The 115,343-nt window shown below is 35.6% G+C and carries 102 protein-coding genes and 2 tRNA genes (2 of these 104 only partly in view); 54 read left to right on the forward strand and 50 right to left on the reverse strand.

From position 1 onward, the window contains the following. Together DDD_RS08985 and rpsO are read right to left on the reverse strand one after the other, a co-directional pair. Nucleotides 1–605 carry the beginning of a polyribonucleotide nucleotidyltransferase gene (locus DDD_RS08985; RefSeq protein WP_015362516.1) on the reverse strand. The gene continues 1,633 nt to the left of window position 1, outside the view, so only the first 605 of its 2,238 coding nucleotides appear in the window; its start codon is at nt 603–605; its stop codon lies beyond the left edge, outside the window. 288 nt (nt 606–893) lie between these two features. Further along, complete coding sequence (rpsO, locus tag DDD_RS08990; protein WP_015362518.1) at nt 894–1,163, reverse strand: 30S ribosomal protein S15; 270 nt, start codon at nt 1,161–1,163, stop codon at nt 894–896. Nucleotides 1,164–1,391: 228 nt separating this feature from the next. Between rpsO and DDD_RS08995 the strand changes: the two genes are divergently transcribed. The 5 genes from DDD_RS08995 to DDD_RS09015 all read left to right on the forward strand — a co-directional run bounded on the left by DDD_RS08995 (nt 1,392) and on the right by DDD_RS09015 (nt 5,088). Continuing rightward, the gene (locus DDD_RS08995) at nt 1,392–1,982 is read left to right on the forward strand and encodes a hypothetical protein (protein ID WP_015362519.1); all 591 of its coding nucleotides are present in this window, start codon (nt 1,392–1,394) and stop codon (nt 1,980–1,982) included. Nucleotides 1,983–2,070: 88 nt separating this feature from the next. Then, complete coding sequence (locus DDD_RS09000) at nt 2,071–2,688, forward strand: TIGR04282 family arsenosugar biosynthesis glycosyltransferase (RefSeq protein WP_015362520.1); 618 nt, start codon at nt 2,071–2,073, stop codon at nt 2,686–2,688. Continuing rightward, complete coding sequence (locus DDD_RS09005) at nt 2,685–3,506, forward strand: purine-nucleoside phosphorylase (protein WP_015362521.1); 822 nt, start codon at nt 2,685–2,687, stop codon at nt 3,504–3,506. The genes DDD_RS09000 and DDD_RS09005 overlap by 4 nt, the downstream gene beginning before the upstream one ends. Before the next feature lie 67 nt (nt 3,507–3,573). Continuing rightward, the gene (locus DDD_RS09010; protein ID WP_015362522.1) at nt 3,574–4,347 is read left to right on the forward strand and encodes a DUF547 domain-containing protein; all 774 of its coding nucleotides are present in this window, start codon (nt 3,574–3,576) and stop codon (nt 4,345–4,347) included. Nucleotides 4,348–4,386: 39 nt separating this feature from the next. Then, nucleotides 4,387–5,088 carry a TIGR04283 family arsenosugar biosynthesis glycosyltransferase gene (locus tag DDD_RS09015; protein ID WP_015362524.1) on the forward strand — a complete coding sequence of 234 codons (702 nt, stop codon included), beginning with the start codon at nt 4,387–4,389 and terminating at the stop codon, nt 5,086–5,088. A gap of 2 nt (nt 5,089–5,090) precedes the next feature. Here DDD_RS09015 and gldA read toward each other — a convergent pair whose 3' ends face one another. Beyond that, nucleotides 5,091–6,002, reverse strand: coding sequence for a gliding motility-associated ABC transporter ATP-binding subunit GldA (gldA, locus tag DDD_RS09020; RefSeq protein ID WP_015362525.1), 912 nt, complete (start codon nt 6,000–6,002; stop codon nt 5,091–5,093). Between the two features lie 300 nt (nt 6,003–6,302). Between gldA and DDD_RS09025 the strand changes: the two genes are divergently transcribed. From DDD_RS09025 to queA, 11 genes are all read left to right on the forward strand, one after another. Further along, complete coding sequence (locus DDD_RS09025) at nt 6,303–7,115, forward strand: prephenate dehydratase (RefSeq protein ID WP_015362526.1); 813 nt, start codon at nt 6,303–6,305, stop codon at nt 7,113–7,115. Then, a complete protein-coding gene (locus DDD_RS09030; RefSeq protein WP_015362527.1) occupies nt 7,112–8,275 on the forward strand; it encodes a pyridoxal phosphate-dependent aminotransferase in 1,164 nt (387 codons plus the stop codon). Before DDD_RS09025 ends, DDD_RS09030 begins: the two co-directional genes overlap by 4 nt. Further along, on the forward strand, nt 8,272–9,132 hold the full coding sequence (locus tag DDD_RS09035) for a prephenate dehydrogenase (RefSeq protein WP_015362528.1): 861 nt from the start codon (nt 8,272–8,274) through the stop codon (nt 9,130–9,132). Before DDD_RS09030 ends, DDD_RS09035 begins: the two co-directional genes overlap by 4 nt. Further along, a complete protein-coding gene (locus DDD_RS09040) occupies nt 9,122–10,204 on the forward strand; it encodes a bifunctional 3-deoxy-7-phosphoheptulonate synthase/chorismate mutase type II (RefSeq protein WP_015362529.1) in 1,083 nt (360 codons plus the stop codon). Before DDD_RS09035 ends, DDD_RS09040 begins: the two co-directional genes overlap by 11 nt. Nucleotides 10,205–10,612: 408 nt before the next feature. Continuing rightward, nucleotides 10,613–11,623, forward strand: coding sequence for a ribosome small subunit-dependent GTPase A (gene rsgA / locus DDD_RS09045; RefSeq protein ID WP_015362530.1), 1,011 nt, complete (start codon nt 10,613–10,615; stop codon nt 11,621–11,623). Continuing rightward, the gene (dtd, locus tag DDD_RS09050; RefSeq protein WP_015362531.1) at nt 11,620–12,075 is read left to right on the forward strand and encodes a D-aminoacyl-tRNA deacylase; all 456 of its coding nucleotides are present in this window, start codon (nt 11,620–11,622) and stop codon (nt 12,073–12,075) included. Before rsgA ends, dtd begins: the two co-directional genes overlap by 4 nt. A gap of 64 nt (nt 12,076–12,139) precedes the next feature. Continuing rightward, nucleotides 12,140–14,044, forward strand: coding sequence for a DUF3857 domain-containing protein (locus tag DDD_RS09055; protein WP_111474700.1), 1,905 nt, complete (start codon nt 12,140–12,142; stop codon nt 14,042–14,044). Beyond that, the gene (locus tag DDD_RS09060; protein WP_015362533.1) at nt 14,041–16,008 is read left to right on the forward strand and encodes a DUF3857 domain-containing protein; all 1,968 of its coding nucleotides are present in this window, start codon (nt 14,041–14,043) and stop codon (nt 16,006–16,008) included. The genes DDD_RS09055 and DDD_RS09060 overlap by 4 nt, the downstream gene beginning before the upstream one ends. 1 nt (nt 16,009) lies before the next feature. Next, nucleotides 16,010–16,339 carry a nucleotide pyrophosphohydrolase gene (locus tag DDD_RS09065; RefSeq protein WP_015362534.1) on the forward strand — a complete coding sequence of 110 codons (330 nt, stop codon included), beginning with the start codon at nt 16,010–16,012 and terminating at the stop codon, nt 16,337–16,339. Between the two features lie 3 nt (nt 16,340–16,342). After that, nucleotides 16,343–17,593, forward strand: a complete 1,251-nt coding sequence (locus tag DDD_RS09070) for a 3-phosphoshikimate 1-carboxyvinyltransferase (protein ID WP_015362535.1) — start codon at nt 16,343–16,345, stop codon at nt 17,591–17,593. 67 nt (nt 17,594–17,660) lie between these two features. Continuing rightward, nucleotides 17,661–18,713, forward strand: a complete 1,053-nt coding sequence (gene queA / locus DDD_RS09075) for a tRNA preQ1(34) S-adenosylmethionine ribosyltransferase-isomerase QueA (protein ID WP_015362536.1) — start codon at nt 17,661–17,663, stop codon at nt 18,711–18,713. A 98-nt stretch (nt 18,714–18,811) separates the two neighbouring features. On the opposite strand, the gene DDD_RS09080 is transcribed toward queA, so the two are convergent. Further along, nucleotides 18,812–19,441: a hypothetical protein gene (locus DDD_RS09080; RefSeq protein ID WP_015362537.1), complete on the reverse strand. Its 630-nt coding sequence runs from the start codon at nt 19,439–19,441 to the stop codon at nt 18,812–18,814. 201 nt (nt 19,442–19,642) lie between these two features. Between DDD_RS09080 and rpe the strand changes: the two genes are divergently transcribed. The 3 genes from rpe (at nt 19,643) to DDD_RS09095 (ending at nt 21,275) form a co-directional block, all read left to right on the forward strand. After that, nucleotides 19,643–20,299, forward strand: coding sequence for a ribulose-phosphate 3-epimerase (gene rpe, locus DDD_RS09085; protein WP_015362538.1), 657 nt, complete (start codon nt 19,643–19,645; stop codon nt 20,297–20,299). Nucleotides 20,300–20,469: 170 nt separating this feature from the next. Continuing rightward, nucleotides 20,470–21,072 (forward strand): MarC family protein, encoded by a 603-nt coding sequence (locus DDD_RS09090; RefSeq protein ID WP_015362539.1) that lies wholly within the window; start codon nt 20,470–20,472, stop codon nt 21,070–21,072. A gap of 2 nt (nt 21,073–21,074) precedes the next feature. Then, nucleotides 21,075–21,275, forward strand: coding sequence for a hypothetical protein (locus DDD_RS09095; RefSeq protein WP_015362540.1), 201 nt, complete (start codon nt 21,075–21,077; stop codon nt 21,273–21,275). A gap of 41 nt (nt 21,276–21,316) precedes the next feature. On the opposite strand, the gene DDD_RS09100 is transcribed toward DDD_RS09095, so the two are convergent. The 3 genes from DDD_RS09100 to DDD_RS09110 all read right to left on the reverse strand — a co-directional run bounded on the left by DDD_RS09100 (nt 21,317) and on the right by DDD_RS09110 (nt 24,103). Next, nucleotides 21,317–22,906, reverse strand: a complete 1,590-nt coding sequence (locus tag DDD_RS09100; protein ID WP_015362541.1) for a S41 family peptidase — start codon at nt 22,904–22,906, stop codon at nt 21,317–21,319. Next, the gene (locus DDD_RS09105; protein ID WP_015362542.1) at nt 22,906–23,334 is read right to left on the reverse strand and encodes a deoxycytidylate deaminase; all 429 of its coding nucleotides are present in this window, start codon (nt 23,332–23,334) and stop codon (nt 22,906–22,908) included. The genes DDD_RS09100 and DDD_RS09105 overlap by 1 nt, the downstream gene beginning before the upstream one ends. Nucleotides 23,335–23,512: 178 nt before the next feature. After that, nucleotides 23,513–24,103 carry a HupE/UreJ family protein gene (locus DDD_RS09110; protein ID WP_015362543.1) on the reverse strand — a complete coding sequence of 197 codons (591 nt, stop codon included), beginning with the start codon at nt 24,101–24,103 and terminating at the stop codon, nt 23,513–23,515. A 298-nt stretch (nt 24,104–24,401) separates the two neighbouring features. On the opposite strand from DDD_RS09110, the gene DDD_RS09115 reads away from it, so the two are divergent. Then, entirely contained in the window at nt 24,402–26,528 is a 2,127-nt protein-coding gene (locus tag DDD_RS09115) for a response regulator (protein ID WP_015362544.1), read from the forward strand. A gap of 2 nt (nt 26,529–26,530) precedes the next feature. Here the strand turns inward: DDD_RS09115 and DDD_RS09120 are convergent, their stop codons facing one another. Continuing rightward, entirely contained in the window at nt 26,531–26,992 is a 462-nt protein-coding gene (locus DDD_RS09120) for a CBS domain-containing protein (RefSeq protein WP_015362546.1), read from the reverse strand. Between the two features lie 317 nt (nt 26,993–27,309). On the opposite strand from DDD_RS09120, the gene DDD_RS09125 reads away from it, so the two are divergent. The 5 genes from DDD_RS09125 to DDD_RS09140 all read left to right on the forward strand — a co-directional run bounded on the left by DDD_RS09125 (nt 27,310) and on the right by DDD_RS09140 (nt 31,653). Further along, nucleotides 27,310–27,723 (forward strand): BLUF domain-containing protein, encoded by a 414-nt coding sequence (locus DDD_RS09125; RefSeq protein ID WP_015362547.1) that lies wholly within the window; start codon nt 27,310–27,312, stop codon nt 27,721–27,723. Nucleotides 27,724–27,936: 213 nt separating this feature from the next. After that, nucleotides 27,937–29,058 carry an NAD(P)/FAD-dependent oxidoreductase gene (locus tag DDD_RS09130; protein ID WP_015362548.1) on the forward strand — a complete coding sequence of 374 codons (1,122 nt, stop codon included), beginning with the start codon at nt 27,937–27,939 and terminating at the stop codon, nt 29,056–29,058. Nucleotides 29,059–29,198: 140 nt separating this feature from the next. Next, nucleotides 29,199–30,908, forward strand: a complete 1,710-nt coding sequence (locus DDD_RS09135; protein WP_041567054.1) for an FAD/NAD(P)-binding protein — start codon at nt 29,199–29,201, stop codon at nt 30,906–30,908. A 132-nt stretch (nt 30,909–31,040) separates the two neighbouring features. Further along, nucleotides 31,041–31,169, forward strand: coding sequence for a hypothetical protein (locus tag DDD_RS18335; RefSeq protein WP_015362550.1), 129 nt, complete (start codon nt 31,041–31,043; stop codon nt 31,167–31,169). Nucleotides 31,170–31,176: 7 nt separating this feature from the next. Further along, entirely contained in the window at nt 31,177–31,653 is a 477-nt protein-coding gene (locus DDD_RS09140; RefSeq protein WP_015362551.1) for a ferritin-like domain-containing protein, read from the forward strand. Between the two features lie 150 nt (nt 31,654–31,803). Here the strand turns inward: DDD_RS09140 and DDD_RS09145 are convergent. The 4 genes from DDD_RS09145 to DDD_RS09160 all read right to left on the reverse strand — a co-directional run bounded on the left by DDD_RS09145 (nt 31,804) and on the right by DDD_RS09160 (nt 34,977). Continuing rightward, nucleotides 31,804–31,888: transfer RNA gene (locus DDD_RS09145), tRNA-Ser, on the reverse strand. Nucleotides 31,889–31,945: 57 nt separating this feature from the next. Then, nucleotides 31,946–33,052 carry an asparaginase gene (locus DDD_RS09150; RefSeq protein ID WP_015362552.1) on the reverse strand — a complete coding sequence of 369 codons (1,107 nt, stop codon included), beginning with the start codon at nt 33,050–33,052 and terminating at the stop codon, nt 31,946–31,948. Next, a complete protein-coding gene (locus tag DDD_RS09155) occupies nt 33,042–34,172 on the reverse strand; it encodes a 1-acyl-sn-glycerol-3-phosphate acyltransferase (RefSeq protein ID WP_015362553.1) in 1,131 nt (376 codons plus the stop codon). Before DDD_RS09155 ends, DDD_RS09150 begins: the two co-directional genes overlap by 11 nt. Before the next feature lie 37 nt (nt 34,173–34,209). Continuing rightward, nucleotides 34,210–34,977, reverse strand: coding sequence for a TatD family hydrolase (locus tag DDD_RS09160; protein WP_015362554.1), 768 nt, complete (start codon nt 34,975–34,977; stop codon nt 34,210–34,212). Between the two features lie 154 nt (nt 34,978–35,131). Between DDD_RS09160 and DDD_RS09165 the strand changes: the two genes are divergently transcribed. Further along, complete coding sequence (locus DDD_RS09165; RefSeq protein WP_015362555.1) at nt 35,132–35,572, forward strand: retropepsin-like aspartic protease family protein; 441 nt, start codon at nt 35,132–35,134, stop codon at nt 35,570–35,572. 137 nt (nt 35,573–35,709) lie between these two features. Here the strand turns inward: DDD_RS09165 and DDD_RS09170 are convergent. From DDD_RS09170 to DDD_RS09205, 8 genes are all read right to left on the reverse strand, one after another. Beyond that, nucleotides 35,710–35,784, reverse strand: a tRNA-Val gene (locus tag DDD_RS09170). Nucleotides 35,785–35,843: 59 nt separating this feature from the next. Continuing rightward, the gene (locus tag DDD_RS09175) at nt 35,844–37,016 is read right to left on the reverse strand and encodes a bifunctional folylpolyglutamate synthase/dihydrofolate synthase (RefSeq protein ID WP_015362556.1); all 1,173 of its coding nucleotides are present in this window, start codon (nt 37,014–37,016) and stop codon (nt 35,844–35,846) included. Nucleotides 37,017–37,064: 48 nt separating this feature from the next. Next, the gene (locus tag DDD_RS17985) at nt 37,065–37,886 is read right to left on the reverse strand and encodes a hypothetical protein (protein ID WP_015362557.1); all 822 of its coding nucleotides are present in this window, start codon (nt 37,884–37,886) and stop codon (nt 37,065–37,067) included. A gap of 2 nt (nt 37,887–37,888) precedes the next feature. Then, nucleotides 37,889–38,281 carry an ExbD/TolR family protein gene (locus DDD_RS09185; protein WP_015362558.1) on the reverse strand — a complete coding sequence of 131 codons (393 nt, stop codon included), beginning with the start codon at nt 38,279–38,281 and terminating at the stop codon, nt 37,889–37,891. A 2-nt stretch (nt 38,282–38,283) separates the two neighbouring features. Continuing rightward, entirely contained in the window at nt 38,284–38,979 is a 696-nt protein-coding gene (locus tag DDD_RS09190) for a MotA/TolQ/ExbB proton channel family protein (RefSeq protein WP_015362559.1), read from the reverse strand. A 134-nt stretch (nt 38,980–39,113) separates the two neighbouring features. After that, nucleotides 39,114–40,643 (reverse strand): Na(+)/H(+) antiporter NhaB, encoded by a 1,530-nt coding sequence (locus DDD_RS09195; RefSeq protein ID WP_236613370.1) that lies wholly within the window; start codon nt 40,641–40,643, stop codon nt 39,114–39,116. Beyond that, the gene (locus DDD_RS09200; RefSeq protein WP_015362561.1) at nt 40,643–41,869 is read right to left on the reverse strand and encodes a Glu/Leu/Phe/Val dehydrogenase dimerization domain-containing protein; all 1,227 of its coding nucleotides are present in this window, start codon (nt 41,867–41,869) and stop codon (nt 40,643–40,645) included. The genes DDD_RS09195 and DDD_RS09200 overlap by 1 nt, the downstream gene beginning before the upstream one ends. Before the next feature lie 65 nt (nt 41,870–41,934). Beyond that, nucleotides 41,935–42,990, reverse strand: coding sequence for an anhydro-N-acetylmuramic acid kinase (locus DDD_RS09205; RefSeq protein ID WP_015362562.1), 1,056 nt, complete (start codon nt 42,988–42,990; stop codon nt 41,935–41,937). A gap of 79 nt (nt 42,991–43,069) precedes the next feature. On the opposite strand from DDD_RS09205, the gene DDD_RS09210 reads away from it, so the two are divergent. The 4 genes from DDD_RS09210 (at nt 43,070) to rlmN (ending at nt 48,329) form a co-directional block, all read left to right on the forward strand. Continuing rightward, nucleotides 43,070–44,212, forward strand: a complete 1,143-nt coding sequence (locus DDD_RS09210; RefSeq protein ID WP_015362563.1) for an acyl-CoA dehydrogenase — start codon at nt 43,070–43,072, stop codon at nt 44,210–44,212. 88 nt (nt 44,213–44,300) lie between these two features. Next, nucleotides 44,301–45,329: a UDP-glucose 4-epimerase GalE gene (gene galE / locus DDD_RS09215; protein WP_015362564.1), complete on the forward strand. Its 1,029-nt coding sequence runs from the start codon at nt 44,301–44,303 to the stop codon at nt 45,327–45,329. Between the two features lie 215 nt (nt 45,330–45,544). Next, nucleotides 45,545–47,212 (forward strand): T9SS type A sorting domain-containing protein, encoded by a 1,668-nt coding sequence (locus DDD_RS09220; RefSeq protein ID WP_201764092.1) that lies wholly within the window; start codon nt 45,545–45,547, stop codon nt 47,210–47,212. Nucleotides 47,213–47,288: 76 nt separating this feature from the next. Then, nucleotides 47,289–48,329 carry a 23S rRNA (adenine(2503)-C(2))-methyltransferase RlmN gene (gene rlmN / locus DDD_RS09225; protein WP_015362566.1) on the forward strand — a complete coding sequence of 347 codons (1,041 nt, stop codon included), beginning with the start codon at nt 47,289–47,291 and terminating at the stop codon, nt 48,327–48,329. 168 nt (nt 48,330–48,497) lie between these two features. Here rlmN and DDD_RS09230 read toward each other — a convergent pair whose 3' ends face one another. Both DDD_RS09230 and DDD_RS09235 read right to left on the reverse strand, forming a co-directional pair. After that, entirely contained in the window at nt 48,498–49,856 is a 1,359-nt protein-coding gene (locus tag DDD_RS09230; RefSeq protein ID WP_015362567.1) for an aryl-sulfate sulfotransferase, read from the reverse strand. A gap of 221 nt (nt 49,857–50,077) precedes the next feature. Continuing rightward, entirely contained in the window at nt 50,078–51,679 is a 1,602-nt protein-coding gene (locus DDD_RS09235; protein WP_015362568.1) for a T9SS type A sorting domain-containing protein, read from the reverse strand. A gap of 331 nt (nt 51,680–52,010) precedes the next feature. On the opposite strand from DDD_RS09235, the gene DDD_RS09240 reads away from it, so the two are divergent. From DDD_RS09240 to DDD_RS09285, 10 genes are all read left to right on the forward strand, one after another. After that, the gene (locus DDD_RS09240) at nt 52,011–53,108 is read left to right on the forward strand and encodes a T9SS type A sorting domain-containing protein (protein ID WP_015362569.1); all 1,098 of its coding nucleotides are present in this window, start codon (nt 52,011–52,013) and stop codon (nt 53,106–53,108) included. 142 nt (nt 53,109–53,250) lie between these two features. Then, nucleotides 53,251–54,228, forward strand: coding sequence for a polyprenyl synthetase family protein (locus DDD_RS09245; RefSeq protein WP_015362570.1), 978 nt, complete (start codon nt 53,251–53,253; stop codon nt 54,226–54,228). A 142-nt stretch (nt 54,229–54,370) separates the two neighbouring features. Then, nucleotides 54,371–55,675, forward strand: coding sequence for a ribosome biogenesis GTPase Der (gene der, locus DDD_RS09250; protein ID WP_041567058.1), 1,305 nt, complete (start codon nt 54,371–54,373; stop codon nt 55,673–55,675). Nucleotides 55,676–55,889: 214 nt separating this feature from the next. After that, entirely contained in the window at nt 55,890–58,688 is a 2,799-nt protein-coding gene (locus DDD_RS09255) for an outer membrane beta-barrel protein (RefSeq protein WP_015362572.1), read from the forward strand. A gap of 172 nt (nt 58,689–58,860) precedes the next feature. Continuing rightward, entirely contained in the window at nt 58,861–59,343 is a 483-nt protein-coding gene (locus DDD_RS09260; RefSeq protein WP_146250785.1) for a toxin-antitoxin system YwqK family antitoxin, read from the forward strand. Between the two features lie 68 nt (nt 59,344–59,411). Beyond that, complete coding sequence (locus tag DDD_RS09265; protein ID WP_041567059.1) at nt 59,412–60,113, forward strand: glycosyltransferase family 2 protein; 702 nt, start codon at nt 59,412–59,414, stop codon at nt 60,111–60,113. Then, a complete protein-coding gene (locus DDD_RS09270) occupies nt 60,110–61,597 on the forward strand; it encodes a cellulose synthase family protein (protein WP_041567060.1) in 1,488 nt (495 codons plus the stop codon). The genes DDD_RS09265 and DDD_RS09270 overlap by 4 nt, the downstream gene beginning before the upstream one ends. Next, nucleotides 61,597–62,982 (forward strand): glycosyltransferase 87 family protein, encoded by a 1,386-nt coding sequence (locus DDD_RS09275; RefSeq protein WP_015362577.1) that lies wholly within the window; start codon nt 61,597–61,599, stop codon nt 62,980–62,982. The genes DDD_RS09270 and DDD_RS09275 overlap by 1 nt, the downstream gene beginning before the upstream one ends. Before the next feature lie 65 nt (nt 62,983–63,047). Beyond that, entirely contained in the window at nt 63,048–63,704 is a 657-nt protein-coding gene (locus DDD_RS09280) for a peptidoglycan-binding domain-containing protein (RefSeq protein ID WP_015362578.1), read from the forward strand. A gap of 131 nt (nt 63,705–63,835) precedes the next feature. Further along, nucleotides 63,836–64,411 carry a helix-turn-helix domain-containing protein gene (locus DDD_RS09285; RefSeq protein ID WP_015362579.1) on the forward strand — a complete coding sequence of 192 codons (576 nt, stop codon included), beginning with the start codon at nt 63,836–63,838 and terminating at the stop codon, nt 64,409–64,411. Nucleotides 64,412–64,474: 63 nt separating this feature from the next. Here DDD_RS09285 and DDD_RS09290 read toward each other — a convergent pair whose 3' ends face one another. The 6 genes from DDD_RS09290 to DDD_RS09315 all read right to left on the reverse strand — a co-directional run bounded on the left by DDD_RS09290 (nt 64,475) and on the right by DDD_RS09315 (nt 72,325). Then, complete coding sequence (locus tag DDD_RS09290; protein WP_015362580.1) at nt 64,475–66,010, reverse strand: bifunctional GNAT family N-acetyltransferase/carbon-nitrogen hydrolase family protein; 1,536 nt, start codon at nt 66,008–66,010, stop codon at nt 64,475–64,477. A gap of 289 nt (nt 66,011–66,299) precedes the next feature. After that, nucleotides 66,300–67,268: a deoxyhypusine synthase family protein gene (locus DDD_RS09295; protein WP_015362581.1), complete on the reverse strand. Its 969-nt coding sequence runs from the start codon at nt 67,266–67,268 to the stop codon at nt 66,300–66,302. Between the two features lie 19 nt (nt 67,269–67,287). Then, nucleotides 67,288–68,223, reverse strand: coding sequence for an agmatinase (speB, locus tag DDD_RS09300; RefSeq protein ID WP_015362582.1), 936 nt, complete (start codon nt 68,221–68,223; stop codon nt 67,288–67,290). 153 nt (nt 68,224–68,376) lie between these two features. Beyond that, nucleotides 68,377–69,765: an arginine decarboxylase gene (locus DDD_RS09305; protein ID WP_041567061.1), complete on the reverse strand. Its 1,389-nt coding sequence runs from the start codon at nt 69,763–69,765 to the stop codon at nt 68,377–68,379. Nucleotides 69,766–69,858: 93 nt separating this feature from the next. Then, entirely contained in the window at nt 69,859–70,821 is a 963-nt protein-coding gene (locus DDD_RS09310; RefSeq protein WP_015362584.1) for a pseudouridine synthase, read from the reverse strand. A gap of 247 nt (nt 70,822–71,068) precedes the next feature. Continuing rightward, complete coding sequence (locus tag DDD_RS09315; protein WP_015362585.1) at nt 71,069–72,325, reverse strand: ABC transporter permease; 1,257 nt, start codon at nt 72,323–72,325, stop codon at nt 71,069–71,071. Between the two features lie 171 nt (nt 72,326–72,496). Between DDD_RS09315 and DDD_RS09320 the strand changes: the two genes are divergently transcribed. Further along, nucleotides 72,497–73,561, forward strand: coding sequence for a diphosphomevalonate/mevalonate 3,5-bisphosphate decarboxylase family protein (locus DDD_RS09320; protein WP_015362587.1), 1,065 nt, complete (start codon nt 72,497–72,499; stop codon nt 73,559–73,561). A 2-nt stretch (nt 73,562–73,563) separates the two neighbouring features. Next, nucleotides 73,564–74,502, forward strand: a complete 939-nt coding sequence (locus DDD_RS09325) for a mevalonate kinase family protein (RefSeq protein ID WP_015362588.1) — start codon at nt 73,564–73,566, stop codon at nt 74,500–74,502. Between the two features lie 79 nt (nt 74,503–74,581). Here DDD_RS09325 and DDD_RS09330 read toward each other — a convergent pair whose 3' ends face one another. Genes DDD_RS09330 through pepE form a run of 5 tightly spaced genes read right to left on the reverse strand, consistent with a single transcriptional unit; the run spans nt 74,582 to nt 77,272 of the window. Then, a complete protein-coding gene (locus DDD_RS09330; protein WP_111474703.1) occupies nt 74,582–75,271 on the reverse strand; it encodes a M15 family metallopeptidase in 690 nt (229 codons plus the stop codon). Next, entirely contained in the window at nt 75,268–75,723 is a 456-nt protein-coding gene (locus DDD_RS09335; protein ID WP_015362590.1) for a GNAT family N-acetyltransferase, read from the reverse strand. Before DDD_RS09335 ends, DDD_RS09330 begins: the two co-directional genes overlap by 4 nt. Then, nucleotides 75,720–76,265, reverse strand: coding sequence for a GNAT family N-acetyltransferase (locus DDD_RS09340; RefSeq protein WP_015362591.1), 546 nt, complete (start codon nt 76,263–76,265; stop codon nt 75,720–75,722). The genes DDD_RS09335 and DDD_RS09340 overlap by 4 nt, the downstream gene beginning before the upstream one ends. Then, nucleotides 76,262–76,543, reverse strand: coding sequence for a GNAT family N-acetyltransferase (locus DDD_RS09345; RefSeq protein ID WP_015362592.1), 282 nt, complete (start codon nt 76,541–76,543; stop codon nt 76,262–76,264). The genes DDD_RS09340 and DDD_RS09345 overlap by 4 nt, the downstream gene beginning before the upstream one ends. Before the next feature lie 12 nt (nt 76,544–76,555). Beyond that, on the reverse strand, nt 76,556–77,272 hold the full coding sequence (gene pepE / locus DDD_RS09350) for a dipeptidase PepE (RefSeq protein WP_015362593.1): 717 nt from the start codon (nt 77,270–77,272) through the stop codon (nt 76,556–76,558). 120 nt (nt 77,273–77,392) lie between these two features. Here pepE and DDD_RS09355 point away from each other — a divergent pair, with 120 nt between their 5' ends. The 7 genes from DDD_RS09355 to DDD_RS09385 all read left to right on the forward strand — a co-directional run bounded on the left by DDD_RS09355 (nt 77,393) and on the right by DDD_RS09385 (nt 83,635). Further along, the gene (locus DDD_RS09355; protein ID WP_015362594.1) at nt 77,393–78,298 is read left to right on the forward strand and encodes a carboxypeptidase-like regulatory domain-containing protein; all 906 of its coding nucleotides are present in this window, start codon (nt 77,393–77,395) and stop codon (nt 78,296–78,298) included. Next, nucleotides 78,273–78,818: a hypothetical protein gene (locus DDD_RS09360; RefSeq protein WP_041567062.1), complete on the forward strand. Its 546-nt coding sequence runs from the start codon at nt 78,273–78,275 to the stop codon at nt 78,816–78,818. Before DDD_RS09355 ends, DDD_RS09360 begins: the two co-directional genes overlap by 26 nt. Nucleotides 78,819–78,883: 65 nt before the next feature. Next, nucleotides 78,884–79,471, forward strand: coding sequence for a DUF6702 family protein (locus DDD_RS09365; protein WP_015362596.1), 588 nt, complete (start codon nt 78,884–78,886; stop codon nt 79,469–79,471). A 62-nt stretch (nt 79,472–79,533) separates the two neighbouring features. Then, entirely contained in the window at nt 79,534–81,831 is a 2,298-nt protein-coding gene (locus DDD_RS09370; RefSeq protein WP_015362597.1) for a M1 family metallopeptidase, read from the forward strand. 80 nt (nt 81,832–81,911) lie between these two features. Then, nucleotides 81,912–82,739: a hypothetical protein gene (locus DDD_RS09375; RefSeq protein WP_015362598.1), complete on the forward strand. Its 828-nt coding sequence runs from the start codon at nt 81,912–81,914 to the stop codon at nt 82,737–82,739. A gap of 39 nt (nt 82,740–82,778) precedes the next feature. Further along, nucleotides 82,779–83,054, forward strand: a complete 276-nt coding sequence (locus tag DDD_RS09380) for a Sec-independent protein translocase subunit TatA/TatB (RefSeq protein ID WP_015362599.1) — start codon at nt 82,779–82,781, stop codon at nt 83,052–83,054. 8 nt (nt 83,055–83,062) lie between these two features. Continuing rightward, on the forward strand, nt 83,063–83,635 hold the full coding sequence (locus DDD_RS09385; RefSeq protein ID WP_015362600.1) for a phosphatase PAP2 family protein: 573 nt from the start codon (nt 83,063–83,065) through the stop codon (nt 83,633–83,635). On the opposite strand, the gene DDD_RS09390 is transcribed toward DDD_RS09385, so the two are convergent. The 8 genes from DDD_RS09390 to purH are packed head-to-tail and all read right to left on the reverse strand — an operon-like array spanning nt 83,618 to nt 92,381. Then, the gene (locus tag DDD_RS09390; protein ID WP_015362601.1) at nt 83,618–84,271 is read right to left on the reverse strand and encodes an O-methyltransferase; all 654 of its coding nucleotides are present in this window, start codon (nt 84,269–84,271) and stop codon (nt 83,618–83,620) included. The two genes, DDD_RS09385 and DDD_RS09390, sit on opposite strands and share 18 nt — an antisense overlap. A 50-nt stretch (nt 84,272–84,321) precedes the next feature. Then, a complete protein-coding gene (locus DDD_RS09395) occupies nt 84,322–85,137 on the reverse strand; it encodes a hypothetical protein (RefSeq protein WP_111474704.1) in 816 nt (271 codons plus the stop codon). 20 nt (nt 85,138–85,157) lie between these two features. Beyond that, complete coding sequence (rodA, locus tag DDD_RS09400; RefSeq protein ID WP_015362603.1) at nt 85,158–86,435, reverse strand: rod shape-determining protein RodA; 1,278 nt, start codon at nt 86,433–86,435, stop codon at nt 85,158–85,160. A gap of 3 nt (nt 86,436–86,438) precedes the next feature. Next, nucleotides 86,439–88,385 carry a penicillin-binding protein 2 gene (gene mrdA, locus DDD_RS09405; RefSeq protein ID WP_015362604.1) on the reverse strand — a complete coding sequence of 649 codons (1,947 nt, stop codon included), beginning with the start codon at nt 88,383–88,385 and terminating at the stop codon, nt 86,439–86,441. Further along, nucleotides 88,382–88,891, reverse strand: coding sequence for a rod shape-determining protein MreD (gene mreD, locus DDD_RS09410; RefSeq protein WP_041567063.1), 510 nt, complete (start codon nt 88,889–88,891; stop codon nt 88,382–88,384). Before mreD ends, mrdA begins: the two co-directional genes overlap by 4 nt. Then, nucleotides 88,884–89,711, reverse strand: coding sequence for a rod shape-determining protein MreC (gene mreC / locus DDD_RS09415; RefSeq protein ID WP_041567064.1), 828 nt, complete (start codon nt 89,709–89,711; stop codon nt 88,884–88,886). The genes mreD and mreC overlap by 8 nt, the downstream gene beginning before the upstream one ends. 30 nt (nt 89,712–89,741) lie before the next feature. Further along, the gene (locus DDD_RS09420) at nt 89,742–90,776 is read right to left on the reverse strand and encodes a rod shape-determining protein (protein WP_015362607.1); all 1,035 of its coding nucleotides are present in this window, start codon (nt 90,774–90,776) and stop codon (nt 89,742–89,744) included. A gap of 54 nt (nt 90,777–90,830) precedes the next feature. Next, the gene (gene purH / locus DDD_RS09425) at nt 90,831–92,381 is read right to left on the reverse strand and encodes a bifunctional phosphoribosylaminoimidazolecarboxamide formyltransferase/IMP cyclohydrolase (RefSeq protein WP_015362608.1); all 1,551 of its coding nucleotides are present in this window, start codon (nt 92,379–92,381) and stop codon (nt 90,831–90,833) included. Between the two features lie 289 nt (nt 92,382–92,670). Between purH and DDD_RS17275 the strand changes: the two genes are divergently transcribed. Beyond that, nucleotides 92,671–95,610: a S8 family serine peptidase gene (locus DDD_RS17275; RefSeq protein WP_015362609.1), complete on the forward strand. Its 2,940-nt coding sequence runs from the start codon at nt 92,671–92,673 to the stop codon at nt 95,608–95,610. 83 nt (nt 95,611–95,693) lie between these two features. Here the strand turns inward: DDD_RS17275 and DDD_RS09435 are convergent, their stop codons facing one another. Together DDD_RS09435 and DDD_RS09440 are read right to left on the reverse strand one after the other, a co-directional pair. Then, complete coding sequence (locus DDD_RS09435) at nt 95,694–97,046, reverse strand: UDP-N-acetylmuramate--L-alanine ligase (protein ID WP_015362610.1); 1,353 nt, start codon at nt 97,044–97,046, stop codon at nt 95,694–95,696. A 65-nt stretch (nt 97,047–97,111) separates the two neighbouring features. Next, nucleotides 97,112–97,852: a tetratricopeptide repeat protein gene (locus DDD_RS09440; protein ID WP_015362611.1), complete on the reverse strand. Its 741-nt coding sequence runs from the start codon at nt 97,850–97,852 to the stop codon at nt 97,112–97,114. A gap of 119 nt (nt 97,853–97,971) precedes the next feature. Here DDD_RS09440 and DDD_RS09445 point away from each other — a divergent pair, with 119 nt between their 5' ends. After that, nucleotides 97,972–104,655 carry an alpha-2-macroglobulin family protein gene (locus DDD_RS09445; protein WP_015362612.1) on the forward strand — a complete coding sequence of 2,228 codons (6,684 nt, stop codon included), beginning with the start codon at nt 97,972–97,974 and terminating at the stop codon, nt 104,653–104,655. A 471-nt stretch (nt 104,656–105,126) separates the two neighbouring features. Here DDD_RS09445 and DDD_RS09450 read toward each other — a convergent pair whose 3' ends face one another. Beyond that, on the reverse strand, nt 105,127–105,510 hold the full coding sequence (locus DDD_RS09450; RefSeq protein ID WP_015362614.1) for an endonuclease domain-containing protein: 384 nt from the start codon (nt 105,508–105,510) through the stop codon (nt 105,127–105,129). A gap of 155 nt (nt 105,511–105,665) precedes the next feature. Between DDD_RS09450 and DDD_RS09455 the strand changes: the two genes are divergently transcribed. The 3 genes from DDD_RS09455 to DDD_RS09465 are packed head-to-tail and all read left to right on the forward strand — an operon-like array spanning nt 105,666 to nt 108,502. Next, nucleotides 105,666–106,607, forward strand: coding sequence for a geranylgeranylglycerol-phosphate geranylgeranyltransferase (locus tag DDD_RS09455; RefSeq protein ID WP_015362615.1), 942 nt, complete (start codon nt 105,666–105,668; stop codon nt 106,605–106,607). 5 nt (nt 106,608–106,612) lie between these two features. Continuing rightward, the gene (locus tag DDD_RS09460) at nt 106,613–107,563 is read left to right on the forward strand and encodes a carbon-nitrogen hydrolase family protein (RefSeq protein ID WP_015362616.1); all 951 of its coding nucleotides are present in this window, start codon (nt 106,613–106,615) and stop codon (nt 107,561–107,563) included. A 15-nt stretch (nt 107,564–107,578) separates the two neighbouring features. Beyond that, nucleotides 107,579–108,502, forward strand: coding sequence for a GYDIA family GHMP kinase (locus tag DDD_RS09465; protein ID WP_111474705.1), 924 nt, complete (start codon nt 107,579–107,581; stop codon nt 108,500–108,502). 285 nt (nt 108,503–108,787) lie between these two features. Here DDD_RS09465 and DDD_RS09470 read toward each other — a convergent pair whose 3' ends face one another. From DDD_RS09470 to DDD_RS09495, 6 genes are all read right to left on the reverse strand, one after another. After that, complete coding sequence (locus DDD_RS09470; protein ID WP_015362618.1) at nt 108,788–110,899, reverse strand: peptidylprolyl isomerase; 2,112 nt, start codon at nt 110,897–110,899, stop codon at nt 108,788–108,790. Between the two features lie 205 nt (nt 110,900–111,104). Further along, entirely contained in the window at nt 111,105–112,376 is a 1,272-nt protein-coding gene (locus tag DDD_RS09475) for a hemolysin family protein (protein ID WP_015362619.1), read from the reverse strand. 2 nt (nt 112,377–112,378) lie between these two features. Then, nucleotides 112,379–112,570 carry an LPXTG cell wall anchor domain-containing protein gene (locus DDD_RS09480; RefSeq protein ID WP_015362620.1) on the reverse strand — a complete coding sequence of 64 codons (192 nt, stop codon included), beginning with the start codon at nt 112,568–112,570 and terminating at the stop codon, nt 112,379–112,381. After that, on the reverse strand, nt 112,567–113,157 hold the full coding sequence (gene lptC / locus DDD_RS09485; RefSeq protein ID WP_041567065.1) for an LPS export ABC transporter periplasmic protein LptC: 591 nt from the start codon (nt 113,155–113,157) through the stop codon (nt 112,567–112,569). The genes DDD_RS09480 and lptC overlap by 4 nt, the downstream gene beginning before the upstream one ends. Next, on the reverse strand, nt 113,157–114,521 hold the full coding sequence (locus tag DDD_RS09490; protein WP_015362622.1) for a tetratricopeptide repeat protein: 1,365 nt from the start codon (nt 114,519–114,521) through the stop codon (nt 113,157–113,159). Before DDD_RS09490 ends, lptC begins: the two co-directional genes overlap by 1 nt. Before the next feature lie 20 nt (nt 114,522–114,541). Beyond that, on the reverse strand, nt 114,542–115,343 hold the 3' portion of the coding sequence (locus tag DDD_RS09495; RefSeq protein ID WP_041567066.1) for a hypothetical protein. It continues 464 nt past the right edge of the window; the window shows 802 of its 1,266 coding nt (coding positions 465–1,266); its start codon lies beyond the right edge, outside the window; its stop codon occupies nt 114,542–114,544.

Here is a 115,343-nt window from a genome sequence, read left to right on the forward strand (position 1 = left end):
ATATCTTCTTCAGATACTTCACTCATTTCACCTTCTACCATCATTACAGAGTCTGCACTGGCACCTATCATCATTTCAAGATCAGCTTCAGCAAGCTGAGCATAACTTGGGTTGATAACAAATTCACCATCTACACGCGCAACACGTACTTCAGAAATAGCGCATTCAAATGGAATGTCAGAAAGTTGAAGACATGTACTTGCTGCAAGACCAGCCATAGCGTCTGGCATCACTTCTGGGTCGTGAGACATTAACTGAATCATTACCTGTACTTCCGCATGGTAATCTTTAGGAAATAATGGACGCAATACACGGTCTACAAGACGCATAGTAAGTACTTCTCCATCATTAGGTCGGGCTTCACGTTTGAAGAATCCGCCTGGGTATTTACCAGCGGCGGCAAATTTCTCACGGTAATCTACTGTAAGTGGAAGAAAATCTAGACCGGTTGATTTGTAGCCGGATACTACTGTTCCTAGAAGCATTGCTTTTCCACATGTGATCACAACAGATCCATGTGCTTGTTTTGCAAGCGCTCCAGTTTCGATAGTGATATCTGGCCCATTGGCCATTTTAATCACCTGTTTAAAAACTTGTGGTTTCATAAATATAGTTAAACGTTAATCTCAAGTTGTGGGTAGAGAAGGCGTTTATGAAATTGAATTTGAATTCGAACTCGAAATTTGAAAACACTTCGACAAGCTCAGTGTGACAAATTTCTAAAACTACATTAATTTAATTTCTTTACTTTGTGAGAAACCAGCTTTATAATGTCGCGATATTTGTTTTAATTCTGCTTTCGCGAAAGCGGAATAGAGATAAGCTCTCCTACTTTACAAGGCGTAATAATTTACACCTAAAAACAAAAAAGGGGACATAAAGTCCCCAATTTCTTACTTTCTTATTCCAAGTTCTTTAATCAACTCACGATAAGCAACGATATCTTTCTTCATTTTGTAATCAAGAAGTGAACGTCTTTTACCTACCAGTTTTACAAGACTACGCTCTGTGTTGTAGTCGTGACGATTTCCTTTAAGGTGCTCTGTTAAGTGGTTGATACGGTAAGTAAATAACGCAATTTGTGCGTCTGTGTTACCGGTATCGTTTGCATCTTTTCCGTACTTTGCGAAAAGTTCTGCTTTTTTTTCTGGTGCTAAATACATGCCAAAATTATTATATAATGAATATTATGTATGTCAGTCGATCTGACGGTGCCTCGAGATTCTTTCTCTAAGCGTCTGCAAAAATACGATTATTTACCGATATGCAAATTTATTACTGCTTTTAATGATATAATTTAAAATATAATAGAAGGATAACAGTAAATTAATGTACTGGAATAGGACTTTAGAAACCTTAGACCTTATATTGATACCTTAAATATATAATTGATGCGAAATTATCTTTTTCTGTTCTTACTAGCTTCTTCTTATGCATGTATTGGTCAGGAAGAATCAACAGGTTCATTTTATATGTCTTCGGATTTGAGCTTTGGGAATTATAAAGTTGCAGCTGGACTCATAGGAACTTATGTACTTAAAAATGAATATAGTTTATCAATCGGAGTGAAGGGTTTTCTTCGCGATTCTGGGAACACTCCAGACGATTATAGTCGCGGTTCTGGATTCTCTTCTCTTTTTGATTTTGCAGGAAGATTTGACGAAATTGTTTCTTTTAATGCGATGGCTGGAAGAATATATAATTTAAACAATTCAGGGACGATACGTTTTCATGGAACGGCAGGCCTGGGTTATACCGTCTACAATCGTCCTACAAATTTTGTGTTTGTACCAGGTGAGAGTGGACCTAATTACGCTTTTTCAAACCATCAATATGGGACTATTAGTTTAATAATAAGTCCCAAAATAGAATTTCCATTTTCAAAGTATTTTGGAATGACGCTCACACCTAGCATTCACCTTAATAAAGATGATGTTTTCTACAGTATCGGATTCGGTTACATGCTGGGTAAATTGAAATGAGTATCTTGAATAACAACCTTAAAATCATGCAAACAATGAACTTTTCGTAACTTCTTTATCTTATAATTGTGCAAATAATACTTCTCATTTGAAATCAGATAATAAGAAATGTCTTATCATTTTTACTCGTAATCCAGAGTTAGGAAAAGGTAAAAGACGCCTCGCTGCAACGGTAGGTGATCAAGCGGCATTAGATATTTATACTTTTTTACTAGATCACACGCAGCAAATCACTCATAATCTTGAGGTAACTAAACAAGTATGGTATTCAGAAAAAGTGCATTTAAATGACTCTTGGAATGACACGATTTATGATAAATACGTTCAAGAAGGTGACGACTTAGGCGTGCGCATGAAGATTGCCTTTATTGAGGCTTTTACAAATCATGATCATGTACTAATTATAGGGTCAGATATGTATGATATGTCACAGCAAGATCTTGAAAATGCATTTTTACAATTAGAATCTCATGATGCCGTGATAGGTCCTGCGCAAGATGGCGGTTACTACTTGCTAGGCTTTACTAAAAACTTAGTGAATGGAGTTTTTGAAAATAAAGAATGGGGAACAGAAACAGTTCTAGAGGATACACTTAACAACTTTAAAAACTTAAATTATGCAACGCTGGAAACTCGTAATGATGTAGATTATTATGAGGATATAAAAGATATTCCAGTATTTCAACAATTTCTAAAACATATATGATGCTCAGTAAAAAACAACTTCAAGACTCTATAGAATATTTAAAATCACAAGGATTTGAAGCCCCAGAGGTGGGAATCGTTTTAGGTACAGGTCTCGGCCAGCTTGTGGATAGTATCGAGAACCAAAAAATAGCGCATTACAATCAGATTCCATCATTTCCCTTAGCGACGGTAGAGTTTCATTCGGGCAAACTCATCTATGGTGATCTAGGCGGCAAAAAGGTGGTCGTGATGCAAGGCCGTTTCCATTTGTATGAAGGTTATGATTTTATAGATATCACTTATCCAGTAAGAGTCATGCATGGCTTAGGAATTAAGAAATTACTGGTGTCTAACGCTGCCGGCGCTATTAATCTGGATATGAAAAAAGGAGACATGATGCTCATCGATGATCATATCAATTTACAAGGTGGCAGTCCATTAGCATTTAAAGGCGTAGGTGAATTTGGCGAGCGATTTACAGACATGAGCGCTCCTTATGATAAAGCAATGAATAATCAACTTAAATCTATCGCTTCAGAAAAGGGAATTACCTTGAGAGAAGGCGTTTATGCTAGTGTTGTAGGGCCACAATTAGAAACTAGAGCAGAGTATAGAATGCTCAGAATAATGGGAGCAGATGCTGTAGGAATGAGTACCGTTCCAGAAATTATAGTTGCAAATCATTTGAACCTGCCGGTAAGTGCTATCTCAGTGTTAACAGATGAATGTGATCCAGAAAACCTAGCCCCAGTTGTTATTGCCGAAATTATTGAAATCGCCGGCAAAGCAGAACCTAAAATGGTCACTTTATTTAAAGCTCTTATTGAGCAATTGTAGTTTCAGTACATTATTTAGTGGCATTGTGTGAAGGTAATCTCGCTTTCGCGAAAGCAAAAACAACATTATGAAATACATATCAATTCTATTATTAGTCCTCATCACGACCTCTTGCATAGGTGGTAGTGATTTATATTACCAAACCTTAAAGAATAATGAGACTATTCCATCTCAAAAAGGTCAGTTAGATCATGGTAAGTGGAATGCATTATTAAAGAAATATGTAAATGAGGCAGGTTTTGTAGACTATGATAGTTTCAAAAATGAACAAGACCAGTTAAAAGAATATTTGAGTTATTTAAATGTAAATAGTCCGCAAGAATCGTGGAGTATTAATGAACAATTTGCCTATTATATCAATCTTTACAATGCCGCGACGGTGGATTTAATATTACAGAATAATATGCCAGAAAGTATCAAAGATATTAATGGCCCTTTAGGTCAAGTGTGGCTCAAGAAATATATAAAAGTAAATGATAAAGACTATTCTCTAGCAGCAATAGAAAAGAACGTTCTTCAAAAAATGGGTGATCCTAGAATTCATTTTGCCATTAATTGCGCGAGTTATTCTTGTCCTAAGTTGCAAAACAAAGCTTTTACCGCAGCAAACGTAAATGAACTTATGAACCTAAGCGCACGAGAATTTATCAATTCAAATAAGAACGATTTCAGTAATCCTAGCGATCCTAAACTAAGTTCTATCTTTAGTTTTTATCCAGAAGATTTTACCCAAAACGGAATGACGCTTGCCGAATATATCAATCAGTATGCTGACACTAGAATAGCCGAGAAGGATAAGTATGATTATAAAGAGTACGACTGGTCTTTGAACAAGCAATAAGAAAAACTACATAAATACTTCTTACGTATATGTATTTCCATGATTAGTATTATAATTCCAGTTCTCAATGAAGAAAGCTCCATTATCGAGCTTTTACAACACCTTCAAAATAATGCAGTAAACGCATCATCGATGGAGATAATTGTAGTTGATGGAGGAAGTAAAGATGCTACTTTACAAAAAGTTAAGAACTTTAAATCACATTATAAAACAACCATTAAAGTTGTTCATTCTGAAAAGGGTCGTGGTACTCAATTGCATAACGGCTCTAAAGAAGCAACTCAACATATCTTATATTTTCTTCATGCAGACTCTTATCCGCCTAAAAATTATGATCAACTCATTATTAATGCAGTTGATAATGGTCATCCAGCAGGTTGTTTTAGAATGAAATTTAAAAGTTGGCATCCATGGCTCATAATAATAGGATGGTTTACAAGATTCTCATGGAAAGCGAGTAGAGGTGGTGATCAATCCCAGTACATTACAAGAAAATTGTACGATGATATAGGCGGTTATAATACTCAAATTCCTATCTACGAAGATTATGATATAATCGCTAGGTTGTATGGTCGTGATCAATATTATGTCATTCCTAAATGGTTAAAAACGAGTGCACGCAGGTATCATGAAAAAGGTGTTCTAAGATTGCAATGGTTTTACATTACCATTTATTGGAGAAAATATCGTGGTGCTACCATCGATGAATTGTATCAGTATTATTTGAGTAAATGTGATTGAAATTACTCCTTTGTCAACTCAGTAAACATCGTTTCCAGATTTTTATTTCTTTTATTAAGGGATAAAATCTTTAATTCATTATCATGAGCAAAATCAAATACCGCACTACGCATGTCTTCTTTGGTCTCAAATCTTAGACTGTAAATGAATCCAGGAGAGTTTACAAGATCGGTTACTTCTCTTACTCGGTCGATGCGTTTCAATAATTCTGGTTCTACTTTGTAATCAAATTCTACCTCGATGATCTGGGCAGCATCACTTTTTAGATTCTTTAAATAATCGTCTGCAACGATTTTACCTTTATTGATAATGATAACGCGATCACACATCGCTTCTACTTCTTGCATGATATGAGTAGAAAGTAAAATAGTAGTTTTTTGACCTACTTTTCTAATAAGCTGTCTTATTTCAACCAGCTGATTAGGATCAAGCCCAGTAGTCGGTTCGTCTAGAATCAATACTTTTGGTTCATGTAATAGAGCATTTGCCAGCCCTACGCGCTGTTTGTATCCTTTAGAAAGCTCCTGTATTTTCTTACCTACATGAGAAGTCAGCCCGGTTTCCTCGATCACTTCGTCAATGCGTTTTTTAGAATCGGTCAGTTTAAATACATCGGCACTAAAAGATAGGTATTCTTTTACATACATATCTGGATACAACGGATTATTCTCTGGCAAATACCCTATGGATTTTTGTACCTCACGTTGTTCTTCAACTACATCATGACCGTTTACTGTTGCCTTTCCTTCATTAGCATTTAAATAGGTGGTGAGAATGCGCATCATAGTAGATTTCCCAGCGCCGTTAGGGCCTAAAAAACCGACGATTTCACCTGCTTTGATAGAAAAACTAACTTCGTCCAGCGCCTTTTGCTGCCCGTAATATTTGGATACTTTGCTTACTTCTATAGACATAAGGTAAAGATAAGAAATGATTAGTATAGGAGTAGGTTTTTTAACTTCGCTTTCGCGAAAGCGAGATCACATCTTTACCCTACTACAACGATAGAGTTTTAAATATGATATAAAAGTTTGCGAAATTCACGAGATTTATAAAAATCTATTTTACATTAGCAATCTATTATGACAACAAACAATTATTTCTGGTACGGATTTTACTTCTATTTTATGGAAGCAAGGACGCTATTGTAATAATTGAAAATTATATAACACAATAAAGTCCTGATTCAATCAGGACTTTTTTTTTACTTAAAAATGAAAGTAGCCATACAAGGAATAAAAGGTTCTTACCATCATCAGGTGGCAACAGTATTATTTAAAAACCCAGAATTAATCGAGTGCTCTACATTTGACCAGCTTACTACTGCCGTGTCAAATAACAGTGCAGGAACAGGAATCATGGCCATAGGAAATTCTATTGCCGGTAGTATTCTACCTAATTATGGGTTGTTAAATAAAAACCGCTTACATATAGTTGGAGAATATTATCTGAACATAGAACATCAATTAATGGCTTTAAAAGGACAAACAATTGAAGATATAATAGAAGTACATTCTCATCCTATGGCTTTGCTGCAATGCCAGACTTTCTTTAGAAAATATCCAAAAATTAAACTGGTAGAAACAGATGATACAGCTGCAGCTGCGAGCAGAATTGCAGCTAACAAAAAGAAAGGAATTGCGGCAATTGGCTCTTCAACTGCGGCGTCACTTTATGGGCTTCAAGTATTGTCTAAAAATATACAGGAAACTAAGAACAATGCAACGCGATTTGTAGTAGTCAGTAAAACAAATAAAAAAATAAATCAACCTAATAAAGCTACGATCAATTTTACTGCTAGTCATGAACCGGGAAGTCTTGCCAAAATACTGACTAAACTAGGAGAGCTACACATCAACGTTTCAAAAATTCAGTCGGTTCCTATAATTGAGAAGCCGTTTCTATTCTCTTTTGTGGCAGATCTGGAGTTTGAAAATCTACAACAGTTCAAAGAAGCACAATTAGAAATAGGCATTCTTGTGGAATCCATGAAAATTTTAGGAGTTTATAAATCACACACGCTATGATAAAAACAGCTACAAGACTTGATAGCGTTCAAGAATATTACTTTGCGACAAAACTGCGTGAAGTAAGAGCTTTATTAGAATCAGATAAACCTATTATCAACGCAGGAATAGGAAATCCAGATTTACTGCCGCCAGATCAGGTTATACCTGCAATAACTGCTGCATTACAAGACCCTAAAGCACATGGTTATCAAAGTTATTTAGGATTGCCAGAACTGCGAGAAGCAATGTCGCAGTTCTATCAAACGCAATATAAGGTTACTTTAGATTCAGAAACGGAGATTATACCGTTGATGGGAAGTAAAGAAGGGATTTTACATATTTCCATGGCTTTTTTAAACTCTGGAGATTATGTATTAATTCCAGATCCTGGTTATCCTACTTACGCTAGTGCGGCACGGTTATGTGAAGCTATTCCAGTTGCTTATGATCTTAAAGAAGAGAATCATTGGTTACCAGACTTTGAGGCTTTGGAGCAATTAGATCTAAGCAAAGTAAAAATTATGTGGATCAATTATCCGCATATGCCTACTAGTGCTGCAGGTTCAAAAGAGTTGTTTGAAAAACTAGTCCACTTTGCAAAAAAGCATGAGATTTTACTCGTTAATGATAATCCTTATAGTTGCGTAGGTTATGAGGATAAAATAAGCCTTCATCAAGTTGCAGGCTCAAAAGGTGGAGTGCTAGAGTTAAACTCCATTAGCAAAACATTTAATATGCCTGGCTGGAGAGTAGGAATGCTTACTGGAAATGCTAGTTTGCTTAAAGAAGTACTTAAAGTAAAAACAAATATGGATAGCGGCATGTTTTACGGTATTCAAAAAGGTGCGATTACTGCGTTAAGAACAGATTACAACTGGTTAGAAAACCAAAACAAAATCTACAAAACTAGAAGAGCTTTAACCATACAACTTGCCGAAACCTTAAACCTAATACCTCAAGAACAAAACGGTGGTTTATTCCTTTGGTGCAAATTGCCAGATGGAATGACAGATGACAAAGCTTTTGTAAATGAATTACTTTACGAGCACCATATTTTTATCGCACCAGGAAGCATTTTTGGTAAGAATGGAGAAGGTTTTGTGCGATTTTCACTTTGTGTAAATGAAGAGCTGATTCAAGAAATGATTCACCGAGTTTCTAAAACAGTAGAGGCATGAAGAACATTTTTTTAATAGGAACTGGATTGATAGGTGGCTCGATGCTAAAGGATTTACGAGTTCATTATCCGCAGGCTGTTTTTTATGGTATTGATCAAAATGATGCTCATGCTCAAAAAGCAAAGCAAAACGGCATTGTAGACGAGGTAGCAAACCTTAGTGATGTTTCTAATGCAGATTTGGTTATCATCTCTATTCCCGTAGATGCTACTTTAAATGTTTTGCCTCAGGTGCTCGACTTAATTAATGAAAATGCGCTTGTTATAGATGTTGGTTCTACAAAAGAGGCGATTTGTAAGAGTGTAGAGAATCATAAAAATAGAAGACAATACCTTGCAGCGCATCCTATTGCAGGAACAGAATTTTCTGGACCAGACGCGGCAATTTCAAATTTATTTGTCAAGAAAACGCTAATTGTATGCGAGGTAGAGAAAACCACCTTTAAATTGCAAGAATTAGCAAACGAGCTGTTTGAAAAACTTAGAATGCGTGTGAGATATATGACACCAGCGGCACATGATAAACATATTGCTTACGTGTCTCATTTGTCGCATATTTCCAGTTTTATGTTAGGTAAAACGGTCATTCAAGAAGAGGAAAATGAACGTGATATCTTTGACCTTGCAGGCAGTGGTTTTGAAAGTACGGTACGATTAGCAAAGAGTTCGCCAGCCATGTGGACGCCTATTTTTGCACAGAATAAAGAACATGTGTTAGCTAGTCTTGATGGATATATTGAGAATTTATCTCGCTTTCGCGAAAGCGTAAAAAACAACGATCACAACGCCATATTTAAGGATATGGAGGAAACAAATAGAATAAAAACGATATTGAAAGGAATTGAAAATGGAAAATAATAAAGAATTTAGAACCTGGTTAGACGATCATAAATTAGAACATCCTATTGTCATCGCTGGTCCTTGTAGTGCAGAAACGGAAGAACAGGTGTTGAGAATAGCACATGAATTAAAAGATAGTGATGTTACTTATTTGCGCGCAGGAATATGGAAACCTAGAACGCGTCCAGGAAACTTTGAAGGAGTAGGAGCGATAGGTTTAAAATGGTTGCAAAAGGCAAAAGCCGAAACTGGATTGTTAACTGCAACAGAAGTAGCAAATCGCGCTCATGTAGAACTAGCTTTAGAGCATGACATCGATTTGTTATGGATAGGAGCAAGATCTACAGTAAGTCCATTTATTGTTCAAGAAATAGCAGATGCTTTAAAAGGAACAGATAAAGTGGTTTTAGTGAAAAACCCAGTAAATCCTGATCTTGCTCTTTGGATAGGAGCTGTGGAGCGTTTTCATACTGCAGACATTAAAAATCTAGGTGTCATCCATAGAGGTTTTTCTACTTATGGAAAATCAAAATACCGTAATATTCCAGAATGGCAAATTGCTGTAGATTTTCAAACACGTTTTCCAGATATTCCGTTGATATGCGATCCATCTCATATTACTGGAAAAAGAGATATGATTTTTGAAGTTTCACAGACGGCATTAGATCTTAATTATGATGGTTTAATGATTGAGACCCATTATGATCCTGATAATGCGTGGAGTGATGCTGCACAACAAGTAACGCCAGAAACATTATTGCAAATTTTTCAAGATTTACGCATTAGAAAAGAGCAGGATGATGAGGCAGGTTACCAATCTAAACTAGGTGTTTTAAGAGCTCAAATAGATGTGATTGACACCTCTATAATTGAAACGCTAGGTAAAAGAATGAAAACTGCAGACTCTATAGGTGCTTTGAAAAAGGAACGTAATGTCGCTGTTCTTCAATCTAAAAGGTGGAATGAGATTTTAGGAAAAATGATTCTTGCTGGAGAAGAGCAAGGTTTGAGCGAGGAATTTATTTTAAGAGTTTTTAAAGCCATACATCAAGAATCTATTGTGCATCAAGAGAAAGTAATTAATAGTTAATAACAAACGCATTTTCTAAAGAGCAGAATTAATTCTGCATCTTTGAAATAAGTGTTGGTAATTATTATTTTAAGATTTGACATGCCAACTATCTGTGTTGGCATTGTCTAAATCATATCGGGAAGCTGATTTTGAGGTGTTGTGGACTAAATCGGATCCATAATCTATTTTTTAGAAAAATTAAGCACCGTAAAATCTTTCCGGCCAAAGTGCTCTCTCGCTCACTTTGCCCACCTTTCCTATTTTTAGGAAAGGAGTTTTTAACTTTTAAAAGCGGTTGAGATTTGACATACCTCCTATTAATGGTAGCATTGTTTAAATCAGTTCTCCATTATATTCATTATTCCAGCAAAGTACTACTCATAAAAACCTTAATTTTGTTTCAATGAAAAACTTACAACTCAATTAATGACAGGAATTGTCTACAGATCAACAGGTAGCTGGTATGAAGTAAAGGGTAGCGACGGTGCTTTCTACTCTTGTCGTATCAAAGGGAAATTCCGATTGCAAGGAATAAAAAGTACAAATCCAGTTGCTGTAGGTGATAAAGTTGACTTTGATATTGAGAAGAAAGGAGATGAAGAAATAGGAATTATCAAGGTTATTCATGGGCGTGACAATTACATCGTTCGCAAATCTGTAAATCTTTCTAAACAGACTCATATCATTGCTGCCAATGTAGATCAGTTGTTTTTATTAGTTACCCTAAACAATCCACCTACATTCACCTCATTTATAGATCGAGTTCTGGTAACTGCAGAGGCTTACCATATCCCAGTCGTGCTTACCTTCAATAAAGTAGATACTTATAATGATGATCAAGGTGAAGTGATTATAGATCCAGAAACTGGAGAAGAATTACTCACAATGACAGAGCTAGATGAAGTACGCTACCTAATGAGCATGTATAAGTCCATCGGATATGAGTGCATCGCTATAAGTGCACAAACTGGTAAGAATATCGACATCGTAAAAGAAAAAATGAAAGCAAAGACCAGCATGTTTGCCGGTCATAGTGGCGCTGGAAAAAGTACACTTGCAAACGCGATAGAGCCTGGATTACAGTTAAAGACCAAACAAATTTCAGAACAACACAAGCAAGGACAGCACACAACGACTTTTGCAGAGATGTTTGATCTGGATTTTGGAGCACGTTTGATCGATACACCTGGAGTCAAGGGTTTTGGTGTGGTAGATATGGAAAAAGAAGAAATAGGAGATTATTTTCCAGAAATTCATGAATTAAAAAAAGACTGCAAATTTCACAACTGCATGCACATAGAAGAACCTAAATGCGCGATAAAAGAAGCGGTAGAAAATGGCGAAATGGTTTTAAGTCGTTATGAAAGCTATGTGCAAATCGTTAATGGTGATGAAGATAATTACCGGCAGGATAAACACCAGTTGCCACAATCATGAGAGCAGTAATTCAAAGAGTAAGTGAGGCGAGTGTTATAATAGATAATAAGCAACATGCTGCTATTGAGCAAGGTTTACTTATTTTATTGGGAATAACACATGAGGATACTCAAGAAGATATCGATTGGTTAGCAGGGAAAATAATTGGGATGAGAATCTTTTCAGATCAAGAGGATAAGATGAATCTCAGTATTCAAGATATTGATGGTGAACTTTTACTTATTTCACAATTCACCTTATTTGCAAATACAAAGAAAGGAAATCGACCTAGTTATATCAATGCGGCACGGCCAGAAGTAGCTGTTCCTTTATATGAGGCTTTTTTGAGTACGCTTTCGCGAAAGCGAGATAAAGAAATTAAATCAGGAATATTTGGAGCTGATATGAAAGTAGCTCTTGTAAACGATGGTCCAGTAACGATAATTATAGATAGTCAGGATAGAAATTTATGAAGAGTAGATAATTTGACAGACTTTTCTGATGAATTTGAATATTTTTTTATTTTCTTTGACATCTATGACAAAATTTAGTTATCTAGTAATCATATTGATTGCTTCTCAATTTGCCACATCGCAAGAAACATATTCTTCTAATTCTATTCCTAGTGAACTTCTTGAAAATGCGAATGCCGTTATTAGAAAGAATGACGTCCAGATTACCATTGAAGATTATGACAAAGTAGAAATCGTTACTAATCGTATTGTAACAGTCTTAAATAAAAAAGGTCTAGGAGATATTAAAGCTGGAGAATCTTATGATGATGATACGAACATAAAAAGCATCGAGGCCTCGATTTATGACGATAAGGGTAAAAAAATTAGTAGAATAAAGAGTAAAGATTTTAATGATGTTAGTGCAGTTTCTAATGGGACATTATATTCTGATAATAGGGTCAAATATTTAGATTTTACTCCGAGGTCTTATCCGTTTACAGTGCATTTTGAATCTAAAGTGGTTTACAATTCTACGGCATTTATGCCTGCTTGGGTTCCGATAGAATATTTTTATGCGAGCACGCAGTCTTCTACTTTCAAAGTGATAAATGAGACTAATGTTGAGGTAAAGTTCAAAGAAAGTAATTTAGAAGGTTATTCTGGAATTAACAAGAAAGGTTTACTCAGCTATGAGGCTCAAAACCTTGAGGCAATAGTCCCTCAAGCATATAGTCCAGATTTTTCTACTTATGGTCCCATGGTGCGTATTGCTCTCAAGGATTTTAGCATGAAAGGTGTTCAAGGAAGTAATGAAAATTGGTTGGACTTTGGTAAATGGATGAATGAAAGTTTGCTTATCGATGTAGGAGAATTACCTGAAGAAGTTATTATTGAGATCAAATCCCTGACTAAGGATGCAAAAACCCAAAAGGAAAAAGCTAAAATAGTTTATGAGTTCATGCAAGAACGTTCTAGATATATAAGTGTTCAAGTAGGTATAGGTGGCTGGAAGCCTACAGAAGCTGAGAAAGTGCACGAAGTGGCTTATGGGGACTGTAAAGGTTTATCAAATTACACAAAAGCATTATTAAATGAAGTAGGTATTACTTCTTACCACGCTATTATTTATGGTGACCGCAGCATTCGCAATATTGATAAGGATTTCTCTGCTACTCAAGGAAATCATATGATCTTATATGTTCCTGAATTAGACGACGAGAAAGATATATGGCTGGAATGTACAAGTAAAACAAATCCTTTTGGATATTTAGCTGGGTGGACAGATGATCGTGATGCTCTAGTTATTACAGAAGATGGAGGTAAAATTTTACATACAACGGTTTATCCTACTTCTCAAAATAAACAAAATGTAACAGCTCAAGTCAATCTCAGTGCAGATGGTATGGCCACAGCCCAAGTAACCATGGAAACATCCGGTTTTCAATATCAATTAAGGGACTTTTTGCAGTCAAAAACAGATAAGGAAAGAAACATTCAATATAAACAATTTTGGGATCACATAAATGGATTAAAAATAACCAACTCTACGTTTAAAAATGATAAAGAACAAAGTGTATTTTCTGAAGTTTTAGAAATAATAGCTCCAAAATATGCAAGTAAATCAGGTTCTCTTTTGTTATTTGAGCCAGTAATGTTTAGTAGAAATTCTTATGTTCCAGCTAAATATGAAGAAAGAAATTATGATTTGAAAATAGATAGAGGTTATGTTGATTTTGATCAATACACTATAGTTTTAGATCCTCAATTAACAGTAGATGCTCTACCTAACAAAGTCTCTCTAGAAACTAAATTTGGTTCTTATCTTTTAGAGGTAAATGAGCTAGAAGGCAATCAATTAGAAGTAAAAAGAAAACTTCAAATTAACAATGGATTATTTTCAAAAGAAGACTATAAAGATTATAGAAATTTTCTAGACGAAGTAGCAAAGCACGATAAATCAAAATCAGTATTAAAAGTAGGTAAATGAAAAAATTAATATTTATAGGTATTTTATTATTCTCAATAAATTCCTTTGGTCAGGACATAAAATTTGGTAAAGTTTCTAAAGAGGATTTTAATCTTACCGCAAATGACTCTTTAGATCATGATGCCCTATTTATATATAGAAATGTAGATATAAATTTCACTTATGTTACTGGAAGTGGTTTTAATCAAAACCGAAACGTACATGAACGAATTCTTATTAAAAATGAAGAAGGTTTAAGATATGCGACAAAACGCATCAGGTTATGGGACAAAAATAGTAAGACTCGTGAATTACTACGCAATTTAAAAGGCGCTACATATAATCTAGTTGATGGTAAGGTGAAAAAATCTAAACTTCGAAGGTCAGGAGAATTTGAAGAAGACTTAAATGAAAGATGGAAGTTAGAATCCTTTACTATGCCAGATGTGCGCATAGGGTCTATTATAGAATATAAGTATTACATCGACTCACCATTTCCTAGTATAGATGATATTGATCTTCAACAAAGCGTCCCAACATTACAACAAGATATTAAGGTGCAGTTAGTAGAGTATTATTTATACAATGTACTATTTAATCCTCGGGCAAATTATGTTCCTCAATTCAGTGAAGAGATTAAACGTAAAAACATTGCAATGGGAAACAATGCTCAAAGAGTAACTACCAGTGATAGGTTACTGACATTAAGTAAAAAGAATATTCCTGCCTTAGAAGCAGAACCCATGTCTGGAAATCTTGAGAATTTTAGAGCCAGAATGATTATCGAATTAGCTGGAACTCGCTTTCCTAATTCGACAATTGAAAATTTTTCAACCAGTTGGGAAGCAGTATCAAAAAACATACTTGACAATAAAAATTTTGGTGATCAAATTAAACAGCGAAAACACTTCAAAGAGGATTTGATACGTGCAATCAAACCTGGGATGTCTGATGAAGAAAAAATTTCAGTAGTATTTAATTTAGTCAAATCTAAAATTAAATGGGATGGGAATTATGGGAAATTTGCTTATCAAGGAATTAAAAAAGCGTATAAAGAAGGAAATGGTAATGTTGCAGATGTTAATTTAACCATTGTAGCAATGTTACAAGAATTAGGGTTCAATGCAAATCCTGTGCTTGTAAGCTCAAGAAGTAATGGTATTCCTATAGTACCTACTCAAGATGGTTTTAACTATGTAATTGCCGCTGTAAATGTAGACGGTAATGAGGTATTATTAGACGCAACAGAGCCTTATTCGGCGCCTAATTTATTACCCTTTAGAGCAACTAACTGGCAAGGAAGGCTTATTGTAGAAGGCGGTGCCTCTTCTTGGGTAGAACTATCTACACCTATTCTTTCTAGCGAGATTAAAATAATGGAAGTCGATATAGAAGAAGATTTTACTTTAAGAGGGAAAGTTCAACAAAAAGAAACAGGACACATTGCTTATAAGACTCGAAATGAATATGCAGGATCAAATGAAAAAAACATTAGTCAACATTTTATAGGCAATAATCAAAACCTAGAGGTTACTAATGTTGAAGTAAAAGAGTTAAATACACCTTCTGAAGCGATCATTAGTAGTTATGAATTTAAATATAAAGATGGTGTAGATAACATTGGCGATAAGATTTATATCACTCCTATGCTATATGAGGCAACAGATGAAAATCCTTTTAAAAGAGAAGAAAGAAATTTACCTGTAGATTTAGTCTATCCTTTCAAGACTAATGCATTAATAAATATAAATATTCCAGACGGTTACAAGGTAGAATCTCTTCCAGAAAGTAAAAAGCTAGTTTATGAAGAAAACACAGGATATTACAGCTTTATTGTTGAACAAAAAGGCAATGTTATTTCTGTAAGAGGTACTTTTAAAATGAATGAAACACTTGTAATGCCTTACAATTATGGCATATGGAGGCAGTTTTTTATAACCATTGTCGATACCAACGCTGAAAAAATAGTACTTACAAAAATTTAAAATGAGCCTAAAAAAATCACAGGAGCAAGTAGACGAGTGGATTAAAAACCATGGAGTTCGTTACTTTAATGAACTTACTAATATGGCACAACTTACAGAAGAAGTAGGCGAGGTAGCCCGAATTATTGCGCGACGTTATGGCGAGCAAAGTGAGAAGGAAAGCGATAAAAATAAAGACCTTGGAGAAGAACTGGCAGATGTTATGTTTGTGGTTCTGTGTCTCGCAAATCAAACAGGAACCGACCTCGAAGCGGCGTTTAATAAAAAATTAAAGATTAAAACAGAACGCGATCACGATAGGCATCACAATAACTCCAAATTAAAATCTTGATCTATGGACTTTAAACTTCATAAGGTAGAAGCACCGCATGATAAAAGTTCTTTACAAATATCTGGTTCAAAGAGCGAGAGCAATAGGTGGCTTATTCTTCAAGCGCTTTATGAGAATTTAATTATCCAGAATATTTCAGATAGTGATGACAGCAAACATCTCAATGAGGTCTTGCAAAGCGATGAATCTGTACTAGACATAGGTCATGCTGGTACTGCAATGCGTTTTGGTACCGCATTTTTTGCAACCCAAGAGAATAAGGACATAACCTTAACAGGAAGCGCTCGTATGAAGCAACGTCCTATAGGTATTTTAGTAGATGCTCTTAATAAGTTAGGCGCTCAGGTTTCTTACTTAGAAAAGGAAGGTTATCCACCGTTGCGTATTAAAGGGTCTAAAATTTGTGGAGGAAAGCTATCCATCGACGGTAGTGTTTCTAGCCAGTTTTTAAGTGCGATACTTCTTGTAGCGCCTCGTTTTGAAAAAGGCCTTGAATTACATGTAACAGGAGAATTGACCTCTAAGCCTTATTTAGAAATGACATTAGGCATTTTAAAGCAGGTAGGCGTTAAAGTCAGTACCAGTAATAAAGATGGTAATTATGTAGTTCATATTTCACCTTTGAATAAAAGCGCTATTCATACCGCAGTGGTAGAAAGCGACTGGAGCAGTGCAGGATACTGGTACAGTTGGGTAGCTTTGCAAGAAGAAGGTAATGAAATGCAACTTTCTTCCTTTAATGAGAACTCTTTGCAAGGTGATAGTGAGTTGGTACATATGTACTTGCCGCTAGGAGTGAAGACCACGTATGGTCGTAATAGCATAAAATTGGCTAAGATAAAATCGAGCCTTCCTAGGCTTGTAGAATTAGATTTAACTAAAGAACCAGATCAAGCCCAAACTATTTTTGCTACCTGTTTAGCTTTAGGAGTCGACGCACGGTTAACAGGTTTGCACACGCTCAAGATTAAAGAAACAGATCGTATAGAAGCTATGAAGGTGGTGGGATCTCGCTTTCGCGAAAGCGAAATAACAACAACAAACAATTCTATTCACTTACATTTTGAAAAGAACACAGTGTTTAACAAAGATGTGCTGGTAGATACTTTTCAAGATCATAGAATGGCAATGGCTTTTGCGCCGCTTGCTATGAAAACAAGTCTTATTATTAAGGACGCAATGGTCGTGACAAAGAGTTATAAAAACTACTATAAGGATCTTAAAACGGTAAATGTAAGCATTACAGAAATTTAACCGCTATTTTACTTGACAAGGCCTATGCGCAAATTGTATATTTGCAACTTATCTTAAAAATCAATTAATGAAGTTATCGCAATTTGGTTACGATCTGCCAGAAGATCGCATCGCTCAACATCCAGCAGAAAATAGAGATGAATCGAAGCTGATGGTTTTGCATAGAAAAACTGGTAAAATTGAGCATAAAATGTTCAAAGATGTGATTGATTATTTTAATGAAGATGATGTCTTTGTATTTAACGACACAAAGGTTTTTCCTGCCAGATTATATGGTAATAAAGAAAAAACAGGTGCGAGAATAGAGGTATTTCTTCTTAGAGAATTAAACCCAGACACAAAATTGTGGGATGTACTTGTAGATCCAGCAAGAAAAATAAGAATAGGAAATAAATTATACTTTGGTGAAGATGAGAGTCTTGTAGCTGAAGTGATTGATAATACTACTTCTAGAGGTCGTACGTTGAGGTTCCTTTACGATGGTAGTTATGAGGAGTTTAGACAGGCGCTTAAAGAACTGGGTGAGACTCCTTTACCTAAGGAATTGAATAGAGATGTAGAGCCAGAAGATGAGGAGCGTTATCAAACAATTTTTGCCGAAAAAGAAGGTGCAGTAGCTGCTCCAGTTGCAGGACTTCACTTTTCTAAGCACTTACTTAAGAGGCTAGAAATTAAAGGTGTTAAAATGACGGCAGTAACTATGCACATAGGTTTAGGAACTTTTGCACCAGTTGAGGTAGAAGATCTTTCTAAACATAAAATGGATAGTGAGCAGGCTTTTATTACTCAAGACACGTGCGATATGGTAAATAAAGCTATTGATACTAAAAGGAACGTTTGTGCAGTAGGAACTACTACCATGCGTACTCTTGAAAGTGCAGTGAGTAGTAATGGACATTTAAACACGTTTGCAGAGTGGACTAATAAATTTATTTTCCCTCCTTATGATTTTACCATTGCAAACAGTATGATCACTAACTTTCACCATCCTAAATCTACCTTAATGATGCAGGCAGCTGCATTTGCAGGTTATGATTTTTTGAATGAGGCTTATGAAGAAGCACTTAAGAATGATTACAGATTCAGCACTTATGGTGATGCGATGTTGATTATTGACTAATTATACAAATTGTAATTCCGCTTTCGCGAAAGCATAAAATTTAAAGATCCCTACGACAGTAAAGTTGTAGGGATTTTTACTTAATTAAAATCTAAGTTTTAATTGACAATATAATTAACTAATACTCTTTCATATACAAAAGTGGAGCTTTGGCTAAAAGATATCTTTTCTTCTATCAAACCTATTTCTGGTGCATACGTGTATTCTGACGCACCAGTTCCTAGTCGCTGCATGCTTTGATTATCAAACATAAAGAAATCAATAAGGAATGAGTTAGTAAAAGTTCCTGCAGGAACGGTTGTAGTTAGATTGTTTGAATTAAGCTCAGTTCTATACTCTACATTTGCTCCTATACTCGTAATAGGTAAAACACCAGTAAAATTCATGTCAGTAGGATGGGCACGCACAAAACCTTCAGAATCTACTAGAAATCCTTGAGAATCCTCACGTAAGTATTCAATGCGCAAATCATCAGGTTGCCCATTATCAAATGTTGTGACAGACTCTTGTATAAAGTAATCTTCTCCATTTATAACTTGAGTACCAGTAATTTCAACCATTTGCATGTTCTCATTCCATGTTCCTTGTAAGTCATTGAATTGATATGTCCATGAATTACCTACTTTCAATCCGTAAAAATTAGTAGATTGAATAGTGTTGTTATCGTCATCACTGGAGCAGCTCAAAGTAAGCGCGCCTACAAATAGGCATAAAAGAATCTTTTTCATAATAAAGTTTTGGTTATTTAAAGAACGATGTTCTCGTTGAAATATTATTCTTACGCAATATCTTCTTACAACTTAATTCTTCTTAAAGCGGCTTCTAATTTAAGGATTAAAACGCCCATTGATTATATTTTATAAGCTTATATCTATTACAACCAAATTGATCTATAAACCTTAAATTTGCAAAACTTTTAAACTATAGACATGTCTACACTTATCGCCCCATCAGTTCTCGCAGCAGATTTTGCAAACCTGCAAAGAGACGTAGAAATGATCAACCACTCAGACGCTGACTGGTTTCATATCGATATTATGGACGGTGTTTTTGTACCTAACATTTCCTTTGGGATGCCTGTTCTACGTGACATTGTAAAACATGCTACTAAAACGATAGACTGTCACCTTATGATAGTAGATCCTGATCGTTATGTAAAGACGTTTGCAGATTTAGGTTGCGATATTCTAACAGTACACTATGAAGCCTGTACTCATTTGCACAGAACATTACAATTGATCAAGTCACATGGTATGAAAGCAGGCGTGGCTTTGAATCCGCATACGAGTGTTCATTTACTTACGGATACCATTCAAGATATAGACATGGTATGTTTAATGAGTGTAAATCCAGGTTTTGGAGGGCAGAGCTTTATCGAGAATACGTATGATAAAATTACTCAGCTTAAAAAAATCATTGATCATAAAAAATGTGATACACTTATAGAAATCGATGGTGGAGTGACAGATAAAAATGCAAAGCAACTAGTTAAAGCTGGTGCTGACGTGCTTGTTGCTGGAAGCTATGTTTTTAAGTCTAATGATCCTACAGCTACTGTTGCTGGTTTGAGAAAAATGGTGAATTAGATTCCTGTTTTCTTATTTAATTTTCTGTTTTATTTTAATTCTGGTACATGAATGTTTAAACAGTATTTGTTTAACATTTATTGCCTAATCTTAATGATTATTTAACCATTCTTCATAGTCTCAAAACTTCATAATAGAAGTACTTTTGCACGCTCAAAAAAAATGGTGTAATGGAACAAATAGGTTTTGTAGAATTTTTCTCAGCCTTTGACTTTAAAGAGGCTTTTACTGCTGGAATGATATTATTTGCAGTAATTGATATTATAGGAAGTATCCCAATCATTGTGGATTTAAGACGTAAAGTGGGACATGTGCAAAGTGAAAAAGCATCTATCGTAGCAGGAATGTTGATGATCGTTTTTATGTTTGTAGGAGAAAGTATGTTAGGTTTGATAGGAATAGACGTCAACTCATTTGCAGTAGCTGGTGCGTTCATTATATTTTTTATCGCCTTAGAAATGATTTTAGGAATTCAACTTTACAAGGATGATGCGCCAGAGACGGCTGCGATTATTCCTATTGCATTTCCACTTATTGCTGGTGCTGGAACTTTGACTTCAGTTCTATCTTTAAGATCAGAGTACGCAGCTATAAATATTATAGTAGCTATTATTGTCAACATAGGTTTTGTCTATGTGGTTTTAAAAAACTCTGGGAAAATTGAAAAATTAATAGGTAAACAAGGAATTAACGTGGTTAGGAAAATCTTTGGAGTTATCTTGCTAGCCATCGCTGTGAAGCTGTTTACAGCAAACATTAAAGAACTTTTCTAGTTATGAAGTACGTATTTTATTTAATAATTATCCTCGCTGTAGCCAGTATCGTTTTTAACGCATTTAAGATAGATATTGATCATCTATTTCAAGGTGATAGTCAAATTGCGATTATCAGTATTGTAGCGGCAATTTGTGTCATCGTTTTGATGAGTATCATGTTGGTTTCAAAGAAAATTGCAGAGAAAGTAGAAGGTCGCTAGATATTAAATCCAGCTGTTGTCAGTGTTTCTGAAGGTACTATCTAGCTAGACCTTGACGTGCTCAGTTCTAAAAGCTTTTCAATCATCTCATCTTCTTGATTGAGTAGTTTTACCTTCAGTTCAGTAGTGAAGAGTTGTTCTGCAAGAGATGATTTTATGATCAATGCTATTTCATCTCGATAACCAGGTAGTTTTATACTGGTATTATTAAGTTGTGCATAAAGAATAAATTCTTTCATCATTTCTTCAGTGACTTCGTAAGAATTGATAAACTCTTCTTGAGACATATCTCTCATAAATTTACCTTCATCTTGAAGGTATCGATTCACAAACTGATCAGCAAATCCTGTTCTCCCGAAGTAATTTAAAGTTTGTAACACATATCCATCTGGACTAGCAACAAATACATCTGGAATAATACCGCCGCCGCCGTAAACTACCTTACCACCTGGAGTCACACGTTTTAAAGAGTCATTTACTTGAATGTTTTCTTCGTTTTGAAGCTCTCCATTACTATACCTGTCAATATATTCTTTGAAGTAGTCTTCGTTACCGTTACTATAAGGTCTTTGGATACTCCTACCAGTAGGCGTGTAGTAACGAGCGATAGTTAATCTTACAGCACTACCATCACCTAATTTGATCTCTTGTTGAACCAATCCTTTTCCAAAACTTCTACGACCTATTATGGTTCCTTTGTCGTTGTCTTGAAGTGCGCCAGCAACTACTTCACTCGCACTCGCACTATTTTCATTTATTAAAATGTAAACGGCGCTATTCTCATAAGAACCTCGATCTGTAGCATAACTGTCTTTACGTTTATCATTGCGATCTTTCTGGAAAAGAATTAATTGATCTTCCTTAAGAAATTCATCTGCAATGGCGACTGCCGCACTTAAAACGCCTCCAGGATTATCTCTTAAATCTAGAGCGATTTGAGTAGCTCCAGCTCTTTTAAGTTGTTTGATCGCGTTTTTAAATTCTTCTTCGGTAGACTCTGCAAAACGATTTATTTTAATGTAGCCCAACTTGTTAGTAAGCATGTAGCTCGCATCTATACTTTTGATAGCGACGTTTCCTCTTACTACAGGAACGTTGATTACCTCTTCATCACCTGGTCTCAAAATTCCTAAAACTATTTTAGAACCTTCTTCACCTTTAAGCACATTTGTAGAAATAGCATTTGCTCCGAAGAGCGGTTTACCGTCTGCATAAAGAATTTTATCACCACCTTTTATTCCTGCCTTATCGCTAGGACCATCTTCAATAGCTCTCAAAACAGAGATAGAATCTTGGTTGACAAAGAAGCGTATTCCTATACCTACAAAATCACCGCGCATGTTATTATCTACATCTTCCAGCTCACTGCTAGGGATGTAAACAGAATGCGGATCTAGATTTTGCATGATCTCATTTACCGTTACATCTACAATACTATCTGTATTAATTTGATCAACATAACGCTGGTCTATTAGGTCTATGAGTCTGTTGAGTTTGCGCTTTTTTAAACTGCTTGAAGAAGCGATATAGTCGTTACCTATACTATTTTCATTGAGCACGCTGCCCAGCCATATTCCTATGGCAAAAATAATTCCCAAAAATAATGGGTAGTATAAATAACTTTTCTTCATTAATGCACTTCTTCTATTTGTTCTATAATAACTCCTGCTTTCTCAAGAAATTGCAAGCCGCTATCATCTTTATATCCTTCCATGTAGACTACACGTTTTATGCCGCTTTGATGAATAAGCTTGCTGCAGTCTTTACAAGGCGACATCGTTATATACAGCGTTGCGTCTTTGCAACTTTGTGTAGATCCAGCTACTTTAAGAATCGCATTAGCCTCTGCATGGAGCACATACCATTTAGTATATCCAGCGTCATCCTCACAAAAGTTCTCAAAACCACTAGGAGTACCATTATAACCGTCGCTTATAATCATGCGATCTCTTACAATAAGCGCACCTACTTGACGTCTTTTGCAATGCGAGAGTTTCCCCCATTCTGTAGCCATTCTTAAATAAGCTACATCATATCTATGTTGTTTATCCTTTTTCAATTCTTTGTAAACTTTTTAAGGGCCACCTTACGGCAAATCTTATTCATTTCTATTTTGCCATTTTTATGAGAGTGATTATTATAATTCCGCTTTCGTACCGCTCTTCAACGGCATTAACTTCTTTTAAGTTCGCTTTCGCGAAAGCGAATTCAAAAGAAAGCGGATCAATTACAAACCACTAAAATATCCATCTTACGATCAATAAAGGTATCACCATTCCTAGAACTATTGAAGAAATAATTTGCACCCATTCCTTTTTATTAAATCGGAAGAGACCAGTAAAGATAAAGTTGAGAATAAGAACTACTAAAATGACGAGCAGCTGTCCTAACTCAATTCCTAACGCAAATTCTAAAAGCATGAGTAACTTACTCTCGGCACCTGCTGCAAGCATTTTAAAACCATTTGCAAAACCAAATCCATGAACTAATCCAAAAAATAAAGCTACAATCAGAGTAATCCAATTATGGTTATCTCTATGCCTGTTTCCCGCGGTGAAAATGTTATAAAGTGCCGCTATAGCTATGGTTACAACTATAAGAAATTCTATATAATTGCTGTTAAAGGAAACCTTTCCATAAATAACCAGTAACAGTGATAAAATATGTCCTACGGTAAAAGCTAGACTTAAACCTATAAGTTTTTTCCAGCTATTAAATAAAAAGGGAACAGCAATGAGGATAAAAAACAAAATATGGTCATAAGCGCCTACATTAAAGTTCATCACATGGTGAAAACCTTCACTCACGTACAATAAAAAATCATCCATTGATCATAAAAAATTAGGGGTTGTTCAAAAATAAGCCATAGATATAGAGAATGGAAATAGTTTAAGTGATTATGAGAAAAATTAGTTACTTAGGTTTGCCTTCCTTTTGAAGATAACTCTTGCTATATTATCCTGTTAGTAATAGGTGGGCATGCTTATTTTAGATATTTTTGTTCATCGATAAAATGTGCATTTCATACATATGAACAGTAGGTTAATTACACTATCAATACTTTTATGCTGTAGTCTGTTTTTTGGTTTCTCTCAAAGCCAAAAACAAGAACAGTTTTATAATACAATGGATTCAATCCTTGACCTATCCTATGAGCTAGAAACAAATGGTGAGTTTAAAGATTCTTATGATCTTAATGTAAAAGCTTTAAGAATGTCCTTAGATAGAAAGGATAATTATTATACCGCAGTTGCCTATGGATATTTAGGATTTGATTTTTTAAGACAAGGGGACACTTTAGAAGCTTTAAATAACTTTAAAAGAGCACAAAAGCACGCACTACTTTACGATGATCCTGTTTTAATTGCTGACTCCTACGGTAACCTAGCGAGTATTTATTCTTATGATTCTAATAAAAGAGATCTTGAAGAATCTTATACTAAGATGGCTATTGAAACTTATAAAAAATATCAGGATACTACAGGCTTACAATTCATTTATCATAATTATGCTCATTCCTTAGAAGAAAGAGGTGATTTTGAAAAGTTGAAAAATTATCTAGATTTATTGAATGGGCCTAAGTTTATTAATAATACAGCTCCTGTATATCGCGCTTCTATTGACAATTTATCAGCAAAATATCATCTCGAACTTGAAAATTATTCAAAAGCTGATTCACTTCTTTTAGAGGTTATTCAAATCTCCACAAAAGAAAACCTACCTCAGGAACAAGAAACAGCCTATCAATATTATTCAGAAAGTCTTTTTGAGCAGAATCGATTTGAGCAAGCTTATGCTACGAGATTGAAATATGAAGAATTGCTAAAGATAAATCAAAGGAAAGACCTAGAAATATCTTTAGACCGAGTAGCTTTTTCTAATCAGATGATTCAGTTTAAAGAAGAGCTCAAACGTTCTGAAATAGAAAATGAATTACAGCAAGAAAAAATTAGAAACAAAACTGTTTTAATTTATGCTCTCGCTACGCTTATTACTGTCATATTACTAGGGCTTTATTTTACTTTTCAGTTATCTAGGAAAAGAAAACAGCTCAATCGGGAGTTGAAGGAGAAGAACAAACTTTACCTCAAAGAAAAAAACAGAGCTGAAAAGCTAGCACTTGCAAAAAGTGATTTCTTCAGTACGGTAAGCCATGAATTGCGCACTCCTCTGTATGGAGTTATAGGGTTAGCAAATATTCTATTAGAGAACAATAAAGATCAAAATACGCACGAGGACATTAAGTCTTTAAAATTTTCTGCAGATTACCTTCTAGCTTTGGTAAACGATGTGTTGCAAGTCAACAAAATTGATGCTAATAACCATGAAAATGAGCAAACCGATTTTAATATTAAAGAATTGGTTCAGAAAATAGTTGCTTCTTTTGAATACATGCGACGACAAAATAAAAATGTCATTACTATTGATATCGAGGAGCGAGTTCCTAGTATAATTCATGGAAATGCGGTTAGATTATCGCAAATATTGATGAATTTAATAGGTAATGCAGCAAAATTTACTGAAAACGGAGTTATTACAATACAAGTTAAAGTCAAACATGTGACAGCTGAAAAGGTAAGGTTATTGTTTTCTGTAAATGATAATGGACAAGGGATTGCTAATAGTAAAATCAAACAAATATTTGAAGAGTTTAAACAGGGAGATTCCCATAGTTATAACTATCAAGGAACAGGACTAGGTTTACCTATCGTAAAGCGATTATTAGAGCTTTCAGATTCTGAAATACAATTAGAAACAGAAGAAGGTAAAGGCTCCAGCTTTTCCTTTGAATTAGCATATGATATTGTCGACTCATCAAAACAGGGAGAGTTGAGAACAAAAGGGAATTACCTTTTAGACACAGATATTCTCAAAGGCAAAAGGATTCTAATTGCAGAGGACAATCGCATCAATCAAATGGTGACTAAGAAGATTCTGGAGAAAGATGGTGTCATTTGTACAGTAGTAGAGAATGGACAAGAAGCAGTCGTAGAAATGAAAAATAATACCTACGACCTCATCTTAATGGATATTAATATGCCTGTTTTAAATGGTATCGAGGCTACAAAAGAGATAAGAAAGGTAAGTTCAATTCCTATTTTAGCTCTTACAGCGGTTGAGATTATGGAAATCAGGCAATCTATCTCAGAAGCTGGGATGAATGATTTTATCGTCAAGCCTTATGATGTGATTAGGTTCAAACAATTGATTATAAAAAGCATTGTAGAGCATCAAAATAAAGCTGATTCATAATTCTAGCGCCATTGATCTCCTTTTAGTTTTGTTGCTGCTATAATAACATCCATTCTTGAAATTTGACCTATGAGCTTCCCTTCACTGGTAACAGGAAAGCGTCTGTGTCCTGTTTTTAAGAATCGTGCTGCGGCATCAAAAATATCAGCCTCTTCATCTATTGTTGCCGGTTGCAGTGACATGTAATCACTTACTAGTCTATTTCCTACGGGCATATTGTGGTACCTGCTTTCTCCTATGACGTGCATTAAATCAGTATCGCTTATGATACCTACTAATTGGTTGTTAGCATCTACAACTGGTCCACCTGTTATTCTTTGTTTTAATAAGATATCCATCACTTCAGTAATTCCCTGATCTGGTGAAAAGGTGATGAGCTTACGAGTCATGAAGTCTTTTACTTGAAATTTTTGAGGCACATTTGCAGCGGTTTCACGTTTGCCCATAAAGTTTTTAATTCCCATAGCGTCATTCTTTTAAAATTGAGTATTAAGATAGTGAAAATTCTAGAACCAAAAATTGAATTATTGTTTTGTAGGAAATGGAAAAGGTCAAGTCATTGTATTGTTTCAATTTTATTGAAATAAAACTAAATATGAACCTGCTAAATTTGTAAGAATTGTGTTTTTTCAATTCGTGCTTTATGCGTAAATTCTTTAATATTTTATAAAAATATGTTTAAGATTTAAACACATTTCAATCCGAAATATTAAATTTTTGTTTCTCATCTAGTGTTTTTTAAGACAATTTTTTAAATTTGTCGAGACCTGAGAAGTTTTTAATGAAATCCACTTATACCATCTGTTACGTGAGCAAAGTTGCTCCTAATTTATCTGAGAAAGACATAGAAGCGCTTTTTCAATACACAGCCGCCTACAATAATAAAAGTAATATAAGCGGCATTCTTTTACACTCTTTAGATAATTTTTTCCAAGTCCTAGAGGGCAGTGAGAAATCCTTGACAAAGCTTTACGAAAAAATCAAAGAAGATACTAGACATGGAGAAATCTATGAAGTCTATAATAGAAAAATATCACAACCAGTTTTTGATAATTACAAATCTACTTTTGATATTGTAAAAACTGCTGAAGATTTAAAAATGTTGTTGATCTACCTCAATCAAGATGTGTCTAATAGTACTAATCGTAAATTGAGAAGACTTCTTGCACCATTTGATTTATTAGGAGAGTTTTAGAAGCAAACAAGTGATCGGCTTGAACCGTTTAATAGCATTGTCTTACAATTGAATACCGTACTTAGTTATTTGAATTAAGATAATTGTTTATGAATTGTTTTATTCAAAGAATATTCTTGAACGTTGAACCTGTTGTATCTTCAAATTAGAGGTATCTGTTCTAAAAGTTTGTAGATTTACCTTCGCTCAAAAATAGTTTAGATAGAACTACAAATGAACTTATCCTATTGGGAAATAAAATCTTGGCTTACCGATGTAGATTTTACCATCATCGGTAGTGGTATCGTTGGACTTAATTGCGCTATTCACCTTAAAAATCGTTTTCCTAAATCAAAAGTGCTTCTTCTTGAAAAAGGTGTTTTACCTCAAGGTGCTAGTACTAAAAACGCTGGTTTTGCCTGTTTCGGTAGTTTGAGTGAATTAATCGACGATCTAAAGCATCACAGTGAAGAAGAAGTTCTAGATTTAGTACGACAACGTGTTGATGGTTTGCAGGTGTTGCGTTCTACTTTAGGAGATCAAGCCATAGATTATCAAGAATTAGGTGGTTATGAACTCTTTGTGCAGGATGATTTAGAACTGTATGAAAAGTGTAAAGAGCAAAAGGATCGCATCAATTCCTTATTACATCCCATTTTTAAAGCGCCAGTATTTAACTGGCACGAAAACGCCTTTGGATTTGAGAATTTAAAACAACACTACAGTTTCAATCCTTTTGAAGGGCAAATTGATACTGGTAAAATGATGTCTAGCCTTCTAAGGCTTACTTTAAATAAGGATATCAAAATCCTAAATAACACGATCGTAGAAGAACTTTCTGATTCAGGAGATCAAGTTCATATTAAAACAAATCATTTTGAGTTTGTTACTTCTAAGGTTTTTGTGGCTACAAATGGATTTGCTTCACAGCTTTTAAATGAAAAAATAAAACCTGCCAGAGCACAAGTCTTGATCACAAAACCTATAAAAGATTTACAAATCAAAGGAACATTTCATCTCGATAGAGGTTATTATTATTTTAGAAATATCGACAATAGAATCCTATTCGGTGGTGGTAGGAATCTAGATATTAAAGGAGAACAAACAACAGAATTAGCTCAAACAAAACTTATTCAAGACAGCTTAGAAGAACTTTTAAAAACTACCATTTTTCCTAACACACCTTTTGAAATTGATCATCGTTGGTCAGGCATCATGGGGATAGGTAAAACAAAAAAGCCTGTCGTTAAACAAATAGGAAATAACATGTACTGCGGCGTCAAACTCGGAGGAATGGGCGTTGCCATCGGTAGCTCCATAGGCAAAAAGCTAGCGCAACTTTTTACGATTAAATAGGACTAGTGGAACTTACCGTTTTTGACTGTGAATACTCTAGAACTCCATCCATCAATCCTATTCCCTATTATCATTCAAAATGGAGACTATTTATAATGCCATTAACAAACACATGTGTTGTAATATCGTAATCTTAGATCATGAAAAAAATTGCAATAGTAGGCTGTGGTCCCAGAGGTTTACATAGCTTAGAGTGTTTGATGGACTCGCTTTCGCGAAAGCGAACTCAACAACAAATTGAAATCACTATTTATGATAAGGAAGTTCATTTAGGGAGTGGGCAAGTCTGGAAAGAAGATCAGCCAGATGCAAACTGGTTAAATATTGCCGACAGAGCGTTAAAGGATTTGAAAGGGAGAACTACAATCGTTATGAATTCTTTTGAAATTCCAGCTTTTCCATCTTTCATACAGTGGATGGAGGATAAATACGGTCATAAGGTAGATGATGAAGTTGATGCGTTTCCTGCTAGAAATAAAATGGGAACATATTTAAATCATAGATTTAAAACTATTTCAACAGTCTTGATAAGTGAAGGCTGGCTGTTAGTCAAACATGCTCACGTTCATAAAGTGCAATATGTTGATAAATCTTTCTTGATTACCTCTGACTCAAATGAAGAAAGCAAATTTGATGAATGCTTGTTAACGATAGGTCATCAACCTACTGAAGATGATTCTCAAATTGCTTCATGGAAAGCCAGTTGTGAAAACGGAAGCAAGCTTCTATTTGATAATCCCTATGAAAGCGATATCTCAAAAAAAATAGATGCTAATGATGTAGTAGGAGTACGAGGGTTTGGCCTTGCTATGATTGATATTATGCGTCAGTTAACAGTACAAAGAGGAGCTTCATTTAAAGAACTTCCAGATGACTGGAGACTTAAGTATTGCCCTAGCGATGCTTCTATCAAGAAGATAATTCCGTTTTCACTTGATGGCTTGCCAGTAGTTCCTAAGCCTTTAGGTAAAAAAGTAGATGATTTTTTCAAGCCGTCAGAAATGGAGTTGAAGGAGTTTGAATCCACTGTAAGTAAAAATTTAGTAGATGCAGCTTCATTAAATAATATTGAATTTTTACTCGATGCGTTTGTACCGGTTGCGGTAACTAAGTTCAAAGAACATCCTTCTTTTAAAAGCAAAGTAGATAAGGTAACGCTAGAAATAGTTGCAAGAGAATGGCTCAATGATATGAGCTACCAGCATGAGGTTATTCTAGATACGGGCATGGAAACTAAGAATTATATTTCTCAGACCATAGAAATGTCATTAGGCAAAATAGAAGTAAGCCTTGATTATGTGATAGGCCAGGTATGGAGACATTTACAACCAGTAATGTATGATTTATTTTCTCATTCAAATTTACACGATTTAGTAATGGCGCAGGTTATTGCATTAGATGAAAGTACCAAACGTTATTCCTACGGTCCACCTGTGGAGAGTATGATTCAGATGCTTGCATTAATAGAAAATGGTGTTATTCAAATCCAATACGTTAAAAACCCCAATATTGAATGCAAAAATGATTATTGGTTCATTTCTAAAAAAGAAAGTCAGGAAAAATGTACGGTTATGATTAACACGGTACTTGATCCTCCACAATTGAGAGAAATTGACAGCCCAATTATCAAGAACCTTTTGCAAGATGATTTATTAGAACCTGTGACCTGTGATTTAGGTATAGCTACAGATAAGGCTGGTACTATAAGATTAGCTCATGAAAATGAAGAAATTAAACTTACTGCATTGGGACGTAATTGTAAAGGAAGCGTTATGGGAGTTGATGCGATTTTAGAATGTTTTGGAAGTAGAATAAAGGATTGGAGTGAAGCTCTAACCACTCGTTTATAGTTAATTGTCATAATTTAATGTGAATAAGTCTGTATTATACAGGTTTCATTAAGGATTCATTAATGAAAACTTGTTAAACAGTACTAAATTGTTATTTTCTGCTTATATCTAGTGGTATCTTTAAATAAAAACATGAAAAAATTCTTTAGAGTATTAACTGTAGCACAGCTCGCCTTTCAAGCTTATAATTATTATATGGAGCACAAGCGCAATCAAGAAGTTAAAGAAATGAGTAAAAAATTAGAAAAAATATCACACTAAAATATATATGGAAACTACAAGAGAAGGAGCAAAGCAAATAGCGCATGATGAGACTGTAAGCGCATTGAACCAATTATTAGAAAAAAATTACGATGCAGAACAAGGCTACAAAAACGCTTTGTTAGACGCAAAAAATGATAAATTAAAAACTTATTTTAAAAGACAGGCCGCTAGTAGAAGTCAAAACGCAAATGAATTGGATAAAGCTATAAGAGATTTAAATGCTACTCCAGTTCAATCGGGAAGCACTCAAGCAACGGTTCACAGAACATGGATGGATTTTAAAACCGCTATCGCAGGTAAAGATGACGAAGCTGTTTTAGAAGAATGTATAAGAGGTGATAAGGCTGCCGTAAGTGAGTACAAAGAGGTATTAGAAAATCAAAATTATCTAAATGAAACTAAGGATCTAGTAAGATATCAACTCAACGGTATTCAAAATACCTTAGATACAATTAAGAAATTAGAAGATATTGTAGATTAATAATTTTCTACTTTATATCGAAAGGCTCTAGCTAATTCTAGAGTCTTTTTTTGTGAATGATAATTTTAAAAATTTTACATTAAAACCTTCTGAAATCAAAATTAAAAAGGAGCAATCAAGCTATGCTTGTGCTCCTTTTATTAATTGTAGTAGTGAGGAAGGGATTCGAACCCTCGAAACGTTTCCGTTTACACGCTTTCCAGGCGTGCGCCTTCGACCGCTCGGCCACCTCACTGTTTCATTTGAGTTTGCAATAATACGTCAATATTAGACTTTGACCAATTTTTTTTAATCAAGCAATGGAATCAGTGACTTCACCTCTTAAAGATGTTTCAAAATAAACTCTAAAGTCATTCAGGGAGTTAGTGTGAACCAGCAAGTACATCATTTTTGCTAGCGCAGCTTCAGTAGTAATATCTTTTCCTGAAACAATCCCTATTTGCTTCAGTTGTGTACTAGTTTCATATTTCCCCATGCTTACAGCGCCTCCTACGCACTGAGTGACATTTACAATTCTGATATTGTTTTCTAAAGCTTTTTTGAGAAGATTGATGAACCATTTTTGAGTGGGCGCGTTACCGCTTCCATAGGTTTCCAGAATGATCCCTTTTAAGCCTTTAATATTACATATTGCGCCCACTACTTCTTCTGTGATTCCAGGAAATAACTTTAAAACAACTACCGCATCCTCAAAATCGGGACGGTAGTTCATGCGGTTGCTATCTAGTAAAGAGTTTTTTTGTGTTTCCGCTTTCGCGAAAGCGGTACCATCAACATTTAATGAAGGATCTACTAACTTGCGCTGCCACAAGAGGCTTTTATCAATGTTTAAATGTACGCCACTTATTGCAAGTGGAGGATAATTAGGAGAGCTGAAAGCTTCAAAATGCTCTGCATTGATCTTAGAGGTACGATTGGCTCGATACAACTGGTATTCAAAATAAATGCATACCTCTTGAATAGCTGGCGTACCATTATCGTTTTGGATCGCCAGTTGCAAACTCGTAATCAGGTTTTCTTTTGCATCGGTACGTAAATCACCTATGGGTAATTGAGATCCTGTAAGTATAATAGGTTTTGTGAGGTTCTCAAACATAAAGCTAAGCGTACTGCCCGTAAAAGACATGGTGTCGCTGCCGTGTAATACCACAAATCCATTATAGTCGTCATAATTAGCATGAATGACATCGCCTAATTTGCGCCACTCTTGAATATTCATGTCAGAGGAATCTATAGGATCTTCAAAGGAGAATGTTTCTATCTCACAATCAAGCTGTTTGATCTCTGGAATATGAACTAGTAATTTAGAAAAGTCAAAAGCTCTTAACGCTTTAGTTTCTGGGTCTTTCATCATCCCGATGGTTCCACCGGTATAAATCAATAGTATTTTAGGCTTCATTTATTATGGCCAGTTTTTCCTTATTCAACACTGGTCTCGCATACATATTTAAGAAACTTTCTACAGCCTTATGATCTTCTACATTTACTCGCAAGCGCAACCTGCGTTCAAATTGCTGCATATCATGCTCGCTATAATGATCTTTGTATTTACTGCTATTCGTTAATAAATCATGTGCTACATAGTTGGTAGGCCATAATTTATAATTAGTCTGAATCTCGTTATCAAGATGCTGCACAACACGTTGTAAAACCTGATTAGTACTTTGGTTTTCTCGCTCGGTAACCTTAAAAGGTTGTGCTGCGTGAATATGAATGTGCTTTTTCTGTCCTAAAGCGCCTTTAAGAATGCTATTAAAATCTTCATTTTCAGATTTGATGTATTCTTGTTCGGCTTGTTTTGCAAGAAGTTCCGGGACTTTTAAAATATCTGTAGGATCATATTCGTAAGAAATAGAAACAGGAACGATGCGTAAGTTGTTCAAATAACTTTCTAAACCATTCTTTCCAGCAGCAAGAGCAATCATTTTAAGAACACCTTGCTCTGTTATATCATTACCATCTTTAGTACGACCTTGACGCTGGGCAATCCAGACACTTCGATTTTCTTCATGAATTAAAAAGTTAACGTACTCGCTTAACTTTTTACTGCTTACTAATATCTCCCTAGGACTCGCACCTCTCTTTACAATAAAGTTGCGCGTTAATCTGCTCAAAGCATTCACAAAAGGTCGTTGAACTAGATTATCACCTATGGCACTTGCGGTTCTTATTAGATTTTTTCTAAAAAGAATCACATTAATCAAAGAGGTATCTAGAACAATATCTCTATGATTTGAAATGTATAAATAACTTAGGTTAGGATCTAAATCAGAAAATCCAGATGTGGTAAGACCAGCACTAGATTCGTCGAGTACTCTTTCTACCGTTTTACTAATCACATCTCGCTGAAAATCATTGATAGATTTACACGATAAAACTATCTTCTTTGCTTCTTCATAATCCATTTCTTTAAATGTATATTGAAAAAGCGCTTTGATCATAGGATGTCGCACAGCACTTTTGAGCGCTACTTGAACCTCTGCATCATTAAAAAATCTTATATCATCGTATCTATTCAAACCTTATGTGTAAAAAACAAATGTAACGATCTCAAATTTATATACCGAAAACTTCACGTGAATTTAAGGTTGTTATATCTGCAATCTCTTTAATGTCTTTGTTATATACCGTTGCTAGTTTTTGGGCAACCTCAATTAAGTAAGAGCTTTCATTGCGTTTACCACGGTAAGGAACTGGAGCTAAGTATGGGGCATCAGTTTCTAGAACAATTTCAGAAAGCGGTATTTGCTCTAAGAACTGATCTATTTTGCCATTTTTAAATGTTACAACGCCACCTATTCCTAATTTCATGTTGAGGTCAACGGCTCGCTTTGCTTGTTCTAGATCACCAGTAAAACAGTGGAAAATTCCATGCAGTGAAGTGTTTTTGTAATCTTCTAATACTTCAAACACCTCGTCAAAAGCCTCACGACAGTGTATAGCAATAGGTAGTTCACGTTCTATAGACCATTTTATTTGAGTATGAAAAGCCTCTTGCTGCTGCGATTTAAAACTTTTGTCCCAGTATAAATCCATACCTATTTCGCCTATAGCAACGTAGTCCTCTTTAATAAGCATTTGTTTTACATGAGCAAGCTCTTCTTTGTAATTTTCTTTTACATGAGTAGGATGCAGGCCGCACATTAAATGTACTTGCTTTGGATATTTACTTTTAAGATCCAGCATGGATTGCGTGTAAGTAGAATCTATAGCTGGTACAAAAAAACGCTCCACTCCTTTATTTAGAGCGCGCTGCATCATAGCATCTTGATCTTCCTCAAATGCCTCGCTGTATAAATGGGTATGTGTATCTGTAAAAATCATTTTGCAAAAATAAGGCTTGTATACAGTAGGTGCTGCAATAGAAGTTATTGTTATACCTGTGAACCGATTGATGAATTTTATTGTTAAAGAAGTTGCTGGTCTTTAGTCCGCTTTCGCGAAAGCGGAATTATATTTACCCTTTAATCCTATTTTAATGTCATCGCTTAAAAAATTACTTATTTCTCAAGGCTATATAGACCACAATATAAGAGTCGCCTCAAAAAGCGGCCATATCGTTACTAAGGCTTCAATTAACGGTCATAAAGGAAGGTTTATCATCGATACGGGAGCGAGTGCTACATGTGTGAATCAGGCTATGTATAAAGAGTTTCAGTTAGAAACAGAATTTATGGAGCGGCAAATAGGTACTGCGAGTGGTTCTTTACGACCTAGAATTTCTCATAAAAACACACTAGAATTGGGTGACTGGAATGATGAAGATGTAACGTTATTGAGCATGGACATGACATACATTAACAACGCATTAAAAACTGAAGGCATGCGCTCCATACAAGGGTTGCTAGGCGCAGACTTTTTGATCGCTTCAAAAGCTGTTATTGATTACAAAGGGAAGAAGATTTATTTGAAGATGTAAATTTATTCTCAACTCAAATTTTGAAATAGCTTGTTAAATTGTAATACTTGTCCTTTTTAAAATAATTTCTCTAGAATTAGACAGGTACTATAGAAAAATGGGACATAAAAAAGGTCTTCATTTCTGAAGACCTTTTGTGGGCGCGAAGGGATTCGAACCCCTGACCCCTTGGGTGTAAACCAAGTGCTCTGAACCAACTGAGCTACGCGCCCTAAAGCGGATGCAAATATACAACTGTTTTTATTTCTGCAAAGCAAAATAATTATTTTTTTCAAATAATTTCTGCGACCACAAATGTGCTTCCAGTTACTAGAATTAAATCGTTTTTAGTAGCTTGTAAACATGCGCCATCAAATGCTTGATTGACAGTTTTAAAAGTTTTGTTTGTTAGCTTGTTCTGTGTAAAATAGTTGCTTAGTTCTTTCACAGGCATTCCTCGAGGAATATCTGGTCTAGCAAGGTAATAAGTAGCCTGTTTAGATAATAGTTGCAATACTTTATTCACGTCTTTATCACTTACCATTCCCATGACTACATGTAAATTTTCATAAGGTTCTTTGAGGACTTGCTTCAGGAGTTGGGTGATTCCTGCAACGTTATGTGCAGTATCCAGAATGGTTTTCGGCTTTTCATTGATAACTTCATACCTACCTCTCAAACCTGTATTTCGCACAACATTTAAAAATCCGCTAGCTATTTCTTTAGAAGTGATTGTAATTTCATTACTTTCTCTCAATAGATGCAATACTTTTTGAGCGAGCCTTGTGTTGGCTTTTTGGTAGGTACCTTTTAAATCTGTTGGGAGACTTTTGGAACGATGGTCTATTAAATGTATAAGAGCATTTTTGTTACCAGCGCTTTCGCGAAAGCGAGATTTTAAAAACCCTTTTTGTTCACCTATTACTATAGGAGTACGCTCTTTTATAATTCCAGCTTTTTCGGTTGCAATCTTGGTAAATGTATTACCCAAAATAGCAGTGTGATCCTTTGCGATATTTGTGATCGCCGTGATCATAGGTTGAATGATATTAGTAGAATCTAGACGACCACCTAATCCAGTTTCAATAACGGCGATGTCCACTTTTTGTTCTTTGAAATATTGAAACGCCATTCCTAAGGTCATTTCAAAAAAAGAAAGCTGATGGTTTAAAAAAAACTCTTTGTGCTGTTTTACAAAATCCACAACAAATGTTTTTTCACACATCTCACCGTTTACCTTAATGCGTTCTCTGAAATCTTTGAGATGTGGCGAGGTATATAATCCTACTTTATATCCAGCTTCTTGTAATGCACTTGCGATGAGGTGACAAGTGGAGCCTTTACCATTTGTTCCAGCTACATGAATGGTTTTATAACTCATGTGAGGATTGCCCAGATGGTTATCTAGATCGATGGTGTTTTGTAAGTCGGCTTTATAAGCGCTCTTGCCGGTTCTTTGATACATAGGCAGCTGTGAGAACAGCCATTCCAATGTCTGTGGATAATTAGACAATTATTCTCCTACTTTAAATATCACTTCTATGAAACCTATTTGAATATCTTTCGCATCAGGTGCAGCACTAAATCTGTAGGTCATAGCGCTTTCTTTTGCCGCATCCATAAGACACTTAGCTTTATTACTTGTGTGTTTTTTTCCTGGATAAGCATTTACAACTTTACCAGAACGGTCTACATGAATTTCAACAATAACTCTACCAGTTTCGTTACAATCTTGAATAACACCTCGGCCAGCTAATTTACCACGACCATTTAGTCCATAACCTTTGCCGCCAGTTCCAGATCCTGGACCTCCATAATAAGAATTTGCATAAGGATCACCACTCAAATCTCCTTTATTCCCAGGGCCATCGCCAGGACCTTCACCGGTACTAGTTTCTCCATCTACCGCTTCTGGACCTGTTGCGCTATTGATAACATCTAAAACAGAAGAATCTGGTTTTGGATCTGGTTTAGGTTCTACAGGTTTAGGAGTAGGTTTTGTTTCTGGTTTAGGATCAGGTTGTGTAACTGTTGGGTCAGAAACTACAGATGGAGCATCTGTATTATCTTGTGTCACCACATTATCTACTTGTGGAGTAACAGGTTGTGTTTCTGGCTCTGGATTAGATTCTGGTGCTACTTTAGTGGGTTTTGCAGGCTCTACAGGACCAGATCCTACCGCTGTATTACCAAAATTAATCGCTATACCAGATTCTACTGGAGGATCTATGACATTAATGACGGAGACAAATCTAAATAATAGAATGAGCACTAGAATAATAAGAATACTTACTCCTGCAGAAATCTTTTGCTCTTTTGTCTTTAAATAGCTCATGTCTAATTATTTTTTACGGCCAGTACAATCTGTATTTTATTTCTATTTGCAATATCCATCACTTTAACGGAGTGACTTACTGCAGCATCTTTATCAGATCGCAACATGATCGTAGGTTTATCTTTTCCTTCTAAAACACCTAAAATTCTACTTTCTAAATCTTCCTCCGTTGCTTGTGCTGCATCTACATAAAAGTCACCATCTTTTGAGATGCTTACTGTTACCTTGCCTTGCGTTTGTGTTTTACCACCAGCGCTCGGCAATAAAAGATCAAGTGCTTCTGGTGTTATGGATGGAGATGTAAGCAAAAAGAATACCAATAATAAAAATACTATGTCAGTCATAGACGACATAGAGAACTCTGGGCTTACTTTATTTCTACCTCTTAAATTCATAATTAAGCAGGTTCATTTAAAAGGTCTAAAAAGTCTGATGCATTTTCTTCCATCTGATGTACTACTTTATCTGTTTTAACAACTAAGTGGTTATAGCCTATATAAGCAACAATACCTACGATAAGACCTGCAACTGTAGTAATCATTGCGGTGTAAATACCTCCAGCGAGACTTCCCATGTCCGCACTTCCACCAGCATCGGCAAGGGTTTTAAAAGCGATTACCATTCCTATTACTGTTCCTAAGAATCCTATCATAGGAGCGGCACCTGCAATAGTGGCAAGCATGCTCACATTTTTTTCTAATTTGTAAACTTCAAGTTTTCCTGCATTCTCAATAGCACTATTAATGTCTTCAAGAGGTGATCCTATACGGCTGATTCCCTTTTCGGTAAGTCGCGCTACTGGAGAATCTTCTTTCGCACAAAGCATTTTTGCGCTGTCTAGTCTTCCATTAGAAATATGATCTTTTATTTGAAGCATGAAGTTACTGTCTATTTTAGAGCTAGATCTTATTTTCATAAGTCGCTCAAAATAGATGTAAATAGCAAAAAACAATAAAAGTAGTAACACACCTATAATTACGGTTCCAGAAGGTCCGCCGGCAGTTATCAGGCCTATTAAAGATTGCGATTCTTCATTTACTAAAGGAGCAGCCTCGATAGCAAGTTCTGCCGTTTCTTGAAAAAGTAAACTCATTGATGTGTGTAATTAGTTGGGTTGTTAACGTAATTTAATTGCAATTCATTGTATTGCTAGTTGTAAATGGTTTTTAAAATCCCGCTTTCGCGAAAGCGAGATCCAAAACAATCTCTTACAATAATACTCTTTTCTTATAAAAAATACCAAACACATGCTAACCCTACTAGGGTCAAAACAATAGTATAAGGCAATGCCATTTTCACCATTTTACCGTAGGATAAGTTGATAAGTGGAGCAAGTGCTGAGGTTAATAGAAAAAGAAATGCAGCCTGACCGTTAGGTGTAGCAACACTTGGTAAGTTAGTACCGGTGTTAATTGCCACAGCGAGATGTTCATATTGTTCTCTAGTAATCGTTCCAGCCTCGTATGCATTACTTACTTCATTTATGTAAACCGTTGCTACAAAAACATTATCAGATATCATACTTAAGAATCCATTTGCAAGGTAAAATATACTAGGTTGTGTAGAAGGATCTTGTTCAAGAGCCCAATGAATGATAGGAGCAAATAAATGCTGGTCATGAATCATGGCAACAATTACAAAGAATACCACTAGAAGGCCTGTGAAAGGTAATGCTTCTTCAAAGGCTTTACCTAAGCTATGCTCATCAGTAATACCCATGAATGCAGTTTGAATCACGATAAGACCTAATCCTATAAAACCAACTGGCGCTACGTGTAAAGCTAGTCCTGCAATGAGAAGTACAGCAGATATTCCTTGTACTACAAGCGCATATTTTTCTTTATCAGTACGCTCTTCATCTCTTTTTTCCATCCATCCCTCAATGATAGTACGTACAACTGGAGGCATTTTTTGACCAAAACCGAATGTTTTTGTGGTTTCTAAAAAGATAGTAGTTAATATTCCTGCAGCAAGCACGGGCATGGTTATCACGGTCATTACTTTAAAGAACTCAATAAAATCCCAGCCCATTTTAGAACCTATCAATAGGTTTTGTGGTTCTCCTACGATTGTACAAACACCACCTAGTGCAGTACCTACCACACCATGCATTACAAGGCTTCTCAAAAAAGAACGGAATTCTTCTAAGGTCTCACCGCTGAGTTGTTTCCTATCTAGTGTATTATTTTGATCTAAATCCAAATCACTAGAATGAATCTTATGATATACATTGTAAAAACCTATTCCTACACTAATAAGAACTGCTGTTACCGTTAAGGCATCTAAAAATGCAGATAATACGGCGCTGATTAAAAGGAATACAAGAGATAGTGCAAGCTTTGACTTAATCTTGGTAAATAACTTTACAAAGATGTACATAAGTAGTGGTTTCATGAAGTAGATTCCAGCCACCATGAAAACCAAAAGTAAAATTACTTCTAGATTTTGTGCAACTTCTGCATAAACACCTCCTAAGACATGGTTGCCAGCTTCGTCGTAAAGGAACTCGTGAGTATCATGATCTTTTGCGTACATAGGATGCGTGAGGCCTAGTGCTAAAACTTGTATGGCGAGTAAGCCACCAGATTGTAAAGGATAACATTTTAACGCCATGGCAAGACAGAAAATGAACTCACCTATAAAAATCCACCCCATTACAGTACCACTTAGAGTGAAAAAACCTATGACGTTGAAAATTAAAAAGGCGATCATTGTTAATTTGAACCACCTAGGACTATTACCTAAAAAATATTTCATCAAACTAATTGTTTAAGTGCAATTTCAAATGCAGTAGAACTGATTTGTTTTTTTGAACTGTTGTTATTAAATGTATTTTGGATCGCATTGCGTATGGTCATGCTCGTATCATTGAAAATAGCCTCGTCAGTCATTTGTACGCGACGTTCCATAAAATAAGCAAAAACTCGTGCCATACCACAATTAGAAATAAAGTCTGGAATAAGACTTACCTTCTCGTCAGTATGTTCCATAATGGAGCCAAAGAAAATTTCTTTATCTGCAAATGGTACATTTGCACCACAGGAAATTACCTCTAGTCCAGAGGAAATCATTTGATCGATTTGTTCTTGAGAAATCAATCTAGAAGCTGCACACGGAGCAAAAACCTCTGTTTTTATATTCCAAATGCGTTCATTTACTTCTTCAAAAGGAATCAGCTCCTTTGCTCTAAGTGTGTTACCATCTTTATTTAAAAAGAGATCTGTGATCTCCTGATGGGAGAAACCGTCTTCATTTATCAAACCGCCTACACGATCGATAATTCCTACTACTTTTGCGCCCATTTGAGAAAGGTAAAAAGCTGCAGCGCTCCCTACATTACCAAATCCTTGAACAACTGCACGTTTTCCTTTTACATCTCCACCATAAATATCGTAGAAGTGTTTTACCGCTTCAGCAACGCCAAAGCCAGTAATCATATCTGCTACGGTATATTTTCTAGAGACGTCTGGAGAAAAAGTAGGGTTTTCTATTACTTTAATCACGCCTTGACGCAGCTGTCCTATTCGGTTGATTTTATCTGCCTCAGTAGGAGCAAAGTGTCCATTAAAAACACCTTCTTGAGGATGCCATACACCGCAATCTTCGGTCATAGGTATTACCTCGTGAATTTCGTCTACGTTTAAATCGCCACCAGTACCGTAATAACTTTTGAGTAATGGTGATACTGCTTTATACCAGCGTTCTAAAACCCCTTTTTTACGAGGATCTTGTGGATCAAAATTGATTCCTGATTTTGCACCGCCTATTGCTGGTCCAGAAACAGTGAACTTAATTTCCATTGTTTTTGCAAGAGAAAGAACTTCATTTTTATCGAGTCCTTTTCTCATTCTAGTTCCACCACCAGCTGCTCCGCCTCGTAGACTGTTTATTACGGTCCATCCTTCGGCATCAGTCTCAGGATCATTCCAGTGAAAAACTATTTCTGGTTCGGCGTTTTCATAACGTTTAAGAAGTTCCTTCATAGGCTGTCATAAGTTTGCACAAATATAATGGTACTGCGATTGTAAATAGACTTTTTTACAATTTCTTAAGGTACGTAAATTCTCCCGCTACTGTGATCTTGTGTCGCTCCAGTCACGCTAGCAAGACAATTATTCTCGTTGCGCAATTTAAGCACGCCCAAAAAAGCAAAGATTAGAGCTTCCTTATTTTCCACTATTTTATCATCTGGAATTACGATTCTAGCGCTAGAAAGTTTTTTAATTCTATTTATTAAATAGCTGTTGAATGCTCCTCCACCAGTTATGAGAACGCTTGAATTATCTTTAATTTGTTTTGAAATTTGAATAGCTACATGTTCTGTAAAAGTGGCGATAATGTCGTAGTTGTTTGTGATACAGTCAAGTATTTCAAATATATTTTCATTTACCCATTCTAATCCTAAGGATTTAGGAGCTTCTAGGTTGTAAAATTCAAGGCGATTTAAGTTTTTGAGGATAGAGGTTTGTATGGTTCCCGCTTTCGCGAAAGCGCCACCAGCATCATACTCTTTACCTAATTTCAAAGCATAGTGATTGAGAACAACGTTTACGGGACAGATGTCAAAAGCGATTCTAATATCGTTATCAGAAAAGCTAAGATTTGCAAATCCACCCAGGTTGAGGCAGTAATCATAATCTCCGAATAATAGTTGATCACCTATGGGAACTAACGGAGCGCCTTGCCCTTTCAATGCAACGTCTTGTACTCTGAAATCACAAATTAACCTCTTATTAATAAGACTGGCTAGTTCTGGTAAGTTTCCTATTTGAAGAGTCAGTCCTTTGCTCGGTTGATGAAAAATAGTGTGTCCATGAGAACAAACTGCTAAAAGATTAGTAATATCATTTTTTTTAATGAAGCGATTGATATTCTCAGCTAGGTAGGTCGTGTATTCCTTATTTAATGATGAAATGGAAGTATTATCACCATGAATAGCGTCTTTTAATTTTTGTTTCATTGCAGCCGAATAGGGAAATGTTTCGGTTGTATGAATTTGAAAGCTCCAGCGGTCTTTACGTACTAAGGTAACGTGTGCAATATCAATGCCGTCGAGGGATGTTCCTGACATGACTCCTAAAACGTTATAGTACTGATGATTCATATCTTAAAGTTGTTGAAAATAGACTAGAATAGCATTAAATTTGCAAAACGGAAAAATAACTAAAAAAATAAAATACTAAATGGACTTTGGCCTAACAGAAGAGCATCTTATGATAAGAGATGCAGCGAGAGATTTTGCAAGAACGGAATTATTACCTGGTGTAATAGAGCGAGATAATCTTCAAAAATTTCCTACTGAGCAAGTGAAGAAAATGGGTGAACTAGGATTTCTAGGTATGATGGCGTCTCCTAAATACGGCGGTGGCGGAATGGATACTATTTCTTACGTACTTGTAATGGAAGAGCTTTCTAAAATAGATGCAAGTGCTTCGGTAATTGTTTCAGTAAACAATTCTTTAGTTTGTTGGGGTTTAGACACCTATGGAAATGAGGCGCAAAAAGAAAAGTATTTAACAAAGCTTACTACAGGAGAATCTATAGGAGCATTCTGTTTATCAGAACCTGAGGCTGGAAGTGATGCTACTTCGCAGAAAACAACTGCTATTGATAAAGGAGATCACTATGTGCTTAATGGTACAAAAAACTGGATTACTAACGGTAATAGTGCAGATTTCTATCTTGTGATAGCACAAACTGATAAAGAGAAAAAGCACAAAGGAATCAATGCTTTTATTGTAGAAAAAGGATGGGACGGATTCGAAGTAGGTGTAAAAGAAGATAAACTAGGTATACGAGGTAGTGATACGCACTCTTTGATATTCAATGATGTAAAAGTTCCTAAAGAAAATAGAATAGGAGAAGATGGATTTGGTTTTAAGTTTGCTATGAAAACACTTTCTGGTGGTCGTATAGGAATTGCTGCTCAAGCATTAGGAATTGCTTCAGGAGCCTATGAGCTAGCAAGAGATTATTCTAAAGTTAGAAAGGCATTTGGTACAGAGATATGTAATCATCAAGCAATTGCTTTCAAACTTGCAGATATGCATACTAATATTACTGCTGCACGTCATTTAGTGATGCAAAGTGCTTGGGATAAGGATCAAGGTCGCAATTATGATATGAGCGGAGCTATGGCAAAATTATTTGCTTCTCAAGTGGCGATGGATACAACAGTCGAGGCTGTACAAGTTCATGGTGGAAATGGGTATGTAAAAGAATATCACGTAGAACGATTGATGAGAGATGCAAAAATCACTCAGATTTATGAAGGAACAAGTGAAATACAAAAAATCGTTATTTCACGAGGCTTGTTGAAAGATTAAATAGTTTATTTTATTATATAGAAGACAGCTGCAATTTTGCAGCTGTCTTTTTTTATAATCTAATGTAATAAATTGTAGTTTTGTTAACATGAAGATATTAGTTACTGGAGGTTTAGGCTACATAGGTTCTCATGTGGTTGTAGAGTTGCAAAATTTGGATTTTGATGTTATTATCGTTGACAATTTATCAAATGCGTCACTTAATGTTTTAGAAAATATTACCTCTATAACTGGTAAGCAACCAGAATTTAAGAAACTTGATGTAAGAGACAAGAATGCACTTTCTGCTTTTTTCAAGAATCATAATGATATCGATGGTATCATACATTTTGCGGCATTTAAAGCAGTAGGCGAGAGTGTTTCAAACCCCTTAATGTATTATGAAAACAATATAAATTCGCTAATATATCTTTTACAAAACATAGAAGAAAAAGAGATAAGTTTCATTTTTAGTTCCTCTTGTACAGTTTACGGGCAAGCAGATGTCTTGCCGGTGACCGAAGATTCACCAGTAAAACCAGCCGAATCTCCTTATGGTAATACTAAACAGATAGGTGAGGAGATCATTAAGGAGACTTGTAAGGTGAATTCGAACTTAAAAGCAATTTCTTTAAGATATTTTAATCCTATAGGTGCTCATGAAAGTGCTAAAATAGGTGAGCTACCTTTAGGTGTTCCACAAAACCTCGTTCCTTATATAACACAAACAGCAATAGGTTTAAGAGAGCAGTTATCAGTGTTTGGTAAGGACTACCCTACTCGAGATGGTACTGCTATAAGAGATTATATTCATGTGGTAGATCTTGCTAAAGCTCATGTAGCAGCGTTAAAAAGATTATTGTTAAATGAGGCTGATACCAACTACGAATACTTTAATGTAGGAACTGGCGATGGGTCAACGGTTATGGAGGTTGTTACAGCCTTTGAAAAAGCTACGGGAGAAAAGCTCAATTATAAATTCAAAGAGCGCAGGTCAGGAGACGTCATAGCTGCTTATGCAGATACAACTAAGGTAAGCGAGACTTTAGGATGGGAAGCAAAATACTCTTTAGAGGAGTCATTACTTAGTGCATGGAATTGGGAAAAACAAGTTAGAAAAAGTGACATTGTCGAATAACTTATCAGCTTGTATTTAAAGCTACACTTTTTAATTCAAAGGAGCATTTAGTTGAATAACGTCATATTTATTTATTTATCGGTATAACGAGAATAGCTCTGCTTTTAGCTTTGTCAGTTTTTTCGTTAAGTTTTGATTAACATTTTAACCTCAGTTGTTATGTGGAATTATATCTTTGAATTATATTGCCTTAAATTCCTAAAACTATTAATATTATGAGAAAAGTCTACGTACTCATTATGTTTTTTGTCTGTCAAATAGCTATGGCACAAGTGACAAATGAGGCAACTCCAAGAGGTTGGGATCTTGCTTTAAAAAGTCAGCCACAAAAAATTATTATGCCATCTTTTGACCTTGAAGCGGTAAAGCAACAGGATATCATCGATGATGAAATTACAACAAAACCATATAAATTTGGCCACAAAATCCCTGTAGATTTAAACTTGTTTAATTCTGGTTTGTGGACACAACTTGACAATGGAGATCGTATCTGGAGATTAAACATTGAATCTAAAGGTGCGCGAACGATTAATTTTCTATTTGACAGGTATGATTTACCAGCTGGTGCCGAAATGTATCTATATAATAATGATCGATCAGATCGAATGGGTCCATATACAGAAAGTGAGAATCAGGAAGATGGGATTTTAGGTTCTTGGATTATTTATGGAGATAATGTTTGGATCGAATATTACGAACCTGCAGCAGTTAGAAATCAAGGAAGAATTTCCATCGAACAAGTTGTTCATGGTTATAGAGGTTTTGGTATTGAGGAGGAGAACTATTTAAAGCTCAATGAATCTGGAGCCTGTAATGTTGATGTGCAATGTAATCCTAATCAAGGATCTTTTACCGGCACAGACTGGACAACAATTAGAAATAACTATAGACAAGCAGTCGCACGTATTATTATTAATGGTAATGGATTGTGTACAGGAACCATGATTAATAACGTAAGAGAAGACGCAACACCATACTTTTATACTGCTAACCATTGTTTAGGTGTTAGTGATGGCGCTTCTAGTTCTTACAATGCAAATAATTGGTCTTTTGGATTTGAATGGTTTACTAATACACCAGATTGTGCAACGTTTAATAATACCATCGGGCCGTTTAATCCGACGCAAGTTTTAAATGGAGCATCATTAAAGATGAATCATGGGTTTAGTGATACCGCTCTATTTGAATTAAATCAAACACCACCATTAGTATGGAATCTTTACTACGGTGGTTGGGATCGTACCACAACGGTACCTGTAGAACAATTAGGAGTGCACCATCCAAGTGGCGATATCATGAAATTGTGTAGAAATGATCAAGCTGCTGTTGCTCAAAACGTAACCATTGGCGGTGTTACTGCAAATACTTGGGCTATTGCAGATTGGGATTATGGAGTAACTGAAGGTGGATCTTCTGGAAGTTGTCTACTCAATAATAGTGGTCAAATCATAGGGGAACTGTATGGTGGAGCTGCGTTTTGTAATGGAACTAATGACAATGCCCAACCTGATTTCTACGGTAGATTCAGTACAGCTTGGAATGGTGGTGGTACTGCAGCAACGAGATTAAGAGATTGGTTAGATCCAGATAACACTGCACCTAATACTTTAGATGGTGAATTTTATGATATCTTGAATAATGACGAGGTAACTTCTACCATTAGTATTGAAATTTATCCTAACCCAACCTCAGGTATACTCAACGTTACGCTTGAAAATGCTGCAACGTATAACATTTACGATCTTTCCGGAAAATTGATACAATCTGGTTCTTTTGATCAATTAGAAAACCAGTTGAATATAAAATCTTTCGCAAATGGTATCTACTTGTTAAAAGTGCAAGATGGTTCTCGCTCTATAACAGAGAAAATTGCAAAAATTTAGATACATATTTTAATAAAACTCTTAATGAACGCGTTGTAAGATCATGTAATTTTGCAACGCGTTTTTAATTGAAGATTTGAAGGAGAAAAAAAGAGACATAAGGGCATTAACAAAAGAGCAACTAAGAGACTTCTTTATTGAAAAAGGAGAAAAAGCTTTTAGAGGTAATCAAGTATATGAATGGTTATGGAAGAAAGGTGCGCATTCATTTGATGATATGACTAATCTTTCTAAGGAAACAAGGCTTTTTCTAGACACTTATTTTGATATCAATCATATCAAAGTAGATGATATGCAAAGAAGCCAGGATGGTACAATAAAAAATGCAGTGAAATTGCATGATGGTCTCACGGTGGAGTCTGTTTTAATTCCCACGGCAACGCGTACTACAGCTTGCGTGTCTTCTCAAGTAGGTTGCAGTTTAAATTGTGAATTTTGTGCTACGGCAAGACTAAAACGCATGCGTAACTTACAACCTGATGAAATTTATGATCAAGTTGTAGCTATAGATCAACAAAGTAGAATGTATCATGGCTTCCCATTGTCTAATATCGTTTTCATGGGAATGGGAGAACCATTGATGAATTATAACAACGTTCTCAAGTCTATAGAGAAAATAACTGGTGAAGATGGCTTAGGAATGTCTCCTAAAAGAATCACCCTTTCTACCAGCGGTGTTCCTAAAATGATGAAAAAGCTTGCAGACGATGGTCCTAAATTCAATCTAGCCCTATCATTACATAGCGCTATTGATGAAAAGCGTACCAAGATCATGCCTTTTAACGAGCAATTTCCGCTTGCTGACATAAAGGAGGCGTTAAAATACTGGTATGACAAAACAGGAACTAGAGTCACTTATGAGTACGTGGTCTGGAAAGGTATAAATGATACCATTGATGATGTTCATGAATTGATCAAATTTTGTAAAGTCATCCCTTGTAAGGTAAACATCATAGAATATAATTCTATCGATGATCCTAGATTTGAGCAAGCTAGTCCTAAGGCAATTGACCTTTATAAGACACAGCTAGAACGCAATCATATCATTGTAAATGTGCGCCGTAGTAGAGGTAAAGACATTGATGCTGCATGTGGTCAGTTGGCTAATAAACAATAAAACTAATGGCAGTTTTACAAATTATTATATGAAACTTTTTTAATTAGAAGTTTGTAATAATTCCGCTTTCGCGAAAGCGAGATCATGAGTATTCTATTTCTACAAATCTTAGCGTCTACAATAACAATCTCAGTTATAAGACGCAGTACACACCTGAAGCTTGTAATTTTATAAACCTAATGCAGTTACACCTGCAAAGTTTTTAGGATAACTCCTGGATTTAAACCCTGAAGAATCAATTTCTAAGACACCATCTACTTCGATTGTTGTGTCCAGTTCCCATAGAATATCTCCAGCATAATTTACTTCTCTTATGATATCTCCAGAAGTACTTGTAATTAATGAATTTCCAGATGGTAATCGTTGTACACCAGAGGTACGCGGTGATGTTATTTCTTCACTTGAATAGCTCCATACAGGTGTGCTAGGGTTATTTCCAGTGCCAGGTAACGATGGGTATACACCATCTGCAGTGACATTGATATTTACTTCCTTAATAGTGGAGAAATTTGGATCATCTTGATTATCAAAAACTAAAAAAGTTCCACGAGATAAAATATTATCTCCTACAAAAGTAGTGTCATGTTGATCATGCAATTGACGATCTGCTGATGTTCCAGAATTATAACTTTCTGGATTTCCCCATCGGTATAAAATTTGACCGCCTTTATTGTATCTGCCTCCTGTGTTTGTAGCTGCTTGTTGAGTCGTTAGATCATGATCGATAATGATGAACTCATCGAGCACACGGCTATTTAATATGATTTGATCTAAAGAAGGGATGTAATCCAGCCCATTAACATGAGTGAAATTAATACCTTCTGTAGACTGATTGATATCAAAAAGACTACCATTACTTGCATCTCCAAAATTGAGCTGATTGGAATCAAAATCTTGAACAAGATGATCCCAAAGTGACCATTCCCAAACTATGTTTGCCTGATTAGTTCCTACTGGCTCAATTTCTATAACCTTATCAATAACGAGTCTGTCTTCAACTATGGTGTTAGGATCTCTACCATTAGCAATGCATTCTGCACGATCCTTAACCACCCAAACAGACGCTAGAATATTGCCATTAGGTAAAAGAGCAATATCATGATGTAAGGCTTCTGTTGAAGTATCCAGTTCCCACTTCCAGATTTGATTATTATTTTTATCAATGATTTCAATTGCTCCTGTTTTTCCTCCTATAATAATACCATTATCAACTCCTGTGACAACAGACCTAACAACAGATCCATCTTCTCTTAAATAACCCATCAACGTAGATTCTGAGCTAGACCATCTTTGTAAAACGTTACCTTCTCTATTAATAAGAAAAGAGGTGTTCCCTCTAAAAGGTGAAACGAGAACATAATCATCAGTTAGACGATCAGCATCGTAGACAGTAATGTTTGCTTCGGTCTCAACTTCGGGAGTAATCACCATCATGTCATCATCATCTTTACAAGAGTATATTAATGTTACCGTTAGTACCAATACCATTTTAGACCATAGTCTTGTATTTGAAATTTTAGCAATCATATTTTGAGGGTATTTCTTTAGAAAGTACAATGTTAATTATTAGATGTCACAATTTCATTACTTTTTTAGTGTAAAGTATAAGAAAAGTTCGAAAAGATAGATTTATAATATCCTTAATAAAGCTTAACAATAAATGTTTAAAACCTTTTATTTCAAAACGATCCTAATAAAAAAAGCACCTCATATAGAAGTGCTTTTAGATAACGTTAAAATGAAGTAGTTTATTTTACAAATTTAATAGAACGTGTTTTTCCGTTAAAGTTAATTTTGGCAATGTAAACTCCATCAGTTGCTGCGTTCATATCAATGGACGCGCTAGAATGATCTACTTGTTGATGAATTACCTGTTGACCTAGAAGATTATAAACCTCTATGTTGTCTAAAATACCTTCTGTGATTTCTATATTGAAGTTATTTGTTGTGCTGTTAAAAAAGTAATTTAAGTCTATACCATTAACATCATCTACACTAAGAGTTGAGGTAATATTTACCGCATCTGCATACACTGAATTTGCTGTTGTTACTCCTGTGAGTAAGGCTGATTTGTCTCTGATACCAAAATAGTAATCACCAGCAGCAGTAGGAGTAAATGTTCCCGATCTCATTTGATGAGTTACATTATTCATGTCATCAAATGTAGCAAGAAGTGTATTAGTGGTGCCATCTGTAGTCGTTGCGGCTACCACCTCAATATCTTTGTTTGGAGTTGTTGCATCTGAAACAACTCTATTTCTTTGTTGAAAACTAAAAGTATATTGAGAGTTAGCAGCAAGTGTATAAGGACCTAAATATATAGTGGCATCAGCCGCAGCATCAGTAAATGTGCTGTTTGAAAATACAGAACCTACACCATTACTAGCATAATCATTTGTGGTGTCTCCGTCACTTAGGTCATCTTGTCTATAACCCCAATTTCCAGTTGTAGATAAATAATTTATTCCAAGGTTTAAAACTAAGGCTTGATTAGCGTCTGGTTCAAAATCTTCATCAAAAGGAAAAGCAACTCCAGGAACAGGTGTTGTTCCTACAATAACTTCCTCCCAATCTGAAAGAAGTCCACCAGCACAAGACTGTCTTACGAATACATTGTAAGATACTCCAGGTGTTAAACCAGTTAGTTGATAGCTATTGCCTGCTAGTACTGTATCGACAGTTCCTCCTGCGTCTCTTACCGCATAAGGGAATTCCCCATATCTAATATCAAAGTTTCCGGCGTTATCCCAAGTGACATCTGCGGTAGTATTAGTAAGATTTGTGGCATCAAAGCTCAAATTATTAGGAATATCACATGCAGGTGCTTCTTCTACAAGAATATCGTCTAAATTGAAAGATGCTCCATCAGTTCCAGTATAGTTGATTTCAACAAAAACATTGTTCAAACCAGCGTAAGCCGTAAGGTCTAAAGTAACTTCTATCCAAGTAAAACTGGTGAAAACCCCAAGGTCTGCTTCTGTCCATAGGGCAGTAGTATTTGCTCCTTGTCTGGCAGATATAGTTATATCATAATTGTTATTAGGATCAACCGCCCAGAAATAACTTAGATTTACAAACAAGGTTAGTTCTGGTGCTGTAGCAGCTGTAAAGTCTAAAGAAGGAGAAATAAGCGTTTCATTTTGAGCAACAAGCGCTGGGTCGTATTGAACTTCAGCAGCTCCAGTACCACCATTTGCGTTGGTAGACAACTGAAACGTAAAATTTGTATTGGTACTATTTAAAGTCCATCCAGCTGGTGGAAAAGTACCGCTTTCAAAATCTTCTGAAAGGAATTGTCCATAAGAAATAGCGCTTATGAAAAGTACGATTAGTAAAGTAATTTTTTTCATTTTGAGGAATTTTGGATTTAAAAAATAAATATAAAGTTTTCTTACTATAATGTCTTATAATCTAAGTGATTATATGGGTTGATCTTAGACATAATACTTGTTTTTCGATAGAATAATAGATTTATCAGATGAACGTGAGGAGTTTTTGTGATTTTTTATTGATTATCACTAAGGTGAATTAGGATAAAGAAGTTTTTAAAGTTGATTTGAAAAGAAACAGATGATTTAGCTACGTAAAAACCATTGTTTTTAACAAACTAAACATTTCTTTTAACATAATATTTAATTAGACTTTGTTTAATTATTTATTTTTACCACAAATTCCTATAAGATGAAAAAAACTATACTTTTAATCGGAGCATTTGCTCTTAGTCTAACTTCTATAAGCCAAGTGCTAGAAGTAGAAAATTTTAACAGTCTCGTTCCAGGTAACGTGGGAACTGCAATTGATGGAAGTGCTGGTCAAGGAGGTTTCAATACCTTTGCAACAAATGGAGATGCTCCAACGACAACTACAAACGCAGCCAATTCTAACTTTGAAATAGTTACCGTTAGAATGAGCACTGAGCAAAACTTTAATTTAACTGGGCCAGACGGAGACAGTGGTGTTAGAGCAATGTGGAGAGATGGTTTAGATGTGTCTTGGACTAATAGAACTGCAGGAAACGATGTTATTGAATTAGAATATACTTTTAATACAGGACCTACAACTACAAGTAAAAATCAAATAGGTATGAGGATTTTTGGAGATAATCCTAGTACAGATCCTAATGCACCAGCCACAGTAACTTCTATAGGATATTCTTATGATACATCAACTGGAGTATTATCTGGTATTGCATATTTAAATAACAACGGTACTTTTGGAAACTTTCGAATAGGATTAGCAGCAGGTGGTCTTATTTTAAGTCCAAATACTGATTATAGTATTGGTTGTTCATATAATACTGTAACAGGTGAGGTTCTATGGAAAACTGATGCTAGTGCTGGTAATTCAACTTTACCTAGTGGATTATGGGTTGCAAATCAAGATCCATTAGAAGTTGATTTTTTAGCATTCAGTACTGCTGCAGATCCCAACGCGACGCCTCCAGTAACTGCAAACACTTCAGCAACAACTCTTACATTTAAAGATTATGTTTCTAGAGCTGTTGCGGTTAGCAATCTATTGAACAATGAAGATCAAACTTTGAACGAGGTAAGTGTGAAGGTTTTCCCTAATCCTGCAACAGATATATTAAATGTATCAAGTAGTACTCAACAACTTTCTTCTATAGAAATAGTTGATCTTAATGGTAGGCTAATAAAGTCTTTAGAAGTAAATTCTACAGAAGTGAGCGCAAATATAGAAGATTTAAAACCAGGTCTTTATATTTTAAATATTTCTAGTAATGACGCTACAATCACAAGAAAATTTGTGAAGGAGTAACAAGAAATTCAATCAATATTTTAAATAATCAGGCTTTCTCATTTAGAGAGCCTGATTTTTTTTGAAAAAGAATTAGTAAATAATCTAAATGTTAAGTTACAGTTCTTAATTTACGTTTGCTCTATCATTATATTTGTAACTTATGAAAATTGTAGAGCAAATTAAAGAGCCTATCGCTCATGAAATGGAACTTTTTGAAAAGAAGTTCCATCTTTCCATGGCTTCTCGCATTGCTCTGCTCAATCGTATTACCCATTTCATTGTTAATCGCAAAGGAAAACAAATGCGGCCCATGTTTGTTTTCTTGGTTGCAAAGATGATAGGTAAAGGTCAGGTAAATGACCGTACTTATCGCGGCGCATCTGTAATTGAGTTGATTCATACTGCTACTTTAGTTCATGATGATGTGGTTGATGACAGCCTAAAGCGACGTGGTTTCTTTTCTGTAAATGCCTTATGGAAAAATAAAATTGCTGTTCTTGTAGGCGATTATCTATTATCAAAAGGTTTATTACTTAGTATCGATAATAAAGACTTTGACTTACTACAAATCATAAGCGTTGCCGTACGCGAGATGAGTGAAGGAGAATTACTTCAAATTGAAAAAGCCAGAAGACTAGATATTACAGAAGATATCTATTACGATATCATCCGTAAAAAGACTGCTACTTTAATTGCCGCTTGCTGTAGTCTGGGCGCTTGTTCTGTAGAGCCAGAAGGAGAAGATGTAGAGAAAATGCGCAAATTTGGCGAGTTAATCGGTGTTGCATTTCAAATTAAAGATGACCTATTTGATTATGGAAATCAACGTATAGGAAAGCCCACAGGTATTGATATTAAGGAGCAAAAGATGACTTTGCCACTTATTTACAGTATCAATAAAGCTTCTGCCAAGGACAAAAAATGGTTGATCAACTCTGTAAAGAAATACAACAGAGATAAGAAACGTGTGCGTGAGGTCATCAACTACGTTAAGGATAATGGTGGTCTTGATTATGCCATAGACTCAATGTACCGATACAAGAAAGAAGCACTGGACATTTTAAATACATATCCAGAATCAGAGTATAAAACTTCTTTGCTCAAAATGGTGGACTATGTTATTGACCGTGCTAAGTAGCATGTGATCCTTATATTTCAAATTGTTCTAGACGGTTGTTGTAATTCCGCTTTCGCGAAAGCGGAACTTTAATCAAACATCTTCACCATGCTATTGCTCTTGTACTCAATAAAAAACTACCTTTGCAAACGCAAATAAAAGTATCATGAGTATAGTAGCAATCGTAGGAAGACCTAACGTAGGAAAGTCGACTCTTTTTAATCGTATGATTCAACGTAGAGAGGCGATTACAGATTCTGTAAGCGGTGTCACTAGAGATAGACACTACGGCAGAAGCGACTGGAACGGTAAAGAATTTTCTTTAATCGATACTGGTGGTTATGTCATAGGTAGTGATGATGTTTTTGAGACAGAAATTGATCAGCAAGTAGAACTAGCCATCGATGAAGCCGATGCCATTCTTTTTATGGTAAACGCCGAAGAAGGTATTACACCCATGGATGAGGACGTTGCTCAATTATTGCGCAAAGTGACTAAGCCTGTTTTTCTAGTCGTTAATAAAGTAGATAATAATAAAAGAGAGCAAGACGCATACGAGTTTTACAATCTTGGATTAGGAGAATACTTCTCTATCTCGAGTATGAATGGTAGTGGTACAGGAGATTTACTTGATGAGGTTGTAAAAGTACTTCCAGATACTGTTGAAGAAAAGAAGGACGATTTACCAAGATTTGCGGTTGTAGGAAGACCTAATGCGGGAAAAAGCTCCTTTATAAACGCATTAATAGGAGAAGATAGATATATAGTTACAGATATTGCAGGGACAACTCGCGATTCTATTGATACGAAGTACAATCGTTTTGGTTTTGAATTTAACTTAGTTGATACCGCAGGAATACGTAGAAAGAAAAAAGTACGTGAAGATCTAGAGTTTTATAGTGTGATGCGCAGTGTGAGAGCTATTGAGCATTGTGATGTTTGTATTTTAATGTTAGACGCAACTAGAGGTTTTGACGGTCAGGTTCAAAATATATTTTGGCTTGCAGAGCGCAATCGCAAGGGTATTGTCGTACTAGTGAATAAATGGGATCTTGTTGATAAAGAAACAAATACCGCTAAAGAATTTGAAGCTAAGATCAGAAGGGAGATGGAACCATTTACAGATGTTCCTATTGTTTTTATCTCGGTTTTAAATAAACAAAGAATCCATAAAGCGATTGAGACAGCGGTTGCAGTTTATAAAAACAGATCTAAAAAGATCAAAACAAGTCAGCTCAATGAAACATTGTTACCGTTAATTGAGAATTATCCACCACCATCGTTAAAAGGTAAATTTGTAAAAATAAAGTTCATTACTCAATTGCCTACACCACAACCTCAGTTTGCATTCTTTTGTAATTTGCCTCAATATGTTAGAGATGCTTACAAAAGATATTTAGAAAATCAGCTGAGAGAACATTTTGATTTTCATGGTGTTCCTATCAGTGTTTATATGCGAAAAAAATAGATTGATTTTTGATCTAATAAGAGAATTTTCATTCTTGTTTTAGAAATAAAATATTATTAATAGTGTTTTATGATATCCAAAATATTTTAATTGAGGCCGAAGATTTATCATATCTTCTTCCTTAACAAAATGTTAATAGGTTGTTTCTTATAAAATTTAACTGATATCCTTGCGTTGAGGATATACCAATTGCTAGAAACTAACCTTACTCTTAATGAGATTATTCTTTTTTTTATGTTTAGCAACTTTATTTGCTTTGTATTCGACAGCGCAAACATTTAGTATTAAAGGAGTTGTAAAAGATTCCTTGACAAATGAAAAACTACAAAGCGCGACCATTTACGTGGAAAGTGTCCAGGATTCTACATTAATTACGTACTCGATTACAGATGAGGATGGTGTTTTCTCGCTATCTGGTAATACCGCATATGAAGAAGTGAGCTTTATGGCTTCGTTTCAGGGGTATCAAAATTATTCTAAACTCTTGAACCTTAAAGATGGTCGAGATCTAGATCTAGGTGATATTATTCTTAATAGTGACATAGAATCATTAAATAGCGTACTAGTCAAAGCTAGAAAAGCGCCCATTACGGTGAAACAAGATACCTTAGAATTCAATGCAAAATCTTTTAATACCAAAGCAGATGCTACGCTTGAAGACGTAATGAAAGAATTACCTGGTGTAAAAGTCGATAAAGACGGGAAGATTACTGTAAACGGTAAAGAAGTATCTAAAATCCTTGTCAATGGTAAGGAGTTCTTTGGAGATGATCCTCAAGTAGCGCTCAAAAACTTGCCTAAGGAAATTATTGATAAAATTCAAGTCACGGAGTCTAAAACTGATACTCAAAAAGCTACTGGAGAAGATGGTGATGCAAACGCAAGTGAGATTAACATTACTATCGATGAAGATAAAAACAAAGGTTGGTTTTCTAGATTGACAGCTGGTGGAGGAACAGATGATAGATATTCCATGAGTGGTATCGCAAATTATTTTAACAATGACTTTAAATTAAGCATTTTAGGAAGTAGCAATAATATCAATAGTCCAGGTTTTTCTTTTGACGAAATTTACGACGCCATGGGAAGTAGTGCGTACTCTATTTCTAGGAGTAGTAATGGCAGTTTTGGAATCAATGGTGTAAATTTCGGTGGTAGTGGCGGCATAACCTCTAGTGACAGTGCAGGATTAAATATGTCAAATGACTGGGGTGAAACGGTAAGTGCTTCTTTAAATTACTTTTATGGTGGCAACGATACAGAATCTGCTTCGGATAGTCGCAGGACTACATTCTTACCTAGTGAGGAGGATATTGATAATGAAATCAATAGTTTCACAACAGAAAGTTCTAATCGAGGGATTAGAAATGGTGATAGTCATAGAATAAGCGGTCGTTTTGAGGTAAAGCCAGATACATTAACATCATTCAACATTAGACCAAATCTTAATTTCTCTAAAAACTTTAGCAATAATCAAAGCACCTCTGTTTCAAGAAACAATGACGGCCTATTGAGAAATGACGTAGCTACATCTTCTGTTTCTAATTCAGATAATGAATCTTTAGGTGCCAACTTTAATTTCTCTCGTAGAACTCAACAAAAAGGAACTTACTACGGTCTTTACGGGAATGTAAACAGAAATAAAAATGAATCTCAGAGTGATTTTAATAGTATTAGGATCACATTTGACGATTTAGGTAATCCAGAGACGCCAGATATTCAAGATCAGATCATAAATAATAATTCTGAAAACACCAGGTTTTCTGTAACTCCTTACGTAAATAAAAAATTAAGCGAGTCGCTTACAGGATCATTGAACTATAATTTTGAAACAGGTAATCAAGAAAATGAACGTAGTATTTTTGATCGCGATGGTGCTGGAAACCTAGTTTTCAATGCAACACTCAGTAATGATTTTGAAGTAAAAAGCAGCCAGCAAAGACCTAGTATAGGACTGCGGTATAAAAAAGGTGAGTTTAGGCTCAACCTTAGTGGAGGAATTATCCATCAAACTCTAGAAAGTGAGGACGTTCTTTTAAATACAAGTTTTGATAAGGAATTTACAGATCCATATGTAAATGCAAATATGAATTACAAATTTGGAAAATTTGGTAGAGTATATCTTAATTATCGCAATAGCATCAGTGTTCCTAGCGTGAGACAACTACAACCTGTAGAAGATCAAACTAACCCTCAAAATATAGTAAGAGGTAATCCAGATCTTGATGCGAGCCAGCGACATAATATTTACTTCAACCTAAGTAACTACGACTGGGAAAAAGGTTCTGGTTTTTACTCTGGTGGTGGTTTTACCTATACAGATAATAGTGTAGCAGCGATTACGACTACTGACGATGACTTAATAAGAACTACAACTTACGTTAATATAGATGGAGAATACAATGGTTATTTATATACGAGCTTCAGTAAATCTTGGAAAAAAGATGACAGAGAAATAGAGCTCGATATAGGTATAGATGGAAACCTTTCTTTAAACAAAGGATTTACTAACGGTCTTGCATTTCAAAGTGAAGCCATACGCATTGCGCCAGAAGTTACACTTGAATACTCCTTAAAGGACTATATAGATGTAGAGCTGGAATATGAAATCAGTGCCAATAGAACTCAATTTGATATTGAAAATATTAGCGATCAAGAATTTGTGAACCATCGCGCTGCAATAGATATTACAACTTCATGGCCAGAACATGTTATTCTAGGTCTGAGAGGTGAGTACAATAAATTTGGAAATATTTCTGGCGATTTTGATGACGATTCTTTTGTACTGATAGGAAGTTTAGGATATAAGTTTTTAAAAGATAAGGCTACTGTAAAATTGAAGGCTTACGATATTTTAAACCAAATCATAGATACACGTCGTACTATAAGTGATGATTTTGTTTCAGACACAAGTAGTTTGGTTTTACAACAGTATTTCATGCTCAGTTTTACGTATAAATTCTCGCAATTTGGCGGTAAAAAACCTGATACTAATAAAGTAATCATGTTTTAAGAGGAATTATTTTTTGTTCTCGCTTTCGCGAAAGCGGAAACAGAACCATCATTTTTAAAATTGATAATTCCTTAATCATTATACAATTTTCCCTACGATTTAAATGATTATCATTTTGTGATTCTTGTGTGATTTGTTTCATTCAAATTTGGATAAAATAAAAGCACCAATCATGAAGTATCTCGTTCTAATTCTAATTACATGTAGTAGTTTTTTCTTCAATTCTTCTAAAAAGCATTATGTGAAAGACTATCACAACGGTAAAATAGTGAGTGAAGGCTGGATGCAAAACGACGAAAAAACCGGATACTGGAAATATTACGACAAAGGTGTTCTTACCTCTCAAGGACATTATTTAAAGAATCACAAAAATGGATACTGGCATTTTTACAAAAACGAAATTGTAAAAGAAGAAGGTTACTTTAAAAATGATAACCGACAAAGCTGGTGGACTTTTCATAATTATAAATCGTATAAGACGGTCAAAAAGCAATATGTAAACAATCTAATTTCTGGTTATGTGTTGTATTACAGGCGATCCACACTATCTAAAGTAGAAGAGTATGAATCCAATTCTAAAATAGGAGAGTGGACCAGTTACTGGAGTTTTAAATCTGCTCATCCTGATTTTTCCTTAAACGAATTACGCAAGTAATTATAGTAATTTTGCAAAGCCGCCAAATTCATAATGCTTAAATTGCGCCACTTTATAAAGTCATTCCCCTGAATCAAGATTCTATCATAAGAGTTATCATTCCTGCCTTTAATGAAGCTGCTTCTATACCGCTGGTCATTAAGGATATTCCTTCAGTAGTTAAGGAAATAATCGTATGTAGTAACAACTCAAATGATGCTACGGTTGTAAATGCGAGAAAGGCTGGTGCAACAGTAGTAGAAGAGCCTACTCCAGGATATGGTAATGCATGTCTTAAAGGAATGGAATATATCGCTTCTCTTAATGAAGGGACAGATATCATCGTTTTTCTTGATGGTGACTATAGCGATTATCCACAGCAGCTTACAGAGTTGGTAGCTCCGATCATAGAAAAAGATATAGACTTCGTAATTGGCGCGAGAGTAAAACACCTTCGTGAAGCAGGTTCCATGACGGCTCCTCAAATTTTTGGAAACTGGCTCGCGACCTCGCTCATGAAATTGTTCTTTGGTTCCAGATTTACAGATTTAGGTCCTTTCAGGGCGATTAAATACGATAAACTTCTAGAACTGGAAATGGAAGATCGCACTTATGGATGGACCGTAGAAATGCAATTAAAAGCATTAAAAAAGAACTTTTCTTATCAAGAAATTCCTATGAAATATAGGAATAGAATAGGTGTTTCAAAAGTTTCAGGTACGGTTAAAGGTGCTATCTTTGCAGGCGTTAAAATTTTAACTTGGATATTTAAATACGGTTTTAAAAAATGATATTGGTCTGGATTTGTATTGTAATTTACTCTATATCATTAGTGTTGATATTGTTCTATGCTTTTGCGCAGCTCAATTTACTTTTTAATTATATAAAAGCACAAAAGCTAGTAGATAATGATGCTTTGCTAGATCTTTCTAATCCTGATGAGGTCCCGTATGTAACCATACAGTTGCCTGTATTTAACGAGGCTTATGTAATGGATAGGCTTTTAGATAATATCATTTTGCTTGAGTATCCTAGAGAAAAATTAGAAATACAAGTCTTAGATGATTCTACTGACGAGACTGTTACTTCTACAGCCGCTCATGTAAAACGACTTGCAGCAAATGGACTGGACATTGTTCATATCACAAGAACAGATCGTAGTGGCTACAAAGCTGGCGCCCTAAAGGAAGGTCTTGAGATTGCCAAGGGAGATTTAATAGCTATTTTTGATGCAGATTTCCTTCCAGAAGCAGACTGGTTACAAAAGACGATTCCGCATTTTAAAGATCCAGAAATAGGCGTTGTACAAACAAGATGGGCGCACCTTAATCGTGATTATTCCATACTTACACAAATACAAGCCTTTGCATTAGATGCTCACTTCACTCTAGAGCAAGTCGGTCGTAATTCAAAAGGCCATTTTATTAACTTTAACGGTACTGCTGGCGTGTGGCGCAAAGAAACGATCTACGACGCAGGAAACTGGGAAGGTGATACCTTAACCGAAGATCTGGACTTGAGCTATAGAGCACAATTAAAAAACTGGAAGTTCAAATACTTAGAGCATGTAACTACACCAGCTGAGCTACCTATTATTATAAGCGCAGCTCGATCTCAGCAATTTAGATGGAACAAAGGTGGAGCAGAGAATTTTAGAAAAATGTTTAGAAGAGTTTTATCGTCAGATATGTCTTTTAAATCAAAACTACATGGTATTCTACATCTTTTGAATAGTACGATGTTTCTAAATGTGCTGATCGTAGGAGTTTTAAGTATTCCTATGTTATACATTAAAAATGAATATGGTCATTTGAGAGAATACTTTATAGTGATGAGTTTCTTTGTGATAAGTACCATTATATTCTTCTTTTGCTACTGGTACATGTATAAGAAAACCTACGGAGGCGGCTTTAAGAACTTCATTTCTTACATAGGAATGTTCTTTACGTTTTTCTCCATAGCAATGGGTTTTTCCTTTCATAACTCAATAGCGGTTCTAGAAGGTCATGCAGGTAAGCGCAGTGAATTTGTTAGAACGCCTAAGTTCAATTTAAAAGCCGTAGGAGGTAACTGGAAAGCAAATAAATACCTGCGTAAAAAAATTAGTCCTCACGTAATTATTGAAGGTTTGTTGATGTTGTACTTTGCATTTGGTATGTACTCTGCATTTGTAGTAGGTGATCAAGGCGGTGATTTTGGACTATTTCCATTTCACTTGATGTTGTTCATAGGATTTGGATTTGTCTTTATACGTAGCATTACAGAAAAGCAATAATGAAAAATAAACTCGGTAATATTCTAGGTATTATCAGTTTGATAAGTATAGTTTTATATGCTGTTTTTTTCTCGCTTTCGCGAAAGCAATTTCTAGAAACACTTCTTCTCTACAGCCTGCTATTTTTAGGTTTACTAGCTTTCTACTATTTAGGTAAAAAAGGATTTAATCAAAGGTCTCGATTACTGCCAAAAAAGTGGAGCGGTAAATTATTTGACTCTGATGTTTTGACATGTGTGCTGTTTGTGGGCATTTTTATGAGACTTACATTGTTGACTTATACGCCTAATTTATCACAAGATTTTTTCCGGTTTATTTGGGATGGTCATCAATTACTCCATGGATATAATCCCTATCTCTATTTACCAGATGAGGTCATAGCCACCGATGCATCTCACATCCCAAATGCTGCTTTGTTGCACGCAAATATGGGTGAACTTTCTAGTGGTCATTACACTAATTATCCACCATTAAATCAGTTAATATTTGCTGTAGCGGCATTTCTAGGAGGCAAAAGTATTGTTGCGACTATGGTATGGATGCGCTTGATTATCATCATGGCAGAAGTAGGTATTTTCATTTATGGGATAAAAATGCTCCGTTTACTAGGAAAGCCGCCATATCTAATTCTTCTTTATTTTCTTAATCCATTTGCGATTATTGAGCTTACTGGTAATCTACATTTTGAAGGAGTTATGGCATTTCTAATGTTGCTTTCTGTTTACTATTTATTTATTTCACAAAGATTTAAAAGTGCTTTGTTTTTAGGCTATGGTGTACTTTTAAAATTATTGCCAGTTATCGTTTTGCCATTACTGTTGAGAAAATTGAAGTTTAAAAAAGCGGTAATCTTTTATGTATTTGTAGGAGTCGTTGTGATACTAGGATTTTTACCTTTTTATAGTACGGAGTTAATAGACAAGTATTCCAGCTCGGTAGGTTTATGGTTCGGTAATTTTGAGTTTAATGCCAGTGTGTTTTATGTTTTAAGAGCCATAGGTTTTGAAATCACCGGTTATAATATTATAGAAATAGCAGGTAAGGTATTGCCTGTCATTACATTCATCTTGATACTATTAATTGCGTTGAAACGTAAAAATGAAATTCCAGAAGTCTTATTGACAAGTATAGTTTTCTCCTTTTTAATTTACTTAGCCTTGTCAACAACTGTTCATCCATGGTATTTAACTATTCCGTTACTGTTTTCAGTTTTTACCAAGTACCGATTTATGATCGTTTGGAGTTTTACTATTTTCTTAAGCTATTATGCTTATTCTAATAGTAATTATACCGAGAACCTTTGGCTAGTTGGTTTAGAATATGCTTTAGTTTTAGGAACATTTTTATATGAGTATTTTAGGCCAACGGTTTCAGCAAATAATTAAGCTTTAATTTGGATCACTTTATTCTTAACAAAGGATTACTATCTTTGAAACTTACTGATTGAGATATGAAACAAATCATAATTTTTTTACTCGTGCTTATTCTTGGATTTGTTGTCTATGATGTCTACAAAGATTGGGAGCGATTCAATGCACCCGATTATAACTATGCAACCGAAGAAACAGTTGATCGCAACTATTACGATAAAATGACGGTTTGGAGTTATGAAGAAGCTGTTCAAGATCTCAATCATTTTGTCAAGTTACAATGGACCGCAAATGATATTGATGTACGTTCTCCAGAAGATGATGATATAGAAACTCAAAATGCTGTAAAAACCTATTCTCAAAAGCTAGCTAAGGTTAAATACCTAGAGCAAAAATTAGTTTCCTCTACAGAGCAGAAAGCAAAAGGTTTAACTAATGCTGAAATAAAACAAATGGATTTGAACGAGTGGAAACCAAAGTCTGACTCAAATCTAGATTCAAAAAATATACTAAAGCAATTATTTCAAGATCAATCTAATATTAGTCGCAATATAGGTGCTAAAAGTGCTCTTATTTATGAGGTTCAAAAATTACTGATCTCAAAAGGTTATGCGATTCCTTTAGATGGGGTTTTTGCACAAATTACCAGCACTGCACTAGCCGATTTTGAATCAAAAAACAATTTATATCCAGACGGAAAAATTGACGCACTTACTTTTGCTTCTCTGATTAGGTGAGGTTTAATTGTTGATATTCAGTAATTTGACGCTTATGTCATAAGAATGTCATAAATAAGTCTAATGATTAATTTGCTCTCAGGTCTTTGTACTTCTTAGGTTTGTCTCGTCAATATTAAACCAGAATCAAGATGAAATCCATAGGATTAAAAATTAAAGAAATACGTGTCAAAAAAGGGATGTCTCAGGAAGAACTTGCTACACAATCTCAAGTAAGTTTGCGCACGATTCAACGATTAGAGAATGACGAAAACGAACCACGTGGTAAAACCTTGCAGCTTATTTGTGAAACGTTAGATATCAATATTGAAGAATTATTAGATTACGGTAAGAGGGAAGATCATCAATTTTTAATGTTTTTTCATCTTTCTGTACTCGCAGGGATATTCATACCGATAGGAAATATCATTTTGCCACTGGTTTTATGGTTGACCAAGAAAGATAAAATTCAAGGTTTACAAAAAATAGGAGCAAGGTTATTAAATTTTCAAATTGTTTGGTCGTTTTTGTCATATGCGATCCCTATTCTTATTCTAGCTTTAAATCTCAATCTAGGCTTAGAATGGTTGAGTGATTCAGTTAAGTCCTTAGTTTTTCAAATTATTGGCCTAAATTCAATTAATTACTTGATAGCAATTGTTTTGGCTATATTTAATAGTCGTGGAAAACAAATCACTTATCCTAGTATTATCCCAATGATCAGATAAAAGTAAATGGGCTTTTGATAAATTATCAAAAGCCCATTTTTTAATTAAGTGAATTGTGATGCTCTACTTGCGTCCAACCTCATACAAATCATTCCTGCGGTCTTTTAAATTCTTCACAGCGCCATAATTGTGCAATTCTTTTAAAAGGTCTAGATCGACATCAGCTACGAGAATCATTTCTGTGTTTGCGGTGGCTTCGGCTTTAACGCCGTTGGAAGGGAACGCAAAATCACAAGGTGTAAAAACGGCACTTTGTGCATAAGAAATATCCATATTTTCTACTGCTGGTAAATTACCTACGCTTCCGGCAATCGCTACATAGCATTCATTTTCCACCGCTCGAGCTTGAGAACACAAACGCACACGGGCGTAAGCATTTTGCGTATCGGTTAAGAAGGGTACAAAAAGAATTTGCATTCCTTCTTGAGCCATAATGCGGCTCAATTCTGGAAATTCACTGTCATAACAAATTAAGATGCCTATTTTACCACAATCAGTATCAAAAGTCTGAATTTTATTCCCTCCTTGAAGTCCCCACACTTTTTGCTCGTCTGGTGTTACGTGTATTTTTTCATAACGTTCTATCGTACCATCTCTTCTACACAAATTACCTACATTGTACAGCTGTCCATCAATAATCTCAGGCATGGAACCAGTTATAATGTTGATATTGTATTTAATCGATAACTCTGAGAAACGTTCTCTAATCATCTCTGTGTATTTAGCTAATTCTCTGATAGATTGGCTTACACTTAACTTATTATAAGCTGCCATGAGTGGCGCATTGAAATATTCTGGAAACAAAGCAAAATCAGAGCGATATGCAGCTACAGCATCTACAAAATACTCAACCTGTTGCATTAACTCATCAAAACCAGAATAAGGTCTCATTTGCCATTGTATCAAGCCTAAACGTACGGTACTTTTCAGTGAAGTAGTTTCACTAACTGGTTTTGTGTAATAAATGTTATCCCATTCTAGCAGTACAGCAAACTCCATTGAGGCAGCATCGCCATCGAGGTAGTTTTTAAGAACTCTGGAGACGTGAAAATCATTTGATAGCTGAAAATTCAATACAGAATCTTGAATCTCTTTATTGCGCACTTTTTCAATATACTCCTTAGGAGTCATGTCACTCGCGTGATTATGATAGTTAGGAATACGACCACCAAAAGCGATACCTCTCAAATTTAAGTTCTCACATAACTCTTTGCGGTAATCATATAAACGACGACCTAATCGCATGCCACGATATTGAGGTTTTATAAACACCTCTATACCATAAAGCACGTCGCCATCATCATCGTGTGTGGTAAATTTGTAATTACCAGTTACTTGCTCGTAAGTATACTGGCCACTAAAATCTTCATATTTTACTACAATAGATAGTGCACATGCCACAATTTCTTCATTCACCTTAAGAACAACCTGACCTTCTGGAAACTTCTCAACTAGTGTTTTAATCTGTTCTTCTTTCCAGTAGGAATCTGGCAAATTGGAGTATGAATCAATCATCGCATGTTTCAACTCTTCATAATCTTCAAGCTTTAGAAATTCTAAATTTAGATTATCAATTTTACTCATATTTAAATCACTCATTGTGTTTGTTCTCTTTAATTTGAAAATAATATTTTGAAAGTGCAGTAGTTTGTCAGGTCGAGCGCAGTCGAGACCTCTATCTCTTCATCCATTAAAACGACCTCTCGACTGCGCTCGAGGAGACATTGAGAGTTTAGTCTTAAATTCCTAAAAAAACCTGTAAACCGCTGTGTTTTTAAGCAACTTACAGGTTTCGTATTAGGCAATCGTCCCGTTCTTTAATGGGATAAACTTATTGAAGTTAAGCTTTCGCGAAAGCGTAACTTTAATTAATCGAAAAGAATAAAAGCTACATTTCTAATAAATAAGCAAATATTAACGGCGCCACTATAGTAGCGTCACTTTCTACGATAAACTTAGGCGTGTCTTGATCTAGTTTTCCCCAAGTGATTTTTTCATTAGGAACTGCTCCAGAATAACTTCCATAACTGGTCGTAGAATCAGAAATCTGACAGAAGTAACTCCAGAATGGCGTGTCTGTACGTTCCATATCTTGATACAACATAGGTACTACACAAATAGGGAAATCACCTGCGATTCCACCACCTATCTGGAAGAAACCTATGCCTTTATCAGAATTATCGGTATACCAGTCTGCAAGAAATGTCATGTATTCTATACCGCTTTTTACAGTGCTCGCTTTTAACTCGCCTTTCAATACGTAGCTCGCAAAAATATTACCCATGGTGCTGTCTTCCCATCCTGGAACGACTATAGGTAAATTAGCTTTGGCAGCGGCGTACATCCATGAGTTTTCAATTGGGATTTCATAGTATTGTTCTAGAACGCCACTTAGTAAAAGTTTATACATGTATTCATGTGGGAAATAGCGCTCGCCTTTAGCCTCAGCATCTTTCCAAATCTTAACGATGTGTTCTTGTAATCTTCTAAAAGCTTCTTCTTCTGGAATACAAGTATCGGTCACACGGTTGAGTCCTTTTTCAAGTAAATCCCACTCATCCTGCGGTGTTAAGTCGCGGTAGTTAGGAACACGCTTATAGTGACTGTGTGCTACCAGATTCATCAAATCTTCTTCTAGGTTAGCACCTGTGCAAGAGATGATATGTACTTTATCCTGACGTATCATTTCGCCGAAAATCTTCCCAATCTCAGCCGTACTCATTGCTCCAGCAAGAGAAACAAGCATTTTTGATCCTTGGTTGAGTTGTGCTTCATAACCTTTTGCAGCATCTACAAGTGCGGCACTGTTAAAGTGTAAGAAGTAATTTTCTATGAAATCTGTTATCGGTTTTCCCATGTTGTTTTTTATGTGAAGATTACTCTTCTATGTTTTTCATTTTTTTTAATCCCGCTTTCGCGAAAGCGTTATCAGAGTCATATCCATCTTCACCTTCTAAGGCGATGTCTTTGAATTTATAACTCAGCATTTTGTAATACAATTTTGCAGCAAGAAAGTCAGACGACTTTTCATTAGGGTTAGGACATAATTCTACGATATCAAAACCGACTACATTTTTCTCTTCAAAAACCATTTTTAGAAAGTCCAATGTCTCGTACCAAAACATACCACCAGGCTCTGGAGTTCCTGTCGAAGGGCAAATTGAAGGGTCAAAAGCGTCGAGATCTATGGTGATAAATACGTTTTCTCCTAAAGCTTCAGTAGCTTTTTCAGACCAGTAATCGTCCTGAACCATTTCATGACCATAGAAAATTTTATCATCATCGTTGATCCCTACCTCTATACTGTCCATAGAACGTATTCCTACTTGAACAAGATTGGTCTTTTGACTCGCTTCATAAACAGCACATGCGTGATTGCAAGTGCTTCCTTCATATTCCTTACGTAAATCTGCATGAGCGTCTATTTGAAGTACGCTCAGGTTTTCATACATGTCGTTAAATGCACGGATGCTTCCTATAGAAATGGAATGTTCACCTCCAAAAAGTGTTACAAATTTGTTCTTCTTGATGTACTTTTTTGTGATGGCATGCACGGCATCTACCATAGCTTCTGGAGAGCTGTTTTCGGTAACGGCATCGGCTAGAAAAACTCCATGGTGATATACTTCAGTATCGGTCTCTATATCATAAAGTTCCATATTTGCACTGGCATCTAAAAATGCCTGCGGACCCTTGTCAGCTCCTTTTTGCCAGGTGCTCGTTCCATCATAAGGAACAGGAATTAAAACAATAGATGCATTATCTAATCCAGCATATTCATCTGAAATTCCTGCATAGTTTGAATTGCTCATGTTGTGAAGTTAAAAGTTTGTTTTTAAGTTGTTTTAATTATATAAGTTTTTGTTCACTCCTGCACTAGCCCCATTGTCCTGCGGACATTTCCCCAAAGGGGAAAAGGTTTCAAATTCAAATTCGAGTTCAAATTCGAATTCGAATTCAATTTTCTAATACCCTAAGATTCCAAGCATTTGCTCACTCGTCTGTTGTTCTTTAAATATCTTAGTAGTGATGTTTCCACTTTCGTCTCTATCGATTAAAATGTGCTTAGGAGCAGGAATAAGGCAATGTTGTATTCCTCCAAAGCCACCTATACTTTCCTGATAAGCTCCTGTGTTAAAAAACCCTATATAAAGCGGTTTTTCTTTATGATATTTAGGCAGGTAAATGGCGTTTACATTTTGCTCACTATTATAATAATCATCGCTATCACAAGTAAGTCCTCCTAATAATACACGCTCGTATTCTTCATTCCAGCGGTTTAAGGCTAGCATGATAAAACGTTTGTTAATTGCCCATGAATCTGGTAATGTTGTAATAAAAGAACTATTGATCATGTTCCATTTTTCACGATCGTTTTGTTGCTTTTGATAAAGAACTTTATAAATGGCACCACCACTTTCTCCTACTGTAAAAGATCCAAACTCTGTAAAAATATGGGGAACATTTACACCAGCTTCGTCGCAAACTTGTTTGATTTGTGCTACAATTTCTGTAATCATGTATTCATAATCAAAGTCAAAAACAAGCGAATTCTTAATAGGAAAACCACCACCTATGTTAAGGCTGTCGAGCGATGGGCATATTTTTTTGAGACTTACATAAACTTTGAGACACTTATGTAATTCATTCCAGTAATAAGCATTATCTCTTATTCCAGTATTGATAAAAAAGTGCAACATTTTAAGTTGAACTTGATCATTTGACTCAATTTGGCTTTTGTAAAAGCTTAAAATATTTTTATAACCTATTCCTAGACGACTTGTGTAGAATTCAAATTTGGGTTCTTCTTCACTAGCTATACGTATGCCTACGTTGAATTTCTTACTCGTTACATCAGTAAGTAGTGTTAACTCTTCGTAGTTGTCTATAATAGGAATACAATTCTGTCCAGAATCGATAAGATCACCTATGTTTTGAATATATTGATCCCTTTTAAAACCATTACAAATAACAAAGGTGTCTTTCTTTATTTTCCCTTCTTTTTTCAGTTTAATGACAATGTTAATGTCAAACGCACTAGAAGTCTCGATATGAATGTCATTTGATAATGCCTCGTCAAGAACATGCTTAAAGTGAGAGCTTTTTGTGCAGTAGCAATAGTGATATTTTGCTTTGTAGTCCGCTTTCGCGAAAGCGGTATCAAACCAACTCTTTGCGCGATTTATATTATTTGATATTTTAGGTAAATATGTGAATTTTAACGGTGCGCCATATTGCTCTACCAGAGCCATTAGGTCGATGTCATGAAACTGAAGTTGTCCATCTTTTAATTCAAACTCCTCTGTCGGAAAGAAGTAAGTCTGATCGATGAGATCAATGTATTTTGTGTTCAATATGTAAACTGATAAAAAATTGTAAAGCAATTATTTGCTTTATAAAGATATTAAAAGTAAACAAGTTCAGGTTAATATAATGTTAATTTATTATTATATCATTTTGAGGTTAATGACCTCTTGTTCAGTTAATTTGCGGTAATGTCCACGTGGTAAATCCTTTTTAGTAAGACCTCCTAAAACAACTCTATCTAGCACTTTTACTTCATAGCCTACCGCTTCAAATAAATTTTGAACGATGTTGTCTTTTCCACTAAAAATTTCAATTCCTATCTCGTTGTTTTTACCGTTTTCTATGTAGTTGATATCTTTGATCTCAATTACTTCTTTATCGATAAGGATTCCCTTACGCAATTGCATCAAATGTTCATGTTTAAAACTGCGATCTAGGGCAACTTGATAAATCTTACGCAAAGGTTGCTTAGGATTATTCAGTTTATTTGCCATTTCAAGATCATTAGTAAAAAGCATAAGTCCTAAAGACGCTCTTCCTAATCTACCTACAAAATGTAAACTGTTAGGACTTGCATTTTCCATAAGGTCTAGAACGGTTTTTGAAGAACGTTCCCCTTTGCGAGGCGAGTTAAAACCTTTGGGCTTATTAAGTATGAAATATTCTTTCTTTGTAGGCTGTATAGGGCGATCGTCAAATCTTACTTCATCACCAGGCATTACTTGATATCCCATTTCTGTAACAGGTTTACCATTTACAGAAACACTTCCTGCTTTAATATAAATATCTGCATCGCGACGACTGCACAATCCAGAGTTAGCTATGTATTTATTAAGCCTAGTTCCTGCTTTGTCCGTTTTTCTTTTACTGAAGCTTTCTGCTTTCTTGCGCTCAATGTATTCTTTCTTTGTTACTGGTTTTCCAGAACGAGATGTACCTACCACTTGATTTTTTCCTCCACGAGTGGTTTTGCGATCATCGCTATCGTTACTTTTAGGAAATGACTTTCCTTTACGATCATTACTACTTTTATTAGGCGCGGCACTTTTACCATTGCGGCGGCCTTTACCTTTATTTTTTGATCCTTCGCTACCTCTGTTCATCGTATTCAAATTTTTTGCAAAGATAGCTTTTTAGAGTTTTGAATTCTAAGTTTTTAAATAGAGGAATTGAATTTAAATAAAGCGATTTATTGATAGTTGTTATTGTTGCTTTCTTGGAGAAATGAATCCAGTTTATTACGAACATCTTGTTGAAAAATCAACTGATTTAAAAAGGTGAATTCAAGAAATGATTGTTTTAAGAAAAGCTATTTTCTAATATACAGATGTGTAGGTAAAGCTGGAATTTCTACATTCCTGTCCTAATCGCTTCTACAGGATCAAGTCTAGCAGCGATAATAGCGGGAACAATTCCTGCTATTAAACCAATTATGGCGCTTATCGAGGTGCCCAACAATACATTTGAAGAAGATAAAACAAAGGTAAAATCTTCTGTTGAGCTATTGGCAATTATACTCGCAACCCAGACAAAGAGCAACCCAAACAGCCCTCCAAACAATGCAAGAATTATAGACTCAAATAAAAATTGTGAAAGAATAAAACGGCTTTTTGCACCTAATGATTTTTGAATCCCAATAAGGTTTGTACGCTCTTTAACACTCACAAACATGATATTTGCAATTCCAAAACCACCTACTAATACAGAAAAACCTGCAATTACAGCACCTACTAGAGTAAGTGTACTCGTTACAGTATCTAATAAATCTGACAGTCCTTTTATGGGATTGATAAAAAAGGTGCTTAATTCGCCTCGTTTCAAGCCTCTGTATAATCTTAGTTTTTGCTCAAGAGTAGCAACGAACTCATCTTGATCAACATCTTTTTTAGGTTTTACTATCACAGCAGGAAGTCTTGATCTATTATTATCTCCATAAATTTTTCTAACAAAACTTACGGGAACATAAGCACTACCATCCTTTGGAGGTCCAACACTCAAACCTTGACCTACTTTCTCCAGCACGCCTATCACGGTAAATTTATTACCGTAAAGCCTTACTCGCTTGCCTATAGGATCACTATCGCCAAAAAGGCTTTTTGCAACCTCATACCCCAAAACGGTAACTGGACTACCATTATTAGACTCTGCGCCATTAAAGAAACGACCATCCTCAAGTTTGAGATTTTCAATGTCATAATAACTGTCTGTTCCTGGTATGATGCTCACATTAGTCGCTGTATTATCTTCAAATTTTATATTTTCTGGACCAGAAAAAACGGTATAAGTGATCACATCTATATCCTCCATACTGCTTTCTAGCATCTCAAACTCTTCATAAGACACATTAGGAAAATTCTCGTATTGATAAGGCTCTAATTCGGTAGGAGCAAAGGAACGGCTCGTTACATAAATAGTAGAAATATCCAGCGAGCTCAATCCATCTCTAAACTCTCTTTCTAAGGAATCAACCGCAGCAAGAATACTGATAATCGCAAAAATTCCTATAGTTACACCTAATAATGATAGAAATGTACGCAGCAAATTTGTGCGCAGCGCATTCAATGCAAAAAAGAAACTTTCCTTTAAAACTCGTAGATAAATGAGCATGAATTGGCTTTAAATTTTTTAGCTAGTTAAAATAGGCTTTCTCATTGGACAAGATAATGGTATAAATGTTACAATAAAATTGGTTTATTGTTACGCTTTCGCGAAAGCGGACTCTCAACCATCCTAAAACCGTATTTCCTATCTTATATTTGTAAATTAAATGTAACACTTTTGGAAGATAATTTTAAACTAACGAGTTCTTTTGATTTAAAGGAATCCATGCAGACTAAATGGCAAGCGCCGTCTAATATTGCATTGGTAAAATACTGGGGTAAATATGGAATGCAATTACCAGCAAACCCTTCTTTGAGTTTTACGTTAAATGAGTGTCGAACGATCACAAAAGTAAAAGCAAAAACTGGAGAGCATGGCTTTTCTATAAGTTATGATGGAGTAGAAAAACCAGAATTTGCACCTAAGATTAAGGCCTACTTTGAGCGCATTGAAGATTACTGTCCTTGGATTTTAGATTACTATTTTGAGATTGATACACACAATACGTTCCCGCACAGCTCTGGAATAGCAAGTAGTGCTAGTAGTATGGCTGCTTTGAGTGCTTGTATGATGGATTTTGAAGCGCAACTGACTGGTCAAGAGTTGGATTATCATAAAATGTCCTTTCTAGCTCGTTTAGGATCTGGAAGTGCTTGTCGTAGTTTGAAAGGTGAAGCAGTACAATGGGGCGAGCATAAAAATACTGCCGACGGATCTAATTATTATGGAGTAGATAAGAGTGAACTATTGCATCCTATTTTTCAAGACTATCAAGACACTATTCTATTAGTAGACAAAGGAGAGAAGGTCGTGAGTTCTACAGTAGGCCACGATTTAATGAACGATCATGCTTATGCTTCTAGAAGATTTGAACAAGCTCATGAAAATCTTGCAACCTTGAAAACTGCTTTAAAAGAAGGAGACTTAGATACTTTTATAAAGATTACAGAGAGTGAAGCGCTTACCTTGCATGCGATGATGATGACTTCTCACCCTTATTTCATCTTGATGAAACCTAATACACTTTCAATTATAGAAGCTATATGGGCGTTTAGAAAAGAAACACAAATACCAGTTTGTTTCACACTGGATGCAGGAGCAAACGTTCACATGTTATATCCTAAAAAACATAAAGATAGCGTCGATAAGCTGATTAACAACAAATTGGCGCAATATTGTCAAAACTCTCATTATATTTGTGATGAAATAGGCACAGGCGCAACTAAGGTGCAAACCTCTTGATTATGAAAGGACCATTATTTTATTCTAAGATTTTACTTTTTGGGGAATACGGTATCATTAAAGATTCTAAAGGTCTTTCTATACCATATAATTTTTATAAAGGAGCCCTTAAAATAAGCACCGATCTATCAGATCAAGCTGCGCAATCTAATAAAAATTTAGAGCGACTTGCCGCTCATATTGAGGCACTACAAGATACTGATCAAGATTTTCCAAAATTTGATATTGCGAGTTTAAAAAGCGATGTGGAGGCTGGAATGTATTTTGACTCGAGCATACCTCAGGGTTATGGAGTAGGAAGTAGTGGCGCATTAGTAGCTGCTATTTATGATAAATATGCCATTGATAAAATCACGGTTCTAGAAAATCTTACTAGAAAGAAATTACTCGTTTTAAAAGATATCTTCGGTAAAATGGAGAGCTTTTTTCACGGTAAGAGCTCAGGATTAGATCCGCTTAATTCTTATTTGAGTTTACCTATACTTATCAATTCTAAGGAAGATATTGAACCAGCAGGAATTCCATCGCAACTTGCGACAGGAAAAGGAGCTGTTTTTCTTTTAGATAGTGGTATAGTAGGAGAGACCGCACCTATGGTAAACATTTTTATGGAAAATATGAAGCAAGAAGGTTTCCGTTCTATGTTAAAAGATAAATTTGTGAAGTACACTGATATGTGTGTGGAAGATTTCTTAAGTGGAGATGTGAAAGGACTTTTCGGTAACGTTAAGAAACTTTCTCATGTGGTTTTAGATAACTTTAAACCTATGATTCCTTCTCAATTTCATGAATTATGGAAGAAGGGACTGGACACCGGCGATTACTACCTAAAGCTTTGTGGTTCTGGTGGTGGTGGCTACATTTTAGGCTTTACAGAAGACCTAGAAAAAGCAGAAAAGACATTAGAAGATTACAAACTAGAAGTAGTATATTCTTTTTAGAAGAAACTTATTTATACATCAAAAACGCTCAATTGCAAAGTTGAGCGTTTTTTGTATGATACTATTGGCAAAGGAATCTTTAAGGTTTTAAAATAGGGTTTATTCCTTTAATATGTTCTTCAAGATAGCGCTCGATTCTTTGATCACTAATTTTATCCATTCCCATGATGTTCTCAGATCTTAGGAAAGATAGCAAGTCTATGTTTTGAAGGTAATTGTTATACCGCTTTCGCGAAAGCGGAACATAACTATAATGCCACGGTTCGTATTTGAAGCCAGTGCGGTTATCATTCATGGTATACACTAATTCAAAATCATAATTAGAAGCATGTTGCTCCATCCAATCTTTGAGCTTGCAAAAAGGACCAGTGCCATGAAATTTTGAAGGAACCAAAACGTCGCCGCTATAACTAGCGTTAGTATCTATGATATCTATGTCAGTACCCCAATGATGTCTTGAAGTCCCTGGAACAGTACTGTATTCCACAATTTTATCAAAAATGGCATCAGGTTCAAGACCTTGAGATTCGTATTTTTTATACTTACGATTCCAGATTTGTGTCTGTCGCTTAAAACTTCTATATCCAGAAACGACGCTTATTTGAATACCGTCTTTTGCAGCTTCTTTTTTCATCAGATCAAAAGCAGTTTGTACCTCTTTCTCTAGGAGGTTTTCAGGGTTAGGACTTTGCCCGGTCAGTTTTTCTAGATCAATTTTTTGTGGTTGACCCAAGAGCAGTAACAGTAAAATACCACAAGATCTCATCATAATAATTTCATCATTTTGTAGTGATCGCCCACTTTAGGAATTATAAAAGGCTCGCTTACGATTTCATATCCCATATTTTCATAAAAAGAAGTAGCGTTTACTCGAGCATTAAACCAAAGGCTTTGTATATGTTTTTCTTTGAGAAGCTTTTCGGCGTGTTTCAAGAGTTTTTTACCTATTCCTTTTCCTTGCGCTATTTCTAGTACAGCCATGCCTCGCAATTGATAACAATGATGTAGTTTGATGTGCTTGATTTGCTCTAGGTCAATATCTTTATTCATTAAAAAAGTCGCAACACCTATAATCTTATCCTTTTCAAAGGCTCCTAGGTGAAACGTAGTACCTAGTTCATCTCCTGAAAAACGACAGTCTTCCACAGGTCTTCCCTTACGCAAAACGGCATGTCTTACGGAATAGGTTTCTCTTGAAGTGATCGGAATTATTTGTATCATTTTTTAACTATGCTAAAGTAATGATCTTTATCTATTTGATAATGTCTTCCTGGTTCTCTTTCTTCCCAATAAAATCTATGATTAATATGCATGCCAAGACGTTGAGCGACCTTTTGTGAAGGATAGTTTAATTCATGTACTTGTGCGACAAGAAGTTCTAATTGATGATCCTCAAAGGCATGTCTCACCACTTCTAATCCAGATTCTGTAGCATAGCCATGACCCCAATATTTCTTCATAAAACGATAGCCTATATCTACAAAATCGGCACTTTTGTGATATTTAAGTCCTGACCATCCTAAAAACGCATCATCTGACTTTCTTATGACAGCGATTCTACCCATTTGATATAATCGGTATTGGCTATTTTTATTAGCGCTATAATCAATAGCAAATTCTTGCGCTGCTTCTACATCTTTAAAAGGAACATCACCAGTATACCGCATCACTTCTTCATCGTTATTGAGCTCAAATAAAAAAGGTGCGTCTTCTTTTATAAAGGGACGTAAGAAAAGACGTTCTGTTTCTAATTGAAGATTCATACTCTTACATCGTTCCAGTCTTGATTCTTGTCAAAAAGAACTTCCGCAAATGGACATAGCGGATTAATCTTATGGCCGTTTTCCTTTGCATACTCATAACTGCGTTCTACAAGTTTACTACCGAGTCCTTTTCCTTCTTTCTTACGATCTACTTCGGTATGATCAATGGTCATGACATTATCATTTAATGAATAAGTCAACTCTGCTATGGTATTATCATTTTCTTTGATGTAAAAAATACCTCTAGATTCGTTTTGGTTGTGTTTTATGGAGTCCATTTTCAAAAAGTTTTAATCTGTTATTTGTGCAAAGTTGTAACCTGTAGAAACTTCAATCGCATCATGGTTTTGTTTAAATATTCTTGCAGGGTGTTCTCCGCAAAGAATTTCCTCTTGTCCTTTAACTCTTATGTAGCTGCCTTCGCGCAAACCTACTACAGGTAGCGAGTTGTATGCATGAAATTCTTGGATGCGTTGCTCACGTGTTTCTCCCATATGTGTTGATGAAGGGTCAGGATCGAGGTAATGTGCATTTATATTATAACCTATAGCTCCAGTAGTTTTAAAACTAGAAGGCATGACTATAGGCATGTCATTTGTGTTTCTCATATTCAAACCACAAATATTGCTTCCAGCACTTGTACCTACATAAAAAGCCCCATTGTACATCTTCTTGCGTAAGGCAACCATTAAATCTAAATCGTGAAGCATTTTAACAAGAACAAAAGTATTGCCTCCACCAGTAAAGATTGCTTTTGCATCTTCCAGCGCTTTTTTAGGATCAGCAAATTCATGGATTCCTTTTACTTTAATATCAGAATTGTTAAAAGCGGTTTTTACTTTTGTGGTATATTCATCATGAGAAATAGCTCCAGGACGTGCGTACGGTATAAATAGCAATTGCTCTATGTCTTGATTTTTAATTTCTTCAAGAATGGTAGGAAGTAAATAACTCAGAAAACTCGTGCCATGAATAGTCGAGGTACTTGCGATAATCATGTTTCTCATGTAGAGGTTTTTACTAGGTTAAACATCGTTAAACTCAAACAATGATAGAATTATTTAGGCGTTATTTGTAATAATATTAAATTTTTGACATTATTTTAAGTCAAAAGCATTCTAGGATTCATGAAAAATATTCTACTACTTGTATTTATTGCTACTTCTCTTTCCTTCGGTCAAAAAGAGCGTATTCAAATACAAGGTTCACTAACAAGTGAATCTAATGAACCACTTCAAGGAGTGACCGTTTTTAATCAGGAAGCTCTAGAAGGAACTATTTCTAATAAGGAAGGTAATTTCTTTATCTATGCTAGAGAAGGCGATAAGCTTTCTTTTAAGGCTGTTCAATTTGAACCTTTTTCGCTTAAAATCACAGAGAAGATCATCAAAGATAAGAAAGTAAGGATTTCGCTTGATGAAGGCGTGAATGAACTTGATGAAGTTTTGATTCAAGATGGCTTGATGCGCATTAATGTTAAGAAAGTTACTTATGTAGATACTAAAGTTGACGAGGTAAGCGAGTTCAATCAAAAGACAAGAGCCGTGGATCGTATGGAAAACACTTTTTCTGATCGAGTGCGACAACCAGAAGAGTATCCCGTTAGAAATGAAGCCTTCAATCAAAATATGCCACGATTTAATATGACAAATCTTATCGGTGGACTGGCCATGCTTGCATTAGGAACCTCTTTGAATGCGTTGAACACCAACGTGGAAAACGCTATTGATGACGGTCCTGAGAAACGACGAGAAGAGTTTGATGTTTACTTGCTCAAAAATAAATACAGCACAGATTATCTTTTAGATTATTTAAAACTGCCTAAGGAAGACCTATACGAGTTCCTATATTTTACAAAAGATCAAGGATTAAACGAGTCTATGTTTGAGCCAGAAAGAGAACTAGATTTGTTACAATTCCTTTCAAATCAAGTAACTTTGTTCAAGGCAAAGAAAAATTACGTAAATAAAACAGAAGACATCTCACCTTCTGAAAATAAAAAAAGCAATGAAAACAAGATTATTAAAAATTAGCGCGTACTTATTATTAAGTTTTTTAATTACTAATTTGATCGCTTGCGATAGTGATGATGATTTACAAGTGGTTGTACCTGTTACAAACGTATTTTGCTATGGACCAGATTCTACTAGCACTTTTGAAACAAGAGCAGCATTTAACAATGATGTTATCGAGGAAGCAAATAATGTTTTTAGAACTACCGCTTTTCTCACCGATGGAAACATCACAGCAGATTCAAATGGAGCGCTTCAAGGTGCAGGCGTTTTGATGGACGTTGTTCTTTATGGGAATCAAGAAATCAACTTTCAATCAGGCACTTACCTTATTGACGGTAGTCAGGACGTAGGTAGAGCTTTCATATCTTATGATATTGATTTTGATTCAAATAGTACAGATAATCGCGGCATTAGACTTGTGTCAGGTAATGTAAAAGTGAGGCCTTATTTGACTGGTTTTGCCATTGAGATCGATGGAGTGGATATTAACGGAGATCGTTTTCACGGTATTTTCCTAGGTAATATTACAGAGATTTAGTGATAATCCATGCTTCGTTTTTTTGGCATGAAAATCGCAATTCTTTAATTTATTAAATAATTACTATGTTCAAAAGATTTAAAATTTTATGTGTTGCGGTATTGGGAATTCTGAGTCTTTCTTCCTTCTCAAAAGTAAGTTTATCAGTTCCTTCTGGTTTTTATTTTGATGATTTTGAAATGCTACGCTTTCGCGAAAGCGAGAACAACAACCTACACAAATACTATATTTCTGTTTCTAATGCAACTTATAGTAAAGAAGCCAAAAGTGTACAAATGATCACTAGGTTTTTTATAGATGATCTGGAAGATGTGATTAATTCACGCATTACAAACCCTATCAAACTAGGCGATAAGTCTACCATACAAGATGTTTATCCTCATTTAAAAGACTATCTGGACAAGAAACTGCAGGTTAAAATAAATGGAAAAACTTCAATCCCCAGTTTTCTAGGTGCCGAGTATGAGTCTGATCAAATTGTGCTTTACATCGAGATTCCTTCTGAAAAAATGCCGGAAACGATAAGCATGAAGTTTAATGCGTTTCTAGAGCTTTTTGAGGATCAAAAAAATCTAGTGCACATGAAAATTAACGGCATAAGAAGAACGCTGTTATTTGACAAAAACAAGTCTACAGATTCTGTGAAGTTTTAGTTAAAAGCTTTAAAACTTAACCATTATTGTTAATTTAGCAAACCTTAATTTAAACTATATACATGAAAGCTATTAAACTATTGTTTATCAGTATGATGCTGGTTTCTTATGGTTCTTTTGCACAAGAAGAAGAATCTAAAGAAGAACCTAAAGCTGAAGAACATTACAACGTCAACAAATTCCGCCAACTTTATCAGGAATTTTCCACACCTAACCAGTACCGTAGTGCTAGTGGTGCGCCAGGTCCTAATTATTACCAGCAAAGAGCTGATTATGAAATGGACATTAGACTAGATGATGATAATCATCATTTATATGGTTATGAAACGATTACTTACACTAACAATTCTCCAGATAATCTTGATTATCTATGGGTACAGTTAGATCAAAATATGCGTGCTAAGGATTCTAAAACACCTTTAATAGAAGGTGGTGGAGTACAGCCTTACATGCAACCAGCAGGATTTGCAGGTGAATACTTAAGCGAGCCTTTTGATGGTGGTTTTAATATTAAGAAAGTACTGGATAAAAGTGGTAACCCATTAACTTACATGATCAATCAAACGATGATGCGTGTAGAGTTACCAGAAACTCTAGAAAGTGGAAAGAAATTTGAATTTGACATTGAATGGGATTATAACATCAATGATCACGTAAATGGTCGTGGACGTAGTGGTTATGAGCAGTTTCCTGATGGTCACAGAGCTTATGTAATTGCTCAATTCTATCCTAGAATGGCAGTTTATAATGATGTAGAAGGATGGCAAAATAGCCAGTTTTGGGGACGTGATGAGTTCGCTTTGCCATTTGGTACGTTTGAAGTGAATATTACTGTTCCTGCAGATCACTGGTTAGACGGTACTGGTAAATTGCAAAACCGTAAAGATGTTTATACAAAGCAAGAACTAGCGCGTTATGAGCAAGCTCAAAAATCTTTTGATAAGCCAGTTGTAATTAGAACACAACAAGAAGCTGAAAAGCTTGCAATGATGCCTGGCTCAAAAGCTACAAAGACTTGGGAATTAAAAGCAGATTATGTTCGTGATTTTGGATGGACTTCTTCTCGTCGCTACGTTGCAGATGCAATGGCAGTGAAAGTAGGAGGAAAAGATATCATGGCCGTTTCTATTTATCCACCAGAAGGAAATCCTTTATGGGAACAATGGTCTTCTAGAGCAGTTGCTCAAACATTAAAGTCTTATTCAAGAATGACTTTTGATTACCCTTACCACAAAGCGATTTCAGTTCACGCAAAAAATCAAGGTATGGAATACCCAATGATATGCTGGAATTATGGTCGCCCAGATGCTGATGGTAATTATTCTGACCGCGTAAAGTTTGGAATGATCTCAGTAATAATCCATGAAGTAGGACACAACTATTTCCCAATGATCGTGAATTCTGATGAGCGTCAATGGACATGGATGGATGAAGGTTTAACAACTTTTACTCAATATATAGCAGAACAAGATTTTGGTGAAACTTATCCAGAAGCAATAGAAGGTCTTGATGCATACCCATCAAGAAGAGGACCAGCTGCTAAAATAGTACCTTACATGGCAGGTGATCAAAAGTACATCGCACCAATTATGAGTAAAGGTCTTAATACGTATCAATTCGGTTCTAATGCATATGGTAAGCCAGCAACGGCTTTAAATATCCTACGTGAAACTGTAATGGGACGTGAGTTATTTGATTATGCATTCCGCACTTATGCACAAAGATGGATGTTCAAACACCCAACACCAGAAGACTTTTTCCGTACGATGGAAGACGCAAGTGCCATGGATCTAGACTGGTTCTGGAGAGGATGGTTCTATACGACTCGTTATAACGATATGGGAATCAAATCTGTAGATAAGTACTTCGTTTCTAGCGAGAAAAATCAAGCTATGAAAGACCTGATGGCCGAAAGAAACATTCCAGAAGATAGAATTCCGCCATTAGTTTATATGGTTAAAGAAGGAAGTGAAGATTATAATGAAAACTTGAAAGGAAAAGAGCCAGCTGAAGTAGTAGGCGAATTAAAAACTTTCATGATGGATAACTTCACAGCTGAAGAAAGAGCTTCAATGAAGTCACCTAAATACTTCTATGAGATTACAGTAGAAAAGCCAGGTGGTCTTGTAATGCCTATCATAATAGAATACACTTATGCTGATGGAACCACTGAAACAGTTACCCATCCTGCAGAAATATGGAGGTATAACGACAAGGAAGTAGGTTTAAGCAAAGCAACTTCTAAGGAAATTACTAAAATCGTAATTGATCCTAAATTAGAAACCGCTGATATCGATGTTTCAAACAATTCATGGCCAGCAGCTGCTGAGGTGAATAAGTTTGAGCAAATGAAGCAATAGTAGTTTTCTACTTTTAAAATTTAAAGCCAGATTCACAATGAATCTGGCTTTTTTGTGTTTAATTAAAATACATTTGTAGCATGAAGTGTTTCTTTTCTTTTCTAATTCTAGCGGTGGCGTTTATATCATGTGATGATCCATCCTTAGATGACAATTCTGATATGAATCAAGAAGTAGTTGAGCCTGTCTTAGATGTAGTAGGATTAAGTGATATACAGATTGCTGCTACTACGCCAACTAATATTACAGATAATATTTTTATCACTTACGATCAAAATCAACTTATTACTAATATTTCTTTTAATGGAAATCAAGACCTGAACTACTCTTTTGATTATGCCGCAAACAACAGACTAGAAACTGCGGTAAGAACAGAATCAAACGTTACCACAACTTACGACTTCAGTTATGTAGATGATACAGTTATAATTGAGTTTACCGAATTAAACGGTAATGTAATAGAAAGACAACTTTATACAGATACTCAAAATAGAATTAATAGAGTGGTCACGAGACTTACTGATGTTGCTGGTACGACCACTCAAGTTGAAGATCTAAGGTATCAATATACAGCAAACTTTAACGTGAGTCGCATCAATAGTATTTCTGAAAATGGATTCACCATAATCGCTTACAGCGAGTTTACTTATGAGTTCAATAATAATCCATTCAGAGATATGAATGATGTTTTGAGAATCCTTATTTTTCCCGATTTTGTTCCTTACACTCGTTATTTACCTTCTAGTAGAATGGACTATACCAGCGATACTAATGGTGTAACGTTAGATCGTTCTTTTGATTATGTGTATACACTTCAAGAAGACCAGTTCCCAAGTTCGCGAGAAATCACCACTACAGAGTCAGGAATTACCGAAATTAGTTTTGAGTTTTTTAATTATATTCTATAGTCATACACATTCAAAATTCTGCTATCGTATATTTGCACTATGAAAATGATCCCTTTATTTATCAGCACGCCAGAGCTTATGATTGTAGGCTTGGTGGTGATTTTGGTTTTTGGTTCAGACAAGTTGCCTGAGATCGCTAGAGGTCTCGGTAAAGCTATGAAAACAGTGCGCAATGCTACTGATGATATCAAGCACGAGATTACTAAAAGTGCAGACGAACACGGTTTTACAAAAGACGTAACAGAAATCACCAAAAAAATTGAAGAGGTTAAGGATCAAATAGAAGATTCTGGCTCCATAAAACGCAAATTCTAATTGCGGTTATGTGGGAGCAGCTTGTAGAAATTGATCAACAATTATTCAGGTGGATCAATAATTTATGGATAGGAAAGTTTCATAGTTTTTGGCTTTTTGTTACCCAAATTCAAAATTGGTTTTTTCTATACCTTGTTTTCTTTTTCCTGCTGTTCAAAAAATTTGAAAAACCTACTCGTTATCTGGCAATGGTAATGATTCCAGTGGTAGTTATTATCAGTTTATCCTTGACTAATTTGGTAAAAAATGGCGTAGAGCGTTTACGTCCTAATAATGAGCCGCTTTTAATGGACAGCATCCAAGTGTTGCTCCAACCAGAAAATTTTAGTTTTTGGTCTGGTCCTAGTGCAGTAAGTTTTGCAGTAACAACTTTTGTGGTTCATGCGTTGCGATCTAGGAATGCTACCAAGTGGATTTACTTATTCTATTTATGGCCATTCACTTTTGCTTTTTCTAGAATATTTGTAGGCGTACATTACCCAGCAGATATTACCGTAGGAATGCTAGTTGGATTATTTCTAGGATGGATAAGTTTTGTGCTCTTTGCAAAAATGACAAGAACACTACATCACACGGCTTAATGTGAGGCCATCACGTACCGATAGAAGCACAGTTTGCAATCTAGGGTCTTCTTTTAAAAGTCGATTAAATTCAAGAAGAATAGGAGTAGATTTATCCTTTGCATTGACTTCTTCTACTACTTTACCATGCCACAAAACATTATCAGAAATAATGAGGCTGCCCGAGTGTACTTTTTCCATAATAAGGTGAAAATAGTTTATATAATTAGGCTTATCGGCATCTATGAAAACAAGGTCAAAGGTTCCTTCCAGCTCTGGGATTATTGTCGTAGCATCACCTATTTTTTGGTCAATGGAAATGTTTTTAGTTCCGCTTTCGCGAAAGCGAGAAAAATATCCAGCTGCAAGATCTTCTAGTTCTTCATTAATATCGATGGTCATGAGCTCACTATTATCAGGCATTCCTTCAGCAATGCAAAGCGCAGAGTAGCCGGTGAAGGTTCCTATTTCTAGCACGCGTTGAGGTGTTTTTAAATGGGAGATCATACTCAAAACACGGCCTTGATAAGGTCCAGAAAGCATGATGGGTTGCAACACCTTTTGATATGTCTCTCGAGTTAGATCTTGAAGAATTTGCGGCTCATCTTCAGAATGAGCGACAATGTAATTATCAAGATCTTTAGGTAAGAAAAACATGAAATGGTTTTAGAAATGTAAAATTACGAAGTAAGATTTTAATTGTACTCCTATTTTGAGATTTGAAGATGAATATGATCATCATGTCTCACGGCATGACAGCCATGAAAACGTATTGTATTTCTATAATTAGAGCTTGGGTTAATTCTTTGAGCCAAATGAGGTTCAATAAAAATTTTACTGGCGTTAGTTTTTAAAATTAAGTTCTCTATCAAATATCTTGTATAATCTAGATCTATTTCTAGCTCTTTATCGGTATTAAAACCTATGTATTTTGCATAGTCATATTGCCAGTAACCAGCGTCTTTGCATTTTTGCGGCTGGTTCACTTCTCCTTGTAGAGGCTCTTCATAAACTCCATATCCTAGAAGTGATGGGTTATCATTTGTCGTTTTACCACCTGCATCTTGATAAATAAATGCCAAATCAATTTTGCGACCATCATTATGGCTTAAATGTGGCAATAAAGGAAATCCATCGATGAATGGAAATCCTGCGTCGAGATAGGTTACTGAAATACCATAATTAGTTTCAAAATCTTTGGATGCCTCTACTAAGTTATTATATAAATCATCATGAACGTAATTTCTACACAACAGTACATAGCCTAAATTATGAGGTTGAATATATTCTTCAAATACAGGTAAGGACCTTCGTTGATTAAAAGGAGCAACAATAGGTACAATAAGAGCGATACAAAGTAAATATGTGACAGAAAAAGCTAGAAGCCTTTTCTTTTTATTCCATAAAGACTTCTTAATCTTAAAATATCCAAAAACAGCGATCCAAATAACTCCACCTACTTGAGTGAGCAATGTCAAGAAAATGACAATTAAAATTTGGATGAAGATTTTGAGATATTTCAATATTAATATTTTCTTAGCACTTAATGCTCATAACTCATTCTATGCGCGTCTAGTTTTATAAATATAAATAGTAAAATGGTAAAACCCATTAAACCACTACCACCATAACTCATAAATGGTAGAGGGATACCTACTGTAGGAAGTAAACCGATTACCATACCTACGTTTACAAAAAAGTGTAAAAAGAAAATCCCAGCGACGCCATAACCATATATACGCGCAAACTGATTGCGCTGTCGCTCTGCCATTATAATAACTCGATAGATGAGAAAAACGAATAATAAAATAGTAACGCTTGTTCCTAAAAGACCAGAAACTTCTCCTATCGCACTGAAAATAAAATCCGTATGCTGTTCTGGCACATAGCCGCCTCTTGTTTGTGTAGCTTCTTCTAGCGGTTTGCCTATAATACCACCATTTCCTATGGCGATCATGCTTTGGTTAATATTATAACCTATACCAGCATCATCTTGAACGCGTCCTAAAACTATATCAATGCGGTTTCTATGACGGTCTTCCAGTACATTATTAAAAATATAACTGGTAGAAAAGGTGTAAGCAATACAAAGTACAGCGGCAATTACGTAAAGGTAAACTCTCGGTTTAGGAAGACGCTTTTTGTGTTTCCGCTTTCGCGAAAGCAGATACATAACCACCACCACAGATAGTATCATGAGTATGATCCAACCTATGTGAATGACCAGTGCTCCTAAAAATAAAGCTAAAGCAATCACTCCTAAACTTAAATACCAAGGTGATAATCCTTCTCTATGTAAGGCAAAGAAAAATGCGGCGTAGATTAAAGCACTTCCAGGATCTGGCTGTGGAACAATAAGTAAAGCTGGTAGAGCAATAATTGCTGCTACAATCATAAAATCCCTTACGTTTTTTAAAGAAACATCCAGCTGGCTAAGATATTTTGCCACGGCTAGGGCAGTCGCAAACTTTGCAAATTCACTAGGTTGAAACGTAAAGGAACCTATAGGATACCAAGAAATAGCTCCATTTACCTCTTTTCCAAAAACGTATAATCCCGCAAGTGAAACGAGAGAAATAACATAAATTAATCCAGCAAAGCGCTCGTAAAACTTTACTTCTACCGCAAGAATGATAATAATGAATACCGTACAAACACCTATGAATAAAAGCTGCTTTCCATAAACCTGACTGATGTCAAAAATGGAAGTGTATTCTGTTACTGGAGCGGCGCTGTAAATGCTAAAAAAGCCTATAAAAACTAATGCAGCATAAATAAGTATGGTGACTATGTCATATTTTGGTTTATCGCCTAGTCCCATTTTTTACTTCAAAAATTTGATTTGTAGACTATCTACTAGACTTTGCAGCGACTTTTCCTTCTGTTCTGTAATCAAACCTTGATCTATTGCCTCATTGATTTTAAAAGGTTGATTACTTATTCTTTTAGCATATTCATATTCTAAGCTGTGGCTTAGTAAGTACTTTTCTAAATCTGTCCTTGTAATTTCTCCTTTGATGTGTTTTTCAATAAGCAAGCTTGCTATTTTTGCTGCATATCTAGAGCCCCAATAGCCGTTTTCAATAAAAACAGCAATAGCTATTTTAGGATCATCTTTGGGAGCAAACGCAATAAAAACCGAGTGATCTGTAAGTTGTTTTCGTTCTCCATTGATTTTAGTGAAATTTTCTACTGTACCGGTTTTACCACAAATTTCTATGCCTGGAACTTGAACATATTTTGCAGTTCCAGATTGATACACCTCATTCATACCTTCAATTACAGGTTCAAAATGTTCTGCATCTATGGTGGTAAAGTTTTTCTCCGTGTACTTTTCATTACTGATAGGCTCACCGTTCATCTTTTTGATGATGTGTGGGCGATAATAAAATCCTCGATTTGCGATTGCGGCAGTCATGTTTGCTAGCTGTATAGGTGTTACAGCTACTTCACCTTGCCCTATAGCATTAGAAATAGTAGTAGGAGCATACCATTTGTATTTGTATTGTGAAGTATAATAATCTCCATCTGGAATACGACCAGGTTGCCCTACTGGTAAATCATACCCAAGATAATCACCTAATCCAAAACTAGTCACATGGTCGTGCCATACATCCATTCCTTCAGGAGCTGTTTTTTTACTCTCTATGATTCTACGATACACTTGAGCAAAATAAGAGTTACAACTCTCAGCAATCCCTCTATTCATAGCTAGTGGACTTGCGTGAGCATGACAACCTAATTTCTTCTTGCCACCATAATTATACCCATGATTGCAGCTAAATCGTTCTTTAGGAGAAATCACTCCTTCTTGTAAACCTACAAGTGCATTGATAACTTTAAAGGGAGAACCAGGCGCGTACTGACCTTGTAAAACTCTATTTACATCAGGAAGTCTTATGGTATCTCTAAGGATTGCATTGATGTTTTTAGATCGATCACGACCCATTAATAAACTGGGGTCATAATTAGGAGCGGTAACTAAAGTAAGAATTTCACCTGTTTTAGGTTCAATAGCAACGATACCACCGCGTTTATTCACCATAAGCCTTTCTGCATATTCTTGAAGATCTTTATCTAAAGTTACTGTTAGATCAGTCCCAGCGACTGGAGCTACATCGCTGGATCCATTCTTGTAAGATTCTATTGCTCTTCCATAATGATCTCTTGTGTATTTTTTATAGCCTTTTTCTCCTCTTAATTCTTTCTCATACTGCAGTTCAATACCACTTTTTCCAGCTAAGTCACCTTGAACATAATAATCGTCCTTTTTTATAGTACCTTGATTCACCTCTCTTATATAGCCCAGAACACTCGCACTATGATCTACCAGATATTTGCGCAAAGAACGCCTCTGAATGTAAAATCCTGGAAATTTTCTAAGCTGTTCTTGCAAAGGAGCATACTCTTCTTGCGTTAATTGAGGAATAATGACGCTGGCCTGCTTTTCAGACCATTTTTTAGCAGTAATCAGTTTTTTTTCAAGCCTCGACTCTTCTATTCTCAATAGCTTGGATAATTCTGTAATATTAACATCTCCTGTTTCTCTAGGAATTACCATTACATCATAAGCAACTTGATTTGCTACCATCAATTTTCCGTTGCGGTCGTATATAAAACCACGTTCTGGATAATTGTAGACTGTTTTTACTGAATTGTTTTCGGCTTCAAGAGCCAATTCATCCGAGATGATCAATTGTAAATAAATCATTCTTCCTAAAAAGATGATTCCTACTAAGGTGACTATTGAAAAGAGTAATAATTTTCTCATGATTTTACTCTAGGTTTGAATAAGGCCAATAATATAGTATTAACGACTAAGGTAGCCGCTCCGATACTCAACGTTAGTTTTAAAGTATAAAGTATTTGAGAGCCGTTAAATATCACTAAAGAAAAGAATACAATATGATGAACTACAATACAAAAAACAAGTAACAATAATAAACGGTCAAATGGCGATTGAAGCACCTTAATATTCTTCATTTTATAGCTTTCACCGTAAACTAATCTTAACCATAAAGGTCTTGTGAAAGCGAGAGTGAGACATGCTGCTGCATGAGCACCACCAGTGTCTTGAAAGGTATCTAAAATAATTCCTAGCACAAAAGAAATGATCATGACGTCCCACCTCTTATTTTCTATTGGGTACAACACAATAAATAGAAGATACACCATAGGATTTATGAAGCCCATAAAATTAATTTGATCAAACAGAAATATCTGTAAAATCAATAGACCTAAAAACCTAACGGTATTTGTAATTAGATTTCTATTCATTTGTTCCTAACGTATCGATTACCTTAATTGCATTTTGATCTCTATTTTTGACCACGTAAACATGATCTAAATCTGTCATATCATTGAATAATTGAACAGTAATTTTATAACGTGAGCCGTTCTCAACAAGCTCTGCACCTTGAACTACACCTATCAATATATCGGAGGGAAACATGGTGGACTGTTTTCCGGTTATAATAGTATCGCCTCTAGTTACTCTTGCAAGTCGAGGCACGTCTTCTAAACTCATTAAATAAGGGTCTTTCCCATCCCATTTTAAAGAACCTATAGTTGCAGTTCCTTTAATTTGCGCATTTAATGAAATCTGAGAATTTAGAATGGAGATAACTCTGGAAAATTTATTGCTACTATAATCTATCACACCTACTATTCCGCTAGGGGAAATTACACCCATATCAGGTTGAATACCTTGATTAGATCCTATATCTACGGTTAAATAATTGTCAGATTTATAAAAATCATTTTTGATTACTCTAGCAGGAAAAATACGATAAGGAATACTATCTGAAAAGTTGTAGCTTGTTTCTTTACCTAACAAAGTGTCACCTATTTCAAGCAATCTCATTCTAAGTGAGGCATTTTCTTCACTCAATTTATTATTATGATTTGCTAAATCAAAGTAATCATAAATACCATTTCTGGTATTGAGAATACCACCGGTGATATTCCCAGTAGAATGTATAGTTGTATTACGATGGTAATCGTGCGATTGTATGGTAAATGTTAACGCAATTACCATTAAAAATAGATACAACAACAAGTTTCTGTACTTGATCAGAAAATTGATTATTTGTTGCATGTGAGAATATCAATAAGTTAGGGTTAAATTTTAGTACTTATTTGCAAGAACACTTTTGTATTTATCCAAATTTTTGAGCGTTAAGCCAGTTCCTCTCACTACGGCTCTTAATGGATCTTCTGCAATGTAAACTGGTAAATCTGTTTTTTGAGATAAACGTTTATCAAGTCCACGCAACATAGAACCTCCACCAGCTAGATAAATACCGGTATTGTAAATGTCAGCTGCGAGCTCAGGTGGAGTTTGAGATAAAGTTTCCATAACCGCATCTTCCACTCTCAAAATCGATTTATCCAGAGCTTTTGCAATCTCTCTGTAACCTATTTTAACTTCTTTAGGTTTACCAGTAAGTAAATCACGTCCTTGAACGCTCATTTCTTCTGGCGGCACTTCTAAGTCTTCTGTAGCAGCTCCTATTTGAATTTTAATTTTCTCTGCCGTACGCTCACCTACATAAAGGTTGTGTTGAGTACGCATGTAATAAACAATGTCGTTAGTGAAAACATCACCAGCAATTTTTACAGATTTATCACAAACGATTCCACCTAATGCTATTACTGCAATTTCTGTTGTTCCACCACCTATATCAACGATCATGTTTCCCTTAGGTTGCATAATGTCTACACCTATACCTATAGCTGCTGCCATAGGCTCATGGATCAAATAAACCTCTTTACCATTAACTCGTTCTGCACTGTCTTTAACGGCACGCATTTCCACCTCGGTAATTCCTGATGGGATGCAAATTACCATACGCAAAGAAGGAGCAAACCACCTTTTCTTTAAAGCAGGAATCTCTTTAATAAACATAGAGATCATTTTTTCACTTGCGTCAAAATCTGCAATAACACCATCTTTGAGCGGGCGTATCGTTTTAATATTTTCATGGGTTTTTCCCTGCATCATCGCAGCTTCTTTTCCTACAGCAATAATTTTACCAGTAGTTCTATCGCGAGCAACGATAGATGGACTGTCTACAACTACTTTACCGTTGTGAACAATGAGCGTATTTGCCGTACCTAGGTCGATGGCAATATCTTCTGTGAGGAAATCAAAAAATCCCATAAATGAGGAGTAGAAAAACGTTAATAATTAGGGTATTGCAAAGTTAACATAATTCTAGTGTTTAAAATGCCTTGTACCTGTGAAAACCATCGCAATATTATTATTATTACAATAATCAATAGATAGTTGATCTTTTATAGATCCTCCAGGCTGAATAACTGCTGTAATCCCAGCATTATCAGCTATTTCTACACAATCAGGAAACGGGAAGAATGCATCACTTGCCATAACCGCTCCTTTTAAATCAAATTTGAAGGAGTTTGCTTTGTGTATCGCTTGATTTAATGCATCTACACGTGAAGTTTGACCAGTACCACTAGCACAAAGTTGCTTGTTTTTTGCAAGAACTATGGTATTAGACTTAGTGTGTTTACAAAGTTTTGAAGCAAATAATAAATCGCTTATTTGCTCTTCACTCGCTTGAATATCAGTCGCATTTTTCAATCCAGACTTTTCATCTGTTTTGAGGTTAGGGTCTTGAACTAGATAGCCGTTTAAAGAAGCTCTTACTTCAAGTTTGTTGGTATCTCGCTTTCGCGAAAGCGCACCATCAACCAGCTCTAACATGATTCTATTTTTCTTTCCTTTTAAAATTTCTAGTGCGTCTGCTGCAAAAGATGGGGCAATCACAACTTCACAAAATAATTTATGAATCTCTGTTGCAGTCGCAGCATCTATTTCGGTATTTGAAATTAAAATACCTCCAAAAGCAGAAACAGGATCTCCAGCAAGAGCATCTAAATAAGCCTGATGAATAGAATCTCTTTGTGCTACGCCACAGGCATTGTTATGTTTAAAAATGGCAAAAGTGGGTGCGTCATTTACGAACTCGCTCATCAAATTGACTGCTGCATCTACATCTAATAAATTGTTATAGGATAACTCTTTACCATGATGCTTAATAAACATTTCATTAAAATCACCATAGAACCAGCCTCGCTGGTGTGGATTTTCTCCATAACGTAACGGCATTACATTTTGCTCACTTACTTTTAAAGCTTTTGTGGCTGAATTTCCTGAAAAATAGTTGTAAATCGCGCTATCGTAATGTGAAGAAACATTAAAACAAGTAGTTGCAAACTCTTTGCGCTGCTCTAATGTTGTGGCGCCTTCACCGGATTCTAAAACCTCAAGAAGCTTTTTGTAGTCATCTACCGTTCCTACACATAAGGTGTCTTTATAGTTTTTTGCTCCAGCTCGAATTAAAGATATTCCACCTATATCTATTTTTTCAATAATATCTTGCTCTGCAGCGCCGCTAGCAACGGTTTTTTCAAACGGATATAAGTCTACAATAACGATATCAATTTGAGGGATATCAAATTCTTCTAATTGAGACACATCTCCTTCATGATCACGCCTGTTTAAAATTCCTCCAAATACTTTAGGATGTAAAGTTTTAACACGTCCACCTAGTATCGATGGGTAAGAGGTTACATCTTCAACAGGAACTACCTTTATTCCAAGATCTGTAATAAATTTTTCTGTTCCTCCGGTAGAATATATGGTTATTCCTAAATCGTTCATTTTTTGAACTATAGGAGCAAGTCCATCTTTGTTAAATACAGAAATCAAGGCACTTTTGGCAGTAATATTATTGCTCATATTATTGTAGTATAATTAGATTTGGAAAAACGCAAAAGTAATTAATTGAAGTGGTTAATTTTTTTAGCTGGTGTAATTAATCGATACTTTTTTGAACTAAGTATGAGAAAGAGAATTTATATTACTGTTTAATAAAATTTTAAGGTTCAATAGAAAAACCTTAAACGTTTACACAAATTAAGCTTTTATTAACACGACTATCACATCTTTATCACGGTTAAAAACGTAAATAGTGATAGTTAAAAGTGATTCTTTCCATATTTTAGCAAATCTTAAAAAAATTCTAAGGATGAAAATAAATCTTACCCTAGTAGCATTATTCTTAAGTGCAGTTTTTGTTTCAGCTCAAACTGCCGAGGAACGCGCTCAAATTATCAAGTCTAATAATCAAGTTAGATTACAGCAAATGATCGTTGATTTACAAAATAAATCAGTAAAAGATCAGGAAAGAGCATTAGAGTTTTCTAGAGCCAACAACATACCCATGTTTGTTGAGAACGAAGACGGATCTTTTGATCAATTAATGAGAGTAACTAACGGTGGTGTACCTGTATATTATAGTATAGATAATACAGACGCGGCTAATAGTACTCGTACTGATAGACTTCATAATGGCGGTTCATTAGGTCTCAATATAGAAGGTCAAGGCATGACTGCTTATGTTTGGGATGGTGGACCAACAAGAATTTCTCATCAGGAATTTTCTGGTCAACGAGCATCAAGAGGAGATGCTCCCTTTACATTAAATGGTAATAGTTTTCACGCAACTCACGTAAGTGGAACTATAGCAGGATCTGGTGCAAACCCTAGTGCAAAAGGAATGGCGCCTCAAGCAGAGGTTGTTACAAATGATTGGAACTCAGATGAGGCAGAGATGGCTGCAGCAGGTGCAAACGGCGCTTTGATATCAAATCATTCCTATGGGGTGCCTACATCAAGTCTAGCAAATAACTCTGACCTAATAGGTAAGTATTTAAGTGATGCTGCGGTAATAGATGACATTACGTTTAATGCTCCATATTATCAGCCAGTATTTTCTGCAGGTAATAGTGGATCAGATAATACTTCAAATACTAATCCAATTGATGGAGTTGGTGGTTTTGATAAATTAACATTTTCATCAGTTTCAAAAAACGCAATGCTAGTGGCAAATGCTCAAGATGCTAACATAGGTCCGGATGGAAATCTTACTTCGGTAACTATTAATTTTGGCAGTAGTCAAGGTCCTACGGACGATTTAAGAATCAAGCCAGATATTACTGGTAACGGAACTGGATTGACAAGTAGTTTTGATTCTTCAGATACTGCTTATGGTACTATTAGTGGTACTTCAATGTCTGCACCTAATGTTGCTGGATCTATGTTATTATTACAGCAATATTATAATGAAGTTAATGGTATTTTCATGAGAGCAGCAACTGTAAAAGGATTAACCATGCATACTGCTGATGATGCAGGACCTAATGGACCAGATGCTACTTGGGGTTGGGGACTTATGAACACACTAGAAGCAGCAAACGTAATTCAGGAAGATTTAGTAGGATCAAGGATTGTGGAGGCTGTATTACAAAATGGTCAAACATATACAATCGATGTAGAAGCAAATTCAGCAGAAGATTTGTTAGCTTCCATATCTTGGACAGATCCAGCAGGCCAAAGTAATAGTGGAGGAGCAAATGACGCTACACCAGCATTAGTAAATGACTTAGACATTAGAATATCTCAAGGAGGTACCACTTTTGAACCATGGAAATTGACAGGAGTTCTTTCTAATGGAAGAGGAGATAACCTAGTAGACAATTTTGAAAGAGTAGATGTTGCTTCTCCTTCAGGTATTTATACGATAACTGTAAGTCATAAAGGAACTCTAGCAAATGGATCACAGCCATTTAGTCTAATCGTTACAGGAGAACAAAACGATTTTGCAATTAGATCTTCTGCAAGTATTATTGAAAGCTGTAACGATCAAAATGCATCTTTTCCTTTACAATTTTTATCAAGTCCAAGCTTTAATGGAACTGTAAATCTTTCACTGTCAAATGTTCCTAGCGGAGTAAATGCCTCTTTTTCTAATTCGTCGTTTACTTCAACTGGAAATGCAACACTAGATATCACAGGATTAAATGGAGCGGCAGATGGTACGTATCCGATCACTATTAATGCAGTTTCTCCTACTGAACAAAGAACATTTGTTGTAACGTTAAGAATTATTAGTAATTCATTTTCCGCAATTAGTACAAGGTTTCCTTTGGATGGAGCCACTCAAATAAGTACCGCACCTATATTAGAATGGGATGATGATTTGAATGCACAGAGATATCAAATACAAATGGCTCGTAACAATGGCTTCGGTAGACCATTTGTTGATGAAATTGTTACAAGTTCATCTTTTCGAGTACCATCATTACAACTTGATCCTTTAACTACATATTTTTGGAGAGTTAAGCCTTTAAATGATTGTGGAGAAGGAACTTATGTATTTAAAAGTTTTACAACCTTTGAATGTAGTGAAATTGATGCTGCGGTGCCATCACCGATCTCTATTCCTGACGATAATGCAACAGGAATAACAAGTTCAATAACAGTTAATCAAACTAACAATATCTCAATAGGTAAAGTAACTGTAGAGGTGATTAGTACTCATGAGTATTCTGGAGACTTATTAATTACCTTAACATCGCCTACTGGAACAACTATTGCTTTGACATCTCCTAATGGTTGTGATACTCCTAATTTAGGAGTGACCTTTGATGATGATGCAGGTGCTTTTAGTTGTAACACCGTTGCTGGTCAACCTGGTTATGTAGATTCCGTTGCACCTGTACAATCATTATCTGCCTTTAATGGAGAAAGTGTTAATGGTACATGGACTTTAGGAGTTCAAGATAGAGGTCCCGCAGACTTAGGTACTTTAAACAATTGGAAAATCACTTTTTGTGAAGTTCCTACAGTTTTGAGTAATAATGAAGTCATTGCAAACGAATTCAAAGTGTATCCTAATCCTTCTAACGGATTATTCACTATCGTTGGCTCAGACGATAATAATTCAGATAAGGCTGTAATCAATGTGTTAGATCTTAATGGTCGTGTTGTATTCACTAAAGAAGTTCAAGATGCTTCTCGATTAAACGAATCAATTGATGTACAGAATTTATCAAATGGTTTATACTTATTACAAGTACAGCAAGGAGCCTCAAGAACCGTAACAAAGATTATTATTGACAAATAATCACATTAATAAACGACAATAAAAAATGCGATCCTTTGGATCGCATTTTTTTTGCTTTACAGATATTAATAAGCTTGTTTACATTAAACCAAACCTTTCAATTCATTAAAATCAAGACCACCATAATTTCCACTGCTCATTAAAAGTAAAGCACTGTTATCTAAGGACTGTTTAAAAAGCCACTCTTTAAATTCTTTTGGATCGGTCATTACGATTAAGTCCTTTCGATCAAAAGCTGCTAGAATTTGCTCTTTAGAAACTGGCGCAAGCTTTTTAATCTCCACGGCATGCGGACTGTAAAAAACCACCGCTGTATCTGCAGGATCTAAGGCATTTTTATATTGAACTAAAAACTCTGGATCTAGGCTGGAATAGGTGTGCAATTCTAAACAAGCGATCGTTTTTCTCTCACTGTATTGTTTTGCTACTGCGGCAGTCGTAGCAGCTACTTTACTCGGTGAATGAGCAAAATCTTTATAGATAACTGCTGTCTTACTTTCTGCCACCTTTTCAAGTCGCTTTGATGCTCCTTTAAAAGTAGCAATAGCTTCATAGAAATCATCTTCATCGATTCCCATATGTTGACACATCCATTTTGCACCAGCAAGATTACTCAAATTATGCTCGCCAAAAATTTCAATTGGCATGTCACCTTCTGGAGTATCTAAATAAGTGGTTCCATCTATAATCTGATGTTGTGGAACGGTGTAAGAATGTTTTCTTGTAGGTTTTGTGGCAGCTTCGGCTATTTGTTTTACTGCTGGATCATCTTCGTTGTATACGAGAATACTTCCGTTTTTCATTAATTCAACAAACTGTTCAAACTGACTCAGGTAATTTTCCCATGTTGGGAATACATTTATATGGTCCCAAGCGATACCAGAAATAAGTGCAATATTAGGCTGGTACAAATGAAATTTAGGACGTCTGTCAATAGGACTAGAAAGATACTCATCACCTTCTAGTACCATAAACTCATTCTCTTCAGTAAGATGTACCATGGTGTCAAAACCATCTAATTGTGCGCCTACCATATAATCCACTTCTTTCTCATGATAGTGCATGACATGCAAGATCATAGAAGTGATAGTTGTTTTACCATGAGAGCCACCTATAACTACACGTGTTTTATCTTTACATTGCTCATACAAATACTCTGGATAAGAATAGATTTTAAGACCTAATTCCTGTGCTTTTAATAATTCTGGATTATCTTCTTTGGCGTGCATTCCTAAAATTACCGCATTAAGATCTGCAGTGATTTTCTCTGGATACCAGCCGTAATGTTCTGGAAGTAAACCGTATTTATCTAGTCTTGATTTACTAGGTTCAAAAATAGTATCGTCGCTACCAGTAACATGATCACCTTTGTGATGTAAAGCAAGTGCAAGATTGTGCATGGCGCTGCCGCCTATCGCGATAAAGTGTACGCGCATTTTTGTAAATTTTCAGTAAAATTACTAAATATAAAATGGATCAAGAAGGCAACACTAGAAGATAACTAACTTTTTTCTAAAGCAGTAATTTCGGCTTTTAAACTAGGACTGGGATGCACTTTGTAGGCTTCTTTCAATACTTCTCGAGTAGAGTTAGTATCTTTTAAATGATCTTTATAAACTGCGATGAGCTTACGGTAAGTAAGCATGGAGCCACCGGTTTTAATCGCTTTGCGATAGGACACGACAGCTTTGTCATACTCTTTTTGATATTCATCGATAAAACCATGAGCGAGATGCCCATCCACAGGAGAAATTGCTAGAAGCTCGTCAGCATAAGCGCGACTTTTTTTAATCGAGCCACCTACAATTCCAGGTAGTTCACAGTACATTTGAGATAATGCGTGTCTGACTTCGATATGTTCAGTATCAAGATCTGCAGCTTTTTGTAGATGCCTTTTTACATCATCTAGCATTCCTAGTGCTTTGAATTTAGATACATTTTTAGCATGAAGCCCTAAAGTACCGCCATATTTAAAGTTATAGTTAGCATTTGACGGTTCACGTTCTACAAGCTTTTTGTAATAAGTTATTGCTGTTTCTAAGTCATTTTTGCGACCAGCGATATCGCCTAATCGTTCGATGACTTTTTTATTTGAAGCGTCTTGTTTGTTTAACTTTTCAAAAGCGATTAATGCTTGATCGTATTTCTCAGCTTGGAATAATTGTTCCGCTTTCGCGAAAGCGGACTGACCATAAGCCATCGTGCCACAAAATAAAAATAGTGCGATAAGGATCTTCTTCATATAACAAAAATATCAAAAAGCAAACCAAAAGTGCATTGCCTCAATGAAAAGATGCATTTAATCATTTCGGTTTTTGAAAAGCCTCCAAAGAACTTATCTTTAAATCAAATAAAACTTCCATGAAAAAGCATCTTTTCATTCTACTTATAACATTTTTTATCACAGTAAATTGTCTTGCACAAGATTATTATATTGAAAAATGGCAAGAAACAGAGCAGTTAGAACTAGAAAATAAAATTGAAGACGCCACAAAAGTGGTGGAAGAAATCTACAAACGAGCCAAACGTAAAAATGATGACGACCAGATCATAAAAACTTTTCTTTTCAGAGCCAAATTTGATTTGATCAAAGAAGAAAATGCGCAACAAAAAGTCTTAAATGAACTCGAGGAATTAATCAAAAAAGCAAAATTTCCAAATAAGAATATTTACCATTCTATTTACGCAAAAATGTTGAGCGATTACTCTCAACAAAACCGTTGGAAAATTCAAAATCGCACTTCTGGTGGCGTACAAGATTCAAACGATTTTCTAACTTGGGATGCAAAAACTTTTTATGCTGAAATATCAAGACACTATCAGCTATCACTTGAAAAAAGGGATCAACTTGCCGTAACTCCAGTGTCAGATTATGCAGCTATTCTTTATGTACGACCATTAGGTAGAGAGTTGCGACCTACTTTACTCGATTTACTAGCTAGAGAGGCTTTGGACTTTTACAAGACAGGTTACAATAGATTGACTACTCCTAAAGATTCTTATGTCATCACCGAAAAAAATGCTTTTTTGCCTACTAGCAAACTTCAAAACCTGACCAGACCTCAAGGTGATACTATTTATTCAAAGTACGACGTATTGCAATTGTATGCCAGTCTGGAAGAATTACACTCAACTCAAAATAGGGACGCGCCTTATGTAAGCATCATCTTAGAACGTTTAGAATATGAACGCAATGCCATTGGAGATCAGCTTGACGCGGTGAGCTACGTGGCTTTTCATGAACAATTGTTAGAGCAACACAAAGACAAGGCTTTGAGCACTTTAGTGAGCCATCAACTTGCTCAATATTATTATGACCGTAGCAATAATTTAGATAAAGATACCAGACAAGCAGCCAGAGACAAATCCATTGCAACCGCAAAAGACGCTATAAAAAAGTTTCCAGAATCTTTTGGAGCATTGAGATGTGCTGCTCTATTATCTAGAATTTTTGAACCTTCATTAAATGTGCAATATCAAAATATGATCATACCTAATGAACCACATCGTGGTGTTATTACCTATAAAAATATTGATAATGCTACTATGAGTTTTATAAAAGTACCTTTTGATCACGATAGAGTAAAAGGTGACCGAGATTCCATTTATAAAGCCGAACTTAAAAGTGCTCAAAAAGAAAATCGTATTGCATTATTTAAAGAGTTCAATTTAAAAGCGTCAGACGATACTTACTCACATACTTTTGAATATGATGCAAAAGGACTTGCAGCAGGTACCTATCTAGTCATTTTAGAAACACAACATGCTGACTCAAAAAGTATCTCTGGAAGTTACATGACCATTTCTCAAATGAGTTTATTCAAGCGATCAGTAGCTCGCCAGTTAGAAGTTCAGGTTCTCGATAGAAAAACTGGTAGGCCTATCAAGAATGTGGCAATTGCATCTTCTATAAATTACAACTCTAATTATAAAAATCGTGGTAGGACTAATAAAGATGGTATTAAATCTTTCCTTCCTTCTTCTCGAAGAAATAGCGTACATATTAAAGCAACGATGGGAGACGACGTCATAACAACGGATACTTATCATTACAATAGAGGAGAGGATTTTGAGGAAGAAGAACTAGAAGTAAAAACCTTCTTATACCTAGATCGTGCTATTTACAGACCTGGACAAACGGTTTATTATAAAGGAATTGCTATTTCTAAAAAAGGTGATGTTTCTAACGTAGTTGCTGGAGAACAGTTTGAAATTACCGTAGAAGATGCTAATTATGAAGAGGTATTTACTACCATGGCGACTACAAATGAGTACGGTAGTTTTCATGGAGAGTTTACCTTGCCTAAAGAAACACTTACCGGAGATTTTACTATAGAAATAGACAGCGATGAAGATTCTGATTTTTGGGATACGGTAGATGATTTTCAATACAGCGAGCACGGTTTTAAGGTAGAAGAATATAAACGACCGAGATTTAAAGCAGATTTTAAAGAAGTAGAAGAAACGTATGCGATAAATGATACTGTTGTGGTTACCGCTTTCGCGAAAGCGTTACTAGGATCCAACATCACCGATGCTGACGTACATTATAAAGTGACCAGAAGTGCAAGCTTGCCATGGTGGAAGTATTCTGGCTATTATTCTGGCAATCAAATTATAGCAGATTCTGATGAACTACAGGGCGATTTTAAAACCAATAGCAAAGGAGAATTGGAGATCAAGTTCCAAGCGGTGGCAGATTCTACTCTTGTTGCAAAATATATACATCCTATTTATTCTTATCGTATCGAAGTAGAAATAACCGACGTAAATGGAGAAACTCGCACCGCTTCTACCACGGTTAGAGTTGGTAAACAAGCTTTAGAATTAAGTGTGGTAAGTTCAGGAACCTTAACTGTAGAAGAAAACGAAGTAAAAGTAGTTGCCAAAAACCTGAACGGTAAAGAAATAAATGCGACCATAGAATTGCAAATAAGAGAATTAAAACAACCAGAACATGTGGTCGTTAAAACAGGACTACCACAAGCCGAGTTCTATGAACTCAACGATATCGATTATAGACAGCGCTATCCTTACTCAGACCTACGCCCTAGCGAGCAGGCTGGAGAATGGAAAGATGCACCTATCATTTTTAAGAAACGTATTACTACAGATTCACTTACCTCTATTAAAATACCTATCACTAAAAACTGGAATAACGGTAAATATGTGTTTTATGCAAAAGCTGTCGAAGATGGAAAAGGCAAAGACCTCGATAAAGAAGAAGACTTTGTAGAAGAAATCAACAAGAAGGATATTTGGGCAAATAAAAACTTGCCAGTACAGCCAGTAATAGTATCTCATAATTTAAGGATAGAAGGCGACTATGCTCTAGTAGATTTTTTCACTTCTATGGATGGCGTTTTTATGCAATTGCTTACTTATGATACTCGCAGAATTCTAGAAGAGAAAACTATTTTCCTGCCAAAAGGGAAAACCAATAAGAAATTTAACCTTAGAAAGGCAAATGGTAGAAAGATAAATTTTAGATATAAAGTGCAAAAAGAAAATGAATTTACATCACAATCTTTTAGTGCAGTTATAGAAATGAAAGCGGCAAGTAATTATCAAATCACAACAAATACCTTTAGAGATAAACTTTATCCAAGAATGGAAGAAGAATGGTCATTTACAATTAAAGATCAAGATAATACCGCTATGCAAGCTGAAGTTCTCGCAAGCATGTATGATAAAAGCCTCGATGAGTTTACAACTGCTAGATGGAATGGGTTTAGATTTTATGATTATCGCAATGATTTCCAGCCAGACTTTTTTGATGAGTTGACTCAATTGAAAACTCGTCATAATCGTAGTTATCTAAAAGGTACCAACCTACCAAATTCTTATATAGAATATCCATCAATAAAGTATTTTGGTCTTTCTTTCATTCCAAATCAATACCAGTATTCTAGATATAAAAGTAAATTGGCTAGGCGATATGAACCTTTAGAAAAATTTAAAGATTATGTGGTAGGTAGAGTTGTAGGTCCTGATGGCGATACAATAATAGGAGCGACAGTAATGATAAAAGGAACTTCTAATTTTGTTTCCACAGATTTTGACGGATTGTACAAGATTGCAGCTAGTCCAGGTGACACTATAGTCATTTCTTATACCGGTTATCATACTCAGGACATAATCGTTAATGATAAAGAAACTGTCATTAATGTAAATATGACGGCATCATCCTTGTCTGAGGTAGTGATAGTAGGTTCTGTTTTTGAAGTTGCTGATGAAGAAATCGAAAATGATGATCAAAACGGCGTTCCTAATTATGCTGATCGAAACGGAGATGTTTTCGCATATGGAATCATTTCTGGTAATAATGTCAATAACAAAGGTTACGATACTCTTTCAAATGGAAATTCTATTGATCGTGCTTTGCTAGGTAAAATGGCTGGAGTTAATGTTCAGTCAGCGAGCTCTGTTGAAAATGCAAACGTACAGATACGCGGAGCCTTCTCACCATCTAGTGGATTGCAAAACCCCTTGTACGTAGTAGATGGTAAATTTTTAAGTGCAGATGATATTGCTTTGTTAGATCCATCTATGATTAAAAGCCTAGGAGTTCTTACAGATGCATCTCAAACAGCTCTTTACGGCAGCCGCGGTGCAAATGGTGTCATCATCATCTCCACTAAAGATGGTGTAAGTGCTCAAGACTTGGTTCTTCAAGAAATGGCACTCAACAATGTCCAAATCAGAAAAGACCTAAAAGAAACCGCCTTTTTCTTACCAGAATTAAAAACAGATCAAAAAGGAAACCTTAAATTCTCCTTCACTTCTCCAGAGATGTTGACTCAATGGAAACTGAGACTTTTTGCTCACAACAAACAAGCCGAGACCGCTTATCTGGAGAAACTGGTCGTAACGCAAAAGGAATTGAGCCTTGTTCCTAACGCACCTAGATTCCTTAGAGAAACCGACACGATAAGATTCTCTACTAAAATAGCCAACCTAAGTGATGCCAAAATGGTAGGAATCGCAACACTCAAACTTTTTGATGCACTAACCATGCAACCTATAGATCAGGAGTTGCAAAATACCAACGCACTTCAAAATTTTACTGCGGAGAAAGGTGGCAACGCATCTGTGAATTGGACGTTTGTAATTCCTGTTGGTACGCAAGCGGTAACCTATCGTGTGATTGCAAAAGCTGGTCAGTTCTCTGATGGAGAAGAAAACACCTTGCCTGTTCTTACGAATAGAATGCTAGTCACAGAATCTCGATCGCTTTGGGTACGTGCTGGCGAGACAGAATCGGTAACTATGGATAAACTCGCAAACCATACATCTAACACGCTAGAAAATCATCAAATGACTTTTGAATATACCTCTAATCCTAGTTGGTATGCGATCAAGTCCTTGCCTTATCTCATGGAATATGAGCATGAGTGTGCAGAGCAAACTTTTTCTAGATACTATGCAAACGCCATGGCAGCGCATATTTTAAATAGCAGTCCTAAGGTGAAAGAGGTTTTTGACAGTTGGGCGGCAAACGGCACCAATAAAAGCAAGTTAGAACAAAACGAAGAATTAAAATCGGTGATATTGGCGCACACACCTTGGCTGCGCGATGTACAAAGCGAGGCGCAAAAACAACAACGACTGGCAACACTTTTTGATCTGGATAAAACAGCAAGAGAGAAAAAGAAAACCCTTGCCAAACTCGAAGAAAAGCAAGGCAGTTCAGGTGGTTTTCCATGGTTCAGCGGTGGAAATACCAATGAATACATCACAAGGCATATTGCAGCAGGAATTGGTCATTTGAATAAATTAGGTGTCAACGATGAAGACCGACCGCAAACAGATCGCATCTATAAGAATGCTATTGCAGCGGTTGATCGAGCTTGGGTAAAACGATTTAATGATTACTTGAAAAATAAAAAGACTAAAAAGGAGAAGTACAATTTCAGTGCGAGTTACTGGCATTATCAGTATGCACGCAGCTTTGAGAAGTCAGTTTTAGATTCAAAAAAGGATAGGGTGTTAGAAGATTTTGAGAAGGTAGCTTTCGCGAAAGCGGAAAAAGAATTTGCTTCAAAACCATTATACACACAATTATTAATGGCCATCGCATTGCAAAGAAAAGGCGAGAAGAAAACAGCAGCCAAAATCCTTGAAGGTTTGCGACAAACGGCAGTAGTAAGTAAAGAAAACGGCATGTACTGGAAAGAAAATACCAATTCTTGGTATTGGTACAGCAGCGATATAGAAACTCAAGCGCTAGCTATCGAGGCATTTATGGAAATCGAGAACGACACAAAAACGGTGGAAGAACTGCAAGTATGGTTATTGAAAAAGAAAAGAACCACACAATGGAAATCAACAAAAGCCACTGCCGATGCTACTTATGCTTTGCTATTACAAAACGGCAACTGGACTGATGTTAAAGTAAAAAACAAGATCACTTGGGCAGGAAAAGCATTGCCAGAAAACAAAATGAGTGAGGTGAAAAAAGAAGCTGGAACTGGTTATTTTAAAATTTCGTTGAATAAAGAAGAGATCACCAAAGATCACGCAACAATAGAGGTGAAGAATAGAGGAGAAGTGACTGGTTACGGTGGTTTGTACTGGCAATATTTTGAGAACCTCGATAAAATCACCAAAGATGATAACGGACCTTTATCAGTAAAAAAGAGGTTGTATAAGAAAGTGAGTAACAATTCTGGCGAAGAATTAAAAGAAATCACTTCTCAAGATGCATTGGAAATAGGTGATTTAGTTACGGTAAGAATCGAAATCAAAACTCAAAACGATATGGATTTTGTGCATTTAAAAGACATGCGCGCCAGTGGTTTTGAACCAGTAGATGTACTGTCAGAATACAAATGGCAAGATGGATTAGGGTATTATCAAACTACCAAAGATGTAGCGACACATTTCTTCTTTGATAATGTTCCAAAAGGAACCTACGTTTTTGAATACGAGGTGCGAGCAAACAATGCCGGTAATTTCTCTAACGGAATCACCAACATTGAAAGCATGTACGCACCAGAATTTTCAAGTCATAGTGCTGGCGAGCGAGTGGTGATTAAGGAGTAGGAATTTTGTTTAATCGGCTCTAGAGTTAGAAATTTAAATTGGGATTTCTTACAGATACCGTTTTCCACCACTCCGCCAATTTTGCTCTGCTATCGCTCGCTTATTGCCACCTCGCCTATCTAGGCGAGGAGCAATATTGTGCGATCTTATAACTTTTGAATGTTGTGTACTCATTTTTGAAGTGTAAAAGGACCTCGCCTGGCTTTGCATCCGACGAGCTTTTCTGCAAATAGCACGGTTGAGTAAAAACACAAGAGTAAAAGCTCCTTGCCTGGCTAGGCGAGGACAGATTGACCTCGCTGCACCAGCAGCGATGCAATCAGGAGTGGTTGGCTGCGGTGTTTTAAAGAACCTCTAGAATCATTTACATTTGAATACCGATTTGGTAATTCTGCTCAGGAGTGGTCGGCTACGATGATTATTGAATTCTCTTTACATTTTATGTAGTAAAACATATTTAAAAATATATAATCACAACGCTTTATAGTTATAAGTAGCCTTATGATCTTTAATATCTTTTAAGACCGATTCTAAGTTGTCAAACACATACTTATTCTCATATCTTAATACTGTAATGAATTTAGATTCTAAATATTCCGTTCGCAAACAATCATATTCTTGTTGTTGTGGAAAGAAATGATAGGCACCATCGAGTTCAATACAGAGGTTGTATTTGATACAATAGAAATCCAAAATAAAAAACCTAACGCTGTGTTGTCTCCTAAATTTCATGTTTTCAACTTGTCTCGTCTTAAGATGCTTCCAAAGAAATTTTTCAGCTGGAGTAGCTCTTTTTCTTAAAGCTTGTCTTTTTTGTTCTAGTATTTTTAAACTGTGTAGATTTTTGTGTAGCATGATAAAATCTTTAACGATGACTGAATTTACTATAAAATAGTTTAATTATTACGAGACCTCATTATTCCCAAATTTATCAAACACGATAACAGTACATAACATTAACCTATTCTTAAATAAAGCTGAATGTGATACCTATGTAGTAAATTAGCTATGTGAATAAAGAGCAGACATATCAGTTAGACACATCAAATAACTTTAAGGCATTATTGATAAAAGCTTTGAGTCTATTTTCTAGCGTTCGTTTGTATAATATTGTTTTAGTAGGTTTTGCACAATTACTGGCGGCTATTTTTATAATTGCTCCAGAGCTTTCAGTGAAGTCTATTTTACTGGATTACCGATTATGGATGATCATTTTTGCAACTAGTGCCGCAATTGCTGGTGGTTATATCATCAATAATTTTTATGATCGAGAAAAAGACTTGATCAACAGACCTCAAAAAACATTACTAGAAAACAAAGTCAGGCGATCTACTTTATGGTCGGTTTATTTTACCGTTAATGGTATTGCTTTTGTTTTAGGAAGTATTGTTTCTTGGCGAGCAGGATTGTTTTTTGCCTTTTATATTTTTGCGATGTGGTTTTACTCGCATAAGCTTAAAAGAACTTTGTTTTTAGGAAATTTGATGGCCGCACTTCTTGCGGTTACTCCGTTTTTTGTATTGTTTATGTATTACAAAAACTTCTATCCTGTAATTTTGGTTCATGGAGGATTCTTATTTCTAATTTTAGGAATGAGAGAGTTAGTAAAAGATCTAGAGAACTTAAGAGGTGATCTCGCCCAAAATTATAGAACGATTCCGGTAGTTATGGGAGAAAAGGTCAGTAAACAGTTCTATACCTTTCTCACGTTTTTAACGATTGTTCCTATTACAGTTCTTATTACTTATTTTGAGATAGGGCATATGCAGTATTACTTCACACTCATCACAGGAGCTTTATTGGTTTGTTTGCCATTGATCTGGTCTTCTAGACGTAAAAGAGAGTATTTGCTCATTCATTTCATATTGAAAGTAATCATAGGTGCAGGTGTTTTCTCTATTCTGTTAATTGATTTACCAGCGATTATCGATCGTTTACAAACTTTATTTTAGTTATTATGAATTCCCATATAAAAGTCGCTCTTGCTCAAATCTCGCCGATATGGCTGGATAAAAAAGCCACATTAAATAAAATCTTAGCTACTCTTGAAGATGCTGTTAAGGAAAATGCCGAGTTGGTTGTTTTTGGTGAAGGATTGGTTCCTGGTTATCCATTTTGGTTAGGTTTAATGGATGGTGCTGCGTGGAATAAAAAAGAGGTGAAAGAATTGCACAGGCAATATGTATTGAACGCTGTCTGTATAGAAAAAGGAGAGCTGGATGCCGTTTGCGCTTTCGCGAAAGCGAAACATATATCCATCTATTTAGGAATTATAGAACGACCTGAAGACCGCGGTGGACATAGTGTGTATGCCAGTATGGTTTACATAGATCAACAAGGAATGATTCAAAGTGTACACCGTAAATTACAGCCTACGTATGACGAGCGTTTGACCTGGTCGCCTGGAGATGGAAATGGGCTGGTGACTCATAAATTAAAAGATTTTACGGTGAGTGGTCTCAACTGTTGGGAAAACTGGATGCCATTACCTCGCGCTGCCATGTATGCTCAAGGAACTAATTTGCACGTGGCTTGCTGGCCAGGAAGTGATCATAACACCAAGGACATAACGAGATTTATTGCTCGCGAAGGTCGTTGTTATGTGCTGTCAGTATCTTCAACTATGTTTAGGAGCGATTTTCCAGAGAATACTCCGCATTTAAATCAAATACTTGAAAAGTCACCATATGTTCTAGCAAATGGCGGCAGTTGCATTGCTGGTCCCGATGGAGAATGGATTGTTGAACCACAAATAGGTAAAGAGGAATTGATCTACGCAACTTTAGATTTTAATCGAGTGTTAGAAGAAAAACAAAACTTTGACGTAGTAGGTCATTATTCTCGACCAGACGTCACCCAATTACATGTGAATAGAGAGCGACAATCTACAGTAAAATTTAGCGAATAATACCTGTTGAATACCATGGCAACCAAAATGACCAAAAAATATACAGCTCACGGGAAATTTTTAATTACCGGAGAATATGCCGTCTTAGATAATGTGCCAGCACTGGCAGTACCTTTAAAATTGAATCAGTACTTAGAAATCACCGATCGAGATGATCAAGAAATCACTTGGAAAAGTTATAATAGTGATGGAGAGTTGTGGTATCAAGTAGTTACTAATGTTCATGACTTGTATTCCGATTGTATCAATTGTGATAACCCTATTACTTTTAAACTGAGTGAGATTTTAAATACGGCGCTGCATCTAACTTCAAATAAGTCTTTAAGAGGTTTTGATGCGGTGACTACTTTAGATTTTGATAGAAAATCAGGTATGGGAACTAGTTCAACATTAATATCATGTGTAGCTCAATGGTTAGGCTGTGATCCTTATCAATTGCAATTCAAGTGTTTTGGCGGTAGTGGTTATGATATTGCTTGTGCAACTGCTCCTAAACCCATTATCTATAATTATAATAACGAAGAGCCGTTTTTTAATGCAGTAGATTTTAATCCCTCGATAAAAGAAGAACTGTTTTTTGTTTACTTGAATAGGAAGCAAAACAGTCGAGACTCCATAGCAAAATTTGATAAGGGACTTTTAACACAATCCTATCGAGAGGAACTAAGTAATATGCCCAAAGCTTTTATAGATGCTTCAGACGATTTGTTGATGTTTGAAAAATGTATCACACGACATGAAGAGATGATCTCTGCAGTTGTGGGAATTGCTCCTATTAAGCAGCAGCTGTTTGATGATTATCAAGGAGCAATAAAATCTTTAGGCGGTTGGGGCGGCGATTTTGTTTTGGCTACTGGTGGACTTGAGCATCGTGAATATTTCAAGAACAAAGGATATGAGATTATTATTGAGTGGGATGATGTGGTTTTAAATTACTAGATGAAACCAATAACAATATTAACGTGAGTTCAATCTAAAAAAGGCTGCAATTATATATTCATCAATGAGATATTAAATAAAGAGTTGAGAGGTCAGTTTGAGCGCAATCGAAAACGAGAAAATATAGTTAATCTATACACAGTCTCGACTGCGCTCGACTTGACAGTTTTTTTTAATGTTTGAAGTTCAATTATTTATTTATGACGTTAGGTTGAACTCACGTTGTTACCTATACAAAAACGCCACTCAGTCGAGTGGCGTTTTTAATTTATTGTATACTACCGATTAATAGAAAACAGCTCTATTATCTTCTATCTCAACAGATTTTTTCAATGCTTCTACTAGTTTAGAAGTAGATTGATTTGCTGCTTGTGTAGCAATTGTATTTGCGTTAGAAGTATAGTTTTGTAAGTCTGGTGCTGTTTCAATTGATGTCACTTTAATTACAAAAACACCATTATCACCAGCAATAGGCTTTGAAGTGGCGCCTTGATCAAGACCAAAGGCAGTACCTACTACTAGAGGCTCTTCTCCTACGCCAGGAATAGTTGGGTTCTTACGGTTAACATTGGCGGCACTTTTCATGGTTTGACCTTGATTCTTTGCAATTTCAGAAACTTCGCTAGCGTTGATCTTATCCATAATCAGCTTTGCTTTTTTCTCCTTTCTTAAGATAGGAGCAACTTTTGCACTAGCTTCTTCACTTGACATGTTACCAGCTGCACTTTTCTTGTTCAGCTTTACGATTACATAACCTTGAGAAGTTTCAAATCGCTCTATGTCTCCTACAGCTCTGTCTTCATTAAATGCCCACTGAATGATTCTTCTGTTCTTACCTATTGTAGGTAATGTCTCATCAAGTGGTTTTAGATTGTTTACTGGTGTAGAAGTAACACCGTTTTCTTTTGCAAGAGCAACAAAGTCTCCATCTTTTGCTGCTTTCTGGAACTTCACTGTTTTAGTAAACAATTCTTTTCCAGTTTTCTTAGATGCGATAACCTTTTTTGCAACGGTTGCAAGCTTAATAGCATCTTTAGGAGCTGCTACATCATCTATTCTAATAATATGATAACCGAATGCAGACTCTGCAATACCTACAGTTCCTTCTTCATTCTCATATAGAAACTTAGTAAATCCAGCAGCGTAGTTTCTTGCATTACCTGAATAAACTACCCAACCGATGTCTTGTCCGTTTGCTACTTCCTTATTCTCTTTGAAGTATTCAAATTTTGTGTCAAACTTACTTTTGCTTTGACCTATAAGTGCAAAGATGCTATCTGCAGTTTTCTTTGCAGCCTCTTTATTTCTTGTAATAGTAGGTTCAGCTCTTTGAGCACCTTGATACGCAATAAGTATATGTCTGTTATTTACACTGTCATTAATGACTTTTTTATCTTCAACTAAAGATAACTTCATGTACTCACCATCTTCATAAGGTCCATAAGTGTTACCTTTTTCAACGTTAGTTGCTGCTTTTGCAGCTGCAGGAAGGTTAGAAACCATTACATAACGATCGTCGTAAGGTAAATCGCTGTTTTGGGCTACGTAAGCATTTAAGTCTTCAGCTTCTGTGATAGCAGGAACTGTATAGTCCTTTTTAGTATTTAAGTTACGCAAAGTTTGCTCGCTTAATAATTTGCTTAGATCTGCCTTGTAAGAATCTTTATCCTCTTGTGACGCTTTGTCTTCAAAAAGCACAAATTCAATATCTCTTTGTGCTTCTACTTTAAATTGCTCTTTATGCTTACTTACATAATCACTGATTTCTGACGAAGTCACTTCAACTAGGCTGTCTGCAATAGTAGTGTAAGGGATATTTACATAAGAGAATGAACGGTTGTCATTTTCCATTCTGTATTCCATCTCACCATCTGCATTTGTAGCGATAAGTCCAGACTTCAGCAGATTGAAAAATTGTTCTTGCTGTGCATTAGTCGCGGTACCAGCGATAAAATCATTCCATGCTGCGCCGTTTGATTGTTTAATATTTGCTACAAAAGTTTTGAATTGAGACTCATTAAACGATCCATCTTCATTTTGAAATTGTGGATTACTCTTGTAGTTTGCTTTTACAAGTTCAGCAACTTTTTCATCGGTAACCTTAATTCCTGCAGCCTCTATTTGTTGAGCTAAAACAGCATTACGTACTTCTTGATCCCAAACTGAATTTACAGCTTGAATTTGCGAGAAATTTGCTCCTCTGTTTTGAGATGCATTTTCTACTTTTCTGGCAAAACTCTCACGATCAATCTCAGTGTCTCCTATGTAGCCTACTGCATCGTCTTGTTTTTGTCCGTTAGAGGTGAGAACACCTTGAATAATGAAAGCAAATAATGCTAGCGCAATTACTAGAATCAAAATAACTCCTTGATTTCTAATTTTACCTAATACTGCCATTGTAAATTTTTTAATTTTTTAATGAGGGCGAAAATAGTGTTTTCCACCTAATTAATAAAGCATGCTACCGCATTAAACACGGTTTTAATGATAATTTTTAATAGAGTAGGGAAGATGATGATGTTTCCGCTTTCGCGAAAGCGGAATTATAATCCAATTAGAGAGGATTAAACCATATTAAGAGAGAAAAAAAGTTGGGTAATTTTTACTCTGGATCGCCCAGTGTCAAATAAACCAAGTCAATTTTATTATCTGACTTCTCTAGGATCTTATAGCTGTTACCATTGATAACAACAACGTCTCCTTCTTCAGGAATACCAGCAGTCTCGTTTACAATTAAGCCACCTAAAGTTTCATATTGATCGCTTTCTGGAAGGTCTAGATTGTAGTTTTCATTGATTTGATCTACTTCTAGTCGAGCGCTCAGTTTGTACTCATTTTCATTAATTTGATGATCGATCAATAAATCAGAATCATGCTCGTCTTCTATTTCTCCAAAAAGCTCTTCGATGATATCTTCTACAGTAATCAGACCACTGGTACCACCATATTCGTCAAGAACTATAGCAATACTTTTATGGCGTTTTATAAGCAGGCTTAAAACGTCTTTTGCAAGCATTGTTTCTGGAACATTAATCACATTTCGCTTTATTTTTTCTACGCTTTCTGGAGATTTAAATAGATCAAAACTGTGTACGTATCCGGTAATATCATCGATAGTATCTTCATGGATCAAAATCTTAGACAGTCCAGTAGCTACAAATTTTTTATTGAGTTCTTTTACATCGGTGTCTTGATGCACAGCAATCATTTCTGTTCTTGGAACCATTACTTCTCGAGCTTTAAGACCTCCAAAGTCCAGTGCGTTTTGAAAAATTTGTATCTCGGTATCAATGTCTTCTTTAATCTCTACACTTTCCATTTGCTCTGTAATGTAATTTCCTAGTTCTAGCTTAGAAAAGCTCAATTGCAATGCATCACCGCTGGATTTAAAGAAGGTTTTTAAAATAAAGTCTGAAATTAGAATACAAAATAAGGAGACCGGCCAGAAAATTAGATAAAAAATATAGGCAGGAATAGCAAAGAACTTCAATAGCTCGTTAGAGTAAATCTGGAAGAAGACTTTTGGTAAAAATTCTGCAGTAAGTAGTATAATTAAAGTAGTGAGTGCTGTCTGGACTAAAAGGTTATTGAGTACATCAGCATATTCTGGAAATACTTGAATTAAATGGGTGCTGATCAAGGTTTCCATAGCAAAACCATAAACAACTAGCGAGATGCTGTTACCTATGAGCATGGTAATAATAAACTTAGAAGGGCGAGCGGTAAGATTGCGTAAAACTCGACCTATAAGATCGTTTTGCCTTTTTTCTAATTCAATATGTATCTTGTTTGAAGAAACATAAGCGATCTCCATGCCTGAGAAAAAAGCGCTGAGCACGAGCATCGTGATGATGATAAGTATTTGAACGAGCATTTCTATTTGTTGCGATCTTCAAATCTACGACGAAATCGTCTCTTAAAGAAGAACATAAATATAGCAACGGCTGCCATTCCAAAAAGCAGGTAAGCCTGATTGGGGTCGTTCCCTAATTCATAAAAGCCAGTAATCACAAAAACTACAGCAAAAATTAGATAGGCGTACTCGAAGTATTTGAAGAATTTGCTCATTTATTTTGTTTTGGTACAAAGGTATCATCTGGATCTCTAGCAATCAATTTTTTTAAATTTTCATTTGCGTCAAGAACGGTTCCTGTTGTTTTACCTATGTTTTGATTGTCCTCACTATTTACAATAGAGGTTTCAAACTCTTGATTTGTAAAAATCCATTTTGCTTTTTGATCCCAGTAAAGCTGGTCGCCCATAAAAATGTTGCCATCGCTGGTAACAATCTTTACGTTATCACGCAAGTCGATAAGATTAGTCTCGTCGTACAGAGTTCCATCGTCTGCTGTGATAGTAGTTAGATTAGTTTTGTTATTAGCGTATTGATAAACTTTTACTTCAATTCCATCAGGAAATTTAGTAAAAGGGAATTCATCATTTGAAAAATCCAGCATTTTTTTTCCTTTAATGCTTAGTTTTAATAGGCCGCTATCGGTATGTTTTAAAAGCATGTTCTCTACTTCACCTACTGGCTCGTTAGAGGCGATTTCCATCTTTTGAATTTCCTTTAGGTTATCCTCACATGATGCCAAAAAACAGATCACGGCTAGTGCCGTGATCGTGAATTTGAATATGTGAAATAAAGATTTCATTAAAAGTTAGGAATAGTTACTGATTCTCCTACCCAGCAATTGAAAGTGATTCTGTCTCCAGAATTGTAACTGCTATTTGAAAAGACATCTCTTTTTCCAGGCGCCGCAGCGTTGTAGTCATCTCCAGCCTTGTTAGCACTTTTCTTTATAGAAGGATCAACTCTTGCAGCCTTGTAAGCATATCTTGCAGCTACCCAGTTTAAGGCTCTTTTTTCAAATGGATTTGAGCCGCAGCTCGCATTACTTCCAGAAATCATACCAGCTATTTGAAGGTATGGTGCTCCAAAAGATGGTCTCAACTCAGTTGCAGATAAGTATGCTTTTCTAGCACTACCGAATTGTCCTTTACTTTTATAGATATTACCTTTTTTGTAATAGATTGTTGCTTTATAATCGTCACCTATTCCTAGTTCAATTGCTTGATCCCAATATTGCATTTTCTCAGCAGTAGTCTCTGCAATATTACCTAAACCATAAGCTGTTTTAGCACTAGGGTTTATTACGTGGAGTGCTTTTACAGATTTGATATAAAGAGGAGCGTCAGTACAATCTTTCTTTTGAAGTCTTACTAAAACGTTGCTCAACCAATCTTTATCAGATTGATTTGCGTCAAATTCTGCATCATAAAGTGGAATCAATTTATCGCAATCAGCAAGTTCACCTAATGTTCCATTTACACTACCCATTACGATACCATAATTTTTTAGGTTAGCTTCTTGATAGCCTATAGTTTTTTGTTCTTTTTCAGTAAGCTCTGTTGTTTCTTGCTTTGTCATTAAATCAGCAACCACTTTAGATCTTTCATCTTGAAGCGCCTCAATATGATTAGTTAATTTATCATAGATATCAAAAAGTCTTTGAAGATCCATTTTATTACTATTGTACTGTTTCTCAGCTAAAGAGAAATAAGTCATCATCCCATTAGGGTCAGTAAAGTTTTCTTGATCTGTTTGAAACAATCCATCTAACATGTTGAATTGCTCTTCAATAGAACCTACTTTATACTTTTGCATTGTTCTAGCTATCTCAATTTTTTTTCTAGTAACATCTACTTTATCTGGATAGTTAGAAACCTGGGTATTAAGCATTTTAAGTAGACCATCTACATTGTCTTTCTGTTCACCTATTTTCTTTTTTATCCTATGCTCATAGATTTTTTCTCCATATTGATATATGGCAGCACTCGCATCAGGACATTTTTCAACTAATTGAAGTAGCTGTTTGTGCGCTTCTTCATAATTTTTGGCTTTAGCATTTTCTGCAAATAAGCTTAAATCGTTAGCACATTGTGGTGATACTTGCGCTTTCGCGAAAGCGAAACTAAAAAAGCTAAGCGCTATTATAATTGTATTTTTAAGTTTCATAATAATGATTTGAATTGTTCTTAATTATATTTTCTCTTGATAAACCAAACATCGTTAAGTGATAAACCTATGGAAATATTAAAAAATCGTTCTCTAATTAAACCGAAATCTTCTGTACCTCGTTGTCCTATTTCAATACCTACGTTTGCGTTTGAAAAACCTGATCTATTGCCGATTGGTAATCCTAATCCAAAAGATATGCCAAACTCATTAATGTCTGCAGAATTTGCTCCATCTCCACTTACTTCTAGTCCTAATTCCTCAAATCTTAATCCACCTCTATAAACTACACGATCCCAATAACTAGTGACACTATTATAGTTAGGGATGTAAAAACCACCAGCTCTAAAAGTGGCAGCGTCCTTAAAAGTGGTTCCAGAAGGGGCAAATGATCTAGAGGTAATGGCACTACTACCGCGAGTTGAATATTCTATTCCTGCATTCCACTTAAGCGGTTGTCCAACAGTTAAACCGAATGTTAATTCTGACGGTAGTTTGAGTTCTTGCTCATCAAATTCTGATGCTCTTCTACTAACGGTGAATTCATTAAAATCAGCAGATAGACTGAAAGTGGATAAGCTTCTTTCGTTTTTTGCATTCAAATCGCTCTCTGGACTATATACGGCGCTGGCTTGTAACTCCAGTTTATTAGTGATCATTTTTTGATAGTGTAGGCCTAAATTAATAGAGGCACCACTAAAATCAGTTTCGTTAGTTTCATTAGTACCGAACTGCAGTCCAGCTAGGGCAACACTAGAACCGTTTGTTTCCTCACCAAAATTATATCTAAATTCACCACCTATGCTTAACGCTGGTGTAATT

Origin of the sequence: Nonlabens dokdonensis DSW-6 (assembly GCF_000332115.1) — a bacterium.
Lineage (GTDB): Bacteria > Bacteroidota > Bacteroidia > Flavobacteriales > Flavobacteriaceae > Nonlabens > Nonlabens dokdonensis.

Bases quoted from the DNA above. Each gene is read 5' to 3' on its own strand.
- DDD_RS09450 (WP_015362614.1), bottom strand. From the start codon at position 105,510: ATGCTACACAAAAATCTACACAGTTTAAAAATACTAGAACAAAAAAGA.
- DDD_RS09030 (WP_015362527.1), top strand. From the start codon at position 7,112: ATGATAAAAACAGCTACAAGACTTGATAGCGTTCAAGAATATTACTTT.
- DDD_RS09200 (WP_015362561.1), bottom strand. From the start codon at position 41,869: ATGAAGGAACTTCTTAAACGTTATGAAAACGCCGAACCAGAAATAGTT.
- DDD_RS09115 (WP_015362544.1), top strand. From the start codon at position 24,402: ATGGATTCAATCCTTGACCTATCCTATGAGCTAGAAACAAATGGTGAG.
- lptC (WP_041567065.1), bottom strand. From the start codon at position 113,157: ATGAAATCTTTATTTCACATATTCAAATTCACGATCACGGCACTAGCC.
- DDD_RS09460 (WP_015362616.1), top strand. From the start codon at position 106,613: ATGAATTCCCATATAAAAGTCGCTCTTGCTCAAATCTCGCCGATATGG.
- DDD_RS09120 (WP_015362546.1), bottom strand. From the start codon at position 26,992: ATGGGAATTAAAAACTTTATGGGCAAACGTGAAACCGCTGCAAATGTG.
- DDD_RS09055 (WP_111474700.1), top strand. From the start codon at position 12,140: ATGACAAAATTTAGTTATCTAGTAATCATATTGATTGCTTCTCAATTT.
- DDD_RS09160 (WP_015362554.1), bottom strand. From the start codon at position 34,977: ATGATTTTTACAGATACACATACCCATTTATACAGCGAGGCATTTGAG.
- DDD_RS09240 (WP_015362569.1), top strand. From the start codon at position 52,011: ATGAAAAAAACTATACTTTTAATCGGAGCATTTGCTCTTAGTCTAACT.
- DDD_RS09090 (WP_015362539.1), top strand. From the start codon at position 20,470: ATGGAACAAATAGGTTTTGTAGAATTTTTCTCAGCCTTTGACTTTAAA.
- DDD_RS09165 (WP_015362555.1), top strand. From the start codon at position 35,132: ATGTCATCGCTTAAAAAATTACTTATTTCTCAAGGCTATATAGACCAC.
- DDD_RS09140 (WP_015362551.1), top strand. From the start codon at position 31,177: ATGGAAACTACAAGAGAAGGAGCAAAGCAAATAGCGCATGATGAGACT.
- DDD_RS09275 (WP_015362577.1), top strand. From the start codon at position 61,597: ATGAAAAATAAACTCGGTAATATTCTAGGTATTATCAGTTTGATAAGT.
- DDD_RS09035 (WP_015362528.1), top strand. From the start codon at position 8,272: ATGAAGAACATTTTTTTAATAGGAACTGGATTGATAGGTGGCTCGATG.
- DDD_RS09230 (WP_015362567.1), bottom strand. From the start codon at position 49,856: ATGATTGCTAAAATTTCAAATACAAGACTATGGTCTAAAATGGTATTG.
- DDD_RS09235 (WP_015362568.1), bottom strand. From the start codon at position 51,679: ATGAAAAAAATTACTTTACTAATCGTACTTTTCATAAGCGCTATTTCT.
- DDD_RS09080 (WP_015362537.1), bottom strand. From the start codon at position 19,441: ATGAAAAAGATTCTTTTATGCCTATTTGTAGGCGCGCTTACTTTGAGC.
- DDD_RS09100 (WP_015362541.1), bottom strand. From the start codon at position 22,906: ATGAAGAAAAGTTATTTATACTACCCATTATTTTTGGGAATTATTTTT.
- DDD_RS09370 (WP_015362597.1), top strand. From the start codon at position 79,534: ATGAAAGCTATTAAACTATTGTTTATCAGTATGATGCTGGTTTCTTAT.
- DDD_RS18335 (WP_015362550.1), top strand. From the start codon at position 31,041: ATGAAAAAATTCTTTAGAGTATTAACTGTAGCACAGCTCGCCTTTCAA.
- mrdA (WP_015362604.1), bottom strand. From the start codon at position 88,385: ATGAGAAAATTATTACTCTTTTCAATAGTCACCTTAGTAGGAATCATC.
- DDD_RS09065 (WP_015362534.1), top strand. From the start codon at position 16,010: ATGAGCCTAAAAAAATCACAGGAGCAAGTAGACGAGTGGATTAAAAAC.
- DDD_RS09190 (WP_015362559.1), bottom strand. From the start codon at position 38,979: ATGAGTTTACTTTTTCAAGAAACGGCAGAACTTGCTATCGAGGCTGCT.
- DDD_RS09270 (WP_041567060.1), top strand. From the start codon at position 60,110: ATGATATTGGTCTGGATTTGTATTGTAATTTACTCTATATCATTAGTG.
- DDD_RS09245 (WP_015362570.1), top strand. From the start codon at position 53,251: ATGAAAATTGTAGAGCAAATTAAAGAGCCTATCGCTCATGAAATGGAA.
- DDD_RS09135 (WP_041567054.1), top strand. From the start codon at position 29,199: ATGAAAAAAATTGCAATAGTAGGCTGTGGTCCCAGAGGTTTACATAGC.
- DDD_RS09280 (WP_015362578.1), top strand. From the start codon at position 63,048: ATGAAACAAATCATAATTTTTTTACTCGTGCTTATTCTTGGATTTGTT.
- DDD_RS09385 (WP_015362600.1), top strand. From the start codon at position 83,063: ATGTGGGAGCAGCTTGTAGAAATTGATCAACAATTATTCAGGTGGATC.
- DDD_RS09040 (WP_015362529.1), top strand. From the start codon at position 9,122: ATGGAAAATAATAAAGAATTTAGAACCTGGTTAGACGATCATAAATTA.
- DDD_RS09380 (WP_015362599.1), top strand. From the start codon at position 82,779: ATGAAAATGATCCCTTTATTTATCAGCACGCCAGAGCTTATGATTGTA.
- DDD_RS09060 (WP_015362533.1), top strand. From the start codon at position 14,041: ATGAAAAAATTAATATTTATAGGTATTTTATTATTCTCAATAAATTCC.
- DDD_RS09290 (WP_015362580.1), bottom strand. From the start codon at position 66,010: ATGAGTGATTTAAATATGAGTAAAATTGATAATCTAAATTTAGAATTT.
- DDD_RS17985 (WP_015362557.1), bottom strand. From the start codon at position 37,886: ATGAGCTATTTAAAGACAAAAGAGCAAAAGATTTCTGCAGGAGTAAGT.
- DDD_RS09420 (WP_015362607.1), bottom strand. From the start codon at position 90,776: ATGGGATTTTTTGATTTCCTCACAGAAGATATTGCCATCGACCTAGGT.
- rpe (WP_015362538.1), top strand. From the start codon at position 19,643: ATGTCTACACTTATCGCCCCATCAGTTCTCGCAGCAGATTTTGCAAAC.
- DDD_RS09315 (WP_015362585.1), bottom strand. From the start codon at position 72,325: ATGCTCATTTATCTACGAGTTTTAAAGGAAAGTTTCTTTTTTGCATTG.
- DDD_RS09255 (WP_015362572.1), top strand. From the start codon at position 55,890: ATGAGATTATTCTTTTTTTTATGTTTAGCAACTTTATTTGCTTTGTAT.
- DDD_RS09465 (WP_111474705.1), top strand. From the start codon at position 107,579: ATGGCAACCAAAATGACCAAAAAATATACAGCTCACGGGAAATTTTTA.
- DDD_RS09470 (WP_015362618.1), bottom strand. From the start codon at position 110,899: ATGGCAGTATTAGGTAAAATTAGAAATCAAGGAGTTATTTTGATTCTA.
- DDD_RS09480 (WP_015362620.1), bottom strand. From the start codon at position 112,570: ATGAGCAAATTCTTCAAATACTTCGAGTACGCCTATCTAATTTTTGCT.
- dtd (WP_015362531.1), top strand. From the start codon at position 11,620: ATGAGAGCAGTAATTCAAAGAGTAAGTGAGGCGAGTGTTATAATAGAT.
- gldA (WP_015362525.1), bottom strand. From the start codon at position 6,002: ATGTCTATAGAAGTAAGCAAAGTATCCAAATATTACGGGCAGCAAAAG.
- DDD_RS09375 (WP_015362598.1), top strand. From the start codon at position 81,912: ATGAAGTGTTTCTTTTCTTTTCTAATTCTAGCGGTGGCGTTTATATCA.
- DDD_RS09220 (WP_201764092.1), top strand. From the start codon at position 45,545: ATGAGAAAAGTCTACGTACTCATTATGTTTTTTGTCTGTCAAATAGCT.
- mreC (WP_041567064.1), bottom strand. From the start codon at position 89,711: ATGCAACAAATAATCAATTTTCTGATCAAGTACAGAAACTTGTTGTTG.
- DDD_RS09015 (WP_015362524.1), top strand. From the start codon at position 4,387: ATGATTAGTATTATAATTCCAGTTCTCAATGAAGAAAGCTCCATTATC.
- queA (WP_015362536.1), top strand. From the start codon at position 17,661: ATGAAGTTATCGCAATTTGGTTACGATCTGCCAGAAGATCGCATCGCT.
- DDD_RS09185 (WP_015362558.1), bottom strand. From the start codon at position 38,281: ATGAATTTAAGAGGTAGAAATAAAGTAAGCCCAGAGTTCTCTATGTCG.
- DDD_RS09210 (WP_015362563.1), top strand. From the start codon at position 43,070: ATGGACTTTGGCCTAACAGAAGAGCATCTTATGATAAGAGATGCAGCG.
- DDD_RS09070 (WP_015362535.1), top strand. From the start codon at position 16,343: ATGGACTTTAAACTTCATAAGGTAGAAGCACCGCATGATAAAAGTTCT.
- speB (WP_015362582.1), bottom strand. From the start codon at position 68,223: ATGAGCAATTCAAACTATGCAGGAATTTCAGATGAATATGCTGGATTA.
- DDD_RS09110 (WP_015362543.1), bottom strand. From the start codon at position 24,103: ATGGATGATTTTTTATTGTACGTGAGTGAAGGTTTTCACCATGTGATG.
- DDD_RS08995 (WP_015362519.1), top strand. From the start codon at position 1,392: ATGCGAAATTATCTTTTTCTGTTCTTACTAGCTTCTTCTTATGCATGT.
- DDD_RS09345 (WP_015362592.1), bottom strand. From the start codon at position 76,543: ATGGACTCCATAAAACACAACCAAAACGAATCTAGAGGTATTTTTTAC.
- rodA (WP_015362603.1), bottom strand. From the start codon at position 86,435: ATGGGACTAGGCGATAAACCAAAATATGACATAGTCACCATACTTATT.
- DDD_RS09260 (WP_146250785.1), top strand. From the start codon at position 58,861: ATGAAGTATCTCGTTCTAATTCTAATTACATGTAGTAGTTTTTTCTTC.
- DDD_RS09355 (WP_015362594.1), top strand. From the start codon at position 77,393: ATGAAAAATATTCTACTACTTGTATTTATTGCTACTTCTCTTTCCTTC.
- DDD_RS09440 (WP_015362611.1), bottom strand. From the start codon at position 97,852: ATGAAGAAGATCCTTATCGCACTATTTTTATTTTGTGGCACGATGGCT.
- rpsO (WP_015362518.1), bottom strand. From the start codon at position 1,163: ATGTATTTAGCACCAGAAAAAAAAGCAGAACTTTTCGCAAAGTACGGA.
- galE (WP_015362564.1), top strand. From the start codon at position 44,301: ATGAAGATATTAGTTACTGGAGGTTTAGGCTACATAGGTTCTCATGTG.
- DDD_RS09150 (WP_015362552.1), bottom strand. From the start codon at position 33,052: ATGAAGCCTAAAATACTATTGATTTATACCGGTGGAACCATCGGGATG.
- DDD_RS09175 (WP_015362556.1), bottom strand. From the start codon at position 37,016: ATGTATCAAAGAACCGGCAAGAGCGCTTATAAAGCCGACTTACAAAAC.
- rsgA (WP_015362530.1), top strand. From the start codon at position 10,613: ATGACAGGAATTGTCTACAGATCAACAGGTAGCTGGTATGAAGTAAAG.
- DDD_RS09365 (WP_015362596.1), top strand. From the start codon at position 78,884: ATGTTCAAAAGATTTAAAATTTTATGTGTTGCGGTATTGGGAATTCTG.
- DDD_RS09095 (WP_015362540.1), top strand. From the start codon at position 21,075: ATGAAGTACGTATTTTATTTAATAATTATCCTCGCTGTAGCCAGTATC.
- DDD_RS09325 (WP_015362588.1), top strand. From the start codon at position 73,564: ATGAAAGGACCATTATTTTATTCTAAGATTTTACTTTTTGGGGAATAC.
- DDD_RS09340 (WP_015362591.1), bottom strand. From the start codon at position 76,265: ATGAATCTTCAATTAGAAACAGAACGTCTTTTCTTACGTCCCTTTATA.
- mreD (WP_041567063.1), bottom strand. From the start codon at position 88,891: ATGAATAGAAATCTAATTACAAATACCGTTAGGTTTTTAGGTCTATTG.
- DDD_RS09490 (WP_015362622.1), bottom strand. From the start codon at position 114,521: ATGAAACTTAAAAATACAATTATAATAGCGCTTAGCTTTTTTAGTTTC.
- DDD_RS09295 (WP_015362581.1), bottom strand. From the start codon at position 67,268: ATGGGAAAACCGATAACAGATTTCATAGAAAATTACTTCTTACACTTT.
- DDD_RS09005 (WP_015362521.1), top strand. From the start codon at position 2,685: ATGATGCTCAGTAAAAAACAACTTCAAGACTCTATAGAATATTTAAAA.
- DDD_RS09475 (WP_015362619.1), bottom strand. From the start codon at position 112,376: ATGCTCGTTCAAATACTTATCATCATCACGATGCTCGTGCTCAGCGCT.
- DDD_RS09445 (WP_015362612.1), top strand. From the start codon at position 97,972: ATGAAAAAGCATCTTTTCATTCTACTTATAACATTTTTTATCACAGTA.
- pepE (WP_015362593.1), bottom strand. From the start codon at position 77,272: ATGAGAAACATGATTATCGCAAGTACCTCGACTATTCATGGCACGAGT.
- DDD_RS09025 (WP_015362526.1), top strand. From the start codon at position 6,303: ATGAAAGTAGCCATACAAGGAATAAAAGGTTCTTACCATCATCAGGTG.
- DDD_RS09335 (WP_015362590.1), bottom strand. From the start codon at position 75,723: ATGATACAAATAATTCCGATCACTTCAAGAGAAACCTATTCCGTAAGA.
- DDD_RS09130 (WP_015362548.1), top strand. From the start codon at position 27,937: ATGAACTTATCCTATTGGGAAATAAAATCTTGGCTTACCGATGTAGAT.
- DDD_RS09205 (WP_015362562.1), bottom strand. From the start codon at position 42,990: ATGAATCATCAGTACTATAACGTTTTAGGAGTCATGTCAGGAACATCC.
- DDD_RS09435 (WP_015362610.1), bottom strand. From the start codon at position 97,046: ATGCGCGTACACTTTATCGCGATAGGCGGCAGCGCCATGCACAATCTT.
- DDD_RS09390 (WP_015362601.1), bottom strand. From the start codon at position 84,271: ATGTTTTTCTTACCTAAAGATCTTGATAATTACATTGTCGCTCATTCT.
- DDD_RS09310 (WP_015362584.1), bottom strand. From the start codon at position 70,821: ATGAACAGAGGTAGCGAAGGATCAAAAAATAAAGGTAAAGGCCGCCGC.
- DDD_RS09125 (WP_015362547.1), top strand. From the start codon at position 27,310: ATGAAATCCACTTATACCATCTGTTACGTGAGCAAAGTTGCTCCTAAT.
- DDD_RS09360 (WP_041567062.1), top strand. From the start codon at position 78,273: ATGAAAACAAGATTATTAAAAATTAGCGCGTACTTATTATTAAGTTTT.
- DDD_RS17275 (WP_015362609.1), top strand. From the start codon at position 92,671: ATGAAAATAAATCTTACCCTAGTAGCATTATTCTTAAGTGCAGTTTTT.
- DDD_RS09285 (WP_015362579.1), top strand. From the start codon at position 63,836: ATGAAATCCATAGGATTAAAAATTAAAGAAATACGTGTCAAAAAAGGG.
- purH (WP_015362608.1), bottom strand. From the start codon at position 92,381: ATGAGCAATAATATTACTGCCAAAAGTGCCTTGATTTCTGTATTTAAC.
- DDD_RS09010 (WP_015362522.1), top strand. From the start codon at position 3,574: ATGAAATACATATCAATTCTATTATTAGTCCTCATCACGACCTCTTGC.
- DDD_RS09330 (WP_111474703.1), bottom strand. From the start codon at position 75,271: ATGATGAGATCTTGTGGTATTTTACTGTTACTGCTCTTGGGTCAACCA.
- DDD_RS09195 (WP_236613370.1), bottom strand. From the start codon at position 40,643: ATGAAATATTTTTTAGGTAATAGTCCTAGGTGGTTCAAATTAACAATG.